The sequence below is a fragment of the Mycobacterium neglectum genome (assembly GCF_002591975.1).
In the GTDB taxonomy this organism is placed as follows: Bacteria; Actinomycetota; Actinomycetes; order Mycobacteriales; family Mycobacteriaceae; genus Mycobacterium; species Mycobacterium neglectum.
The window spans coordinates 1-112605 of sequence record NZ_NVQE01000006.1 but is presented as its reverse complement, the minus strand read 5'-3'; the positions used below and the strand labels follow the sequence as shown (position 1 = coordinate 112605).

Below are 112605 nucleotides of genomic sequence, written 5' to 3'. Positions count from 1 at the left end.
GGCGCGCGCTGACTCAGATGGGCCTGCCAGCACACCGCACCGAGGCACGGTAAAGTGTTGGCAGGACGATAAATGACACTCAGATCGGAGCCGCTCGAAGTTTGGGCCGCTCCGTTATTGCGCGAGGGGGTACCCCCATGGGCCGCGGCCGGGCGAAGGCAAAGCAGACCAAGGTTGCTCGTGAGCTCAAGTACAGCTCACCACAGACCGATTTCACGCAGTTGCAGCGTGAATTAGCGGGCGCTGACGATCTCAACGGCACCGATAGGTTGGCCGACGACGACGCGGCCGACGACGACGACTGGCGTCGCTGACCCTTAGAAGCGCGGGTGCTGGCCCACGAGCTTGGCTCGTGGGCTGTCCTTACCGCCCTTGGTGACGGTCCCCAGGATCCAGCAGTTGAGATGGCGGGCCGTCAGTACCGCCAGCGCGCGATCGGTGTCCTCAGGCGCGACGACGGCGACCATGCCGACTCCAAGGTTGAACGTCTTCTCCATTTCGGCACGCTCGACGCGGCCACGCTGCGCGATCATCGCGAACACCGGCGCGGGAGTCCATGTGCCACGGTCGATTTCGGCCGTGAGGCCGGGCGGTACGACCCGCTCGATATTGCCTGCCAGCCCGCCACCGGTGACGTGGCAGAAGGTACGGACCTGCGTCTCCGCGATCAATGCGAGGCAGTCTTTGGCGTAGATGCGAGTCGGCTCCAGCAGCTCTTCACCGAGTGTGCGACCGAACTCTTCGACATGCCCGGCGAGGTTCATCCGGTCGATCTCCAACAGGACCTTGCGGGCCAGTGAGTATCCGTTGGAGTGCAGACCGGTCGACGACATCCCGATGAGGACGTCACCGGGCTTGACCCGGTCTGGGCCCAGCACGTCGTCGGCCTCGACGACGCCGACGCCGGTGCCCGAGATGTCGTAATGATCGGGCGCCATCAGTCCGGGGTGCTCGGCGGTCTCCCCGCCAAGCAACGCGCAACCGGCCAACACGCACCCGTTGGCGATACCTGCCACCAGCTCGGAGATCCGCTCGGGAACCGTACGTCCCACCGCGATGTAATCCTGCAGGAACAGTGGTTCGGCGCCGCACACCACGAGATCGTCGACGACCATCGCAACGAGGTCGATGCCGACGGTGTCGTGCTTGTCCATCGCCTGGGCGACCGCGAGCTTGGTGCCTACACCGTCGGTCGACGACGCCAGCACCGGTTCCCGATAGCTGCGCAGCGCGAACAGGCCGGCGAATCCGCCGAGCCCGCCCCGCACTTCAGGTCTGGTGGCCTTTTTGGCCAGCGGTTTCAGAAGTTCGACGGCGCGGTCACCGGCTTCGATGTCGACCCCGGCCGACGCGTAGGAGATGCCGGCAGGTTCGGCGCGTTCGGTCATCGGGCACAAGGCTACCGGGGATGACGGCGCCAGGTTCATTGTCCTCGCGGATCGCATTCTCGGCCGGCGGGTCGCCAAGGGCTCGCCGGTTGTGAGAATGTGTCCGACCATGAAACTTGTTCGCTGGTTCGCACCGGCCCTGCCTGTGGTTCTGACCGCAGCCGCAGCTCTCATCGCCCCCACCGGCGCGGTCGCTACCCCCGCCGTCAACGTCGATTCGGATGTCCTCAGTCAGTCCACCGTCGACGGCATCGACTACGTCACCCGCAGGATCACCATCGCGCCCGGCGGCAGCACCGGCTGGCACTACCACGACGGTCGGGTATTCGCCCTCGTCAGGGAAGGCACCCTGACCCGCACCATGGCGGACTGCAAGGACGTCGTCGATCCGGCAGGCACCCCGATCACCGAAGACATCGGGCCCGGGCACCCACACAACGGCCGCAACCTGGGCCCCGTCCCGGTGGTGCTGTGGGTTGTCTACATCCAGCCGACGGGCATCCCGCTGTCCGTGTCCGTGCCTGATGCAGCCGGCTGCCCGATTTAGGTTTGCCGAAGGCCCAGAACGGTGATTCCGCGTGAATGTCCGCTGATGAGCTGCGCTGTCTGGTGACCGGTGCGACCGGCTACATCGGTGGCCGGCTGACGCCCGTTCTGCTGGAGCGCGGCCACGACGTGCGCGTGCTGGCACGCAACCCGGACAAGCTCGCCGACATCGAATGGCGAGATCGGGTCAAGGTGGAGCGCGGGGACCTCGGTGACCCCGAGTCGCTGATCGCAGCGTTCGACGGCGTCGACGTCGTCTATTACCTGGTGCACTCGATGGGTACCTCGTCGGATTTCGTCGAAGACGAGGCCCGGTCGGCGCGCAATGTCGTCGCCGCGGCGCAGAAGACAGGCGTGAAACGTCTGGTGTATCTGGGTGGGCTACATCCGTCCGGAAAGAATCTGTCGCCGCATCTGCGGTCGCGGGTCGCGGTCGGAGAGATCCTGCTGGCCTCCGGGATCGAGACGGTCGTGCTGCAAGCCGGGATCGTGGTCGGCTCGGGCTCGGCGTCGTTCGAGATGATGCGACATCTCATCCACCGGCTGCCTGCGATGACGACCCCGAAGTGGGTGCACAACAAAATCCAGCCCATCGCCATCGACGACGTGCTGCACTACCTGGCCGAAGCCGCCACCGCTGACATACCCGCGTCACGCACATGGGATATCGGCGGCCCGGATGTTCTCGAGTACGGCGACATGATGCAGGGCTATGCCGCGGTCGCGGGCCTGCGACGGCGGATCATCATCGCGATTCCATTCCTGACACCGACCATCGCCAGCTTGTGGATCGGTCTCGTCACACCCATGCCGCCGGGTCTGGCGCGGCCGCTGATCGAATCACTGGAGGTCGACGCGGTGATGGGCGAACATGACATCGACGCAGTCATCGGACCAAAGCCCGGCGGTCTCACCGGGTACCGGGACGCGGTCGCCAACGCCCTGAAGCACGGCCCACTGCCCAACGATCCCCGGTGGGCACACGTCGGCCGCGAGGCCAGTTAGGGACGCCACGACGGCCGAGCCGTCAAGGACGTCGAAGCGCCGAGACGTTGTCGTTGTCGGCCTGCAGCGGAATCCCGGTGCGAGCCGCGGTCGACAGCATGTGCTCAATCACGTTCTTGCCCAACGCTGTTTCGCCCGGCAGCTCGATCGGATAGTTGCCGTCGAAGCACGCCGAGCACAGCCGCGTCGCAGGCTGTTCTGTGGCGGCGATCATGCCTCGCTGCGAGATGTAGCCCAGGGTGTCGGCGCCGATGGCGTGCCGCACTCCTTCGAGCATTTCAGTCACGTCGTCTCCGGTGCTGGCGGCGTTGGCGATCAACTCCGCCGGAGTCGCGAAGTCGATGCCGTAGAAGCACGGCCACTTCACCGGCGGCGATGCGATGCGCACGTGCACCTCGAGGGCACCGGCCTCTCGCAACATTCGGATCAGTGCCCGCTGCGTGTTGCCGCGGACGATGGAGTCGTCGACGACGATCAACCGCTTGCCGCGGATCACTTCCTTGAGCGGATTGAGCTTGAGCCGGATGCCGAGCTGGCGGATGGTCTGCGACGGCTGGATGAACGTGCGCCCGACGTAGGCGTTCTTCATCAAACCCTGCCCGTATGGGATGCCGGACTCTTGTGCGTAGCCGACGGCGGCCGGGGTGCCCGATTCCGGCACGCCGATCACCAGGTCGGCTTCAACGGGCTTCTCCCTGGCCAACCGGCGGCCGATGTCCACCCGGGTGGCATGCACCGAACGGCCGGCGATCGTGCTGTCGGGCCGCGCGAGGTAGACATACTCGAACACGCAAGCCTTCGGCTCAGGGTTGGCGAAGCGCGTCGAACGCACCCCGTCCGCGTCGATCGCCAGCAGCTCGCCGGGCTCGATATCGCGGACGAACGAGGCGCCGACGATGTCGAGGGCCGCCGTCTCCGACGCCACGACCCAGCCGCGGTCCAGCCGCCCCAACGACAGCGGCCGCACGCCATGAGGGTCGCGGGCCGCATAGAGGGTGTTCTCGTCCATGAAGGTCAGACAGAAGGCGCCGCGCACGGTCGGCAGCAGTTCGAGGGCAGCCTGCTCCAGCGTCGCGTCGGCGGCGCCATGGGCCAGCAGCGCTCCCAGGATGTCGGAGTCGGTGGTGGCCGCAGGCGCGCCACGGGTGCCGAGCAGGCCGGCCTCGCGCGCCCGCGTGGCCAGGTCGGCGGCGTTGACGAGGTTGCCGTTGTGGCCCAGCGCGACGCCGGTGTTCGCTGCGGTGTTGCGGAACACCGGCTGGGCGTTTTCCCAGGTGGTGGATCCGCTGGTCGAGTAGCGACAATGGCCGATGGCGACATGGCCTTCCATTGCCGCCAGCGTCGGTTCGTCGAAGACCTGGCTGACCAGGCCCAAGTCCTTGAAAACCAGCACTTGGGACCCGTCGGCGACGGCCATCCCCGCCGCTTCCTGGCCGCGGTGTTGCAACGCGTACAGGCCGTAATAGGTGAGCTTGGCGACCTCTTCACCCGGTGCCCAGACGCCGAACACGCCACATTCTTCGCGCGGTTCGTCAGGGCTGGGGGTTTCGCGAGGGGATTCGATCGAGTCGGTCTGCTGGCCGGTCACGATATGGCTGCTCCCAGGGCGGGGTGGGTAGACGTGCTCATCCTACGGTCATCACTGGTCAATCACGGAAGACACTGAGGGTGTCTTCTCGAAAAAACAACACTCGAGAGGGGCCGGCAATTCCTCGCGTGCGCGCGCGTAGTCGGTGACTTTCCAGGTCAGCGCCTCACCGCACCGCCGCAAGACCTCGCCACCTGGGCCGTCGTAGATGTGGCGAAGTTAACCCAAACGGACCAGGGGCAGCCAGTCAGCGACCTCGCCGGCGCGTCCGCCGGATAACCGCAGCGCGCCGCTCTCGGTGGCGCCCGCCACGTCCAGCAACCCGGTCGCGAGCAGCAACCAGGTCCGCGGGTCGGTCTCCACGACATTGGGCGGGTTTCCGCGCCGGTGTGCGGGCCCTGAAATGCATTGCACCGCAACAAACGGTGGGACACGGACCTCGACGCTGGATCCCGGCGCGATGGCGGCGAGGGTACGAGCCGTCAACCGCACCGCCTCCGCGAGTTCGGCGCGCGCAGGATCGGGACCGCTTTCGTCGCGCAACCACCCGGCAATCGCCGAAACCGCAGCACGCGTCATTGCCGGATCGGCCCTACGAGGGGTGGGCATACTTTAGATTCTCAAAGTGTCTGTCGACCGCCACAATCCGCCCTACCGGACGGCGGGCGCGGTGCTGGTGGTCATCGCCGCGGTCGTGGGCGGGCTGATCTACATGCAGTTCCGCGGCGATTTCATCCGTTCGACGGAACTGACCCTGGTTTCGGCGCGCGCCGGTCTGGTCGTCGAGCCGGGCGCGAAGGTCACCTACAACGGTGTGGAGATCGGCCGCGTCGCGCGCATCGGCACCATTGACGTGGACGGCACCGCAAAGGCCAAGCTGTCGCTCGACGTCGACCCCGACTACGTCGAGTTCATTCCCGCCAACGTGATCGCCGATGTCTCGGCCACTACCGTGTTCGGGAACAAGTACGTGTCGTTCAGTTCACCGGATAGTCCATCTGTGCAACGTATTTCGAGCAGCGATGTAATCGACGTGTCATCGGTGAGCACCGAGTTCAACACGCTTTTCGAGACGGTGCTGTCGCTGGCCGAGCAGGTCGACCCGATCAAGCTGAATCAGACGCTGACCGCGACGGCCGAGGCGTTGACGGGTCTGGGCGATCGGTTCGGTGAATCGCTGTCCAACGGCAACAGCATCCTCGACGACCTCAACGCTCAGATGCCGCAGATTCGCGAGGACACCAGGCTGGTGGCGGGCCTGGTGGACGTGTACGCCGACGCATCACCGGATTTGTGGGACGGCCTCGAGAATGCGGTGACGACCGCGCGCACGTTCAATGCGCAGTGGGGCGATATTGACTCGGCGTTGATGGCCGCGCTGGGCTTCGCCGACACCGCGACAGACAGTTTGAACAGGGGCGGACCGTATTTCGTGCGCGGCGCGGCCGATCTCCTGCCGACGTCGGCGCTATTCGACTACTACAGCCCCCAGCTTTTCTGCACGCTGCGGAACTACGCCGAGATCGAGGAGAAGGTCGCCAAGACTCTGGGCGGCAACGGCTATTCACTTTCGACATCGTCGGGCACATTCGCCGGTGCGGGTAATCCGTACGTCTACCCCGACAACCTGCCGCGCGTGAATGCCAGGGGCGGGCCCGAAGGCCGTCCCGGTTGCTGGCAGAAGATCTCCCGGGAGTTGTGGCCGGCGCCGTATCTGGTGATGGACACCGGCGCGAGCATCGCGCCCTACAACCACGTTGAAATTCCTTCGCCGATGCTGATCGACTACGTCTGGGGCCGGCAGGTCGGCGAGAACACAATCAATCCGTGAGCGTTGACATCAACATTTGTTGAGGTTCTACGTTGGCGATATGACGTTCAAACCACACGAAATCGTGTATCTCCGCAGCACAGAACTCGGCCGATTGGCCACCATCGGCCGCGGCGGGACGCCGCAGAACAGTCCCGTCGGATTCACCTACAACGAACAACTCGGCACCATCGACATTGCTGGCTACCAGATGTCGAAGAGCCAGAAGTTCCGCAACATCGCACACGACGACAAGGTTGCATTCGTGGTGGACGACATCGCCTCTCGCGACCCGTGGCGGGTGCGCTGCCTCGAAATCCGCGGCACGGCTGAACAGGCGCAGGTCGCGCCGTCACGGGGTGCGGCCGGTGATCATCTCGATATGGCGATCATTCGCGTCACCCCCAGGCGCATCATCAGTTTCGGCATCGATGATCAGGACACCGAACCGCATCAACTGACGGCCGACATTCGGGACGTGTAATAGCTTCGCCCTGCGGGCACACTTCTTGAATGCCTAGAGGAACGCTGGGCGGTCTGGCCGGAGCAGGCGAGGCGTTCGAGGGAACCACATTGCCGACGTGGCAGGTGACAGGGCTGTCGCTGGCGGTGATGGTCAGCCACGTGCTGAACGGGTCCGGAGCGTTGGTGTTCGGCCTGCTGGCAGTCGGGGTGATCTGGACGTTGCACCGGTTACGCGGGTACGCACCACACTCGCGCACCACGGCAGACCTCATCTCGTCGGCACCGGGGGCAGCGCCCGCGCGCGCCATTCGCGTCGTTCAGTTCACCGCCTACGTGCTGATCGGCGCATCCACCGCCACGAGTGTCGCAGGCTTGACGCTGGTCTGGTTCACCGATTCAAACGCGACTCCCCCGGGATGGTCAGGGCCTGCGATATCCGTGACCACTGTTGCGTTGGCCGCCGCACTCGTGGCTGCACTGCCGACCAGACGTCTCGCACCGGTGGCGACGGCGCTGGCAGCAATTGGCCTGCTGGCGTACTTCTGTGTCTCGCTGGCCGTGATCGCCAAGGCGGTCTCGGGTGCCCCGCAGGCCGCGCCGTCCACGGATATCGAGGTTGCCTCGGGGTCGATCGAGTGGGGCCCCGCGGCGATTCTGATTGCGCTCGCCATCGTGTTCGCGGGCTTCGAGATTCCGACAACGGTCAATGACCGACTGGCGTCGGTGCGTCGTCCACTCGGAATTGCGGTCGGCCTCGTGGCAGTATGCGCAACGACGGCATGGGCGGCCTCCAACATGGCAACCGCGGGCGATTTCCGTTACGACGCAACCAACCTCGTCATAATCGTCTCCGACATGTTCGGCGAGTCGGCAAGCCTATGGTTGCTCGCCGCGACGATCGCGCTGACGGTTGCCGCGCTCCTCGTGCTGGTGTGGGGCGCGACGCGGGTCATCCGCCCCGCCACCGCCGCCACCCCGTTGCCCCTGGTGCTGACGGCGGTGGCGACCGGCGTGCTCGCGTTCGCGCTGTCGACCGGATCGAGCGATGTTGCGGCGACATCGTGGCAAGTCGCGGGCCTACTTCTCTTATCCGTCTATGTGGCTGTGGCTCAGGCGAATTCACGCCTGGACGACTCCAGCACTTCGGCGTGGGCATGGTTCGCGCTGACGGGGGTCGGGTTGGCGGTGGTTGCCTTCGTGACAGGTGCGAGCCAGAGTTGGTGGCCCGTTTTGGTAACCCTGATCATCGTTGCGGCCGCCGGCGTGTGGGCCATTCAGTCGCGGAAGACACTCGATAACAACACACCGCCCACCCCCGTCACTAAGCCGAGGCCCGTGTCGAAGTCGGAGCGCCTCAGACGGGAAAACCGAACATCTTGACGACGCCGTGATCGCGACCCGCGGTGTAGCCGCCGTCGACCGCGATCGCCTGGCCGGTGACGAAAGATGCGTCGGTTGAGACCAAAAATGCTGCCATCGCTGCGATCTCGTCGGGCCGCCCTCGTCGGGCGAGCGCATGTTCTTCGGTGATGGACTGCAGTGGGCCTTCCATGCCCTCGAGCCCCATGACACTGGTGAGCATCGGTGTGTCGATGAAGCCGGGGCAGATGGCGTTGGCGCGGATGCCGCTTGGGCCGTAGTCCAGCGCGATGTTCTTGGTCAGCAGCACGACGCCGCCCTTGGAGGCGTTGTAGGCGCTGCCGCCCGCCGTGCCTTCCAGACCCTCAACGCTCGCGAGGGTTACGATCGAGCCGCGTTCGCCGTCGACCCTCGGCTGCTCGATCATCTTGGCCAGTGCCGCCTTCGCCACCAGGAAAGTGCCGGTGAGGTTGATCGAGATCACCCGCTCCCACTCGTCTTTGGGGAGCAGGTGGACCGGCCCGCCACCAGCGACACCTCCTGAGTGGACTACGCCGTCGACCCGCCCGGGAACCGCCGCGAACACCTCGGCGACCGCCGCTTCGTCGGCGATATCGGCCGCGACGAACTCGAACCGCGCGCCGAGGTCCTCGGAGGGGGCGACCAGGTCGGTGCCGACGACGGTCCCGCCCTCGGTCAGCAGTCGCCGCGCGGTGGCCAGGCCGATTCCTGAAGCCGCGCCGGTGACGACGAACGTGCGGGCGGAGGATCTGTCAGTCATGCGCAGACCATACGCAATTCGCTTTGCGTCAGACGGAATTGGGGTCGGCTACGGCCACCCCTGAGGGCAGATCGTCCTCTCGTACTGCGGTGAACGACCGCGAGATCGGCTGACACGGCGACGCCGACTCGACGAGCTCGCCGGACAGCGAAGTACCCGACGCGGTGAAGGACATCGTGGAGATGCCAGCGGTCTTCTTGCCCCCGCACGCGAAACCCTGCGGCTGGCTGGAGATGTAGCGGCCGCCGTTCTCACGGAAGACGTACGTCGTCGACACGCCGCCGACGTTCGTCGCCGTCGCAACGCAGCCGGCCGCCGGGCAGGCCGAGCGGATCGCCAAGAGCCACGTATACGGACCGCGCGGTTCGGGGTAGTCGAAGTCGCTCGGTTCAGTGCCTGCAAAGTTCAAGCGGTACAGGCCGTCGGGCACCGGCGTCGCCGATGCGATCGGCGACGAGCACACCGCGAATGCCGATCCGGCGACGATGCCGACCGCGGCCACGACGGCGACGCGGGTGATGGTCATAGGCCACTATCACAGAGAAATCGCACGTGTACGGGTGCTTTGCACCGCCAATGCCGCGACGGCGCCTGCCTCGTTGATCGCCAGATGCGCCAGCATCGGAGCGATCAGACTGCCGGATCGCTCATAGAGCCAGCCGAATATCCAGCCGGCCAGCCCGGTGACCAGCACCGTAGGCACGATGGGTTCATTGGTGCTGCGGGCGTCCGCGATGTGCGACAGCCCGAACGCCGCCGCCTGGACGAGTCGGCCACCCGCAGGTCCGAACGCTTCGGCGGCGACGGTGCCCAGCGCACCGCGGTAGGCCGCCTCCTCGGAGGCGACGGTTCCCAACGGAATGCCGAGCAAAAGCCACTGGACCACCCTGTCGGGCAGGTCGCGATCGGCCATCTCCGCCCGTACCCACGGCAACGCCGTGGCCGCCGCGACGCCAAGCACGACCGGGGCCGCAGCGGCAAGGCCGAACCGCACACCTGAGCCCGGATGTCGAAGCCCGATCGGAGCGCGCGTGGCGCCGGCCAGCGCGGCACCGACGACGGCGTGCGGAACCGGATGCCACCGCGACGGCAGCCGTGGCGCCACCAGGCTCCATACGACGAGGATGGCCGCCAGACCTAGGGCCTTAATCTGCTTGTTGCGCACTAGTATTCGGGACCATCTTCAGATTCGGTCTTCTGCAGGGCAACGCGGATGCGCTGCGTGTCCTCGTCCGTCCAGCGGTCGGGCGGCGCGACGGCGGCCCAGCCGTCGAGCACGAAGTCGCCGTAGTTGTGTCCGTGCCCGCTCGGCACGGACCCGGCATTCGTCATGTCGACGGCGACCTGCCAGAACGTGACGATCGGATACCACCGCATCGACGCCGTGCGGTCGCTGCCCGGCGGCTCGCGCAGCCAGTCCGGTCTGCTGAAGATCAGATCCTCCGACCACCAGACGACAGGATCGGACGGGTGCTGCATGAACAGCACGCGCGTGCCCTCCCACGGTTTCTCCGCCACGGAGGCGATCTGATCTGCGTTGGTGGCCTCTGAGAACCGGACGGTCCGGCCGTTGTCGTAGCGCGGCTTGACCTCCGGAGTGCCGGGATCACGGCGCTCGGTGATGGCGCGCCACAACGGGCTGGCGTTCGGCGGACCCACCCACAACACAGAGGAGAAGCCCATCTCGGAGATGTCGGGCAACCAGGCGAACGCGCCCTGGCCGGCCATCGAACCGAGACTTTCGCCATAGAGCACCAGCTTCGGCCGCCGATCCGGCGGTAGCTTCGCCCACCGCTCGTGGATGGCGTCGATCATCATCCGGCCCGATTCCATGGACTTCTGCTGATCGCCGAGGAACGAGATCCAGCTCGGCAGATACGAATACTGCGAGCCGACGAGGGCGGTGTCGCCGTTGTACATCATTTCCAGCGACCGGGCGGCCACCGGGTTGATCCACCCGGTGCCGGTGGTCGGGATGACCACCAGCAACTTGCGCTCGAACGCACCGGTCCGCTCGAGCTCACTGAGCAGCACCGCCATCCGCTGTTCATCGGTGTCGGCGGTCTGCAGGCCGACGTAGGCGCGGATCGGCTCCTTGGCGGGCCTGCCGTTGAGGCGCGTCAGCTCCTGCGCGTCGGGACCGGTCGCGACGAAGTTACGGCCCTGATATCCCAACGAGTCCCAGGATGCGAAAGAGTCTGGGCTGCCGGATCTTTCGGACTCCAGCGGCTGGACGATCCCGGGCCGGGTGGTGAAGTTCTGGGGCTGGAACACCCGGTTCGCGCCGGCCAGGAAACCACGCACTGCGACGCCGTTGATGAGCGTGATCACGAGCACCACGACGATCGCGGTGCCGATGAACAAGGCGACCTCGTCGTTCAATCGCCAGCGCCGGATGAAGAACCGCGCCATCGTCTTGATGAGGTCGATCAGAATCCGTGCAGCGCTGACGCACGCGCCGCCGGCAAGCACCGCGATGATCAGCGTGCGCAGGTAGCCGAGCGTAGTGGGTCCTTCGATCCCCACCACCGCGGACACCTGGCGCTGCCAGGCGGCGGCCGGGATCAGCATCAACACGCTCGCCGCGATGGCGAGCACCACCGTCACTGTCTTCAGTACGTCCTGCACCCGCTTCGGTGGGGGCCATCCCTTGACCCTGCGGATCACGAAGCGCCGGAACAACCTCCAGCTGAATACGCCGATGCCATAGCCGATGGCCGCATTCAGCCCGCCGATGAGCCCCTGAAAGAGCCAGTCCCTCGGCAGCAGCGACGGCGTCAGCGAGAGACAGAAGAACAGCGCGCCGAATGCGATCCCGACGAAGTCGAGCCGGACCAGGCTCCATGCCCAGACATAAAGGGGGTGTCGTTCGCGGGTCTGCGCAATCACCCGAACAACCCGGGAAGCACGCCCTCCGACGTGCTTCGCAGGTCCTCCAGACTTGCCGTGAACAGGCCCTGCACCTCGACTGCGGCTTCTCCGCCTTGCGGTCCCGGGTCGACGACGCCGATGCGGGTCGCAGGAAGGCCACGCGCTTCGCACATGCCCACGAACCGGCTCTCCTCGGTCCGTGGCACCGCCACCAGCACCCGGCCCGTCGACTCGGAGAAGAGGAAGGTGAAGGCATCAGAGCCTTCGGGAATGACGATGCGGCAACCGGTTTCGCCGGTCAGCGCAGCTTCGACGACAGCCTGGATCAGGCCGCCCTCGGACAGGTCGTGCGCGGCCGACACCAGTCCGTCACGCGATGCGGACGACAACACGTCGGCGAGCAGCCGCTCCCGGTCCAGGTCCACGGTTGGCGGCAGTCCACCCAAATGGTCGGCGGTGACCTGAGCCCAGATCGAGCCGTCGAACTCGTCGCGGGTGTCTCCGAGAAGAATCAGGGTTTCACCCGGTTCGGCGCCGAGCCCGGTCGGGATGCGCCGCTTCACGTCGTCGATGACGCCGAGCACACCGACGACAGGCGTCGGCAGAATCGCTGTGGTCCCGGTCTGGTTGTAAAAACTGACGTTGCCGCCGGTGACCGGAATACCAAGGGCGGCACAACCATCGGCGAGACCGCGGACAGCCTGACTGAACTGCCACATGACTCCAGGATCTTCGGGCGAGCCGAAGTTGAGGCAGTTGGTCACCGCGACGGGTGTAGCCCCGGTGACGGCGACGTTGCGGTACGCCTCGGCGAGCGCGAGTTGCGCACCCCGGTACGGATCGAGCGCCGTGTAGCGGCCCGACGCGTCGGTCGAGATCGCAATGCCGCGGCCGGTCGTCTCGTCGATGCGTAGCACTCCGCCGTCGGCATTTTCCGCCAGAACCGTGTTGCCGCGGACGTAGCGGTCGTACTGCTCGGTGATGAACGCCCGGCTGCACAGGTGCGGACTGCCAACCATCGCAAAGAGTGTCGCGCGCAGCTCCTCACCGGTTGAGGGCCGTGGCAGTTTCGCGGACGTGTCGGCGTTCAGTGCGTCCTGGCCGTCGGGGCGCTCAACCGGGCGCTCATAGATAGGGCCCTCGTGTGCGACGGTGCGCGGCGGCACGTCGACGACGGTCTCACCGTGCCAGGTGATTTCGAGGCGGTCCCCGTCGGTGACCTCACCGATGACGGTGGCCAGCACGTCCCACTTGCGGCAGACGGCCATGAACGCGTCGACGTTGTCCGGTGTGACCACCGCGCACATGCGCTCCTGGGACTCGCTGGACAGGATTTCCGCAGGCGTCATGTTGGCGGCGCGCAGCGGGACGGTCTCCAACTCGATCCGCATACCACCGTCGCCTGCTGACGCGAGTTCCGATGTGGCGCAGGACAATCCGGCACCACCGAGGTCCTGAATGCCGACCACGAGGTCCTGGGCGTACAGCTCGAGGCAGCACTCGATGAGGACCTTCTCCATGAAGGGGTCACCGACCTGCACCGAGGGCAGCTTCTTGCGGCCTGGGGCGCCGCTCTCGTCGCCGCCGAACGTGTCCGACGCCAGCACGGACACGCCGCCGATGCCGTCGAGGCCGGTGCGCGCGCCGAACAGGATGATCTTGTTCCCGGTCCCCGACGCGAACGCCAGGTGCAGATCCTCTTTGCGCAGGACTCCGACGCAGAGCGCATTGACCAGCGGGTTGCCCGCATAGGAGGCGTCGAACACGGTCTCACCGCCGATGTTCGGCAGGCCAAGCGAGTTGCCGTACCCGCCGATACCGCGGACAACGCCGTCGACGACACGGCGGGTGTCGGATGCGTCGGCTGCGCCGAACCGAAGCTGATCCATCACCGCCACCGGGCGTGCGCCCATGGCCATGATGTCGCGCACGATGCCGCCGACACCGGTCGCCGCGCCCTGATAGGGCTCGATGTAGGACGGGTGGTTGTGGGACTCCACCTTGAAGGTGGCCGCCCACCCGTCGCCGACATCCACCACGCCGGCATTCTCACCGATGCCCGCGAGCAACCCGTCGCGCATCGCCTCGGTGGTGGTCTCGCCGAAGTAGCGCAGATGCACCTTCGACGACTTGTACGAGCAGTGCTCGCTCCACATCACCGAATACATCGCCAGTTCGGCGTCGGTGGGGCGACGGCCGAGGATCTCGCGGATCCTCTGGTACTCGTCGTCCTTGAGACCGAGTTCGCGGTGCGGCTGAGGTTGGTCGGGTGTGATGCTGGCGTGGTCGACGGTGTCTACAACATTCAAGCCGTGGGTTAGCTCCGACGTCACCCGGCCAGTCTAGTTTGCGACTTGCCGTAGGCGTGCGCGGCCGCGGGCGCGCCGATTCCGTGAACGACCACACTGCCGAGTACCACCACGACGGTCGCCAGGATCGCTTGATCGGCGGCATCGCCCGACAGCACATTGAAGGCCAGCAGACCGAACACGATCGAGGTCGTCCCGCGTGGGCCGAGCGAGCCGATCAGCAGCCGTTCGCGCCAGGAAAACCCCGAACCGATCAGCGCTGCCAGGATCGGCAGAATGCGAACCAATGTCAGGGCCAGCAGGCAGAAGACCATCATGCCGATGGGGACGCCGGACGTCAGCGCAAGGACGGTGACAGCGCCGAAGACGAACCACATCACCGCGGTGAGCAGCGCCCCGACGTCGTCGACCAGCTCGAGGTCGCGGCGGAAACTCGGCGACCGCCGCAGGTAGTTGAGCGCGATGCCGCAGACGAACGCAGACACGAACCCGCTGCCGCCGACCGCGACGCTCAGCCCATACGACAAGAGCGGTGCAGTCACCAGGATGAGCCGCTTCGACTGCTCGGTCATCAGGTCGCGTCGTTCGGCGAGGTTGGCCGCGACAGCCAGTAGAGCGCCAACGGCAAGACCGACGACGATGGCCATGATCGCCTGCGGCAGTGCCGAACTCAGCGCTTCCAGTGGAGTCGCGTCGCGTGACTGATCGCCCGCGAGCACGAGCGCGAAGATGAACACCGGCGACACGATCCCGTCGTTGTAGCCCCCCTCGACTTTCAGCACGTTGCGTACGCGCTCGGGTACTCGTTGGCCACGCAGGATGGACGCCGCCGGTGCAAAATCTATTGGCACCACGACACAGGCAACAACAAGCAGAACCGCCCAGTCCAGACCCGGTAGCAGCCATGCGCCGAGCAGCACCGCGGCCACCAGGCTGAGCGGCATGGCCACGAAAAGTAGTCGCACCGCGGAGCGCCGTTCGGTGCCGAAGAGGCCGCCACGTACCTCGGTGGCGTCGATGAACAGCAGCACCGCGAGAATGACTTCGGCGATGTGTTCGACGACTTCGGTGTTGAGTGAGGAGTCAAACGCATCTCTGAGGGGGAAGCCGATGGCCACACCCGCAAGCACCAGGATCATCGGCGCGGTCACACGCCATCGCTCCAGCCGCTTGGCGCCCAGTGCCCAGGCGGCCACCACGACCGAGATGGCGATCAGCGACACCAGCACGCGTGCAATCTTCCCTGCGATATAGGCCAGCGGCCCTGAAAGGCAGCCTAGGCGTCAGCCGCCCGCGACGCAGAAGGCGTTGCCCTCGGGGTCGGCCATTACGACCCAATCGAAGTCCGGCCCGAAGCTGTTGCGTGCGGTCTCCCGCGCGCCCAGGCCGACCAACCGTGCCACCTCGGCTTCCTTGTCTGCCGCATGGAAGTCCAGATGGACCTTGTTCTTGCCGGGTGTCGGATCGGGAACGCGCTGGAAGCCCAGAGCAGGCCTGCCCTCACTGTTGACCATGACGAATTCACCTGGTGCGACGGCATTTACGTCGCCTCCGGCGGCGCTCGCCCACCAGTCGGCAAGGGCGTCAGGATCGGCGCAGTCGAACGTGATCATCTCCACCTTGAGTGCCATGGCGCTGACCATAGTCCTGCCCGGTGACACGTGCGCTTACGTCCCGCGTAATTGAGTGGCCATGCGAACGCCCGCACGCTTGGGGCATGACTGAAACCCAAATCCAACCGAAGTTCAGCTCCGAGATCTGGGCCGCGTTCTGGGCCGCACCCGAGGAGTCGCGCATCGGCGACATTCTGGCCGACGACATCGTCGGCTACTGGCAGGGCGAGCCGACGCCGGTACACGGCCGTGACGCCTACACCGCGAAGATCGTCGAGCTCATCACTGCCGTTCCTGACCTGCGACTGGAGCTCTTGGACAGTGCGACGGTCGATGCCGGCGTCCCCGGCGAGCAGCTGGTGTTCCTGCACTACGTCGGGCGAGGCACCGGGCCCGATGGTCCGATCGCGATCCGCGGCCTGGACCGGGTGCGCACCCGCGACGGCATGGTCGTGGAGAACGTCATCCGCTACGACCAGGTCGACCCGTCCTGAGCCGTGCTCAGGCCGGCGACAGGAAGGCGCCCAGCGCCGCGGAGTAGGCGGCGACGTCGTCGGCACCCATGACCTCGCGCGCCGAATGCATGGCCAACTGGGCCGCACCCACGTCGACGGTCGGGATGCCGGTGCGCGCCGAGGTCATCGGCCCGATCGTGGATCCGCACGGCAGATCCGCCCGATGCTCGTAGCGCTGCAACGGCACATCGGCATGGGCGCACGCCAGCGCGAACGCCGCCGCGGTGCGACCGTCGGTGGCGTAGCGCAGATTCGGCTGAACCTTAAGCACCGGTCCAGCGTTGACCTCGATCAGGTGGCCGGGTTCGTGGCGGTCGGGATAGTTCGGGTGCGTGGCGTGGGCCATGTCGCCGGACGCCACCATCGATCCCGGCAGCCGTCGCAGAAAATCCTCGCGGCCACCTCCTGCGGCCAGCGTGATGCGCTCCAGCACCGTGAGCAGCAGTTCGGACTGCGCGCCGTGGTCGGACTGTGAACCGACCTCCTCGTGGTCGAAAAGCGCCAGCACGGGCACGTGCCCGCTTGGCTCAGCCGCCAGGAAGCCCTCGAGGCCGGCGTAGCAGGTGGCCTGATTGTCCAGCCGCGGTGCGCTGAGCAGCTCACTTCTGGCGCCCGCGAGGGTTGACGGGGTGAGGTCGTGGGTCATCAGGTCGGCGCCAAGCACGTCGGCGACGTCGACGCCCGCTCGCTCGGCCACATAGCCGAGGAAGGACCGGGCTCCGCTGCCGACGCCCCACACGGCGTTGACGTGGCGCTGCGGGTTCAGCTCGACCGCCTTTCGGTCCTCGGCCAGGTGGATCGCCAGCTGGGGTACCCGCAGGATGGGGTCGTCGATGCGGATCAGCCGGTGGTCGATGGTGGTCGCGGTCCGGACCGACAGCCGTCCGCTGATGCCGAGGTCGCGATCGAGCCACGAGTTCAGCCATGCCCCGCCGTACGGCTGCAGCGCGACCACCTGCCAGCCCGACACGAACCGGTCGGGGTGCTGTTTGACCCGCAGGTTCGGGCTGTCGGTGTGGCCGCCGACGATTCGAAATGGCGCCCACGCGGCAGTTTCGGACTTCCACGCGACCAGCGAGCCCGCCCGCACGGTGAAGAACCGGCCCTGGGCGGGCCAGGCGTCGCCCTCGGCAAGCTCGGTGAAACCGGCGGTGCGCAGACGGTCGGCAACCGTCACGCAGACGTGAAACGGCGACGGCGACGCGTCGATGAACTCACATAGGCCCTGCGGAGTTGCCGACATGGTTGTTCATCTTCTCCGATCATCGCCGACGATCTTGAATTAGGGTCGAACGGTGCCCGCACCACTGCCGCAGCCGGTTACGGCGCCGCTGACTCCGGCGGCCATTTTTTTGGTGGTGATCATCGACGAGGGCGGCGAATCGGCCGTCCACGATGGGCTTGGTGATATCTCCGGGCTGGTGCGCGCGGTCGGTTTCCGCGACCCCGACAAGCACCTGTCGGTGGTGACATCGATCGGATCCGATGCCTGGGACCGGCTCTTCTCGGGTCCCCGGCCCGCGGAGCTGACGCCGTTCATCGAGCTGTCCGGTCCGCGCCATCACGCACCGGCGACTGCTGGCGATCTGTTGTTCCACATCAAGGCGATGTCGCTGGACATGTGCTTCGAGTTGGCGGGGCGGATCGTCAGGGCCCTCGGCGCCGTCACCGTCGTCGACGAGGTGCACGGTTTCCGGTTCTTCGACAACCGCGATCTGCTCGGCTTCGTCGACGGCACCGAGAACCCCGAGGGTCCACTTGCGGTGTCCGCCACCGAGATCGGTGACGAGGACCCCGATTTCGCGGGTGGCTGCTACGTGCATGTGCAGAAGTACGTGCACGACATGACGTCGTGGGATTCGCTGTCGGTCACCGAACAGGAAATGGTGATCGGCCGCAGCAAGCTCGAGGACATCGAGATGGCCGACGATGTCAAACCTGCCAACTCCCACATCGCGCTGAACGTCATCGAGGACGAGGACGGTACCGAACTCAAGATCGTGCGCCACAACATGCCGTTTGGAGAGGTCGGAAAAGGCGAGTACGGAACGTATTTCATCGGCTACTCACGCACGGCGGCGGTCACCGAGCAGATGCTGTCCAACATGTTCCTCGGCGATCCGCCCGGCAACACCGATCACATCCTCGAATTCTCCACCGCGATCACCGGCGGGAAATTCTTCACGCCGATCGTCGACTTCCTCAATGACCCACCCCCGCTTCCGGACTCGGCGGCGGCACAAGACCAGCCCGCGGTTACCGACGTGCCCGTCAGAGACGGCACGTTGAGCATCGGCAGCCTGAAAGGAACGCGTTGATGAACAACCTCTACCGAGACCTCGCTCCGATCACCGAAGTCGCTTGGGATGAGATCGAATTGGAGGCGACACGGACGTTCAAGCGGCACATCGCCGGCCGGCGCGTCGTCGACGTCAGCGATCCGGGCGGCGCGGTGACCGCAGCGGTCAGCAGCGGTCACCTCCGCGATGTCCCCCCGCCCGCGGAGGGGGTGGTCGCGCACCTGCGGGAGAGCAAGCCGCTGGTGCGGCTGCGGGTGCCGTTCACGGTCAGCCGCACCGCCATCGACGACGTCGAGCGCGGTTCGCAGGATTCGGACTGGGACCCCGTCAAGGAGGCCGCCAAGAAACTGGCGTTCGTCGAGGACCGGGCGATCTTCGAGGGCTACGAGTCGGCCTCGATCGAGGGCATCCGGGCCTGCAGCAACAATCCTGCGCTGAAGATGCCCTCCGATGTTCGTGAGATGCCTGACGTCATCTCCCAGGCGCTGTCCGAGCTGCGGCTGGCCGGAGTGGACGGACCATATTCGGTGCTGCTGTCGGCCGACGTCTACACCGAGGTGAGCGAGACCACCGCCCACGGCTATCCGATCCGCGAGCACCTCAACCGGCTCGTGGACGGTGAGATCATCTGGGCACCCGCCATCGACGGTGCGTTCGTGTTGTCCACCCGCGGCGGCGATTTCGATCTACAGCTGGGCACCGACGTGTGCATCGGCTACCTGTCGCACGACGCCGACTCCGTTGATCTGTACCTGCAGGAGACGTTGACGTTCCTCTGCTACACCGCGGAGGCGTCGGTCGCGCTCACGCCCTAAGCGGCCAGCACCTGGTCCAGGGCGGAGTAGAACAGGCCCAGCCCGTCGTCGGACGGGCCGGTCAGCGCCTCGGTGGCGTGCTCAGGGTGCGGCATCAGGCCGACGACCCGACCGTTGGCCGACGAGATGCCTGCGATGTTGCGCATCGAACCGTTCGGGTTGTCGCGGTAGCGGAAGACGACCCTGCCTTCACCCTCGAGCTTGTCGAGCGTGTCCTCGCTGGCGACGTACCGCCCTTCGCCCGACTTCAGCGGCACCAGCAGGTCGGCACCCAGTTCGTAGCGCGAGGTCCACGCCGTCGAGTTCGAAGCGACCTCGAGCCACAGATCGCGGCAGACGAAATGCAACCCGGCGTTGCGAGTCAGTGCACCCGGCAGCATCCCCGCTTCACACAGGATCTGAAACCCGTTGCAAATACCCAACACCGGCAGGCCTTGGGCAGTGGCACGGATGACCTCGCCCATCACGGGAGCGAACTTCGCGATCGCGCCGGTACGCAGATAGTCGCCGTAGGAGAAGCCGCCGGGCACCACGACGGCGTCCACCCGCTTGAGGTCGGCGTCGGCGTGCCAGAGGCTGACGGCTTCGGCCCCGGCGAGTCGCACCGCGCGCGCGGCGTCGACGTCGTCGAGCGTGCCGGGAAATGTGATCACGCCGACCCGCGCCGTCACGATGGCTCCCTGGTCACCGACCAGTCCTCGATCACGGTGTTCGCCAGCAGCGATTCGGCGATCTCGGCGAGCGTGTCGTCGTCGATGCCGTCGTCGACCTCGAGCTCAAACCGCTTGCCTTGCCGCACATCTGAGACTGCACCGAACCCGAGACGACCCAACGCGCCGACAATCGCCTGCCCTTGCGGGTCGAGGATCTCGGCCTTGGGCATCACATGCACCACCACCCTTGCCACGGCGCACACTCTACCTGCGGGTTCGGTCCGACCGCCTCACCGGCACGATCCGAGATACACCTCGCACAACGGAGCGCCCATTGCGTCGAGGACCTGCGGGTCAGCCACCGCAGGCCAGCGCACCAGCGGCGGCAGGGTCGACCACATGGCCAGTTCGACGATGGTGCTGCTGGCGGGGTGGGCGAGCAGATACTGGTGCACCACCTGCTGACCGGGAACGCTGATCACCGCGGCCAGGCGGAACGGATCGCTTGTGGTGATCGACGGGGATACCAGCGGCGCGGTGACCTGGCAGTTCCGCAGCCGGGTCCTGGCCGTCTCGAGGGTCTGCGTTGCCGTCGGTCCGAACTGCGCTGTAGGCCCTCGCCAGTGAATGATCTGCACCCGCAGCTGCCACTGACCGGGCGGATTGGAGACCGTGGCCTGTGACGCCACGGCATAGTCCCTGGCGTCGCCGAGGATCGGCGGCGACGCGCACACCTGCTCGAAGGTGAACCGTGGTGCGGGCGCCCTGACGGCGAGACCGGCGAGGCCGGGCCAGTGATAGACCGAGTCGAGCGGCACATCAGAGGTCGCGATCCACGCCGCATCGGGGATCGAGTCACAGATCGGCGGGCACACACCGGGCACGGCGGTAGCCGGCGTGCCAGGGGCGATGACCAACCCGCACGTGGCGATGGCCAGCGCCAACAACAATCGCACGTTTGAAGTACCCCCTGGGGAAGCCCTGCGCGCCACAATATAGGCATGCAATTGACGCATTTCGGCCATTCGTGCCTACTCGCGAACTTTCGTGGCGATTCGGCGAATGAGACGACGATTCTGTTCGATCCGGGTACGTTCTCCCACGGTTTCGAGGGCATCACCGGCCTGTCCGCCATCCTGATCACCCATCAGCACCCCGACCACGCCGACACCGCGCGGCTGCCGGCGCTGCTCGACGCCAACCCGACGGCCGCGTTGTACGCCGACCCGCAGACCGCCGCTCAACTCGGCGGCTCGTGGCAGGCGGTGAACGTCGGCGACGAACTGCGCATCGGCCACCTCACAGTGCGCGGTACTGGCGGAAGGCATGCCGTCATTCACCCGGAAATCCCTGTGATAGATAACATTTCGTATCTCGTCGGCGACGGCGAACACGCGGCGCGGCTGATGCATCCCGGCGATGCGTTGTTCGTTCCCGGCGAACCTGTCGACGTGCTCGCGACACCCGCCGCGGCACCGTGGATGAGGATCTCCGAGGCGGTGGATTACCTGCGCGCCGTGGCGCCCGCCCACGCAGTGCCGATCCACCAGGCGATCATCGATCCCAGTGCCAGGGGCATCTTCTACGGCAGGCTGGACGAGATGACCGACACCGACTTTTTGGTGCTCGAACCGGAGAACGGCACGGAATTCTGACTCGGCTGCGATTCACCGGACACATCGCGGGATTCGGCACCGAATCGGGAGTCCGGATGGTCGTCGGATCATGGCTGCAGTCGCCGTTCGGTCGGTTCGCCGACGTCATGATCGAGACCTCTGACGGTGAGCGTGTCCTCGTCGCACCGAGCACCGCGATCGCCGAATTCGTCTCCACCACTTACACATTTGACCGGGTAGTACTGGGCGATGTGAGTTCGGAAGTATCGCGGGACGGGTTCACCCTCGCCGGCCCTGACCTCGAGATCTCGGGCCGGGTTGGCGGCCCCGCGCCATTCGACACGCTGCTGCGGCTGGTGCCCTCGCGCCTGGCATCCGCCCCGGCGTGGCTACGGGTCATCGATCCGGTTGCGGCTCGGCTGGTGCCCGGCGTGCGCACCGCAGGCAGCGCGGGCCATGGCCGCCGCGAGTACTACGGCGTCACGAGAACGCGCAAGATCGACGCCGTCGACGCGGTCTACCGCGGGACGCATCTCGGCGCAGTGACGGCATTGCACCCGCCGGTGCGGTTCGGCTTCTCGTCGGCGCCGTCGACACCGCAACTCGTGTCCGTCACGACGACCATCGACCTGCCCTAGGCGGTGTCCCTCGCGGCCGCCCGTCCCGCGGCACGACCGGAGAACACACATCCGCCGAGGAAGGTGCCCTCCAGCGAGCGGTAACCGTGGACGCCCCCGCCTCCGAATCCGGCCGCCTCACCCGCGGCGTACAGCCCACTGAACGGTTCGCCGCCGGCCTTCAACACCCGTGAGTCGAGATCGGTTTCCAGGCCGCCCAACGACTTTCGGGTGAGAATATGCAACTTCACCGCGATCAGCGGTCCAGCCTTGGGATCGGTGATCTGGTGCGGGGCCACCACCCGGCTGATCTTGTCGGACAGGAACGCGCGCGCGCCGTGGATCGCGGTGATCTGGCTGTCTTTGCTGAACTTGTTGACGGTCTCACGGTCGCGGGCGGTGACCTCCGCCTCCACGATGCCGTAGTCGAGTGGCTCGACGTCGGGTACCGCGTTCATCTTGGAGACCAACTCCCGCAACGAGTTTGCCGTCACGAAGTCGACTCCCTTGTCGACGAACGCCTGCACCGGAGGGGGTGCGCCTGGCCTGACCCGGCCCAGCACCTGACGCACGCTGCGGCCGGTCAGATCGGGGTTCTGCTCCTGACCCGACAGACCGAATTCTTTCTCGATGATGCGGGAATTGAGGACGTACCACGTGTAGTCGTGGCCGGTTTGGGCGATGTACTCCAGCGTGCCGAGGGTGTCGAAACCGGGGAACAACGGCGGCGGCAGTCGCTTCCCGGTGGCATCGAGCCACAGCGACGACGGACCGGGAATGATGCGGATACCGTGCAGCGGCCAGATCGGGTCATAGTTGGTGATGCCCTCGGTGTAGTGCCACATCCTGTCGCGGTTGATCACTCGCGCCCCGGCGGACTCGCTGATGCCGATCATCCGGCCGTCGACATGGGCAGGCACACCGCTCAACAATTGCTCAGGCACGCGGCCCATCCGCTTGGGCCAGTTCTGGCGGACGAGGGCGTGGTTGCCTCCGATACCACCACTGGCAACGATCACCGCCTGCGCCCGCAATTCGAATTCACCGACCGTGTTTCGCGACGACTTCTCACCACGGACCGCGTTCGACGGTTCCAGTACCGCACCGCGCACCCCGACGACGGCACCGCCTTCGACGATGAGCTCGTCGACGCGACGGCGATGCGCGAACGTCACTTTCGCGTTGTCGCGCAGGCGGCGGGCGAAGACGTCGACGATCGCGGGCCCCGTCCCCCACGTGATGTGAAAGCGCGGCACCGAGTTCCCGTGGCCGCGGGCGTCGTAGCCGCCGCGCTCGGCCCACCCGACCGCCGGAAAGGTCTTCAGCCCGCGCTCGCGCAGCCAGCCACGCTTCTCGCCTGCGGCGAAGTCGACGTAGGCGTGCGCCCACTGCCGCGGCCAGTGATCCTCGGGCCGGTCGAATCCCGCCGCACCGAGCCAGTCCTGCAGCGCCAGCTCGTGGCTGTCACGGATGCCCAATCGGCGCTGTTCGGGGCTGTCGACGAAGAACAGGCCGCCGAACGACCAGTACGCCTGGCCCCCGACGTTGTCGGCGTTCTCCTGGTCGACGATCAGGACCCGGCGGCCGCGTTCGACGAGTTCGCACGCGGCGACCAGACCCGCAAGACCTGCCCCAACGACGATGACATCAGCGTCAGTCATGCCGTCACGTTAGCGGGCACCGGCTATGCGGCGTATGTCAATGCTCCCGATGGCGTCCACTCGTAGACGCCGGGGGTGCACCCGTGCATGAGCGCGAGGTCGACGGCGTCGAGCATTGCCTGGCGCGGCCCGGGCCTGCGCAGGTGACGGGCGGCGACGGCGACCCGCACGATGCCGTCGCGCCGAGCCGTGCGTTCGGCGGACAGCACCAACGTGCGGCACCACCAGGGTTCACTGAGAAAGCCCTCGCCGATGCCGAGCACCCGAGCGCGCACTGCCGTGTGACGCACCAGATCGGTGATCTCGGCCAGTGCCGCCAAAGTACGAAAACCATTACGAGGCAGCGTCATCGCCGTTCCCGGCGATACCAGCCAGCCGGGCGCTGCGAACAAACGTGTGCGAAGGCCGACGTGTTCCATCACCCGGTCGGCGGCCATCAGTCGCAGGTTCGCTTCGTGTGCAGGCAGAGTCGCGAACTCACCGCGTCGCTTCTTGGTGGCCGCCTCGTCGAAACCGTGCAGCACGATGGAATCGCCGGCCTCGCGCCTGGCGGCCAGCCACTCGACAGTGGGGGCGTCTTCGTCGAGCCGGTAACCGCCCTTGATCCGCGGAGCCACCAGAAACGACACCGGCACGCTCCGCGACCCGAGCTGGCGGCAGAAGTCGTCGACCTCGGCCAGTGTGCGGTCGCTGATCCCGGAAATCGAGACGATCAGTTGTCCTGCCACTCGCTCATTGTGGCAATTTCAGGTGTCTCGACGGTTTCTGACACCCTGCCTGCAGTTGTCCATCCGGTGCCGCTACCGCGGCAGCACCTCTTCGATGGCGGCGATGACCTCGGGCGCGTCCGGCTCGGTCCGCGGCCGGATTCTCTTGACTACCGTGCCGCCCGGTGCGAGCAGGAACTTCTCGAAGTTCCACTGGATGTCGCCCGCCTCACCTGCGTCGTCGGCCGTCTTCGTCAGCTCGGCGTACAACGGGTGCCGTTCGTCGCCGTTGACGTCGGCCTTGGCCAGCAGCGGGAACGTCACCCCGTAGGTGGTCGAGCAGAATTCCGCGATCTCGTCGGGCGAACCGGGCTCCTGACCCATGAACTGATTGCACGGCACGCCGATGACGGTGAGCCCGCGGTCGCGGTAGTCCTTGGCCAGCCGCTCCAGGGCCGTGTACTGCGGCGTGAGGCCACACTTGGAGGCGACGTTGACCACGAGCGCCGCGCCGTCCGCGAGTTGGCCCAGCGTGGTCGGTTGGCCGTCGAGCGTGGTCAGTGCGATGTCGGTGAGGTCGGTCATGCCCCGCACGCTACCTGCTCTTGAAAAGCATCCCCGCGACGCGGTGTACCGCCTCCATCGGATCGGCCTTGTCGTCGATGTTGCCGTTCAGCCACAGCAGTGAAAACCCGTGCACCAGAGACCATGCGGCCAGCCCCGCGCTGTCGGGATCCTTCTTGGCGCGTGCGTCGTCGAGGGTGCCCACACCCCGGGCGAGTTCGGCGCCCGCCGCGTCCTGTGCGGCGATCAACTCCGCGTTCTCGGGATCCACGAGCGAACGATCGAACATGACCGCGTAGTGCCCGGGATGGTCGAGTGCGAACCGCACGTACGCCATTGCGGCGTCGATGAACTCGGGCCGTGCACCATCGAGGGCGGCGGCCAACTTGCGCCATCCCTCGGCGGCCAGGGACGTGAACAGCCCGCGACGGTCGGTGAAGTGGTGTGCGGGCGCGGCATGTGACACCCCCGCGGCACGGGCCAGCTCCCGGAGCGAGATCGCGTCCGCGCCGCGCTCGGCCACCAGGTCGGCGGCCCGGGCCAGGATCACCGCCTTCAGGTCGCCGTGGTGGTAGGCATCCCTGCTCATGGCGACATCTTATCTTGACAATGCCTAGATCAGTGCTGCGAACGGTCCAGCAGATCGTCTTCGTAGGCGCCACCCTCGTGGTTGGCCGTTGCGACGTCCAGTAGCCAGGCGTACTGGAACGCCGCTTCCTTCCAACGCTCGTAACGTCCGCTGATGCCGCCGTGGCCGGCGTTCATTTCGGTCTTGAGCAGCACCGTGGGCGCCCCGGACTGCGTATGCCTCAGCGCGGCCACCCATTTCGCCGGCTCGACGTACAACACCCTGGTGTCGTTCAGCGATGTCATGGCCAGGATGGGCGGATAGTTCCTGGGCTCGACGTTCTCGTACGGCGAGTAGGACTTCATGTAGTTGTACACATCGCTGTCCTGCAACGGGTTTCCCCATTCGTCCCATTCGGTGACAGTCAGCGGCAGTGACGGGTCGAGGATCGTGGTCAGCGGGTCGACGAACGGCACCAGGGCCAGGACGCCCGCGAACAGTTCGGGAGCCATGTTGGCGACCGCGCCGACCAGCAGCCCGCCCGCGCTGCCGCCGTACGCGACCATGGTGTCGGCCCGCGTGACATCGGTGTCGACGAGATGCTGTGCAACGGTGATGAAGTCGGTGAAGGTGTTCTTCTTCTCGAGGAGCTTTCCGTGTTCGTACCACGGTCGACCGAGCTCACCGCCACCGCGTACATGCGCGACCGCGAACACCATGCCGCGGTCGAGCAACGAAAGCCTGGCGATGGAGAACCGCGGGTCCTCGCACGACTCGTAGGCCCCGTAGCCGTACAACAGCGTCGGTGCCGGGTACTGCAGGCCGATGCGGTGGACGATCGAGATCGGAACCCGTGCGCCGTCGGCGGCGACGGCCCAGTCGCGGCGCTCCACGTAGTCCTCGGGTCGGTAGTCGCCGAGCACCGGTTGCTCGCGCAGTAGCGTGCGCTCGCCCGACGCGAGGTCTACGTCATAGATCCGCACCGGGACGACGAACGAGGTGGCACCTATCCGCAGCTTCGGCGAACTCCAGTTCGGGTTTCCCCCAAGGCCGGCCGACATGAGTTCGGATTCGAAGGTGAGTTCCTCGGGGCGGCCGTAGGTGCCGTCGGCTCCCCCATCGAGGATCGGCCAGAGTTGGATCTTGGGCAACGCCTCGGCGCGGTAGCTGACTACCAGGTGCCCCTCGAAGGCGTCGACGGCGTCAAGTCGCACGTCGTCGCGGTGCTCGATCAGCGTCCGGAGGGAGGTGGGGTCGGCCACGGGCGCCTCGACGAGCGTGAAGTTCTCCGCGCCGTCGTTGTGCAGGATCAGGAATCGGTCTTCACCGCCGACGATGGCGTGCTCCACCGAGTACTCGACGAGTTCGCGGCGCGGCCACACCGGGGTGAACTCAGTCTGTGGGTCGGCGGCGTCGCCGTAGCTGACCTCGGTGGTGACCGCGCTGCCCGACGCGATGAGGATGTACTTGTCGCTGCGTGTGCGCCCGACCGCGAGCCAGAACTTCTCGTCGGGCTCGTGGTAGACGCGTTCGGCGGGCAGACCGGATCCGATGCGGTGGCGCCACACGGTGTCCGGACGCCACGCGTCATCGACCGTCGTGTAGTAAACAGTGCGGTTGTCGGCGGCCCATGTGACACCGGCGGCGATGCCGACGATCTCGTCGTCGTACATCGATCCGGTTCGCAAGTCCTTGAACCGCAACGTGTATCGCTCGTCGCCCTTGGTATCGACCGAGTAGGCCAGGACGTTGCCGTCCAGGCTGACCCCCGCTGCGCCGAGGCTGAAGAATTCGTGGCCGTCGGCCTCGGCGTTCTCGTCGATCAGGATCTGCTCGCCGGGAATCTCGGTCTGCTCGTCGAGCTGCGGCGGCACCCAGTCATCGAAATCGCCGATCGGGCAACGGCAGTGCACGTTGTACTGCTTGCCCTCGAAGCTCCGGCCGTAGTACCACCAGTTACCGCGTCTGGTCGGAACCGACAGGTCGGTCTCTTTGGTGCGGGCCTTGATCTCGTCGAAGATCTTCTGCCGCAATTCCGCGAGAGGTTCAGTGGCCTTGTCGGTGTAGTCGTTCTCGGCCCTGAGGTAATCGATCACCTCGGGGTCGGACTTCTCGCGCATCCACTCATACGGGTCGACGAAGACATCGCCATGATGTTCCCGACGAGCGTCGATCCTCTTGGCAATTGGTGGCCTCATGCGCCGATCCAATCGTCGAACTTCAGACTCGAGATACGTTCGTAGGCTTCGATATAACGCGCACGCGTCGCATCGATAATGTCGGCGGGCAGGGGCGGCGGCGGTTTGTCCCCGTGGCGGTTCCAGCCAGATTCGGGGCCGATCAACCAGTTGCGGACGAACTGCTTGTCGAAGCTGTTCTGCACGACTCCCGCCTGGTACTCGTCGGCGCGCCAGTAACGCGACGAGTCCGGCGTGAAGATCTCGTCGGCCAGTCGCAGCTCGCCGCTCTTGTCGACGCCGAACTCGAACTTGGTGTCGGCGACGATGATGCCCTTGGTCAGCGCATGGTCGGCGCCCTGGATGTAGGTCTGCAGGGTGCGCTCACGCAGTTGGGTGGCCCGCACGGCGCCGACCATCTCGATCACGTCGTCGAACGAGATGTTCTCGTCGTGGGCTCCGAGTTCGGCTTTGGTCGCCGGGGTGAACAACGGCTCGGCGAACTTGCTTGCTTCGACCAGACCCTGGGGCAGCGCGATGCCGCACACCGAGCCCGTCTTCTCGTAGTCGATCAGCCCGGAGCCGGTCAGGTAGCCGCGGGCCACCGCCTCCACGGGCATCATCTCGAGTTCGGTGACCACCAACGCGCGACCGAGCACTTCTTCGGGGATGCGCTCGTCGTCGGGCGGGCCCGCCAGATGGTTGGGCGCGTTGAGGTAGTCGAAGAAGAACACGCTCATGGCGGTCAGGATCCGGCCCTTGTCGGGAATCTGACTGTCGAGGATGTAGTCGAAGGCCGAGATGCGATCGGTCGCGACAAACAGCAGGTGCCCGTCGTCGATCCGATACAACTCGCGAACCTTGCCGCTGGCCAGATGCTGGTAGTCGGACAGAGCGGGGCGCATCGGGCCAGCCTATCGGGCAGCATCTGGTTCATGAGTTCGCGGTTTCTTCCCTATGCCACCACGCCGTCGCGCCTGCTGGCCCAGCTGATCAGCGACATCATCGTGATCATCTGGAGTGTGATCTGGGTGTTGGTCGGCATGGCTGTCCACGCCGCCGTGTCCACAATCGCCGAAGTCGGCCGTCAAGTGCAGCACGGCGCCAACGGCGTCGCCGACAACCTCAACTCGGCCGGCGACAGCACCGACGACTTCCCGCTCGTCGGGGACTCGCTGGCCAAACCGCTGCGGGCGGCGGCCGAGGCGGCCCTCGACATCGCCGGTGCCGGGCAGAGCCTCGACTCGACGGCGTCGTGGCTGGCGTGGGTATTGGCATTGGCGGTGGCCGCGCCGCCGATTCTGTTCGTCGCGATGCCGTGGCTGTTCCTGCGCATCCGGTTCTTCCGCCGCAAGTGGGTTGCGATCACGCTGGCGCGGACGCCAGCGGGCGAGCAGTTGCTGGCGATGCGGGCGCTGGCCAACCGACCGTTGACGAAGCTGCTGGCGGTGCACGCGGACCCCGTAGGCGCGTGGCGCCGCTACGATTCGGACGCGATACAGGGTCTGGCGGCGCTCGAGTTGCGCGCAGCCGGGGTCCGACGCGTCCGCCGCTAAAGCGTGCGATTTGTGCACGATTTCCGGCGGCACGCGCCGATTTTCGTGCACATATCGCGACGGTTGGAACCGCGAAGCGGCGGCCCACCGTCTATTCAGCGTGCTCGAGGATTATCTCCGCGACCAAGACGGCATCATCACGCTCGCCCAGGCGCGGGCGGCCGGCCTCAGTCACGACGCTGTCAACAGACGGGTCCGATCTGGCGCATGGCTGCGATGCACGCCTGGCGTCTTCTTCGCCGACGATCGACCCTTCACCGACGCGGCGAGAGTCCGGGCGGCGGTGTGGTCATGTGGCCCATTGGCGACAGCGAGCGGACTGGCCGCCGCGTGGTGGCACGGGATCAGTAGATTTGCGCCGGAAGTCGTCGAGGTAACGGTGCCGAGAATCAGCAATCATCGCCGCCGGTACGGCGTCCGCACACGACGGCGTGACCTCTCGCCGAAGGAAATCGTCGAACGCAATGGCCTCCGGGTGACGACACTGCCGTTGACCGTCATCGAAGCCGCCGTTCGGCAGCGCGGCGGCGCCGAGTTGATGGACGGCGCCCTGCAGCGTCAGGTCGAGCTCACCCAGCTCTGGCGGGCACACCTCCGCAACAAAGGCAGGCATGGCGCGCCCGCAGCCCGATTGCTGCTCCAGGCCGCCGAGGATGGCGCGCGCTCGGAGGCCGAGCGGATACTGGTCAAACTCCTGCGGGATGCGGGGTTCACTGGATGGCAGACGAATTACCCCGTGAGCGGCTACAAGGTCGACGTTGGGTTCGTCAAGGAGAAAGTCGCGATCGAAGCTGACGGGTGGGCCTTCCACAGTGACCAAGAGGTATTCCAGACCGACCGCAAGCGCCAGAACGCCATCGCGCTCAACGGTTGGCAAGTACTGAGATTCACGTGGCTGGATCTGACGCAGCATCCGCAGCGCGTGATCGCCGAAATCGCACGAGCTCTCCGCCAGCCACGATGAGCCACGCCACGAACGCGATCCAGAAGAACGTCAGCGAGATCTCGACGAACCACCGCAAGCCGGTCTCGACGGCCATCGCGTACGTCGCCGACGAGTACATGCCGAGCGGGAAGACCGCGGGCCAGCCAAGGCCCACCGATCGTCGGAAAGCCACGTAGACGAGCACCGGGATCCACGCCGTCGCCACGATCCATGTCTCGACCGTCACCGCGCGCACGCCGTCGGCAATTGGTCCGGGAATCATGACGTGGTGCACATGATCGCCGGCCAGCGTCGCAATCGCTATGCCGCCCATCAGAATCCAGACGTCTGGCTGTACCAGTTCCGGCGACGCCCCATCGTGCCGCACCCGCCAGAGCACCAAAGCGGTCATCGCCAGATATACGCAAATGCCCAGCACCCAGAACACCACCGCCCAAAAGAGGATGTCGAGTTCGGCTGAGACGATCGCCAGTCCCGACGTGGCCACCGCGGCGAGTTCCCACCCCCCGCGGGCGCGGTCGCGCAGACCGGTCCACCGGTGTCGCCACATCGATCGGACGGCAAGCGGCATCAACGACAGCCAGCCCTGCAACGCCATGCCCGCCAACACCCACAACACGATGCGATGCTCGGCCAACCGGGCCCCGACGACGGCGCACGCGGCGATATAGGTGAACAGCGGCAGCGTCACGTTGGGATCGCGCATGTCGAATTCGCGCCAAGCCCTGGCCACCATGACCATCAACACCGGCAACGTCACAGCCGCAACGACAATGAGAATCTCGCTGATGACGTTGAAGCCGTGGTCCGCGGCGGCGATCGACACAACGCCGGTCGCCATGACCGCCGCGAATACGTCAGATCTCACGGCCGGAGTTCGACCACCAGATGGCGGATACCCGTGTGCCGGTTGCTACGCGTCCACTCCACGGGCCTGACCAGCCGCACCGATCCGAACCGCGTCAGCAACTCCTCGTAGAGGACCCTTAACTCCAGGCGAGCCAGGTTGGCGCCGAGGCAGTAGTGCACGCCTTGGCCGAACCCCAAGTGCGGATTGGGCTTACGCGAGATGTCGAACGTGTCGGGATTCGCGAACGCCAGAGGATCACGATTCGCCGAACCCTCCCAGATCTGCACCTTCTGACCGGCCTCGATCTGGCAGCCGGCAAGCTCCACGACGCGTGTCGCGGTCCGCCGCTTGGACGGCGACGGCGACGTCCACCGCACCATCTCCTCGACAGCGGTGGGCAGATGCTCCAGATCCGAACGCAGCGCGACGAATTGGTCGGGGTTGTCGATCAACGCAAGCAGCCCTCCTGCGACGGAGTTGCGCGTGGTTTCCGCACCGGCGCTGAACAGCAGGCTGAAGAACAGATAAAGCTCCATGTCCGAGAGGCTTTCGTCCTCCACGGTCGCATTCGCCACCACCGACAGCATGTCGTCGGTCTGTGCGGCCCGCTTCGATGCGATCAGTTCCTGACCGTAGGTGTACATCCGCGACCCGGCTTCCTCGGCAGTCAACTGCCCGACGGACGCTTTGCGAGAGCCACCGAAGTCGAACTGCGGCTCGATCGCCTCGAACAGCCAATGCCGTTCGGTTTCAGGAACTCCCAATAGAATGCAGATCAGCTGCATCGGCAGCTCGGCGGCCACGTCGACCAGAAAATCGAACGGCTCCCCCGGCGTCACGGCATCGAGTAGCCGACGGGTGCGGACACGCAGATCATCTTCGACACGGGCGATCATCCGTGGCGTCAGACCCGAACTCACGAGTCTGCGGATGTGCGAATGTCGCGGGTCATCCATCATGTTGAGGACCTGACCGGCGACTGCCAGATCCTGCAGCAGCGTGCCTCCGAACGGTCGCGTGCCACCGGTCACCGACGAGTACGTCGCCGGATCCCGGAAAACCGCAAGGGTTTCCGCGTGCGTCGCGATGGACCAGAATCCTTCGCCGTCGGGGGTGTTGGCCGTAGGTTCGTGCCAGTAGACGGGTGCCTCGCGACGGTGGACCGCAAAGAGCTCGTGCGGAAACCCGTTGGCGAAGTTGTCGAGATCGGTGAAGTCGATCTCGGCGAGCGCACCCGCCAATGAGGTCACAGGATCGCGCCGGAGGTGTACTTGGCCGCCTCCGGATAACGGCTGACCAACTCGCCCACCGCCTCGACGACCCGGTCGACCTGGTCACCCGCCGCACCCGTGAACGCCTGCTTGTCCGCCAGGGCCGCGTCCAGCGACACCCGGTCCAGCGGCAGTCGCGGGTCGGCGGCCAACCGGTCCAGCAGGTCGGGCTCGGAACCCTTCTCCCGCATCGCCAACGCCACCGCGACAGCGTGTTCGGAGATCACCTCGTGTGCGGTCTCTCGACCGACCCCCGCGCGCACCGCCGCGATCAGGATTCGTGTGGTGGCCAGGAACGGCAGATAGCGGTCCAGCTCCCGCTGGATCACCGCGGGGTAGGCGCCGAATTCGTCGAGTACGGTCAGGAATGTCTCGGTCTGGCCGTCGAGCGCGAAGAACGCATCGGGCAACGCCACCCGCCGGACCACCGAGCAGAACACGTCGCCCTCGTTCCACTGCGCGCCCGCGAGTTCGGCGGCCATCGATGCGTAGCCGCGCAGCACCACCTGCAAGCCGTTGACCCGCTCGCACGATCGGGTGTTCATCTTGTGCGGCATCGCCGACGAGCCGACCTGGCCGGGCGCAAAGCCCTCGGTCACCAGTTCGTGGCCCGCCATCAGCCGGATCGTGTGCGCCATGGACGACGGTCCCGCGCCGACCTGCACCAGAGCGGAGACGACGTCGTGGTCCAGCGACCGCGGATACACCTGTCCGACGCTGGTGAAAATCTCTGTGAAACCGAGGAATTCGGCGATCCGCGCCTCCAGCTGAGCAAGCCGGGCGGTATCGCCGTCAAACAGATCGAGCATGTCTTGCGCGGTGCCCATCGGGCCCTTGATACCGCGCAGCGGGTAGCGGTCGATCAGCTCGCGCAGTCGCGTCAGCGCGACCAACATCTCCTCGGCGGCCGATGCGAATCGCTTTCCCAACGTGGTGGCCTGTGCCGCGACGTTATGGCTGCGACCCGCCATCACCAGGTCGCGGTAGACGACGGCCCGCTCGGCCAGCCGCGCGACCACCGCGACTCCGTGCGAATGCGCCAACTCCAACGACCGGCGTATCTGCAGCTGCTCGACGTTCTCGGTGAGGTCGCGGCTCGTCATTCCCTTGTGCACGTGCTCGTGACCGGCCAGCGCGTTGAACTCCTCGATGCGCGCCTTGACGTCATGACGGGTCACGCGCTCGCGCGCCGCGATCGAGGACAGGTCGACGTCGGTGAGCACGGCCTCGTAGTCCTCAACCACGCCCGACGGGACGTTGACGCCCAATTCGGCCTGCGCACGCAGAACCGCCAGCCACAACCGACGCTCGGCGACAACCTTGGCCTCCGGTGACCAGATGGCCACCATCTCGTCGCTGGCGTAGCGGTTGGCCAGCACATTCGGGATGGTCACAAACACACAGCTTACGACGCCGCATACGAGGACAAATAAGGCAAGGTAGCCACTATGCACTTCGTCGGGCTCGATCTTGCGTGGGGTGAAGTCAAGCCCACGGGCGTCGCGGTGATCAACGCCGACGGTGCCCTCCTGCACATTTCCACCCAGACCGACGACGCGAGCATCCTGGCCGCGACCGAAGCCTTCGTCGCCGACGACTGCGTGGTCGGCATCGACGCGCCGCTGATCGTGACGAACCCGACCGGCAATCGACCGTGCGAGGCCGCCCTGAACCGCGATTTCCGTGGCTTCGAGGCCGGCGCCCACCCGTCCAACACCGGCAAACCGGAGTTCGCCAACGGAACGCGCGGCGCGCGCCTGGCCGCCGCGATGGACCTGGACCTCGACCCGCACTCGCCGCGGCCCCGCCGTGCGTTGGAGGTCTACCCACACGCCGCATCGGTGGCGCTCTTCCGGCTCGGTCGCACGCTGAAGTACAAGCACAAGCAGGGACGCAAACGCGACACCTTGCAGTCCGAACTTCTGCGGCTGATGAACCTCATCGAGGGCCTTGCGGATGCGGAGGTCCCGCTGCACGTCGCCAAGTTCGAGGACTGGCAGCGGCTGCGCCATTCGGTCGAAACCGCAACGCGTAAAAGCGAATTACGTCGAGCCGAGGATCCGGTCGATGCCGTGCTCTGCGCCTACGTGGCGCTCTATGCCGTACGCCGCCCCGATGACGTGACCCTCTACGGTGACGCCGACACCGGGTACATCCTCACCCCGACTCTGCCTGCCGGGCTGACTCCGCAACCGCCGGAACCGATTCCGGCAAGCGCTCCCACGGCCGTCTCCGACTACGAGGCCCGCCGCCCCACCTTGGAAGCCGTCACCGAGAAGTACCTCCAATTGGTGACGGCGTTTCTCGATGACGCCGGCATCAACTACCTCAGCATCACGGCGCGCACCAAGAGCGTGGAGTCGTTCGCCGCCAAGGCTGAGCGAACCGTGGACGGCCGAAGACTCTTCAGCGACCCGCTGGTCGAGATCACCGACCAGATCGGGCTGCGGATCATCACGTATCTGCGCGAGGACGTCGACGCGGTGGTGACGCTGCTCGCCGACGAAATGCAACTCCTGGACGACCGCGACATGGGTCTGGAAACTGCACGCGAGGGCCGCTGGGGCTATGCCAGCAGGCACCTGCTCGTCGGCGTCGGAGGCGAACAGCAGCCCGCGTCGATCCAGGTGCGCACCGTGCTGCAACACGCCTGGGCGGAGTTCGAACACGAGATCCGCTACAAGGGTTCGATTCCCGCCGAGCACGCACCGGACCTGGATCGACGGTTCACGTTGGCGGCGGGGCTACTCGAACTGGCCGATCGCGAGTTCACCGCCATCCGCGAGCGGCTGCGCGCCACTGCGTCCGAGGACGAGACGGCCGTCGACGAGACCGATCCCAGGATCGCGACGCCGGTGCTGGCGACGTATCTGGGCAACCGATATGCCGACGCGGGCTGGTCACGTACCGACCACTACGCCTGGATCTCGGGGCTACTACTGGAACTCGGAATCACGTCGCTCGACGAGTTGAGTACCGTGCTGGATTCCGTCGACGCGGGCGCGATCAACAAGAGGATGGGCTATCGCTACCCGCCAGGAGCGGTGCGCCGTCTCGACGACGCGCTGCTGGACGTCTTCGACGAGCGCTACCTACACCTGCACGGCAACGCCCACCGCGTGGAGCTGTTGGGCGAGCGGCTCAAACGGCTCCGAAACGGCGAGGCCTAGTCCGGCGTCTCGGCCAGCTGGGTCGGATCGGTGATGCCCTTCTGCTTGATCCCGAGCTGTTTGTTGATCAGCAGCGTGACGCCGAACAGCACGATCCCGATGAGCAGCAGAATCCCGGCGAGCAGGTACTGGGTTCCCGGACGACCGGACAACGGTGTGACGAGATACAGCGAGGCGATGCAGCCGATCACCGGAAGTGCCGTCGGCGTCTTGAAGTGTCCGCCGCTTTCCTTGACGTCTCGACGCAACACCAGCACCGCAACGTTGACCATCGCGAACACCGCGAGCAGCAGCAGCGATGTCGTGCCACCCAACACCGAGATCGCCGAATCACTGGCGAACGCGGACACGTAGAAGATCAGCCCGAACGCGATCGTGGTGGTGAACAGAATCGCGATCCAGGGCGTGCGCCGGGTCTTGTGCACCGACCCCAACACCGGGGGCAGGACGTGTTGACGCGCCATGCCGTAGATCAATCGGCTGGCCATCAGCATGTTGATCAAAGCGGTGTTCGACACCGCGAACATGGTGATGAACGGGAACAGTGTGCCGATCGGCAGGCCTGGCGCCGCGGCCTCGACGACATCGACCAGCGGTGTCTTGCTCGCCGTGAGTTCACCGATCGGCACCAGGGCCACTGCGATGATCGACACCAGCACGTAGACGATGCCTGCGATCGTCAAGCCGCTCAGCAGAACCTTCGGGAAGATCCGCACCGGATCCTTGGTCTCCTCGGCCATGTTAACCGAGTCCTCGAAGCCGACCATCGCAAAGAAGGCCAGCGAGGTCGCTGCGGTGACGGCAACGAAAGTGCTTCGCTCACCTTCACTTTCGAAGAGGATGATGCGGGAGAAGTCGAGGTTGTCGCCGCCCTGTGTGAACGCCCACAGCCCCACCACGATGACCAACAGCAGGCCGGTGATCTCAACGATCGTCAAACCGACGTTGAGCTTGACACTTTCACTGACACCACGAAGGTTGATCGCAGCCAGCCCGGCCATGAAGAACAAGGCGATGGCCGCGATACCGACCTTGCCCCAATCCAATCCGAATCCCTTGATCAGATTGGACGCGAAGGCCTGTGAGGCGGTCGACGCAGAGGTGATGCCGGAGCACATCACGACGAACGCGACGATGAAGGTGAAGAAGTGGATGCCGAATGCTTTGTGCGCGTATAGCGCTGCACCAGCGGCCTGCGGATACTTGGTCACCAGTTCCAGATACGAGAACGCGGTGATGGTCGCTATTACGAACGCGATCAGGAACGGCAGCCACGCCGCGCCGCCGACCTCGCCGGCGACCTGGCCGGTCAGCGCATAGACGCCCGTGCCGAGAATGTCGCCGACGACGAACAGCAAGAGCAGTCCCGGGCCCATCACCCGCTTCAACTCCGGCTGCTGATCCACGGTTTCCGGCTTAGTCATGGCGCGTCTCCTGCCAGTTCTGGGTGAACTGCATTGTTCCGGTCATCGCGCACACCGCGTCGAGGAATTGCGCAACCAGTTCGGGATCCTCGGCGCGCTGCCACCCGAACGTCGTTGGGCGCTGGGCCCTGTCGTGCCAGAAGTGGCCCGCGACAGATTCTGGCCGGGTCGCGACGAGCCAGACCGCAGTGTCTGCGCCGTCTGCAGTATCGCGCAACAGTGGGCGTGTCACCACTCGGAACAGCGGCAAGGCGTCAGCGACGCCGGGCGTCTCAACCCAACCCGGGTGCATACTCTCGACGCGGATGTCGTAGCCCGACACACCGGAAAGCCTGCGCGCCCATGCCTCGGCGAGCACCACCTGCATCCGCTTCGTCCGTGCGTAGACCCGAACGCCGTTGTAGTCACCGGATTTCGATTCCAAGTCATCGACCGACAGGGGCGTTGTGTACATGCCACCGGAGGACATGAAGACGACCGATGCGCCGTGTGCGTCGCGAAGTAACGGAAACAGTCGATCGGTCATCAGGTGCGGACCCAGAACATGGCAGGCCAATTGGGTCTCGTGCCCCTGGGGTGTCTCGATGCGCTCCTTCGGCATCGCGCCGGCGTTGTGCACCACGCCGTGGAGTTCTTCTATGCGGCCGGAGAGGTCTTCGCACCACGCACGCACAGCGTCGAGGTCGGACACATCGCAGACCTCTTCGACCACCATCGCACCGGGAACCAGCCGCCGGATCTCGCCCGCCGAGTGACTGACCTTGTCCGGATTTCGGCCCAGCAGGTGGACGGTCGCATCGAGTTCGGCGAAGGAACGGGCGATGGCCTCCCCGATACCTGCCGTCGCGCCCGTGACCAGAACGCGCTTGCCTGCCATCGCCTTTGGTTGCGGATCGGCCGGCCACCAGGTCCGTCGCAGTCGTGAGCCGAGCTTGGTGTACCCGAGTACGACAGATCGGTCCAATGCGTCGTCGAGTATCTTGGTGAACTTCATCGGATGCTAGTTATCCAGGATGCGAAGCGCGCAAACTTCGGTCAGACCTGGGCTACGTGTTCGTCGATCGGCGCGAGCACGTCGATGACGTCGATCAATGTCGCACGCGCGGTCGCGCGGGGTCCGTCACCATCGCCCACCAGCGCCGCAACCACCGCACCGTCGACGGCGCACACCAACGCCGTGAGCAGTTCCACCCGGACGGCCCGCCCCGACCGCTCGACGGCCTCGACGACCGCATCGGTGCGCTGCTGCAGGATGCGTCGCTCGATATCGCGGAGTCCGGGTTGGCGCGCGCACGCAATGTAGCGCTCATACCGGGAGATCAACTGCTCGGTGACCCGCAGCCCGTTCGCTTCGCCGACCAGAAGATCGACCAGGATGTCGGCCGTCGACTCCGCACCGCGGCGCCGCCGCGACAGGGTGGACACCCGCACTTGCAGTTGCTCGGCTTCGCGGGTGCCCGCGTACTCGACAGCCTTCGCGATCAAGTCCTCGAGCGAGGAGAAGTAGTACGTCGTGGACGCCAAGGGCAGCCCGGCGCGACGCGCCACCGCGCGGTGCCGCACTGCGTCGAACCCGCCTTCGCACAGCAGGTCGGCAGCAGCGCTGACCAGCGCATAGCGCCTTCGCTCCCCCTTTGGAGTGACTGCTGCTGTCACGTAAGGCATGCTGCCAGTCTCCACGGCACGGCATCGGGCTTTCGGCCAATCATCAGGCTTTACACAGAGAAGTCCGCACTTCTGCTCACCGCCGCCCCCTCCCGTCGGCTACCCCTGAGGCCCCTGAGGCGCCGATGGCATGATGGCCGCCATGCCAGAACTGAGTCGACGCGCCCTTCTGCGCCTCGGTGCCGGCGCGGTGGCGGGGGCGGCGGCCCTGCGGCTGTCGCCGGCCGCGGTCGCCGCCCCGACATATGTCGACGGTTCATTCGTTTCGGCGGCCCGTGGCGGAGTGGCGACCAACTGGGCGATCGCGCGCCCTCCCGGCCAGACCTCCCCGCTGCGTCCGATCATCGCTCTGCACGGCAAGGGCCAGGATGCCGCGGGCGTCATGGCGGGCGGTGTCGAGGGCGGTTTGGCGCAGGCGGTCGCCGCCGGTATCCCGCCGGTCGCGGTGGTCGCGGTCGATGGGGGCGGCAGCTACTGGCACAAGCGTGCCTCCGGTGAGGACTCCGGCGCGATGGTGCTCAATGAACTGATCCCGATGCTCGGCGATCAAGGCCTCGACACATCACGCGTCGCGTTTCTCGGTTGGTCGATGGGCGGCTACGGCGCACTGCTGCTCGGCGCGCGACTCGGCGCCGCGCGCACCGCGGCGATCACCGCAGTCAGCCCGGCACTGTGGACGTCATCCGGCGCGGCGGCACCGGGTGCGTTCGACGGCGCCGACGACTACGAGGCCAACAGTGTCTGGGGACTGCCCGCGCTCAATTCGATTCCTATCCGGATCGACTGCGGCGACAGCGATCCGTTCCACGCGGCGACGCAGCAGTTCATCGCCCAGTTGGCCAATCCGCCGGCAGGCGGGTTCTCCCCCGGCGGACATGACGGCGCCTACTGGAGCTCGCAGCTGCCCGCCGAGGTCGCCTGGATGGCACCCCTTCTGGTGGCCTAAGAGACCGAAACCCGGCCCTCGGCCGCAGCCAGCCCGATATCGCTGCGAAAGTGGCTGCCCGGCAGGCGAATCGACTTGATCAAGTGGTAGGCGGCCTCGCGTGCTGCATTCAGGTCGGCGCCCGTTCCCACCACCGACAGGACCCGACCTCCTGACGAGACGATCGCGCCGTCGTCGCGACGCGAAGTCCCCGCATGCAGCACGCCGTCGGCTTCCGAACCGGTGATGACATCGCCCACTCGCGGCCGACCCGGATAGTTCTCGGCGGCGACCACGACCGTTACCGATGCGCCGTCTCGCCAAACCAGCGTCGGCTGGTCGGCAAGATGTCCGGTGGCGGCGGCGTGCAGCAGCTGGCCCAGCGGGGTTTCCAGCAACGCCAGCACGGCCTGGGTCTCAGGATCGCCGAAGCGGCAGTTGAATTCGACCACCGCGGGCCCCCGCGAAGTGATCGCCAACCCGGCGTAGAGCAGGCCAGAGAATGCGCTGCCGCGCTTGACCAGTTCGGCCGCAACGGGTTTCACGACGTCGTCGACAATCGAGGCGACCACGTCGTCGGGCAGCCACGGCAGCGGGGCGTAGGCGCCCATGCCGCCGGTGTTGGGTCCGGTGTCCCCGTCGCCGACACGCTTGAAGTCCTGGGCTGCCAGCAGCGGTACTACGGTCTCGCCGTCGACGACACAGAACAACGACACCTCGGGACCGTCGAGGAACGACTCGAGCAGTACCGGGTGCCCGGAGTCGAGCAGGCTGGCCGCGTGCGCCCGGGCCGTGTCGCGATCGGCGGTGACCACGACGCCCTTGCCCGCGGCCAGACCGTCGTCCTTGACCACCCACGACGGGTCACCGCTCGGTGGACCGAAGCGGTCGAGCGCCGCGTCGAGGTTGGCGGGGTTGTCGACGATCTCACTGATCGCGGTGCGCACCCCCGCGGCGGCCATCACATCCTTGGCGAACGCTTTCGAACCTTCGATGCGCGCGGCGTCCTTCGTGGGCCCGAAGCAGGCGATGCCCGCGCTTCGCACCGCATCGGCCACCCCGAGTACCAACGGAACCTCGGGCCCGACCACCACCAGGTCGGAGCCGATGCGCTGAGCCAGCTTGACGACGGCGTCGCCCGAGGTGATGTCGACGTCGTACTGGTCGGCGATGATCGCGGTCCCGGCGTTGCCCGGCGCGACGGCCAGCGCGTCGACCTCGGGGTCTCGGCGCAGTGCAAGCAGCAACGCATGTTCACGGGCACCGGATCCGATCACCAGGACTCGCACAAGCGAACACCTTAATCGCATACGTCGATGACGCTTCGGGTATCCGTCCGCGATGACCGAACCCGAACTGATCGTCATCGGCAGCGGGCCAGCGGGCGTCGGCGCCGCCGAAGCGTTCCGCGCGCACAACAGCACGCTGCCCGTTCGCCTCATCAGCGCGGATCCCGCACTTCCCTACGAACGCCCGCCGCTGAGCAAGGACTTTCTGCGCGGCGAAACCGACGATGTGGCGTTGCATCCGCGGTCCTGGTTCGCTGACCGCGGCATCGAACTCATGCAGGGGGTCGAGCTGGACCGCTTTGACGCCGAAGCCGGTTTCGTCGTCGTCGATGGCGAACCGCACACCTACCATGCGCTGATATTGGCCGCAGGCGCGACACCGTCGCCGCTTCCGGTGACCGGCGGCGAACGGGCCCTGCAGCTGCGCTCGCTGTCAGATGCCGAGCGACTGCGGACGGCGGGTTCAAAAGCGCGGTCCGCGGTCGTCGTCGGCGCCGGTTTCATCGGCTGCGAGGCCGCAGCATCACTGGCTCGACGCGGTGTATCGGTCACTCTCGTTGCTCCGCAGGATGTTCCACAGGAGAAGCGACTCGGACGGGAGGCCGGCGAACAACTCCTGCGGCTGGTCGAAGAGGCCGGCGTGCGATACGTCGGCGGTGTCTCTGTCGACGCGATCCACGACGGCGCAGTCCAGCTCGACAGCGACGTGAGCATCGAATGCGACCTCGTGCTGGCGGCTACCGGCGTCGCCCCGAATAGCGGTGCCGCTGAGGCCGCCGGACTGAACATCGAACAATCACGAGTCGTCGTCGGGGCCGGCATGGTGACATCGGCACCCAACATCTTCGCGGCCGGCGATGTCGCGCTGGCTTACAACAGAACGGCGGGCCGTCGGATAGCGACCGAACACTGGCAGGACGCTGCCGACCAGGGCGCGATCGCGGGTGCATCTGCCGCCGGTGTCGACGCGCAGTGGGACGGCGTGCCGGGCTTCTGGACGAGCATCGGCGACAGCGACGTCAAGTACCACTCATGGGGCGACGGCTACGAGTCGAGTCGGTTGCTGCGCCACGACGACGGCTTCACGGTGTGGTACGAGCGCGGCGGCGTCACAGTCGGGGTGCTCACGCTCAACGCCGACGATGACTACGACCTCGGCGAGCGCCTGATCAAGGAAGGTTCGCCGGCGCCGGTAGGAACGCGCTGACCGACATCGTTGGCCATACACTGGACTTAGCAGTGTATGGTCGCACTATGACGCAGAGCACATGCCCCTTCGGCGCGGGTTTCGACTTCACCGACCCCGACGTCCTGCTGCAGGGAATTCCCGTCACCGAGTTCGCCGAACTGCGCAAGACAGCGCCAGTGTGGTGGAACGACCAGCAGGAATCGATCTTCGACGACGGCGGCTACTGGGTGATCACCCGCCACGAGGACATCAAGTCGATCTCCCGCAACAGCGACCTGTGGTCCACCAACCGCAAGGGCGCTGTGATGCGGCTGCCCGACGGCGTCACCAGCGAGCAGCTCGACCTGACCAAGGCTCTGTTGATCAACCATGACGCCCCCGAGCACACCCGGCTGCGCAAGATCGTGTCGCGGCTGTTCACCCCGCGCTCGGTCGCCGCGCTCGAGGAGAAGTTGGCCGTCGCCGCACGTGAGATCGTCGGTGCGGCGAAGGCAAAGGGGAGCGGGGACTTCGTCGACGACATCGCGATGAGCCTGCCCCTGCTGGCGATCGCCGACCTGATCGGCGTGCCCGAGGCCGACCGCGAGAAGCTCTTTCACTGGACCAACTCGATCATGAACACCGACGATCCGGATTTCGACTCCGATCCCACGACGGCCAACGCCGAGCTCATGGGCTACGCATACACCATGGCCGAAGATCGCCGGCGCTGTCCGGCCGATGACATCGTCACGCGCCTGATTCAGGCCGACATCGACGGCGAATCGCTCGGCGATGTCGAGTTCGCGTTCTTCGTCATCCTGCTGGCCGTGGCAGGCAACGAGACCACCCGCAACGCCATGACCCACGGCATCAACGCGTTCTTCGAGAACCCCGACCAGTGGGAGCTGTTCAAGCGGGACCGGCCGGACACCGCGGTCGACGAAATTATCCGCTGGGCCACCCCTGTGCACTGCTTCCAGCGAACTGCGTTGGCAGACAACGAGATCGGCGGTGTCATGATCCGCGAAGGGCAGCGTGTGGGCCTCTTCTACAGTTCGGCGAACTTCGACGAGGACGTGTTCGATTCTCCCTTCGAATTCAACATCCTGCGCAATCCCAACCCGCATCTGGCGTTCGGTGGCAATGGCGCGCACTTCTGCATCGGTGCGAACCTCGCTCGCATGGAAATCAAGCTGATCTTCAACGAGCTGGCTGATCAGATTCCCAACATCGCCAAACTGGATGAACCGCAACGGCTTAGGTCAGGCTGGATCAACGGGGTCAAGGCGCTGCCCGTCTCTTTCGGCGGCTGAGACTACTATCCGGGGATGCGCACCCACGGCTGGTCTGGATCGGCACCCGCCACCGACGAAGAGGCCATCAGCCGTATCCTCGTCGCGGCGAGCAAGGCGATCGATGCACGTGGCGCCGATTTTTCGATCAGCGACGTCGCCCGCACTCTCGGTGTCACCCGCCAGACGGTGTACCGCTATTTCCCCAGCACCGATGCACTGCTGATCGCCGCCGCCGTGCACGCCGCGAGCGGCTTCCTCGACCGATTGGCCGCACATATGCGCGGCATCACCGATCCGGCCGACGCGATTGCGGAGGCAGTCGCCACGGCGCTGGAATGGTTGCCCGAGGACAAGCACCTCGGCCTGCTCATCATGCCCGGCCAGCCGAACCCACACACAGAGTCGGTGACGTCGGATGTCGCGCTGGACTTCGGCCACTCGATGGTTCGCAGGTTCGACGTCGACTGGACCGGACTGGGCTACACCGACGCAGATCTCGGCGAACTCGTCGAGCATCTGCTGCGGATCATCCAGTCATTCGTCATCGACCCCGGCCGACCACCGCGCCAAGGTGTCGAACTCCGCAATTACCTGCGCCGCTGGGTGGGGGCGGCTATACGACCGTCAGTGGAAGCGACTTCCGCTCCTCGAACACCCACGACGCACCTCGGCTGAATTCGGTCACCTCGACCTCAGACAGTTTCTTTGCCGCGGTGTCGGTTTCGATCACGCGGACGGTCCAATCCGACTCGGTGCCCGAGACCTCAGCGCGCAGATGAGGATCGACCGCCTGCACGATCGCCTGCAGCGGGGTATCGGCAACCGGCGACACCAGCGAGATCCACGCACCGTCCTCATATGCCGGCGAGCGCCGGACGTGGACGAAGTTCGGATCGATGTCTGCCGACACATAGGCGGCCGGGTTGAGCAGCGGGTGCAGTTCCAGTACTCGCAGCGCGCCCTTGACTCCGCCGGGAAGCTTGAGCGCCTTGTGGATTCGCTCGGCAGCCACCCCGGCGATACCGATCAGCTGCTTGGTGCGGATCGACCGCGCGAGCGCTGCGTCGTCCTTGGCGCGCTTCTCGACCGCGATCGTGAACGACTTCACCAGCAGATGCATCTGCAGACACACCTCGTCGGCGATCCGGACCAGCGCCGAATGCGAGAACGCACCGAAGTCGACATCGGCGAGCAACTCTCCCGAATAGTCAGCCATGCCTTCGTCGTTCGGATCGATCGGCTCGAGCTCGGTGTGGTATGCGCGAGTGGCGCCGACTATGTCCATCGCGGGGATGAACGGAACCTCCGGATAGGACTCGTCGATGATCACCGTCCACCTGCAGTGCGGATGCTGGTCGGACGGTGTCCTCGGCGGCCGGTGGATCGGCCGAACCTGAGCCTTGCGGTTGGTGGCCAACGCCGTCGCGTCGAACGTCGGGTCCTCGATGTCGTGGCACATGCCCTTGACGTAGTCCTCGCCCATCGGCTCGACATCAAGCAGGGCGCCACAGTGATCGAGGTAGAACTCGCCGTGCCAGCGGTCGTGAACGATGTAGCGAAAATCCATGAACTGCGGCGGGGCGCCGATGTCGAGCTGCAAGCCCTTGAAAAGGGTGAAGATGTCGACGCCCTCGTAGTTGAGCGCCTTCTGCATCCGTTTGGTGTAGAGCGGACTGGACGCCGCCCACTCCTCGATGGCGACCTGCAGCATCTCCTCGCGTCCCCACGCGCTGATGCAATGCGCCATTCCGGAGCGGTCGATGAGCTGACCGATCAACAGCAACTCGGGCACCAGGGTGGCGAGTTCTTCGCGTGTCAGCGCGGCATATCTACTCATCATCGAGCTTGCTTCCCGAGTGCATGTTCAGCGCGGCGTTGACATTGCCCTTCTTGTCTTCTCCGCGCCCTTTCTCCGCATCCTTCTTACGCTTGGCGGCCACCTTGGTGACGACACCGTCGAGCTTGGAGCCGAGCGGGAAGCCGAGGTAGTGGGTCAGGAAGATCGCCATCTCCTTGAGCTCCTCGACGGTGAATTCCTCGTTGCTCAGCGCCGCATTGACCTGGATCTCCGCCAGATCCGAGATGCCGAGCGCGGTGACGCAGGTGAGCGTCATCATCCGCTTGTCGCGCATCGACAAACCGGGACGGCTCCAGATGGTGCCGAAGAGGTGGTCGGCCGTGAGCGCGAAGTAATCGCCGGGCATGTCCGGCATTTCCCAGCCGTACACCTCGTTCATCTTCTCGAGGCCCTTGCGGCGCAGTTCGTCCATTGATTACTCCTTCGTGGTCGAACTCGTATGCGGTACACCAAGTCCGGCGGCCAGATCCCGCAAAGCTATCTCGGCCAGTGGCAGTTCCACACCGTTGGCTTCGCCAAGCCCGAGGGCCAACTTCAGGTCCTTCTCAGCCAGCCCCCGGGTGTGGACGAACATGTCGTGCACGAAGTGATCGGGCTGCAGCGGTTTGGTGTCGTCGCGGACCATGATCGCGCCCGGCCCGCCGCTCTGGGCATCGCTGTGGCGCACCACGCGGCCGAGCTTCTGCAGATCGATGCCGGCCGCTTCGGCGAGCCTGGACGCCTCACACGCCGCGGTGAACCCGATGAATGTCAGCATGTTGCGGGCGATCTTCATTCGTGTGCCTGCGCCGGGAGCACCCGCACGCACCACCAGCGACGCCCACTGTTTGAACACTGGCTTGACCTTGTCGTAAGCCTCGTCGTCCGCACCGACCATGACAGCCAGCTCACCCTTGTCCGCCGCGCCTGCACCTCCGCTGACCGGTGCGTCGACGATGTGGATCCCCTTGGAGTGCAACTCATCAGCCAACTCGGAAGCGGTGTCGGGCTCGATGGTGGAATGGATCGCGATGACGGTGCCCGGCTTCGCATGCTCGGCGAGCTGACCCACGACGTCGCGCACCTGATCGTCATTGAGCACGGTGACGCTGATGACGTCGGCCTGCGCGACATCCGCCACGGAGTCCGCCAGTGAAGCGCCGAGTTCCGCCAACGCTGTCATCGCCTCGGTGCGCACATCGAAGACCACCAGTCCGCCGGGCCACTCCACGAGGCGCTTCGCCATCGGAGCACCCTGGTTGCCAAGGCCGATGTAACCGAGCTTGAGGTCGTCGCTCATCTAATGATCTGTCCGCCGTCGACGTTGAAGATCTGACCGGTGACCCACTTGGCCTGGTCGGACAGCAGGAACAGGCACATGCCGGTCAGGTCGTCCACCTCGCCCATACGCGACAACGGAATTCCCTTCACGATGTCGGCGACCATCTCCTGTGGCGTTGTCGTGCGATTGGCCTCGGTGTCGATGGGTCCGGGCGCGATGGCGTTGACGCGGATGTTCTGACCACCGAGTTCGGTGGCGAGCTGCTGGGTGAGGCCGTTGATGCCGACCTTGGCCAGGCCGTAGAAGTTCGAATACAGCCATGCCGCGGTGGAGGACTGGTTGACGATCGCCCCGCCGCCGCGCTTGGCCATCTTGCGGTATACCGCGCGGGTGCACACCAGCGCGCCGTCCATGTTCACGCTCATGAACTTCTTGTAGTACTCCCAGTCGACGGTGATGAGGAAGTCCAGCTTCATGCCGCCGAAGATCGCGGCGTTGTTGACCAGGTAGTCGATGCCCTCGAACTCGGCCAGCGTCTGCGCGGCCATCTCCTTGGCGGAGTCGGGGTCGGAAACGTCGACGCGCACCGCGAGCGCGTTGCCGCCCTCGCCCTTGATGCCGTCGGCGACCTTCTGCGCGCCTTCGACATTGATGTCGGCGACCACCACGGCCGCACCCTCACGGGCCAGTGCCTCGGCATACGCCTGACCGATACCGCCGCCGGCGCCGGTGACGATCGCGACCTTTTCCTTGAACTGATCTCCGTACATGTCTCCCTCTTCCCGCCGAGTGGCCAGTTATTGGTCGCCGTTAGTCCAATAGCGTTGGATAAGTGGCCGTTCGGCGATCAACTCGCTGCTGTCGCAATGGCTTTGATTTCCAGGTACTCCTCGAAGCCGGCGAGCCCCATCTCACGGCCGATACCGGACTGCTTGTATCCGCCGAACGGCATGTCGGCCGAGTACCAGACACCGCCGTTGATGTTCACGGTGCCGACGCGCAGCCTCGCGGCCACCGCGTTCGCCCGCTCGATGTCCGGCGAGAAGACCGTGCCCGACAGACCGTAGGGCGAGTCGTTGGCGATGCGCACGGCATCGTCGTCGCCGTCGTGGGCGATGACGGTGAGCACCGGCCCGAAGATCTCTTCCCGGGCGACCTTGGCGTTGTTGTCCAGTCCGGCGATGACGGTCGGCTCGATGAAGTAGCCGACGTCACGATCGGCGGGACGCCCTCCGCCGCAGGCGAACTTGCCACCCTCGTCGGCGGCCGAATCCAGGTAGGCCTGCACGCGGTCGCGCTGCCGTTCCGATATCACCGGCCCGCAGATAGTGCCGGCATCCTGGGGGTCGCCGGGCCTCAAACCGGCCATCGTGGCCGCCGCCGCCTCGACTGCTTCGTCGTAGCGGGCCCGCGGCACCACCAGCCGGGTGGTGATCGCACACCCCTGGCCCGCATGCATCGACGCCGTGAACGCGGACATCGAGCAGGCGCCTGCCAGGTCGGCGTCATCGAGTACCAGGAAAGCCGACTTGCCGCCGAGTTCCAGAAACACCTTCTTCAGGGTGGCGGCACCGTCAGCCATCACCGCTCGCCCTGTGTTCGTCGACCCGGTGAACGAAACCATGTCCACCCGTGGGTCTTTCGACAACAGGGCGCCGACGCCGTGATCGCTGGACGTGATGATGTTGACCACGCCGGCTGGGATGTCGGTGTGTTCGACGATCAGCTCGCCCAGCACCGCCGCGCACCAAGGTGTATCGGGTGCCGGCTTGAGCACGATCGTGTTGCCGGCCGCCAGAGCGGGACCTAGCTTGGCGAGATTGATCTGGTGGGGGAAATTCCACGGGGTGATCGCGCCAACCACGCCGACGGCTTCGCGTGCGATGGTGCGTTGGGTCTTGATCCCCATGGGCGACGCGACACCGAAATCGGTGGTCCACGCGTACGACTCCGCGGTGTCGGCGCAGAAGCTCAGGTCTTCGACGGGGCCCTCGAGTTGCGCCATCGAGGTCAGCATCCGGGGCGCGCCGACCTCGCTGATCGTCACCTCCCGCAGATCCTCCGCCGCGTCGCGCATCGCCTGCTGGAGTTGGCGAATGCCGCGCACCCGCAGCTCGGTGTCCGTCGACCAGCCCGTCTCGTCGAAGGCGCGCCGCGCCGCCTCGATCGCCCGGCCCATGTCGTCGGTGCTTGCGTCGGCTGCGACGCCGAGCACCTCTTCGGTGGCCGGGTTGACGGTTCCGAACGTGCCCGCGCTCCCGGCGACAAGCTCTCCGTCGATGAGCAAACGACTCTCGCGATCGGCGAGGATTCCCATCCGAACTCCTGTGTTCGCACTACTGGACAACTGTCCGACTGTCTCATCTCGAACCATAGCCGCTCCTTGCGGCGAGAAGCAAGGGCGCCCCGGTTCACCTGTGTACTTGCTTCATGCTGTCCCTGTCGGATAAGTTGGACATGTGTCCAGTGAACCAGCGGTGGTGGTCACGCAACCGCCTCTCCCTCAACCAGGGGAGACGCCGCGCAACCGGCGCCAGGAGGAGACCTTCAACAAGGTGCTTGCCGCCGGCGTGGAGATGCTGCGCGAGTCGTCGTACGCGGATCTCACGGTGCGTGCGGTCGCGGCGCGGGCCAAGGTCGCGCCGGCAACCGCCTACACCTACTTCTCGTCGAAGAACCATCTGATCGCCGAGGTCTACCTGAACCTGATCCGCCGGGTGCCCTACTTCACCGACGTCAACGACAGCCGGACCGCCCGCGTCGAGAAGACGCTGCGCAGCATGGCGCTGACGGTCGCCGATGAGCCGGAGGTGGCCGCCGCCTGCACCACCGCTCTGCTGAGCGGAAACGACGACGCGGTGCGCTCGGTCCGTGATCGCATCGGCGCAGAGATCCACCGCCGCATCCGTTCAGCCGTCGGCCCGGATGCGGACCCGCGCACACTCGCCGCGTTGGAGATGACCTTCTTCGGCGCGTTGGTGAACGCCGGAAGCGGCGCCTTCACCTATCACCAGATCGCCGACCGCCTCAGCTATGTGGTCGGTCTCATCTTGGGAGACGACCAGTGACATCCGAGATCGTCGATACCAGCGACCTGCTGCTCGACCCGTACGACTACGACTTCCACGAGGATCCCTACCCGTACTACAAACGCCTGCGCGACGAGGCCCCGCTGTACCGCAACTCCGAACTCGGCTTCTGGGCATTGTCCCGGCACCAGGACGTGCTGGCGGGCTTCCGCAACAGCGCCACGTTGTCCAACAAGTTCGGGGTGTCACTGGATCCGGCCTCGCGGGGCCCGCACGCGTCCAAGACCATGTCCTTCCTGGCGATGGACGATCCGGCGCACCTCCGGTTGCGCACCCTCGTCTCCAAGGGTTTCACTCCGCGTCGCATCCGCGAGCTGGAGCCCCGGGTCACCGAGATCGCGACTCAGCATCTCGACATCATGATGGAGAAGGCGCGCTCGTCTCCTTCTGAAACCGTCGACTACGTCAACGAATTCGCTGGCAAGCTCCCGATGGACGTCATCTCCGAGTTGATGGGCGTACCCGTCGAGGACCGCGACCAGGTGCGGGCGTGGGCAGACGGGGTGATGCACCGCGACGAGGGCGTCACCGACGTGCCACCCGCAGCCATCGAGGCCTCTCTGAACCTGATCGTCTACTACCAGGAGATGGTCGCCCAGCGCCGCAAGCAGCTCACCGACGATCTGACGTCGGCACTGCTCGAGGCTGAGATCGACGGGGACCGGCTCACCGACGACGAGATCCTCGGGTTCATGTTCCTGATGGTGATCGCCGGTAATGAGACCACCACCAAACTCCTTGCCAATGCGGCTTTCTGGGGCCACAAGAACCCCGATCAGCTGGCTCCGGTCTACACCGACCTGGAGCGGGTGCCACTGTGGGTCGAGGAGACGCTGCGGTACGACACCTCGAGCCAGATCCTGGCGCGGACGGTCCAGGGCGAGCTCACGCTCTACGACACGACCATTCCCGACGGTGATGTGCTCCTGCTGCTGCCCGGCTCAGCGCACCGCGACGAGCGAGTCTTCGAGGACCCCGACGACTTCATCATTGGCCGCGAAATCGGCTCCAAACTACAGAGTTTCGGAAGTGGAGCACACTTCTGCCTCGGTGCGCACCTGGCCCGGATGGAGGCCAGGGTGGCGCTGACCGAGATGTTCAAGCGAATCCGCGGATACGAGGTCGACGAGGCCAACGCCGTCCGAGTCCACTCGAGTAATGTCCGCGGGTTCGCCCACCTACCCATGACTCTCCAGATCCGCTGAAGGTCAACACCATGCCTCGTTTTGCACCACTTCCCGACCGCAGGCCTGCCATCGTCGCAGGCGCCTCGGCAGGTATCGGAGAAGCCACCGCCATCGACCTCGCGTCGCGCGGCTTCCCGGTCGCACTGGGCGCCCGTCGCGTCGAGAAGCTCGACGATCTCGTCGGCAAGATCCGCGCCGAGGGCGGCGAGGCCGTCGGGTTCCATCTCGATGTGACCGACCCCAACTCGGTGAAGTCGTTCGTGGCCAACGCCGTTGACGCACTCGGTGAGATCGAGGTACTGGTCGCCGGCGCCGGCGACACCTACTTCGGCAAGCTGGCCGAGATCACCACCGACGAGTTCGACTCGCAGTTGCAGATCCATCTGGTCGGGGCCAACCGGCTGACGACGGCGGTACTGCCGGGCATGCTGGAACGTCAACGCGGCGACCTGATCTTCGTGGGCTCCGAGGTGGCGTTGCGCCAGCGCCCGCATATGGGCGCCTACGGCGCCGCGAAGGCCGCACTCGTCGCCATGGTCAACAACCTCCAGATGGAGCTCGAGGGCACCGGTGTCCGCGCCTCGATTGTGCATCCGGGGCCGACCAAAACCAGCATGGGGTGGAGCCTGCCCGCCGACAAGATCGCTCCGGCACTTGATGATTGGGCTAAGTGGGGCCAGGCGCGGCACGATTACTTCCTGCGGGCCGCCGATCTCGCGCGCGCGATCACGTTCGTCGCCGAGACGCCGCGCGGCGGGTACATCGCCAACATGGAACTACAGCCCGAAGCCCCACTGACCAGCGCCCCGGCGGAACGCCAGAAGCTGGTCTTGAACGAGGAGAACCTGAACCCATGACGACGGCGACTGCCCCCCGGGTTTCCGGCGGCGAGGAGGAACACGGACACCTCGAGGAGTTCCGCACCGACCCGATAGGCCTGATGAACCGCATCCGCGAGGAATGCGGTGACGTCGGCTGGTTCCAGCTGGTCGACAAGCAGGTCGTCATGCTGTCCGGGTCCGAGGCCAACGAGTTCTTCTTCCGCTCCAGTGACAGCGAGTTGAACCAGGCAGAGGCCTATCCCTTCATGACGCCGATCTTCGGCGAAGGCGTGGTGTTCGACGCCGACCCCGAACGTCGAGCGGAGATGCTGCACAACACCGCATTACGCGGCGAGCAGATGAAGGGCCACGCGGCCACCATCGAGAACGAGGTCAAGAAGATCATCGCCGACTGGGGACCCGAAGGTGAGATCGAGCTTCTCGACTTCTTCTCGGAGTTGACCATCTACACCTCGACGGCGTGCCTCATCGGACTGAAGTTCCGCGAGCAGCTCGACAGTCGATTCGCCCAGTACTACCACCAGCTGGAGCGTGGGACCGATCCCCTCTGCTACGTCGATCCCTACCTCGACATCGAGAGCTTCCGGATCCGCGACGAGTCGCGCGTGAAACTCGTTGCGCTGGTTCAGGAGATCATGGAAGGCCGCATCGCCAATCCGCCTGCGAGCAAGGAAGATCGGGACCTGCTCGACGTGCTGGTCTCGATCAAGGATGACGAAGGCAACCCGCGCTTCACTGCCAACGAGGTCACCGGCATGTTCATCTCACTGATGTTCGCGGGCCACCACACCAGCTCGGGTACCTCGTCGTGGACGTTGATCGAGCTGATTCGGCACCCCGAGGTGTACGCCGAGGTGCTGGCCGAGCTCGAGGAGCTCTATGCGGACGGGCAGGAGGTCAGTTTCCATGCACTGCGACAGATTCCGAAGCTGGACAACGTCGTAAAGGAGACGTTGCGGCTGCATCCGCCGCTGATCATCCTCATGAGAGTCGCGCAGGACGAGTTCGAGGTTCAGGGCTTCGGAATCCACAAGGGCGACTTCGTCGCAGCGTCGCCGGCGATCTCGAACCGAATTGCGGAGGACTTCCCCGACCCCGATGTGTTCAACCCCGACCGCTACCTGAAACCGCGGCAGGAGGATCTGGCCAACCGTTGGACGTGGATTCCGTTCGGCGCAGGCAAGCACCGCTGCGTTGGGGCTGCCTTCGCCCAGATGCAGATCAAGGCGATCTTCTCGGTGTTGTTGCGCGAGTATGAGTTCGAAATGGCCCAGCCCGCCGACAGTTACCGCAACGATCACTCCAAGATGGTCGTACAGCTGGCCCAGCCGGCGAAGGTGCGCTACCGCAAGCGGGCCAAGAAGGACTGAGCCGATGGGCTGCTACCGCGTAGAGCTGGACGAGGACCTGTGTCAGGGCCACGCCATGTGCGAACTGGAGGCCCCTGACGTGTTCGCCGTGCCCAAGCGTGGGGTCGTCAAGATCGTCGACCCGGAGCCACCCGACGACATCCGCGAGGAAGTCGAGCGGGCGATCGATATGTGTCCTACCCAAGCAATTTCAATCACAGAGAAGGACTGACAATGGCGTCGTTTACACGGGATCAACTGGACAGCTGGGTCGAGCGGTGGCTGCAGGCAAACAAGGACTCCGAGGCGGCCGGTGATTGGTCGAATCTGGCTGACTTCTACACCGACGACGCGACCTACGGCTGGAACATCGGGCCGAAGGAAGATGTGATGTGCATCGGCCGCGACGAAATCCGCGACGTCGCCCTCGGCCTGGAGATGCAAGGCCTGGAGAACTGGGTGTACGAGTACCAGAAGGTGCTCGTGGACGAGAAGCAGGGCGAGATCGTCGGTTTCTGGAAGCAGATCGTGAACAAGTCCGACGGCACGCAGGACGAGATCTACGGCATCGGTGGCAGCTGGTTCCGGCTGGACAGCAACCTCTTGATCGAGTGGCAGCGCGACTTCTTCGACTTCGGGCACGTCGCCTATATGTTCGGCAAGCTCATCGGGTCCGGCGACCTCAGCGAGGGTATGCAGAAGCGGATCGAACGCTCCATGGCCGGCGAGAAGCTGCCCGGCTACTACCCGCTCGGCGAGGCTCCAGCAAAGATCTGGTGACACCCGGCCAAGCGGTTGCTTGGGGGTGCGTGTGACGCACCTAACTAATGGCTCTAGTCTGGCCTCAAGGGTCTAGTGGAAGGCGAGTACGGATGAAGACAAAGGGCGCTCTCATCTACGAGTTCAACCAACCGTGGTCGATCGAAGAGATCGAGATCGGCGACCCCGTCAAGGACGAGGTCAAGATCCAGATGGAAGCGTCGGGCATGTGCCACTCCGACCACCACCTGGTCACGGGCGACATCCCGATGGCCGGCTTCCCCGTGCTCGGCGGCCACGAGGGCGCAGGCATCGTCACCGAAGTCGGGCCCGGCGTGGAGAACGTCGCCCCTGGTGATCACGTGGTGCTCTCCTTCATCCCGTCCTGCGGTGAGTGTCCGACCTGTCAAAGCGGTCAGCGCAACCTGTGCGACCTCGGGGCTCTGCTCCTGACCGGCACGGCCGTCTCCGACGGCACCCACCGCGTGACGACCCCCGACGGCACACCCGTCATCCCGATGACGCTGCTCGGCACCTTCAGCCCTTACATGGTCGTGCACAAGAGCTCGGTGGTGAAGATCGATCCGACCATCCCGTTCGAGGTGGCCTGCCTCGTCGGCTGCGGTGTGACCACCGGCTACGGCTCGGCCACTCGCAGCGCGGACATCCGTCCGGGTGAGGACGTCGCGATCTTCGGCATCGGCGGCGTCGGCATGGGCGCGCTTCAGGGCGCAGTGAATGCAGGCGCACGCAACATCTTCGCGATCGACCCGGTCGAGTGGAAGCGCGATCAGGCGTTGAAGTTCGGTGCGACGCACGTCTATCCGGACGTCTTCTCCGCGATGGGCGGCATCGCCGAGGTCACCGCGGGCGGAATGGCGCGTAAGACGATCATCACGACCGGTGAGCTCAAGGGCGAGGATATCGACAACTACCTCAACTGCACCTCGAAGGGCGGCACCTGCGTGGTCACCGCGGTCGCCAACATGGCCGAGATGGACGTGAAGCTGAACCTGGCCATGCTGACGTTGATGCAGAAGAGGCTGCAGGGCACCATCTTCGGCGGCGGCAACCCGCACTACGACATCCCGCAGCTGCTGTCGATGTACAAGGCAGGCAAGCTCAACCTCGACGACATGGTCACCCGGCAGTACAAGCTGGAGCAGATCAACGACGGCTATCAGGACATGCTGCAGGGCCGCAACATACGCGGTGTAATCCGCTACACCGACGAAGATCGGTAGACCCATGTCTGACAGCACGATTGACACAGTCGAGAAGACACCGGTCGTCACCGCGTCCGAGTCGTCGTGGCGCTGCGTGCAGGCGGGCGACAAGGACGGCTGGCTCGCGCTGATGACCGATGACATCGTCATCGAAGACCCGATCGGTCCGTCCGTGACGAACCCTGACGGCAACGGTGTGCGCGGCAAGGCGGCGGTCGGCGACTTCTTCGACACCAACATCGGCCCGAACAAGCTGACCATCACCCGCGAGTCGACGTTCCCGTCCAGCTCTCCGAACGAGATCGCGTACATCCTTGTGCTGCGCACGCTGTTCCCGAACGGCTTCACCGCCACGGTGCGCGGCGTCTTCACCTACAAGGTGAACGACGAGGGGCTGATCACCAACCTGCGTGGCTACTGGAACATGGACGCAATGGAATTCGGGCAGGAGGAAGGCGGCGGCGATTAGCCGTCCGCTTACGGGCCGCGGCGCCGTCGTCGTCGGCGGCACCCGCGGCATCGGACTCGCGGTGGCGCAACTGCTCGCCGAACAGGGCGCCGGGGTCGTGCTCAACGGGCGCGACCCCGATACCGCCAAGCTGGCCGCCGCCGCGATACCCCGAGCACTTGCCCACGCCGGTTCACCGTCGGATCCCGAAGTCGCCGACGCTCTGATCGACAGGTGCATCAACGAGTTCGGCCGCATCGACATCCTGGTGAACTGCGCGGGGACACCGGGACTGGCTGGCGAGTCGATCCTCACAGTCACCAGCAAGCTGTTCCACGATCTGATCGACGCACACCTGGTGACCACATTCGAGACATGCCGGGCGGCGGCGCCGAAGATGGTCGAGCAGGGCAGTGGTTCGATCATCAACACCAGTTCGTTCGCGTACCGCGGCGACTACGGGGGCACTGGCTACCCGGCGGGCAAGGGTGGGGTCAACGGGCTGACGCTGGCCATCGCCGCGGAGCTCAAGGAGCACGGCGTTCGGGCGAACGTGGTGTGCCCGGGCGCGAAGACACGGCTGTCGACGGGCTCGGAGTACGAAACCCACATCGCCGAGTTGAATCGGCGCGGGCTGCTGGACGACGGCAGCACGCAGGCCGCGCTGGACGCGCCCCCCGCGGAGTACGCCGCACCGACCTACGCCTATCTCGCCGGGGATCTCGCCAAGGATGTGACGGGCCAGATCTTCATCGCCGCAGGCGGTTTCGTCGGCCGCTTCGACCGTCAGACACCGGCCATCATCGGCTACCGCGACCACAGCGACGCACCACCATGGACCGTCGAGGAACTGGGCGATCTCATCCGCTGAGCGCCCCGTAAGCTCGGGCGCATGGCGAGCGTGTTCACGAAGATCATCAACGGAGAGCTACCAGGTCGGTTCGTCTACGAAGACGACGAGATCGTCGCGTTTCTGACCATCGCGCCCATCACCGTAGGTCACACACTGGTGGTCCCGCGGGCCGAGATCGACAACTGGCAGGACGTCGACCCCGCGGTGTTCGGCCGGGTGATGGAGGTGTCGCAGTTGATCGGCAAGGCCGTGGTCAAGGCCTTCCCCGCCGAGCGTGCGGGCGTGATCATCGCGGGGCTGGAAGTCCCGCACCTTCACGTCCACGTCTTCCCGACGAACAACCTCGCGGACTTCGGTTTCGCGAACGCCGATCAGAATCCGTCGCCCCAATCACTCGATGACGCGCAGGCCAAGATCAAGGCCGCGTTGGGCGAATTGCGCTGACTGTCAACCGACGTGGGCGGGAACGTCCGCGATCCGGGGCAGCTCCACTCTGAATCGGCAGCCTTGTCCGGGTGCGGTGGTGACGCTGACCGTGCCGCCGTGCGCGTACACGAGCGAGTCGACAATCGACAGTCCGAGTCCGGTGCCGCCGCTGGCCCGCGCGCGCGACGAGTCGGCGCGGTAGAACCGCTCGAAGACGCGATGTGCGTCCTCGGTGTTCATCCCCGGCCCCTTGTCGCACACCTCGATCACCGCGGTCTCGTCGTCCGTCCCTACCCGCACCGTGACGTCCGCGGTATCGGGCGTGTGCTGCAACGCATTGGTCATCAGATTGGAGAGCACCTGCCGCAGCCGCGGTTCGTCGCCGAGCACCTCGGGCGTTCCCGGCCCGTCGAACACCTCCATCGTGATGGTGCGTTTCGGCGCGATCGAGCGCGCGTCGTGCACGGCGTCACTGGCCAGCACCAGCAGGTCGACCCTGCGCCGATCCAGCGGACGTTGGGCATCGAGCCGGGCCAGCAGCAGCAGATCCTCGACGAGCAGACCCATCCGGCTCGATTCACTTTCGATCCGGCTCATCAACATCTCGACGTCACTGGCGGCGCCCTGGCGGTACAACTCGGCGAATCCACGAATGGTCGTCAATGGTGTACGCAGCTCGTGGCTGGCGTCGGTGATGAACCGGCGCATCCGCTCTTCGGACCCGCGCGCCTTTTCTGCGGAGGCCTCCGATGCCGCCATCGCACTTTGGATCTGGGCGAGCATTCCGTTGAGCGCCAACGAGAGTCGGCCGACCTCGGTGCGAGGATCACGCGTCGGAACACGACGGTCGAGCTGCCCCGCCGCGATCGCCGCAGCGGTCCGTTCGACCTCGGACAGTGGGCGCAGGCTTCGGTGGACCACGGCGTAGCTGGCGACACCGAGCACCAACAACACCGCCAACCCGATGCCGAGTTGGGCATACGTCAGTGCGCGCACCGTCGTCTGTACGTCGGACAGGTCGATGGCAACCGTGGTGAGTTCGCCCTGCGGACCGCGGACCGTCATCGCGCGCCATTCGACGCCCGAGTCGCCGACCGAGCCGATGGTGACCGGGACGGGTCCCACGTCGTTGTCTTCGGGTAGCGCCGGTTCGGCGTCACGGTCATTGACCGCCATCCAGACGTTGCCGTCGGGACCGATGCCCCGTACGTAGAAATTCGACGGCGGCCGCGCGGGATTGGGCCCCTGCATCGGCTGCGCTGGCACGTCACGCGGAGCTTGAGCCCAGCTACGGGACGCGTCGAGCAACTCCTGGTCCACGCGGCTGCTCAGGGTGTGCCGCAGAATCGACGTGACTGCGACATCGGCCGCGAGCAGGCCACATGCCACCAGAACGAGCGTGGCGGCCACGAGCCCGACCCGTAGGGGGATGCCGCGTCCGCTCAGTGCGCCCACGCCCCCATTGTTGCGGTCTGTGGTCTCCTCGACTAACAACTCGCTATCGCGGCTCGCGCAGCACATAGCCGACGCCGCGCAGCGTATGCAGCAGGCGGTGCTCGCCAGTGTCGATCTTGCGGCGGAGGTACGACACGTAGGACTCGACGACATTGACGTCGCCGCCGAAGTCGTACCGCCACACGTGATCGAGGATCTTCGGCTTCGACAGCACGGTGCCCGCGTTGATGATGAAGTACCGCAGCAGGGTGAACTCCGTCGGCGAGAGGGCCACCGGCTCGCCGGCCTTCCACACCTCGTGGGTGTCCTCGTCGAGCTCGATGTCGGCAAAGGTCAACCGGGAACTGCGGGTTTCCTCGACCGTGCCGCGCCCCGAGCGTCGCAGAATCACCCGCAGACGGGCCACCACCTCTTCGAGGCTGAACGGCTTGGTGACGTAGTCATCGCCACCGAGCGTGAGCCCGGCGATCTTGTCCTGCAGCGAGTCGCGGGCCGTGAGAAACAGGGCCGGCGCGTCGATGCCGTCGGCCCGCAGCCGGCGTAGCACCCCGAAGCCGTCCATTCCCGGCATCATGACGTCGAGGATCACCGCGTCCGGCTTTACCTCACGTGCCTTGTCCAGGGCGGCAGAGCCGTTGGACGCCGTATAGACCTCGAATCCCTGGAACTTCAAACTCACCGAAAGAAGCTCGACGATGTTCGTCTCGTCGTCGACGACAAGGACCGTGGCTTCTGGTGTGTTCTCTGGTGCAGCAACCATCGCCATCTCGCAACTGTCCACCTGTTGGCTGGTAATGATCCTGCCTGATAGCTGTGTACTTCCTGTGAGTTTTCGCTTGCGCGGTCCATAGACTGAGGTGATGAACCTGGGGAAAGCCGTGACTGACCTGGCCACAGCACCGGTACGGGTCGGATTGGCAATGGCAGACGCAGGCCTTTCGATGGCCAGCGGCGCACTCGGCATGGCGCAGCGGACCCTGGGCGAGACGGGGACAGACACCGGCGGTTCGGCGTCATTCGCTCACCTGCTCGGTCTGGACGACGCCGTCGAGCGGGCCAACCGCCTGGCCAGGCTCATGGACGACGACGCACCCCTTGGCCGGGCGTTGGCGCCCAATGGGCCGCTCGACCGGCTGCTTCGCCCCGGCGGGGTGATAGATCAGGTGACCACCGAGGGCGGTCTGCTGGATCGGCTGACCGCGGAGAACGGCGCCGTCTCGCGGGCGCTCGCACCGGGCGGGATCGTCGACCAGGTGACCGCCGAAGGCGGGCTGCTGGACCGGATGACCACCGACGACGGCGCGATATCGCGGGTCATCGCGCCGGGCGGGCTGGCCGATCAGCTGCTGGCCAACGACGGCCTGATCGAGCGGGTGCTGCGCGAGGACGGCGTCGCCGACAAGCTATTGGCCGAGGGCGGGCTGCTCGACACCCTGACCGATGAGAACGGACCGCTACTGAAACTGGCCGACGTCGCGGACACCTTGAACCGGTTGACGCCGGGGCTGGAGGCGTTGGCGCCGACGATCGACGCGCTGCACGACGCCGTCATCACCCTCAGCCAGGTGGTCAACCCGCTGAGCAACATCGCCGACCGGATTCCGTTCCCGGGCCGACGCCCACGGGCACGTTCGGCGGTGCAGCCGGTGAGGTCTCAGCGGGTCATCGACCCCGACGAGTGACGTCAGCTTTCGGCTTCCAGAGCCCCGACCCGGGCAGCGACCTCGTCGGCCGCCGGAGGTTCGCCGTCGGGTTCCCACTGCTGAAGTAGCAGGACGACCGCGCCCCTAAGCATGCGCACATACTCGTCGACGTCGCCGGCACTGTATGACTCGATGCGGCCGGCGACCTCGGGCACGATCGGCTTGATCGCGGTGGCGATGGAAAGGCCCATGCTGGCCTCGGTGCTGGCGCTCTGGTCGAGGAGGGTCGACAACCGCTCGACCTCCTCCCGGGACGGCCCCGGGTAGACGGACTTGAAGTCGCTGAGCAGATCGTCTTTGACACTCACACCGCAGCGAGTTCCCCGGAAACACGACCCGATAAACTCTGGCCCGCAGGCCTCCTTAGCTCAGTGGTAGAGCATTCGTCTTGTAAACGAAAGGTCATCGGTTCAATCCCGATAGGAGGCTCCAATATCCGACAGCCGCAGCTTGTCGGTGGCCGGTCGTAGCTTCGTGGCATGCGGCAGTGTCGCGGTTGCGGCTCACCACTTTCGAAGCGCAGTCAAAAGGTCTACTGCGGTAACGCCTGTCAGGCGTCGGCCCGGCGCGATGCCAGGACGAAACTCTGGCTCGAATCCGGCGAGGCGCGGATTGACGGCCACCAGGGTCACTACATCCGGGAGTATCTCGCCGGTGTGCAGTCGCGCTGCTGCGCGATCTGTGGCGGCGCGAGCGTGTGGCTGGATCTGCCCCTCGCATTGGTGATGGACCACATCGATGGCGACCCGACCAACAATCATCGGGAGAACCTACGGCTGATCTGTCCGAACTGCGACTCGCAGCTGGCGACATACAAGAGCCGCAATCGCGGCAAGGGGCGCCATTACCGCCGACAGCGATACGCCGACGGGCGGTCGTACTAAGTACCACCGCCCCGGCATAGCAGTGGTGCGCTACTGCTACTTCAATCTCGCGTCGCGGCGGTGCGGTACTTAGTCGCCTACGGCGATCGCAGGATGACGATCGAGTTGTCGATCTTCTTGAAAGAAGTGAATGTCTCTTCGGGAACGCCGAAGACGGCGGACAGCACCCGCGGTGGAAGCCTGCTCATGGACTCACCGATGCCGATGTTGTCTTTGTCTTCGGGCGCGCTGGTGTTCTGGATGATGATGATCGTCAGGTCGTCCGCACCGCGGTTCTCGAAGTAGTGAAACGACCCCTGGGGCGCGAAAACCAGGTCATTGACCTGTTGTTCGAAGCTCTCGTGGTTCCCGTTCCCATCGATGACGACCCATGTCGCCACGCCGCGGGTGACGATGTTGAGTTCCCACGCGCTGGGATGCCAGTGCGGCTCGCGGATACCGCCGGGCTCCAAGGTGAGCATCAAGAGGCTGGCCTCCTGCCCCTTGAGGATCGGGAAATTGTCCTCGTTCGCCTGCTGGAACCACCCCCCGTCATGCGTGCTGCGGGGCTGGTCGCCGAGACGGAAGAGGTGGGATTGCGAGGTGATCGTCTCGGCGGGTATACGGGGATCCCCAAAGCGCGCAGCGTCATCGGACATGGTTACGGGAGCTTCCTTGTCGGGGCTGTTTCCGGTGCCACTGGAAATGAGGCGGTCCACACCCACGCCGGTCGCGGCACCAGCGCCCGCCAGGCCTGCCGCACCTAAGACTTGGCGACGATTCACCGTCACGCCCGGGAGCCTAGCGCCGGGATGACCAATGTCTCTCGGGTTCGCGTGGAATACACCCGGCCAGCCGCTTGCAGGAGCATCATCTTTGGGATCGGTAGCCAACGTCGGGATCTTTACTTGGCGCCAACAGCGATGCCACGGTGGCACGCCCCGACGAAAGAGAACGATCATCATCAAAATGTCGAAGCTGGCGACCACTGCGGTGGCGACCGGCGGCATGGTGCTAGCCGGATTGGGCTTGGCAACGACCGCGTCCGCTCAGGGCCCCAGCTATCAGGGCGGCAACTGTCCGCCCGGCGTCACGTGTACCCACTGGCTCCCGGGCCAGCCGCCGCCTCCTGGCGGTCAGGTGCTGACCTGGGACTGGACCGTCGGCCACGACTGGTACTGGAACTCCGAGGGCATCGTCGATGTCACGACGAACACCATGTACCCGTGGTCTGGATCGCCGCATCCCGCTGCGCCCCCGCCGGTCCCGGTCGGTGCGCCTCCCGCCCCGCTGACACCGCCGCCGGGGATGCCGTTCTGCAGCCCGCGCGGAGCGCTCATCATCATTCCGCCGATCTGCGACGAGATCGGCTGGGACTGGCCGCCGGGATCGCTGCGTTAGCGCTTCGCGCGGATCAAGGCGTACTTGGGATCGGTAGCGGCGAGCGCGGTCTGTACTGAATCGCATCGGCCTGCCACCCCAGGCAGCACGTCGCGAAAGGAAAAGATATGAACCGACTTTCACGGTTAGCCACCACGGCTGTCGCGTCCACCGCTCTCGCCGTGGTCGGGCTGGGACTGAGCGCCGGTGCCGCAACCGCCCAGGGCGGCTACACCTGGTGCCCCGGCCAGCCGTACCGATGCACGGTCTGGGCTGGGACATGAACGTGTGCCATACCTTCGTCACCGTCCCTTTCGGCAAGGGAAACGTGCCGATGTTCGACGTCAACGGGAATGCGATGCAGAGCTATCTGTGGATGGACTCCCCGGCGCCGCCGATGGGTCCGCCTCCACCGCCAGCTCCCCGGCCGGCGCATTGCCCGCCGTGGAACGTAATCATCGGTCCGTCGGAGTGCGGAGGCCTCTAGAAGATCAGGCCATGGACCGAGACTACGACCGGTTCGCATTATCTGTCCAACTGTTCAGATGATGTGATAAGTTGCACGTGCGGACCGGCCGCGTGTGACGTCGATGCAGCACATCACGTTCCGGCCTGCCGTCCGGCAGGGTATGGCCGGTCCGCACATAAGCCTTGCAGCCCAACTGGATTGGCCTCAGGCCAGCGGCGCCAGGCCGGACCTCACGAGATTTACACACGTCTGGGTGATGTCATTCAAATCCCCGGCGCAGCCGTTGCGGCCCCAGCTCTCCACCGCTGTCACCAGCGCAGCGGCCAATGTCGCACCGGCCACTTCGGCCAGCAGATCGATCTGCGGCGTACCCGCGTATCGCTCGGCGACGAAGCGCGTGATCACCGCGGCGAACGACGCCTGGACCACTCGCAGGTGCGCCGCGATCCGCTCGGCGCTGATGAGTTCCATTCGGGCGCTCGCCGCCTGGCGGACCACCTCGAAGTCATGCGGGAAGCTGGTGACCGCAGCCAGTACCGCATCGAATATCGCCTCCGACTCGGGCCGCCGGGATAGCGCTTCGGCCAGCCATTCGACCTGCGTCTCGTAGTCCTGGAACAGCACGGCTTCCTTGGAGCCGAAGTGCCGGAAGAAGGTGCGCTCGGTGACGCCGGCCTCGCGGGCGAGCTCGGTCACCGTGACATTCGAAAAGCCCTTCCTGGCGAAACTTGCCAGGGCGGCCTGTCGCAGTGCCTCGCGCGTGGACCGTCGCCGCAGCTCATGCAGGTTCGGCGACGCGGTCATAGCGCGGCGATCGTAACCCAGTGTTCGGCCTTCTTGTCAGTACTGACGCAATTGTGTCAGTACTGACGTAATATGCCGGCCATGAGCGACTACGATGCGATCGTCGTCGGTGCCGGCCACAACGGACTCACCGCCGCCTCGATCCTGCAACAGGCGGGACTGCGCACTGTGTGCCTGGAGGCCAATACCTATACCGGCGGAATGGCGGCGACCGTTGAGCTCATCGACGGGTTCCGCTACGAGATCGCCGGCTCGGTGCAGTTCCCGATGCCGCCGCAGATCGCCAAGGAGCTCGGGCTCGACACGCTGCCCACCGTCGACTCCGAGGTGATGTCGGTCAATCTCGGGGACGGCGGCGACGAGGCGATGATCTTCTATCGCGATCCGATGCAATTCATGACCCACCTCACCGAGAAGCACGGTGTCGACGCCGTCACCGGCATGGCGGGTCTGATCGGGTGGAGCCAGGGACCGTCAAAGGCACTCGGCCGCTTCGACGTTCGCACACCGCCGAAGACGATCGACGAGATGTATGCGTGCGCGGCCAATGAGGCCGAACGCACAGCCATCCACGAAGTCCTGTTCGGTACCGCGATGGACGCCATCGACCGCTTCCTTCCCGACCGGCGGAAGCACGCCGTGATGCGCGGCATGCTTGCATTCCTGGCCATCAACTCCACCTACCGCGGCCCGTACACCCCCGGCAGCGCAACCTGTCTGGCGTTCGCCCTTGCCGTTCCCGACGACGCCACCGCGATGATGACGAAGCTGGAAGGTGGGATCGGGGCACTCTGCGACCATCTGCTCGAACTTTTCGTGTCCACCGGCGGCGAGGTCTTGTACCGCGCGAAGGTGGAGAAGATCCTCGTCGACGGTGACCGGGTTACCGGCGTGCGTCTGCGCGACGGATCCGAGATCACTGCGCCCGTGGTGATTTCGAACCTGGCACCGGACCACACGCTTGTCGAGCTGGTCGGCGCCGAGCACCTGCCCGCCGACCTCGTCACGCGGCTGTCCGGCCGCGACCACCGTGCCTCGTTCGTGCAGATCCATTTCGCTCTCGACGGCCTGCCCGAGTTCGATCCGCCCTATGAGTTTCTCAACGAGCCCGGCATGCAGGGTTCCATCGGAATCTTCAACTCACCCGAGGAACAACAACGCCAGTGGGACGAATGCAGACGCGGCGTCGTGCCCGACAACCCGTCGATGGGCATGCAGATCCCCTCCGTGCATGACGCAGGAATGGCGCCGCCCGGCAAGCATGCGGCCAGCGCGTACGCGTACGCATTCCCCGTTGAGGCGAGCCGCGACCAGCACGGCCATCTCAAGAACGTGATGGCGGAGAAGGTGATCGACAAGATCACCCGCTACGCCCCCAACTTCCGCGACATCCTGATCCGCCACATCACGTTCGCGCCGTACCACATGCAGACGATGTTCGCCGCCCCGTCAGGCGACTTCTGTCACGGCCTCCTGCATCCGGATCTGATGGGTCCGAATCGACCGGGGCCCAAGGGATTCCTGGACATGCCGGTCCCGATCGACGGGCTCTACCTGGGTGGAGCAGGGTGCCACGGCGGTCCCGGCATCACGTTCATCCCGGGATACAACGCCGGGCACCAAGTCCTCGACGATCGCCGCTAGGCGCAAGCGGCGGTCACCATCTGTCACATATCACCGCGCTGCGGTGTCATAGGTATATGAGGACCAATGAACAGCAGATCGCCACCTCCGTGCTCGTCATCGGGACGGGCGGATCGGGTCTGCGTGCGGCGATCGAACTGGCCGAACGCGGCATTGACGTGCTGGCGGTCGGTAAGCGACCCAAGTCCGACCCCCACACCACGTTGGCCGCGGGTGGTATCAACGCCGCTCTGGCGACCATGGATCCCGAAGACAGTCCCGCCCAGCACGCGGCCGACACTCTGAAGGAGAGCTACCTGCTGGCCAACCCGCATACGGTCCAGGTCGTCACGGAAGGCGCCGCCGAGGGCATCCGCGACCTCGAACGGTATGGCATGCACTTCGCCCGCGAGCAGGACGGCAGGATCTCCCAACGATTCTTCGGTGCGCACACGTTCCGCCGCACCGCCTTCGCCGGCGACTACACCGGGCTGGAGATCCAGCGCACACTGGTCAAACGCGCTGCGCAGCTGAATATCCCGATTCTCGACTCCGCATACATCACCAGGCTTCTGGTCCGCGACAACGTCGTCTTCGGTGCATACGGATTCGACCTGAGCGACGGCACCCGCTACGTCATCCGCGCCGACGCGGTGATCCTCGCCACCGGCGGCCACACCCGCATCTGGCGGCGTACATCGTCGCGCCGCGACGAAAACACCGGCGACTCTTTCCGTCTCGCTGTCGAGGCCGGCGGCCGAATCCGCGATCCCGAACTCGTGCAGTTCCACCCCTCCGGACTCATCGAGCCGGAGGACTCCGCGGGCACCCTGGTCTCCGAGGCGGCCCGCGGCGAGGGCGGCATCCTGCGCAACGACCACGGCGAGCGCTTCATGAAACGGTACGACGCCGAGCGGATGGAGTTGTCCACGCGTGATCGCGTTGCGCTCGCCGCGTTCACCGAGATCAAGGAGGGCCGCGGCACCCCCCGTGGCGGTGTCTGGCTCGACGTCTCGCACCTACCGCGCGAACAGATCATGGAGCGGTTACCCCGGGTCTACCAGACGCTGATGGAACTGCAGCTGCTCGACATCACCACCAGTCCGATCGAGATCGCACCGACGGCGCATTATTCGATGGGCGGCGTCTGGGTCCGGCCCGAGGACCACACCACCGATGTGCAGGGCCTGTACGCCATCGGCGAAGCCTCGAGTGGACTTCACGGAGCCAACCGGCTCGGCGGCAACTCGCTTATCGAGCTGCTCGTCTACGGCCGGATCGTCGGGGCCGACGCCGCTGCCTACTCGAGCGCCCTTGGTGCCCAACAGCGCTCCGCGGCTGCGGTTTCTCGTGCCCGAGACGAGATTGACGCGCTTTTGGCGGCCAAGGGCGGCGAGACCGTCCGGTTCCTGCAGCGCGGCGTCCGGAACGCCATGACCGAGCACTGCGGCGTGGTGCGCGACGAGAGCGGGCTGCGCGCGGGCCTGCACGAGCTCGACGCCATCGACGAGCACGCCGCCAAGCTCGGTGTTCATCCCGACATCGCCGGATATCAGGACCTGGCCCACGCCTTCGATCTCAAGTCGAGTCTGATGGCCGCACGCGCGACCCTCGAGGCCGCCATCGAACGGCGGGAGTCCCGCGGCTGCCACAACCGGGCCGACTACCCCGAGCTCGACGAGTCGCTGAAGGTCAACTTCGTGTGGTCGGGCCCGGGACAACTGGCGCGCGAACCCATCCCCGAGATCCCTGCCGAGATCGCCGGCCTCATGCGCGAGGTATCCGCCGAAGGCAAGCTCGTCGAATAGCGGGACTGTCACAAATCCCGGACCTGCCCGGTCCTAACGACATACCCAGACATACCCGCGAATCGCAAACCGAAGGAGCCCCACATGACGAGCAACGCCTGGCAGATGGCGGTCACCGTACTACAGGAAGCCATGCCGCCCGACGTGGCCGCGGGCTCGCACGCGATGACCATCGCCGTAGAGTTCGGGCCCGGCGACCCCGGCACCCCGCCGCACCGCCATAGCGGACCGGCGTTCGGCTATGTTCTCGAGGGCGAGATGCTCTTCGAACTCGAGGGAGAGGCGCCGCGCGTCGTCAAGGCCGGTGAAACGTTCTGGGAACCGGGTGGCGACGTCATTCACTACTCGGACGGCAATGCCCGCGACGACATCAAGGTCCGCTTCCTCGTCACGATGCTCTGCGCTCCGGATAAGCCGATGCTCACCCTTGTCGAAGAGGACGAACTGCTAGCGCGCCGGGACAGGCGCGTCCGCGCCGCCAAAGCCTGAGTGAGAAGAGGGATTCCGATGTCCAAGATCCTGTTGCAGACAACGATTGCCGAACACCCCGACGATTGGGACATCACCCGATTCTCGCTGCTGGCCAACGAACTGCGCGCCGCGGGCCACGAGGTGACCGCACGCAACCGGTTGACCAGAGGCGGAGACGATCCGGTCCTGAGCCGACTCGACGACTTCGGCTACGACCAATTGTGGCTCCTGGCAGTCGATATCGGCGACGGACTCACCGACGCCGAGTCCCAGGCGATCGTGCGGTTCCGTGAGAGCGGTGGCGGGGTGCTCACCGCGCGCGACCACCAGGATCTCGGCAGTTGCCTGATCGGCCTCGGATCTTTGGGCGAGGTCAACCACTTTCACGAGCGCAATCCCGACCCGGCCGGGCTGTGCGACGACCAGGACACCCCGACCATCTCCTGGCCCAACTATCACTCCGGCGCCAACGGCGACTATCAGCGCGTGTTCGCCGAGGAACCGGTGCACGAATTGCTGCGCACCGCCCGCACCGACAGCGGCCGCATCGAGTGGTTCCCCGCCCACCCGCACGAGGGCGCGGTGTCGGCCTGTGTGCCAAGCGCGACGGTGGTCGCCCTGGGGCGCAGCACCGCATCCGGCCGACGCTTCGGCCTCGCCGTTGCGCTGGACGGCGAGCGGTCAGCCGACGGTAAGCCGATGGGCCGTGCGTTGGCCGCCTCGACGTTTCACCACTTCGCCGACTACAACTGGGATCTCGACTGCGGGGCGCCGACATTCGTTACCGAGTCCGAAGGCTCAGAGATCAAGTCGGACCCGTCGCGTCTGGTGGCTTTCAAGGACTATGTCCGCAACATCGCGACCTGGCTGCACCCCGGCCATGGTTCTGGCGACTCGATGACCACCGGGCCTGAAATAAATTACATAAATTGCGGGTTTTACGCAGTCGTACGGCGGGAACTCCGCGAACGCGGAGCGCAGCGTTGAGCCCGCACATTTCAGGTAACTCTCAAAGGCGGTGGGTCGGGATGCAGGTTGTCAATCGGTTGGTCATTGTCTCAGGTATGGCGGCGGCAGCGTTGCTCAGTCCATCGGTCGCTCCCCCTTTGGCGTCCGCTGCGCCGTGTGCAGATGTGCAGGTTGTCTTCGCACGCGGCACATTTGAAGCACCCGGTGTCGGCGGAGTCGGCCAGGCGTTCGTCGATTCGCTGCGATCGAAGATCGGCGACAAGTCGATGGATGTCTACCCGGTGAACTACCCCGCATCACTGGATTTCGCGACCGCCGCAGATGGGGTCATCGATGCGAGGAACAAGGTCCAGGACGTGGCCACCACATGTCCCGACACCGAGATCGTGCTCGGAGGCTTCTCACAGGGTGCCGCCGTCGCCGGATACATCACCGCCGACGCCGTCCCCTCTGGCTTCACGCTGCCTCAGGGGATCACCGGTCCGATGCCATCCGATGTCGCCGACCACGTCGCTGCCGTAGCGCTCTTCGGCAAGCCGTCGAACGGTTTCCTGCAGACCATCAACACCGCCGCCCCGCCCATCACCGTCGGCAGTCTGTACTCGGGTAAGACGCTCGACCTGTGCGCGCCAGCAGATCCGATCTGTTCACCTGGCGGCGGGGACGGTGCCGCACACAACAGCTATCCGCTCAACGGGATGACCGACGAGGCCGCTACCTTTGCGGCGCAGCATGTCCCGGCAGGCGGCGGCGAGACAACGCACTAGGGCCAACTGGACGAAGACGGCTCGAAGCGCAACGGCACCGCGCGCGGGAGCCGCTGCCGCGCACCGGTGGAGATCGAATCGATGAGCAGGGCGACGTAACGCCGCCAGCCGTCGCTGTCGGAATCCATCGTCGACAGCACGCCGTAGAGCATCGCGATAAACCTGGGCAGGTCGTCGGCGACCACCTCGGTCCGGATGACCCCCGCTTCCCGGCCTCGTGCGGTGAGTTCGGCGAGCGCGGCGTTCAGCTCTTCGGAGACATCGGGCCTCAGCGCGCCGGCCCGCCTCGCCGCGGTCAGCAGGTGGTGCTCACGGGCGCCCAATGAGATCGCCGCCTCGATCAACGCGACGAGTCCGCGCATCGGATCCCTGTCGGCACGGGCCTTCTCGATCACCGGCGTGAGGTCCTCGGCAATGCTCTGATCCAGTGCGGCGTTGATCAAGTCACCCTTGGTCGGAAACCGGCGATACAGCGTCCGTTCGCCGACACCCGCCCGGCGCGCGATGGCCTCCATCGGCGCCTCGGACCCCAGTTCGCCGTATACGTCGCGCGCCGCGCGAAGGATCCGCTCCGCGTTGCGCGCAGCATCAGCACGCAACGGCCGATCGGCAATGTCGGTCATCGCACCAGTCTATCTGACAGTTGACTGCCACTCTTGGGGGTTCTACGCTCGGGGGCAATTGACAGTCCTCTGACACTTAATGGGAAACGCCGGTGACATCAACAACTTCCGAGACCACCTCGGACCTCCCCGCCATCCCTGCTGCGCGCTCGACGACCTGCCCATTGCATCCGCCCACAGAATTCACCCGGTGGCGCGACGAGCCGGGCCTGCAACGGGCGATCTACCAGGGCAGGCCGACGTGGGTGGTCAGCCGGTACGAGGACATCCGGGCCGCATTGGTCGATCCGCGGCTGTCCGCCGAAACCATCCCGCCGTCGATGCTGCCCAAGGACAGCGAAAACAACACTCCGGTGATGTTCGCGCGTGTCGATGACCCCGAACACCATCGCATCCGGCGAATGCTGACCAGAGACTTCACCTTCCGCCGGGTCGACGGTATGCGGCAGCAGATCCAGGAGATCGTCGATTCCTATCTCGACGTGATGCTCGAGGCCGGACCGCCTGCCGATCTCGTGCGCGCCTTCGCGTTACCGGTGCCGTCGCTCGTCATCGCACACCTGCTCGGAGTGCCCGACGGCGACCTCGAGTTGTTCCACCACCACACGACGGTTGGGTTGGACGCACGCACCACCGACGAAGAGAAGGCACAGGCCTTCGGGGAGATGTTCACCTACATCGCCGAGTTGGTCGAGCGCAAGAAGCACGAGCCCGGCGACGATCTGCTCAGCCGCCTCGTCGCCGATCATGTGGTGAACGGCGACATCAGCCCGGAGACCGCCACTGTCACCGGCGCCATCATGATGCAGGCGGGCCACGAGACCACCGCAAACATGATCGCCCTGGGAACCGTTGCGCTGATGGAACGTCGGGACGTATATGAGCGACTCGGTCACACCGACGACCCGTCCGTCATCGCCAACATCGTCGAAGAGCTGATGCGCTACCTGGCCATCGTCCACAGCCAGGTCGACCGGGTGGCCACCGAAGATCTCACCCTCGGCGGACAGCAGATCCAGGCCGGCGACTGGCTTGTGATGAACCTGCCAGCCGGAAACTGGGACCCCGATTTCGTCGAAAACCCCGACGTACTGGACGGCGATCGAAATGTGCGCGGCCACTTGGGTTTCGGCTATGGCGTGCACCAATGCATCGGCGCCAACCTCGCCCGGGTCGAGATGCAGATCGCATTTGCCACGCTGGCTCGCCGGGTGCCCGGACTGCAATTGGCCGTCGACGTGAAAGACCTTCGATTCAAGGGCGAATCCGGTATCTACGGCATGAAGGAATTACCCGTCACATGGTGAGCACGCCCGACGAGCTGCGCTTCGACGGACAGGTTGCGGTGATCAGCGGCGCGGGTGGCGGTCTGGGCAGGCAGTACGCCCTCCTGCTGGCGTCCCGCGGAGCGCGCGTCGTCGTCAATGACATCGGCGGTTCGGTGACCGGTGACGGCTCAGACCGCGCGGCCGCCAACAGCGTCGCCGACGCGATCATGGCGCTAGGCGGCGAGGCCGTCGCCGACGGCCACAGCGTGACATCACCCCAGGGCGGACAGGCGATCATCGACGCCGCCGTCGGTGCGTGGGGACGGGTCGACATCCTCATCAACAACGCGGGAATCGTGCGTGACGCCCCGTTCGAGGACATCACCCCAGAGCGGCTCGATCCACTCGTGGACGTGCACCTCAAGGGAGCGTTCAACCTGACCCGCCCGGCGTGGAAGGTGATGCGCGAACAGTCTTATGGCCGGATCCTCAACACCTGCTCGGCGGCAGGACTTCTCGGGGCCGAGCGCATGAGCAACTACGGCGCGGCCAAGACCGGACTCGTCGGCTTAACCCGAGTGCTCGCGGCCGAGGGAGCCGAGCGCAACATCAAGGTGAACGCCGTCGCCCCGATCGCATACACCCGGATGCTGCAACACTCAGTCGACACGGCACCGCTGCAGAACGACGCCGCCGCACAGGCGATCCTGGATGAGCTCGCCAACCAATACCTTCAGCGACTCGACCCCGCGCTCGTCGCGCCGGTGGCGGCCTTCCTGACGCACCGCGAATGTCCCGTGTCCGGCGAGGTCTACACCGTCGGCGCGGGCCACGTGGCACGCTTCTTCATCGGCAGGACGAAAGGCTTTTACAGTCCCGGGCTCTCGGTCGAGGACGTGCGCGACCACCTCGCCGAGATCCGCGACGAAACCGGCTACACCGTTCCCGGCTGCCCCGCCGACGAGATGGCCGAGCTGTTCGCCACCATCATGACATCGGCGCCGGGCCAGGTGCTGGCGCCGGGCCAGGTGCTGGAGCCGCTGGAGCCGGACCGAGTCGCGCCACCGCGTATGCCGCCGCCTCATTGATGCTGCCGTTCACGCCGTACATCGCGTGGGCGAAGCTGGGCGGTCCAGGGGGTGCACCGTTGCAGATCGTGTCGTCGGGTGCGCACAACTTGAGGGTCTTGTCGACGTACGACGGGCCGATGGTGATGGGAGGCGCGCCGGTGTTGCCTAGAAACTCGGGCGACGGCAGACCGATCAGCACCACGGCGGCGACGTGGTCGGCCACCTCCGACGGCATCGGATTCGGAATGAAATCGCGGTATTCGGCGGGCACCTCCTCCGGTATCTCGGCCGAGGTGACATAGCCCGCAAGCGCAGCGCCCTGGGAGAAGCCGCCAAGCACGATCTTGGTGTCCGGACAGTTCGCGGCCGTCGTCTCGATGTGCGTACCCGCATCGCGGATACCCTCGACGACCGTCTTTGCGAAGGCGATGCGATCAAAAAAGTCGCCGCTGGCGGGATAGTTGACCGGATAGACGTTGACCGACCGAGGTGCGGACTGCGCGCGCACCGCGTCGACGAAAGCCTGGCCGACCCCGCCGACACCCGGCGGTTCACCAGTGCCACGGGCGAACACCACCTCGACATCGGGGCATCCCTGGGCGGCGGCAAATGGGACCGGGGAGAGCAACACAGCAGCGACAGCGGTGACGGCTACGCCGAGCAAACGAAGGACGTGGGAAACCATGCCCGTCTGTACCCTCTTTTCTCTGCGGATATTCAGGCCCGAGTCGGTTCGCTGATTTTTACCAGCATCTTCCCGATGTTCGCGCCGGTGAACAGCCCGTTCATGGCATCGACGCACGATTCGATGCCGTCATAGATCGTCTCACGGTGCACGAGTTTGCCGTCGGCCGCCCACTGGCGCAACGGACCGAACGCCTCGTCGAACCGACCCCATTCGTCGAGCGCGTTGAACCCCTGCATCGTCGCGGTCTTGGCGAGCAAATTCACGTAGTTGGCAGGCCCGGGATGCTCCCCCGTCAGATAGCTCGAGATCACACCGCACAACACCACGCGCGCCTTGGGGGCGAGGCGGCCGAGCACGGCGTCCAGAATCGGCCCGCCGACATTGTCGAAATAGACGTCGACCCCGCGCGGACAATGCGCCTTCAGCGCGGCCTTCATATTGTCTTCCCGGTAATCGATGCACGCGTCGAAGCCGAAATCTTCGACCACCGCCCTGCACTTCTCGGGGCCGCCCGCGATGCCCACCACGCGGGCGCCCGCGATCTTGGCGATCTGGCCCGCGACCGATCCGGTGGCGCCCGCCGCGGCGGAGACCACCACCGTCTCCCCCTCCTTCGGCTTGCCGATGCCGACCATCCCGAAGTAAGCCGTGGCACCCGTCGGTCCGTACACCGACATCACCGCGAGCTGGTCGACCTTGTCCTGGGGCCCCGGCACCGGCGTCGTGAAGATGTCGTCGCGGCAGATCACGTATTCCTGGAAACAGGTGAGCGTCGTGACGACGTCGCCGACGGCATAGGCGTCGCAACGCGATGCCACGACCTCGCCGATGCCCGCCGCCCGAATGACCTCCCCGATCTGCACCGGTGGGAGGTAGCCCGGTTGATCGTTGAGCCAGGTTCGCGCGGCGGCATCGATACCGACAAACGTCGTGCGGATGAGCGCCTCACCCTCGGCCGGCTCGGGCGCCGGCGTGCTCACCAACTCGGTGTCGCCGTGCGCAACCAGCCCGGTCGGACGACGACGCAACAGGATCTGGCGGTTCATCAGCTCAGCCACGATCGTGAAACTACCCGCGGACGGCCGCGTAGCCTGAGGACATTCCCACCAACGGCGAGTCTGACGGTCCGATCCGAGTTGCGGTGCTGGCCCCGATCGCGTGGAGGACACCACCTCGTCACTACGGGCCCTGGGAACAATTCGCCTCGCTACTCACCGAGGGACTGGTGGCGGCCGGTCATCACGTCACGCTGTTCGCTACCGCTGACTCGATCACCACAGCCACCCTGCACGCAACTGCGCCTGTCGGCTGGTCGGAGGACGCAACGATCGATGCCAAGGTCGCGGAGTGCCTACACGTCGCCTCCGTGTTCGAGCACGCCCGCGCCTTCGACATCATCCACAACGGGTTCGACTTCCTGCCACTGACATACAGCGACCTCGTCACCACACCGGTGGTCACCACCATTCACGGGTTCTCGTCCGATCGGATCATTCCTGTCTACGAGCGCTACGACGCCACGACCGCGTACGTGTCGATCAGTGACGCCGATCGGCATCCGAATCTGCACTACGCCGCCACCGTCCACCACGGCATCGCCTTCGAGGAATTCGCGATTCATCCGAAGCCCGGCGAGCATCTGCTGTTCTTCGGAAGGATCCACCCCGACAAAGGCACCGCACGCGCGATCGAGGTCGCTCGCCGATGCGGCCGCCGGCTCCATATCGGCGGGATCATCCAAGACGAGCAGTACTTCCGCGACGAGGTCGCGCCGCACATCGACGGCGAGCAGGTGCGCTACCTCGGGGCCGTCGAAAAGTCCGCGCGCGCCGAAGTATTGGGGAGCGCGCACGCGCTGCTCCACCTCATCGACTTCGATGAGCCGTTTGGATACAGCGTCGTCGAGGCGATGGCCTGCGGCACACCGGTCGTCGCAAACTCCAGAGGCTCGATGGGCGAGCTGATTGTGCACGGGGTAACCGGATTCCTCGTCAACGACATCGATTCGGCCGTGGCCGCGGTATCCGCAGCGGGGGACCTCCAGCGACGGACGGTCGCCGAACTCGCCGCGGAGCGCTTCACGGTCGCCACGATGATCGATAAGTACGTGGATGTCTACCGCGACGTGATCGGTAAGCGAAAGTGACTATCGGCCGCCGACGCGACGCTGCGTGGTGGAAGACGGCAGTTGTCTACCAGATCTACCCGCGCAGCTTCGCCGACTCGAACGGCGACGGATTCGGGGATCTCGGCGGTATCGCCGGGCGGCTCGAACATCTGCGGTTGCTCGGGGTCGACGTGATCTGGCTGTCACCGATTTACCCTTCGCCGCAAGCCGACAACGGTTACGACATCAGTGATTACCGCGACATCGATCCGGTGTTCGGAACCTTGGCAGAATTCGACGCACTGCTCGCCGAGGTGCACGAACTCGGGATGAAACTGGTGATGGACCTCGTCGTCAATCACACCTCCGACGAGCACCCGTGGTTCGTTGAATCGCGCTCATCCCGCCACAACCCGAAGCGGGACTGGTACATCTGGCGGGACGCGCTTGGGGGTGCCGAACCGAACAACTGGGGATCATTTTTCTCCGGGTCGGCTTGGGAGTGGGACGAGGCCACCGACCAGTACTACCTACACCTGTTCGACCGCAAGCAACCGGATCTGAACTGGGATAACCCCGAGGTACGAAAGGCTGTGCAGGACATCATGGTTTGGTGGCTCGACCGCGGTGTCGACGGGTTCCGCATGGATGTCATCAACTTCATCTCCAAGGCTGACGGACTTCCTGACTCACCGGCGATCCCTGGGCAGCGATTCGTCGTCGCCTTCGAGGGCTTTGTGGATGGACCGCACACGCATGACTACCTCGCCGAGATGACACGTCAGGTCTTCGCCGACCGCGACGGCGATTTCTTGACAGTCGGTGAGATGCCTGCCGTGACACCCGAACAAGCCCGGCTCTACACGGATCCGGTGCGAGGTGAGCTGAACATGGTCTTTCAGTTCGAGCACGTTTCCGTCGACCATGGCCCAGCGGGCAAGTTCGACCACGTCGGTCTCGACTTGGTCGTTCTGAAGAAATCGCTTCATCGGTGGCAGGCCGCGCTCGCCGAAATCGGTTGGAACAGCCTCTACTGGAACAACCATGACCAGCCCCGCGTCGTATCCCGGTTCGGTGACGACGACCTCCAGTACTGGGCGGCCTCGGCGAAGGCACTTGCGACTGTCCTGCACGGTATGCGTGGCACGCCGTTCGTCTATCAAGGCGAGGAACTCGCGATGACGAATTACCCCTTTCGGATTCCACAGGACCACAAAGACATTGAGGCTGTGAATTACTACAACGACGTGCTTGCAACCGGTGGCAACGAGGCTGCGGCGCTGGCCGGTCTCGCCAAGATGAGTCGGGACAACGCCCGGACGCCCATGCAATGGGACCCCGGGCCGAACGCCGGATTCACCACTGGCAATCCATGGCTCCCGGTCAACCCCAACTGCACTTGGCTGAACGCCGCAGCCCAGATCGACGGGACAGATACCGTTTTCGCGCACTACCAGGCACTCATTCGCCTTCGCCACGAACTGTCCATCTTGGTGGATGGCGATTTCACACCGGTGATGGATGACGACCCACAGATCTGGGCCTACTCCAGGAACACATCGACCGCGAAACTCCTCGTGATCGCGAACTGCGGTCGCGAATCCCGAACCGTCGAAATCGGCCGAGAGTGGATCACGGCCGACCTGCTGCTCGGCAGCCTGCCTGGTGCACCTGCCGCGTTGATGTCGACCTCGCTTGACCTGGCCGGGTGGGACGCACGTATTTACTACGCAACCGCCCGCTGACAGAGCTGGTAGACCGTCAGGAGGCGCCGACCCCGCGATCATCGCCAGCAAATTAATTTGATTAGATCAACTGAACGAAATTAGGTTTGCCTAACAGGTATTTTCATCGCAACAAGCTGCCGTTTAACAAACGCGTAATATTGCTGGCGGTCCGATAGATCCACCCGCATCGCCTCGTTTTGCAAATTTCACACTTTGGGTGCAGTATGAGGCTTATCGCAGATTTGTGATCCGCGACACACTGGCCAGCGCTGGTCATCCGCACAGCGGTGGCGGGCGGTGTCGGTGGAACTGGTACGCAGGCGGCGACGGTGCGAGGGGTGCGTCGTCAAGCTGTGGGGGGCAGTGCTCGATGAGAGTCACTGATGGGGGGCCACTGGGGGAGTCGGCTTAGCCGGCGCCCCCAGTGACCATCTCCCTGACGAAGCGTCTGCTCGCAACGAGATAGCAGATGATCGCGATCACCTGCGCCACAGGCACGATCAGCAGCGCCCGGCCCAGCGACATGTTGCCGAGGTCTGCCGCCAGCGCGTCGCTGATGACGCCGGTCAGGAACGGCCCCGCCGATCCGACCATCGCGCCGAAGAACAGGAAGATCGCCGACGCCGTTGCGCGCTGCTCAACGCGCGCCAGTCGCTGAATCGCCGCGATCGACGGCGCCATGTACGCCGTCCCGACGACATAGCTCAGCGAGATGAACCAGATGCACATCGTCCGGCTCTCCACGACGAAAGCCAGGGCCGAAAACGGAAGCATGACAGCGGTCATCGCAGCTACCAGCCACAGCGACCATCGAGGATCCCTGACGGACAGGCGATCCGCGATCCAACCGACGATCAGCAGGCTCAGGATTCCGGTCAGACCACTGGCGAGGCCGTACTGCACCCCCACCTCGCCCAGCGACATCTCGCGCGTTCGCATGAGGTAGGCGGGCGCGAAGGTGGTAAGTGAATAGCCCGCGAACGAGATGAACGCGGCACCGAGGACGACGGCAACGAAGCTCGGTTTCTTGAGCAGATCGGCCACTTTCGCCGCCTGCACCTTGTCGCCGACGGGCGCGACCGCGACGGGCATCGGCTGGCGACGTCCGAGGACGAAAAGCACAAGCGGCGCGAACGCGACACTGATCGCTCCCATCACCACGAACGCGGTCCGCCACCCGAGCGTCTGCGCAAGCAGACCGCCGCCGAGCAGGCTGGCGGCGCTGGCCAACGGAATCGACATGGTGATGACCGCCAACGGTGCGGCACGGCGTTCCGGTGGAAAGTTTCGCGCCACGTATGCGTGCGCGGCCGGCGTGCTGCCCGCCTCACCCACCGCAACCCCGACGCGGGTCAGCGCGAGCTGGAACGCCGACTGGACGGCGCCGCCGAGCATCGTCATGGCGCCCCACAGGGTCAGACATGTCGAGATCACCAGACCGAAGGCGCCGCGATCGGCGATCCGAGCGATCACAAGCCCGAGCACCGCGTAGACGGCCAGGAACCAGAAGCCGTTGATTACACCGATTGCCGTGTCGGACAACGCCAGATCGTTCTTGATCGGCTCGGCCAACACTGCGGGCAGAAACCGGTCTGCGTAGTTGAGCGTGCCCACCACCGCGAGCACCGCGACAGCGGCCCAGGCTCGCCGCGGGCGATGCGTTGTCAATGGCTCACCGGCAAGAGTCATCCGCGGAAGCTTCACAGATCACGTTCTGCATGTCACGCGACTGGGCGACACATCTGGTGTAAAAGGAGAGCCATGGCAGAAGCGGGTGTCTGGGTGATGTGGGGAATTCCCACTCGGGGACGTGAAACGCAGGCCCTGGCCTTCCTCAAGGACAAGCTGACCGGCTACCTCGAAGAACTCAAGCGTGACGGGCGGATCGAGCGATTCGATGCCGCGATACTCAAACCGCAGAGCAACGACTTAGGAGGATTCGTCCTCATCCAGGGCACCCGGCAGCAAATAGACAGCCTGCGTCAGGACAGACAATTCGAGACGTACGCCCACCAGGTCCAAGCCATCGCCGATCACGTCAACATCATCGAGGCCTGGGTCGGAGATGGTCTGCCCTACGCGTTCGGCCTGTACGAGGACGCGCTGCGGGATGCCGGCCTGATGTCTTAGCCGAGAGACTGCGCGCCGGCGGAGCATTTCAGCAAAACACCACCAAGATCTGGGCCACAGCGACCATTGGGAACTGTGTGACTTTTCGCGGATTTTGCTGTGCGGTTGACGTCTGTGCTATTTAATAGCGGTTGTTGTCGGGGTCGGGGCTCCATTTAGAGGGGAATCTGCATGGGAGCTGCCAGCTACGTTGGCCGCGTCGGGGGGCTAGCCGTCGCATTGGGAGTCGGCACAGCGATCGCGATGGGCAATGGCGTCGCCACAGCGGAGACGACGGATTCATCGCCGGACACCACCAAGACGACCACCGATACGACCAATGCCGAGCGTTCGACGACGCCCAAGGCTGGCGAGTCGCTGACGGACAACGCCCCCACAGGTGAAGAAACCGAAGAAGCCGAAGAAGTCGACGAATCCGACGAGACCGAGGAACTCGAGGAACTCGAGGAGACCGAAGACCTCGAAGAGACCGAAGACCTCGAAGAGACCGAAGACCTCGAAGAGACCGAAGACCTCGAGGAACTCGAGGAGACCGAGGAGACCGAGGAGCTCGAGGAGACCGAGGAGCTCGAGGAACCCCAGCCACCCCGGATCCTGGAGCCAGAACCTCCCGAGACCATTGCGGAGGACGACAACAACGAGTCGCCCCGCGATCCTGCGCCGCCCACCACCGCGACACAGCCGGGTGTCAGCGCCACTTCGCTCGCCACCGGATCACCGGCGGATAGCGCCTCCATCAACCAGGAGGTCGACGACGTCGCGGCGTTCGTCGACGCGCGCACTCTCGCCGCCTCGGGACCGCTCAACCTGTCGCCGATGATGGCCGCGCAGACGGAAGAAGACCTTCCCGAAACCACCACTGTGAATCCCGACGTGTTGACAGCGGCGGTGGAGCTCGTGTCCGGCGTGCTCGACTCACTGCTCAACCCGACGGGGGGCGAGTCGCCGATCGACCCAGCGGCGCCGACGCTGGCCTGGAGCCTGCTCGCGTTCGCCCGAAAAGAGGTGGACGACTTCTTCAACGCGCTCTCGGGTGGCACGACGGAGGACATGACGCTCGCTGCGGCGCAAACCATGAGCCTCGCGCTCGTGGCACCGACACCTCCGCCGACGACGCGGCCGGGATTCCCCGCACCCGGTCAATACCTGAGTGTCTCAACGCAATTCGTCGATTGGATCACCGGAAATAATCCAGCGAACAACACTCAGCACTATTACGGCGTCACGGGTACCGATCTCGGCATCATGTGGGACAACGGCATGGTCGACGACCCGCTCACTCCCGATGTCAACGAACATCAGGTCCTGATCGCTTTCGGCGACACCTTCGGCCTCGGAGGCATGGCGACGGGCACCCACTGGCGACCGAACGTCCTGTTCCGCAGTGTCGACGCCGATCTGTTCAACGGCTTGGACTTCACAGATCCAGAATGGTTCACCGGCAGTGACTTTGGCGGATCACCGTTGACTTACGTTCCCCCGGGTGCGCCGTACGAGTACATGGCACGGCAGATCATCTTCCCCGAGGGCCTGCCCGCAGGGATCACCCTCATTCCGACGGCCGGCATCTCGGTACCGACGCCGGGAACCGAATACGATGTGACGCAGTACATCAGCTTCATGTCAGTGACGCATTGGGGCGCTCCTGGGGTGTGGACCACGAACTATTCGGCACTTGCGTATTCCGAGGACAACGGCGAGACATGGAAAGTGGCTCCGCAGACCGTCCGGTACAACAACCCGGCGACGGGCAACCAGAACTTCCAGCAGATGGCGTTCGTCAGGCCGGGCGATGGTTTCGTGTACGCGTACGGAACACCTAACGGGCGAAATGGTGCGGCCCATGTCGCCCGCGTCCTCGAGCGCGACATACTCGACCTGAGCAAATACGAGTACTACAGCGCGGGCAGCGCCGGCGGCTGGTACGGCGTGGGCGCAACCCCGGCCGGATGGGTCAAGGGCAATCCGGCGGCCGCGACGCCGATCTTCGGCCAGTCGACGACGACGGCAGGGGCCTGCGGAGCCGTCAACGTCAACCCAGGCAGCGCGGTCAGCGAGATGTCCGTCCAGTACAACCAGCAGCTCAAAAAGTACGTCGCCCTGCACGGCGACCGGAGCAACAACATCGTCATGCGAACGTCCGACCGCCCAGAGGGCGGCTGGTCGGGGCCCAAGGTGTTGTTGACACAGCAGAACGGCGGGATCTACGCGCCGATGATGCATCCGTGGTCGCCGTCGACGCAGGGCACCGGCTCGGAGTTGTACTGGAACCTCTCACTGTGGTCCGACTACAACGTCATGTTGATGAAGACAGACCTCAACAAGGTGGGCTGACGATGTACCGCACTGTGGCCGGTGCGCTCGCCGCCGTCGCCTTGGTGTTCGCATCGGGTGTCGCTGCTGCTGATCCCGTTGCTCTGCAGGCGAATACGCCGTGTCCACCGGATGCCGTCGGGGCGGCGACGCGGCCCGCGGAAGCGAAGATGCCGCTGGTATGCAGCGGTGGCAGTTGGCAGGCTGTGACGACGCCGCAGCCGCCGAGCGACCGCTGGCTCAGCGTCGGCCCGCCGATCCTGCTGCACGGGGACGGCAGGCAGAATCCGGACGTCCAGTCCGGCGACTGGGCCGCAACACCGCGCGACGCGAACACCCGATGCCGCGCCGAACAAGTCACCGTTCTCGGCCCAGGTGTCCTCTCTGCACCCGAGGTCACCGAGGGCGCTGCTGACCAGCGACTCGAGGTCACATTCGCGCCGAGGTTGTTCAATGTGACGCTCAGCGGTGACTGTCTATGGATTCGAAGCGGTTAGGACCGCATCGCACGGATCAAATCACCTAATTCACAGGAACATCGAGAATCGGGTGGTTGGAATATGCACCGGGGGCGTCGAAGTGCCACCACTCACCCTGGTAGACCGTGAACCCCCCGGCGGCCATGGCATCGCGCAAACGGCTGCGGTTCGCCTGCGCCGCCGGGCTGACCCCTTCGGTGGCGTACGCGTTGGCGCGGGGCGTGAACTCGTCGAAACCCGTTCCCATGTCGACGAGCGCGCCGTCGCGTTCCAGCGTCACATCGACGGACAGCCCCGCCTCATGGCTGCGCGCGTACGGCCCGGGCTTGCTGACCCAGCCCGGTTCGGGCACCACCTCATACATCTGAACCTGGACGTCATGCGGTCGGTAGCAATCCCAGAGGACAAGCACGTCGCCCTGTGAGCGCAGCGTGTCGGCGGCAGTGGTCAGGCCGGCGGCCATCGACTGGTCGACGAGGCAGCGGGCATCGGCGGGATACATCGCGATCCCGACGAAGTTGTTAGGGGTCGCGTACCGAAGGTCGACGACAGCATCGGGCACGACGGTCGCGACGTCCACCAATCCGGCCGCGCGTGTCGCGTCCGAAACCGGCGGAATGGGCTGGTCCGGGGATGCCGCCGCCTGCCCGATCCCGCCGTGCGCCAGACCGCCGACGACGAGCAGACCCGCGATGACCTGTCGCACTCGTGACCTCATTTCTGCGGTTGGGGTAGTCACCTACGCTAGTCCGCCGCCGTGCCCGGAATCGACCATCGAGGTGTCCTTCAAACGCGAGGAGTAACCCGATGACTACCGCTTTTGGTGCAGAAGTCCTTGAACCCGCCACCGTCGACCTGCCGACAGTCGATTACGAGAACGCAACCCATCCTGCAGAAGCGCACCGGCGACTGGCCGTGGCGCTGAGCCAGGGATCGGTGGTGATGGGTGCGCACGGCCCCGAGATCCTGAGCTACGAACTGGCCCGTGCGGCACTTCGGGATCAGCGCATGTGCGTGCCGGAAGGTCTCGGCCTCGAGACGCAGGGCATCACGTCGGGCCCCATCTGGGATCGCGCGAGCTCCACCATCTTGAGCATCAACGGGGAGGACCACAATCGGCTTCGCCGCATCGTGGCGAAGGCGTTCACACCGCGGGCGGTCGGCCGGCTGGACACGGTGATCACCGACATCATCACCCGGTTGGTCGAGCCGCTGCTGGCCGCTGGCCGGTGCGAGATCGTCGAGGACATCGCCCGCCCCTATCCGGTTCCCGTGATCGCGGAGCTGCTCGGCGCTCCGAGTGAGGACTCGAAGCTGTTCTCCGAGTGGGCCGATGACTTCTTCAAGATCTTCAGCTGGAACGTGGCCGAACACGAGCAGGCGATCCTGTCGGCGTGGGCGGAGCTCGACGACTACATCGACGCCATGGTCGCCGAACGCCGCAATTCTCTGACGCACGACCTGATCTCGGAGCTCATTCGCGCCGAGGACGACGGCGACCGCTTGACGACACCGGAGCTGCGCATGCTGGCGGCGGGCATTCTGATGGCGGGCACCGACACCACCCGCAACCAGCTCGCTGCGGCGGTCGACACCCTGTGCGATCACCCCGACCAGTGGGAGCTGCTCGCCGAGCACCCGGAGCTGGCGATGAACGCGGTCGAGGAGCTGATGCGCTTCAACCCCGTCGTCTTCGGTGCGATGCGGATGACGATCGAGGACGTCGAGTTCGGCGGCGTTCCGATCCCGGCGGGCACGTTCGTCATGGTGAACACGGCCGCGGGTAATCGCGACCCGGAAGTGTTCGACGACCCGCATCGCCTGGACATCACCAGGAAGGGCGCCGCACCCATGCAAACGTTCGGCGCGGGCGCGCACTACTGCCTCGGTGCGAACCTCGCCCGCCGCGAGCTCGCCGAAGCCCTGGTGGTCATGACCCAGCGAATGAGCAACGTACGTCGCACGGCGCCCGCGGAGTGGAAGCCCCTGGTGGGCATCACCGGCCCGGCGATCCTGCCGATCGAATTCGACGCTCGCTGAGCACTCGCACAGCCGCGGCGCGGATCGGGCTTACACTTCGACGGTGCGCGACGTCCTCGACGAGTTGCTGTCGGTATGGCGGACCGGCGGCACCGCCGGCGTCGCCACCGTCGTGCGCACGATCCGATCCGCGCCGCGGCAACCCGGGGCAACGATGTTCGTCGCCCCCGACGGCACGGTGGCGGGCTCGGTGTCCGGCGGCTGCGTCGAGGCGGCCGTCTACGAACTGGCCAACGAGGTCGTAGCATCCGGGCGAGCGGAGTTGCAGCGGTACGGCGTGAGCGACGACGACGCCTTCGCCGTCGGTCTCACCTGCGGGGGCATCATCGACATCTTCGCCGAGCCGATGTCCCGCGACACCTTCCCTCAGCTGGAGGCGATCGCCGACGACATCGCGGCGCACCGCCCGACCGCCGTCGCCACCGTGATCGCGCACCCGGACGCGCGACGGGTGGGGCGCAGGCTCGTCATCGGGCAGCGCGACGTCGACGGGTCCATCGGATCGCGTCGGGCCGACGCCGCGATCACCGACGACGCGCGGGGCCTGCTGGCCGCCGGACAGTCAACGGTGCTTTCCTACGGCCCCGACGGGCAGCGCCAGGAGACGGGCATGGAGGTGTTCGTCGCCAGCCACGCACCGCCTCCCCGGATGGTCATCTTCGGTGCGATCGACTTCGCGTCGGCGCTCGCCAGGCAAGGTGCGTTTCTGGGTTATCGCGTGACGGTGTGCGACGCGCGCCCGGTCTTCGCCACCCCGGCGCGCTTCCCGGGTGCCGACGAGGTCGTCGTCGCCTGGCCGGACCGCTATCTCGCGGAACAGGCCGAGGCTGGCGCCATCGATTCGCGCACCGCGATCTGCGTGCTCACCCACGACGCCAAGTTCGATGTCCCCGTTCTGCAGGTCGCCCTGTGCCTGCCGGAGGTCGGCTACGTCGGCGTGATGGGTTCGCGGCGCACTCACGAGGACCGCATCGACCGCCTGCGCGAGGCAGGCCTGACCGAGGCGGAACTGAACCGGTTATCCAGCCCCATCGGCCTCGACCTGGGGGCGCGCACCCCGGAGGAAACCGCCGTCTCGATCGCCGCGGAGGTCATCGCGCGCCGCTGGGGAGGCGGGGGTCTTCCGCTTACCGATACCGGTGGGCGGATCCACCACGACGGATGAGACAAATCATGCGGTAATGTCGCTCTCCACTTCCGACACTATGCTTATCGCAGTACGATAACTCGACTTCCAGCCCCTCGGATTGGAGCGAAAAACGTGGCTTACGCAGGCACCCGAGTCGCCCGCGTCGAAGACACCCGGTTGCTCACCGGCCACGGCACGTTCGTCGACGACATCACCCGCCCCGGCATGTTGCACGCCTGCTTCGTGCGCAGCCCCTTTGCCCGGGCACGCATCAACGGCATCGACACGTCCGCGGCACTGCAATTGCCGGGCGTGCGCGCAGTGTTCACAGCCGTCGACCTCAATCCCGACGTCAGGGAGGCCTGGCACGCGGTCGCCGGCAAGGACATCGCCGACACGCCCCGACCGCCACTGGCCGAGGGCGAGGCGAAGTTCGTCGGCGATCCGGTCGCGCTCGTCGTCGCCGAGAGCCGCTACATCGCCGAGGACGCCGTCGAGTTGGTGAACGTCGACTACGAGCCGCTGCGGGCGGTCGCCGACTTCACGAAGGCTGTCGGCTCGGATGTAGTGGTGCACGAGGCCTACCCCGACAACGTGGCCGGCGGCATGGGCGGCGCACCTCCGGACGAGGAGCTGTTCTCGTCCGCGGCGCATGTCGCGACCGCGAATGTCTATCAACAGATCTACGCACCGGTGCCGATCGAGACGCGCGGGCTCGTAGTCGAGTGGACGGCGGCCACCGCCGAATTGACGCTGTGGGCGTCGACCCAGACCCCGCATGAACTGCGGGCGTTCTGTGCTCGCCTGCTCGGCATTCCCGCACAGGGTGTGCGCGTCATCATGCGTGACTCCGGCGGCGGATTCGGCCAGAAGGTCGTGCCGATGCGCGAGGACATGTGCATCATGCTGGCCGCGCGCAAGGTGCCGGCCGCGCTGAAGTGGATCGAGGACCGTCGCGAGAACCTGATGTCGGCGGGGCAGGCGCGCCATGTCGACGGCAAGTCGCGGGTGGCGCTCGATGGGGACGGCAACATCCTCGCCGTCGACATCGACTTCACCTACGACATCGGGGCGTATCCGACGCCGTATCCGGTTCTGACGACCGCCGCCGTCGGCATGTTCTTCCCCGGCCCCTACCGGGTGCCCAAGGCCAGCTTCAATTACAAGACCGTCTTCTCGAATACCGCGGGCCTCGCCGCGTATCGAGGGCCATGGCAATACGAGACGCTGGCGCGCGAAGTGCTCCTGGACATCGCGGCCCGCAAGATGGACATGGATCCCGTCGACCTGCGCCGCAAGAACCTGCTGCGCCGAGACGAGATGCCGTACTTCAATCCCAACGGCATGCCCTATGACCATGTCGCACCGGTGGAGACCTTCGAACAGGCCGTGAAAATCCTTGACCACGAAGGCTTTCGCAAGGAACAGGCCGAAGCGCTGGACCAAGGTCGCTACATCGGCCTCGGCTTCTCGGCCTACATCGAGCCGACCGGCGCCGCGACCGGTCACCTCGCCACCGAGGGCTGCACCATACGCATGGAACCGACCGGCAAGATCAACGTCTACGTGAACGGCGGTTCGACGGGCAACAGCATCGAGACCACCGTCGTGCAATTGACCGCAGATGCGCTTGGCGCTGCGATCGAGGACGTGTCAACGATTCAGGGTGACACCGCGGTGACACCGTACGGCGCGGGCACTCAGGGCAGCCGCAGCGGCCCGATGACGGCAGGCGCCGTCCACGAGGCGGGCGGGATGCTACGCAAGCAGCTCGTGGCGATGGCGGCCCAGCGACTCGAAGTCAGTGCGGACGAAATCGAGTTGGGCGGCTCGAAAGCCTTTGTCCGCGAGGACTCTTCCAGGAGCGTCAGCTTCGCCGACATCGCGTATCGCTCATACTACGAGCCCGCACAGCTGCCGCCGGGGATGGCGGCCACGCTCGAGGCGACCGCCCGCTTCAAGGCGGACACGATGATCCATTGGGCCAACGCCACGCATGCGTGTACGTGCGAGGTCGACGTCGAGACCGGCCACGTGAAGCTGACGCGCTACATCGTCAGCGAGGACGTCGGCCCGATGATCAACCCCAACGTGGTCGAGGGACAGATCGCGGGCGGAACCGTGCAGGGCATCGGCGGTGCGCTGTTGGAGGACATGGTCTACGACGACGACGGAAACCCCCTGTCGTCAACATTTGTCGACTATCTGCTGCCGACCGCGACCGAGGTGCCGCCGATCGAGTTCGGCCACGTCGAGATTCCAGGCCCAGGCGTGGGCGGATACAAGGGCTGCGGCGAAGGCGGCGCCATCGGTGCGACACCCGCGGTCATCAACGCCATCAACGACGCGCTGGCACCGCTCGGTGTCACGCTCACCCGCCTGCCTGCCAGTCCATCCGCCATCGTTGCCCTCATCGAGGAGGCCCAATAGTGGAGTTGAACAACGAATTCCGTGTCGCGGTTCCCGCAGCCAAGGCGTGGGAGGTGCTCACCGACGTCGAGCGCGTCGCCCCCTGCATTCCCGGCGCACAACTGCTGTCTGTCGACGGTGACGAGTTCACCGGTGTGGTAAAGGTCAAGGTCGGCCCGATCACCGTGTCCTACCAGGGCGAAGCGGCCTTTCGAGAGAAGGACCAGGCGGCGCAGCGGGTCGTCATCAAGGCCAACGGCAAGGAGACCCGCGGTAGCGGTAATGTCGCCGCCGTCGTCACCGCTGCACTGAAGGACGAGGGCGACTCCACCACCGTTGTCATCACGACGGACCTGACCATCTCCGGTAAGGCGGCCCAGTTCGGTCGGGGTGTGCTGGCCGACGTGTCCAGCAGCTTGATCGGGCAGTTCGCCAAGAACCTGGAGGCCGATCTGCTCGGTGGATCCAGCCAGACTCAAGCGCCCACAGCTGAAACCGCAGCCGCCGCAGCGCAACCGGATAATGCGATTGACTCCCTGACTCTGGTCAAGGCCGTGGCCCCGTCGCTCGCCAAGCGGTTCGGGCCGGTGGTCGCTGCGCTCGGCGCGGGTGCGGCCGTCGGATTCTTGCTGGGACGGCGGAAACGCAGGTCGACCGCGGCGGTGGTCTCCGACGATCTGCAGGCGGCGTTGTTGCGGCTGCTCGACACGATGTCGCCGGGCGAGCGGCTCCGGCCATGAAGGCCGCCCCCTTCGCGTATCACCGGCCGGACTCCGTGAAGGAGGCGGCCGATCTCCTCTATGAGTTCGGCGACGACGCGAAGATCCTTGCCGGCGGTCAGAGCCTGGTGCCGATGCTCGCGATGCGGCTGACGCATTTCGAGAACCTGGTCGACATCTCGCGGATTGACGAACTGCAGAGCATCGACCTGCGCGGTGGCGAGGTTCGCATCGGGGCGGGCACTCCGCACGCATTCGTCGGAATGGACGACGAGGTCGCCGATTCGGTGCCGCTGCTGAAGTTGGCGACGCCGCACATCGGGCACTTCCAGATCCGCACCAGGGGCACCCTCGGCGGCGCGATCGCACACGCGGACCCCGCCGCGGAGTACGCCGCCGTCGCGCTGGCGCTGGACGCGCAGATGGAGGCGGTCTCGTCGAAGGGCACTCGGCAGATCCCGGCCGCGGAGTTCTTCACCGGGCTGTGGGAGACGTCGTTGCAGGCCGGCGAGATCCTCACCGCGGTCAGGTTCCCGGTGTGGGGTGACCGGTCGGGTTTCGCGGTTGAGGAGTTCGCTCGTCGGCACGGTGACTTCGCGATCGCGGGCGCGGCGGTCGCGGTCGAGGTGGACACCGACGATCGGATCGCGCGGTGCGGGATAGGTCTGCTGGGGCTCGGGTCGACGCCGCTGCGCGGGCGCGCCGCGGAGGAAGCGGTCATCGGCCGTGCGGTCGGCGAGGTCTCGGCCGAGGAGGTCGGTCGGCTCGCGATCGGCGGCCTCGACGACATTCCGGCCGACCTGCAGGGGTCCGCCGCGTACCGAGCCAGGGTCGGCGCCACGATGGTGGCCCGCGCCTTCGCATCTGCGATCAGGGAAATCTCAGGGGCAAGCAATGCATGAGTGGCCAGTCCGGGTGTCCGTCAACGGAGTTCATACCGAAGCGAGCGTGGAGCCGCGGCTGACGCTCGCGGACTACCTGCGGGAGAACTGTGGGCTGACGGGCACACATCTGGGATGCGAGCACGGTGCGTGCGGGGCGTGCACAGTGCTGGTCGACGGGCAGGCGGTTCGCGCGTGTCTGATGTTCGCGGTCCAGGCGGACGGCAGCGAGGTCACCACGGTCGAGGGCATTGCCGGCGAGGACGGTGAGCTGTCGCCGATCCAGTCGACGATGCGCGAGTGTCACGGTCTGCAGTGTGGGTTCTGCACGCCGGGGTTCGTCGTGTCCATCACCGCGATGTTGCGTGACAACCCCAAACCGACCGATGAAGAGGTCCGCGAGGGCCTGTCGGGGAACTTCTGCCGGTGCACGGGCTACCAGGGCATCGTCAATGCGGTTCATCGGGCGGCGGAGATGGGCTAGGCGCTTCCCAGGTAGACCCGGCATGGTGGATGCCATGAGGATCGGGTTCGTAGGGCTGGGAAACATGGGCGCGGGTATGGCAGCCAACCTGCTCGCCGCTGGGCACGAGGTGACGGCGTACAACCGCTCGCAGGACAAGGTTGCAGCGCTGGTTGATCGGGGCGCCCGGGCGGCCCGAACAGTCGCCGAGGCGTGCGGTGGCGACATCGTCATCACGATGCTGGCCAACGACGATGCGGTGGAGGCGGTGACGTTCGGCGACGAGGGCATTTTCGCCTCGCTTCCGTCCGGCGCCACCCATGTGTCGTCGAGCACGATCAGTGTGGCGCTCGCGGAGCGATTGACTGAAGCGCATGCCACGGCGGGCCACGGGTTTGTCGCGGCTCCGGTGTTCGGTCGTCCGGAGGCAGCCCAAGCGGCCAAATTGTTCGTGGTGGCTGCCGGTGAACCCACTGCGGTGCAAGCGCTTTCGCCGGTGTTCGACGCGATCGGCCAGCGGACGTTCGTTGTGGCGGAGCAGCCGAAGGCCGCGAGTCTGGTCAAGCTGAGTGGAAACTTCCTCATCGCGGCTGTCATCGAATCGCTCGGAGAGGCGATGGCGCTGGTGGAGAAGGCAGGTGTCGACAAGCAGGAGTACGTAGAGCTGCTCACGTCGACCCTGTTCGACGCGCCTGTGTACAAGACGTATGGCGGACTGCTGGCGCGCGAGGAGTTCGAGCCGGCCGGGTTCGCCGCGTCGCTCGGCCTGAAGGATGTCCGCCTGGTTCTCGCCGCGGCCGAGTCGCTGGAAGTGCCTCTGCCGGTGGCCAGTCTGATCCGCGACCGCTTCCTCACACTGCTCGCCAATGGCGGTGCCCATCTCGACTGGTCCGCGCTCGGCAGGGTCGCTTCCTGGGAAGCCGGCGCGATGCGGTTCAGCCCACTCCCACCCAAATGACATGGCCTGCAATCACGAGCGCGACGATGGCAAGCAGAGCAACGTCGATCGGGCGAAGTCGGGGGGCGTCGGATGCTCCCATGCGTAACTCGCGGGCGATCAGAAACAGCGGAAACGTGAAGCCAATCGCCGTGGCGAACCCGCCCACCACATAGAGCCACACGAACCTGATGCCATGCTTTCTCGCCTCGATCACCATGAAGACCACAGCGGCGAGAGCCAGCATCAGGAGGTCGCCCGTGTACGAACGAGACGCCGGTGTGACCTTCAAGTCGTTCATGAGTCGCTCAGGAACGCGTCGGGACTGTAAGCCAGATTGGGGCCCCACGTGGCTAGGAGCGCGGCGACGGCTATGACGCCGTAGATGACACACAGAATTTTGCGGGAGGCGGGAATGGATGATGCTTGATCAGCCTGTTCGGCGATGGCCATTGCTCACGGTAGTCGAAATGCCGCGCAGCTAAGGGGCGTTCAGAACGGTGGGGGTCTGTTTCGTTCGGCGGCTTCTGCGTCGACCAGGGGTTGGTTGCGGGCTCGTTCGTTGTTGATGGCTTGGGTGCGGTTTTGGGTTCGGGTGACTGTGCGGCGGGGCATGGCCAGCGTACGTCCAGTCCCCGCGGTGTCGGTGTCGACAACGTCGCGTGGGGTCACGGGGGCGGTGGGTTTACATAGGGTGGGGAACAGCGTTCGGCTGCCCGGATAATTGGTGTAGGTCTGGCCCTGCGGCGACGTCCACACCACGGTGCCGTCGGGCCACTGACGGTCGTGCCAGCCGCCAAACGTTTTGAGTAAGTGATGTTTTCGGCACAGGCATTTCAGGTTGGCGGCCTGGGTAGGCCCGGCGGGGTAGGCGATGGTGTGGTCGATATCGCAGACCTGCGCGGGTTCGTCGCAGCCGGGGAATCGGCACGTCATATCGCGGCACCGGATGAACATCGCCAGTACCGCGGTCGGGATGTAGCGCGGTTGCGGAGGCGCATCGCCGGGGTGGCGGATCGGCACCACCTTCGCCGTGCCTGCGATCTTGGCCGCCAGCAGCGCGGCGGGCAGCATGCCGCCACCCAGGATCACCGCCGGAGCGGTGGCCGCGGGCCCGGTCGGTGGTGGCCGCCGATCGGTCAGTGCTTCCCGCAGGGTCATCTCCGTCCACGGCGTGGCGTTGGGGTCGGGCTCTTCCTTGCCGTCGAACTGGGCCGCGGTGTCATCGGTCAGGGAGTCTTCGTGCGCGATGACGTGCACGACGACAGCGCTGGTTTGCTTCCCGGCGGCCTCACAATCGGGATTGCCGCAGGCGCACACCAGTGTGTCGGCGCCGTGGCCCAGGGCGCCCAACGCATCAGCGCGGCGCTGATCCACGGTGCGCGGGTCGTCCTTGCACACCGCGGCCGCCATCGCCTCCAACCGCTGATCCAATGCCTCGGCGTCGGTGGCCAACAACTGCGCCTCGATATCGGCGGTCCCCGAGCCGTCCTCAGGCCGGCGGACATCGACATGGCGGCCGCGCACGCGGTCTTCGCTGCGCCGCACCGCGGCCGGGTCATAGCGGTCGACCCAGTAGTCGATCTCGGTCTGGGTCTTGTCCACCGACAACGACCCCCACCCCGCAATGTGGGCGGCGATCTCGGTGTCCACCTTGCCCAGCGCCTCCGCGTCGCGGATCAGCCGGGTGCGGGAGACGACCGCGGCCACCATGCGGTAGGAGATCGCCCCGGCACTGAACACCTCGGCCACCCGCGGCAGCCGCTGCCGCAGCGCGTCGGCGACCAGGAGTTGATGCGAGGCCACCCCGAGCGAGATGTTCTGGGCGGCGGCCACCGACGCGGCCACCGCGTCCCAGTTGTCCAAGCACCACTGATCGCGCTCGTCGGACCCGTCAGCAGCCAACATCTGCTCGAGCTCATCGGCCATTGCCGCAAGCCGACGCGCGCAGGCGGCGTTTTCCACCCGCGCCCACGCCCCCACCGCAGAACAAGCCCGACTGCGCAGGGCGGTGTCGACGAGGTGATCGAACATGCTTTCGACACTACTAACGGCAACGCCAAGAAGCACCAGCTCAAACCCCAACCTGTGGACAAAACCGTGATTGGGGATAACTCCGGTGTCAGAGGCGTCCGGTGAGGGGCGGAACGAGGCATCCCCGCGTTGGGGATAACTCAGGCGAGCTACTTCGCGACGACTCCGCGCAGCCCGTCCGCCCCGAAGAGCGGTTCGAGCATCGCCGAGTAATCCGGGCCGCGACGCACCAGCACCCCGCCGTCGACGTTGATCACCTGACCGGTGATGTAGCTCGCGGCATCGCTGAGTAGGAACACCGCACAGTTCGCGATGTCTTCTACCTCGCCGGGCCGCGGCAGCGGTGTGATGTTCGCGTAGTCGGCACTGAGCTCCGGCGAATCCAGCACCGGCGCAACGAGTTCGGTGCGGATGAGACCCGGCCGGATACAGTTCACCCGAACCCACGACGCGCCGAGTTCGTCTGCCGCCAGCTGCATCAGATGGTCGATACCAGCCTTCGAGACCCCATAGGCGCCGAACCACCGGTGCGTGTTGCTCGCCGCGATCGATGAAATACCGATGAAAGATCCGCCGCCGCCGCGAACCATCTCCCGCGCAGCGTGCTTGAGCACGTACATCGTGCCGTTGATGTTCAGGTCGACAGTGCGCCGCCACGCCTCGGAATCGATCTGGGTGACAGGCCCGATGGTCTCGCTTCCGCCGGCGCAGTGCACCACGCCCTGCAACCGGCCGTTCCATGCCGTGGCCGCCTCGACCGCATGGGCGACTTCATCCTCGTTGGTGACGTCCGCGGGCTCGTACAGCACCGAACCCGGGCCACCCTGCGCCGTGATCTCGTCGGCCGCCGCCGACAGCCTGTCGGCATTTCGGCCGACGAGCATCGCGTTGCCTCCGGCAGCCACGATCGCGGCGGCGGTCCCCTTGCCGATGCCGCTGCCACCACCAGTGACCAGTACCGTTTGCCCCGTCAATGACAGCTGCACCGCAGACTCCTTCGTCCGGTAGTAACTAGAACAGGTTCTAGTTATACGTCACGGTTCGTTGTAGCGGGCGGGCTTAGGGGCTCCCAGCGTGCGCCAGTCCGGCACGTCGGGCGGCAGGCCAACCGGATACCGATTCTCATTCGCGGCCGCCCAATGCGCGTGCCCGAGCTCATGGATGTGAAACGCGTGCCGAAGCGCCTCGGTGAAGCCCATCGCATCGGCCGCGGCATTGACCGAGTCCTTGACCAACAGCGCGGCCATCGTCGGCCGCTCGGCGATGCGCCGGGCGAAGTCGAGGGTCTTGTCCTCGAGTTCGGCACGCGGGAAGACCTTCGACACCATGCCCAGCCGGTAAGCCTCTTCAGCGTCGATCGAATCACCGGTCAGCAGAAGCTCTTTGGCCTTGCGCGCGCCGAATTCCCATGGGTGGGCGTAATACTCCACGCCGGGCATCCCCATTCTGACGGCGACGACGTCGCTGAATTTGGCGTCGTCTGCGGCGACAATCAAATCGCACGCCCAGATCAACATCAGCGCAGCCGAGATCGCGCTGCCCTGCACCTGCGCGATGGTGATTTTGCGCAGATCCCGCCAGCGACGGGTGTTCTCGAAGAAGTAGTGCCACTCCTGCAGGTAGGTCTTCTCCGCAACGGCGTGCCTCGTCGCACCGTTGAACGAGAAGGTCGGATGCTGGTCGGGGCCGGGCTTGCGCTCCAACAGCGCTTCCTCGGATCCGAGGTCATGGCCGGCCGAGAAGTTCTTGCCGCGGGCGGCCAGAATCACCACCCGAACCTCGTCATCGGCCTCGGCGCGACCGAAGGCTTCGTCCAGCTGGACCAACAGGGTCCGCGATTGCGCGTTCTGGGCCCCAGGCCGGTTAAGCCAGATGCGTGCGATCCGCCCCTCGTCCAGCGTCTCGTAAATGACCTGCTGGGGCGCTTCGCCTCCGGCCTGTTCGGCACTTGTCAGATCAGGGCTAGCCACAGCCGACCACCTCGTTCGCGTAGTAAGACAGGTTGCACATTACGGTGCCCTACCAAGCGATCGCTCAGCGGTGCTGATCCCGCCATGGGAAGCCTCCGAACAGGCGCGATTGCGCCGTCGCCTAGAGTTGTCCCATGCCTGCGAAATCTGATCCCGCCGAACTCGGCGACGTCGAACCGCTTGCCGACAGCACTGCGCGCCAAGCCAGGCGCGTCGTCGCCGCCTACGCAGTCGACGCCGACGAATGCCGCGTTTTCCTGTCAATGCTCGGCATTGGACCCTCGAAGCTCGAGGCGTAAGTGAGTCGGGGGAGCGGCCGCAAGGTCAGCTCCGGGAATTCCGACTTCGTCGTGGTGGCCAACCGGCTGCCGATTGACATGGAGCGGCTGCCCGACGGCACCACGACGTGGAAGCGCAGCCCGGGTGGTCTGGTGACCGCCTTGGAGCCGCTGCTTCGCCGCCGCCGCGGCGCCTGGATCGGCTGGCCAGGCATACCCGACGCAGACCACGAGCCGATCGAGCAGGACGACATGCTGCTGTGCCCGGTCAGCCTGTCCTCCGAAGACGTCGCCGACTACTACGAGGGCTTTTCGAATGCGGCGCTGTGGCCGCTGTACCACGATGTCATCGTCAAGCCGACCTACCACCGTGAGTGGTGGGACTCCTACGTCGATGTCAACCGGCGGTTCGCCGAGGCAACGGCGAAGACCGCAGCCGATGGCGCCACCGTCTGGGTTCAGGATTATCAGCTCCAACTCGTCCCGAAGATGCTCCGAGAGTTGCGGCCCGACCTCACGATCGGTTTCTTTCTGCACATCCCGTTCCCGCCGATCGAGCTCTTCATGCAGATGCCTTGGCGCAGCGAGATCATCGAAGGTCTGCTCGGCGCCGACCTGGTCGGCTTTCACCTACCCGGCGGGGCACAGAACTTCCTGATCCTGGCCCGCCGGCTCGTCGGCGCCAACACGTCGCGTGCGACCATCGGGGTCCGGTCCCGCTTCGGTGAGATCGAGGTCGGATCCCGCACCGTGAAAGTAGGCGCTTTCCCGATCTCCATTGATTCAACGGCGCTCGACCAGCAGTCGCGGTCACGCGCGATCCGGCAGCGGGCCAACGAGATTCGCAAGGAGCTCGGCAATCCGCGCAAGATCCTGCTCGGTGTCGACCGGCTGGACTACACAAAGGGTATCGACGTCCGGCTGAAGGCATTCTCGGAGCTACTCGACGAGCACCGGGCCAACCGCGAGGATACCGTCCTGGTGCAGCTCGCGACGCCGAGCCGGGAACGCGTCGAGAGCTACATCGCGATGCGCGAGAGCATCGAACGGCAGGTCGGCCATATCAACGGCGAACACGGCGACATCGGCCATCCGATCGTGCACTACCTGCACCGGCCAATACCTCGCGACGAGCTGATCGCGTTCTTCGTCGCTGCCGACGTCATGCTGGTGACACCGCTGCGCGACGGCATGAATCTGGTCGCCAAGGAGTACGTCGCCTGTCGCAGCGACCTCGGTGGTGCACTGGTGCTCAGCGAATTCACCGGTGCCGCAGCCGAACTCCGTCAGGCGTATCTCGCGAACCCGCATCACCTCGAAGGCGTCAAGGATGCCATCGAGGCGGCATTGAATCAGACGCCCGAGGAAGGCAGGCGGCGAATGAGAGCACTGCGCCGCCAGGTGCTGGTGCACGATGTCGACTTGTGGGCAAAGTCGTTCCTCGAATCGTTGGCCGCGACCCGGGGAGACGCGGCTAAATCGGAGTGATGTAGCTGATCAACCACTTGCCGTCGATCCGCTGATAATCGACACGCAGGCGCGCTCCGTCATAGATCGGCTGTTCGCGGTTGTCTTTCTCCGAAACCGTCCGGTTGATGTAGACCATGACCGCTGCCGAATCACGCTGCGCATCAAGCACTCCGACGCCAACCACGTTGGCTTGGCTTACCAGTTCCCGCGCTCGGGCCTGCGGAATGATCTCGGCGTTCGCCCGGTCTTCAAACTCCCTGCGGTACTCGGGTGTAAGAAGGCTGTACGCGTCAATGAGGTTGCGCTCGACGGTCTTGTAGTCGTAGGTGAAAACGGTCGGAATTTGTTGCTGCGCAAGCGGTCCAAGCTCTGCGCGGGCGGCTTGCTCACCACGGATCTCGACCCGATGCCAATACAGCCCACCGCCGACCGCGGCCAAACTCACGAACGCAACAGCCACCACGCCGACGATGACCCGCACGACCCAGCGCATCAGTTTCCGCCGTTGGGGTAGTTGAGGTCGTAGGCGGTCATCCGCCCGTCCTCGTCTTCGTGCACGATGATGCGCAACCGATAGGGCTGTGACGGCCGATTATTGCCGTTCATGTCGCTGGCCGTGACCCGTGCCGACACCAATACCGCTGCGTTGTCACTGATCTCGTCGAAGCTCTCGAGCGCGGCACCGTTGATCACAGTCTCCGAACTGCCTCCGGTCTCCCGGAAGATCGCCTTGAGATTCTCGACGTTGTTGCCCTGACTGAACATGTCGCGCAAGGGCCCGCTGGTGCTGTCGTAGAACTGGTCGACGCTGTCGTCGATGGTGTCCGGCTTGAAACTGAACATGTTCACCACGGTCTGCGTCGCCGTGTCGACGAAGCGCTGGTTGCGCGCTTGAACTGCCTCGGCGTCGTTCTGCTGGACGATCAGCACGGCGACCGCGGCGCCCACCACGCTCGTCGCGACAAGCCCACAGGCCAGCGCCACGCGCGTGACGAGCCGACTGGGCGCCAACCGGCGTGGCGGCGGGGCGACAGCCTTGACGACCTTGGGCACGGGCGTTGCAGCGTGGGAATCCGCCGTCGAAACGCGCACGGCGGTGGCCTCGGGTACCTTGCCGTCGGTCGGACCAGCCGGCCGGGAAGCGCGCCGACGCACGGGCTTCCCCGGAGGTGTCGGGGTGGACGTCATTACACCTGCTTCGGATACAGCATCAGATCAAGCCAATTCTCTTGTGGCCGCATGTCAGCGACGCCGGGCGCGTACACCCCCGTACCACCGGCCGGGTCGATGAAGACGCCTGTGCGCTGATCGTACGTGCCGTAGGTGGTTCCACTGGCCGCAGGTGGCGCCGGCGCAGGTGCCGGTGCCGCAGATGGAAGTCCCGCGAGCGGCGCTGCCGCAGGTGGCAGTCCCGCAGGTGGTGGTGGCGCGGGCGGCGGCGGCGGACCGTAGGGCCCGGCGAAGATGTCCGGCGGATTGGTCGGATTGGTCGCCCAGCCCGGCGGGATCGCCGGCGGAGGCCACGCATTCGGATATGGCGCAGGCGGGATCCACGCCGTATACGGCGGCGGCGGCGGTCCCGAGTTCGGCGGGGGGATGTACGGCCACGGCTGATGTGGTGCCGGCCCCGGGCCCCTCGGCACGTCAGGCGGCAACAACCCCGGTGCGACGGGATATCCGGGGTCCGGATCGGCCTCCGGTGGGATATACGGGAACTTGTTGGGCGGCAGAATGTTTCGCCCATCCTCTGGCGTGTCGTCCTCCATGATGTCCGACGGCGTGCCGACCGGCACCGGCGGACCGCGCCACGGGTTGTTGCCGAGCGGAACGTAGCCGGCCGGGTCGCGGCACAGCTGAATCGTCGGGGCCCGCTTACCCGGGAATTCCTGGCACGGGTAGTTCCTCGCTCCACGCACCACGCTCGGATCATTCTGCGGGACCTTGCAGTACAGGTCCGTCGGCAGATCGCGAATGGTCGTGTCGCCCGGGGTGCGGATATCCGCGCCCGGCAAGAATCCGGTGATGCAAGGCGGCGGGTCGTTGATCGAGATCTTGAAGTCCTGCTTGCCGCCCTCGCTCACGGGAAGCTGGCCGCCGATCGTCATCAGCGACGCTTGTAGGGCGGGAAAGACCACCAGCGCCTGCTCGATCGACTTGTGATAGATGACGCCGACGCGGCCGAAATTGGCCAGGTTGGCCGCGAGCACCGGGAACGACGGGCGGATACCCGAGAACGTCTCGCTGGCCTCGGCGGCAGCTCCCGGCGCGGTGGCGAGCACGTTCCGAACTTGCGGGTCGGCGTTGGCCACTTCGGTGGTCAAGCGCGCAAGACCGTCGAACGACGACCGGATGTCCTCGCCGCTGCGGAGCTGCGCATCCAAGAACGGCCCGGCCTGGTCTATCAGCGTCGAGGTCTGCGGCCAGCTTGCGTTGGCCTCGTCGATAAGCGCCCGCGCCGACGAAAGCAGTCGCGCCAGTTCGGGACCGGAGCCGTTGAACGCCGCGAACGTCTCACGCAGCACATCCTGCAGCCGGGTGTTGTCGAGACTGCTCACCAAGTTGTCGGCCTCACGCAACAACTCGGCGACGTCCTGCGGGATCGCCGTGCGCTCCTTGGGGATGGTTGCACCATTCCGCAGCAGCCCCTGCGAGGCATCCGCGGGCGGAACGAAATCCACGTACTGCTCGCCGACCGCAGACACGCTCTTCACGGTGGCGGTGGAGTTCTCGGGAATCTTGACATCGCTGTTGATCCGCATGCGCGCGGCGACACCGTTGTCGGTCAGATTTACGGACTCGACCCGACCGGCCTGGACACCGCGGAACGTGACGTTGGCGTTCTCGTACAGTCCGCCGCCGGCCACGAAGTTCGCCGTGACCTCATACGTGCCGATGCCAAGCCGGGCGGGAACACGTACGTAAAGCAGAGCGATTGCGCCGACCGCGATCACGGTCACGATGGCGAAGATCCACAATTGGATCCGCGTTGTTCGACTGAACATTATTCCGCCGGCACCTCCTGGCCCGACGCAGTGCCAGCCGGAATCTTGAACGGGTCAGCGGCCTGCCCTGAGAGGTTTGCCATCTCTCCGGTGAGAAACTCCGGCGGGCTGACGACCTCTGCGAGGCGCTTCATGTTCGGGTCGAAGAACGACGTCGTGAAAATGGTCTCTCCGAGCCGGCGGATCGTCAGATCGAATGTCGAGAAGACGTTGAAGTAGTCGCCCCTGGCCACCTTGGGCAGGTTCTTACCGGGGAACGGGAACGTCGCCAGGCTGTCCAATCCCGACACCAGATCCGAGCGGTTGTCATTGAGCGGCTTGATCACCGAGTACACGTCGATGAAGTCCTGCGCGAAGTCATCTTTGGTTTCGGAAAGGACGCGCGACGCCACCGTGCCGAGGCGCTGCAGTGCGGCGAAAGTGTCGACGATGTCCGACCGGTTCTCGTTGAGGACCTTGAGCGCTCCCGGCAGAGTATCCAGCGCCCGACCGAGACTGTCCCTGCTGCGCGCGAGGACACTCGCGAATCGGTTCAGGCCTTCGGCCGTTGAAATGATGTCGTCGGTCTGGCGATTCAATGACGAGGCCAGTTCAGCGAGCCGCGGGATCAGGCCGGCGAACTGCCCCTCACGGCCGGCCACTGCGTTGTAGAGCTCCTGCGTGATGTCCTGCAACGCACCGAGGTTGCCCTTGTTGACGACCGTGCCCAAAGCGGAAAGCACTTCTTCCGTCGTGGGAGCGCGGCTGCCCTCGCTCAACGGAATCCGAAGCCCCTCACGCAGTTCGCCAACCGGCGGCTGGCCGACCGGAGGTGCCAGCGCAATGTGCTGCGACCCCAACAGCGATGTCTGCCCGACCCTGACCGTCGAGTTCTCCGGCAATCTGACGTCTTCGTCCAGAGACAGTTTCACCGCCGCGTAGAAGCTGCCGTCCTGGCGCTGGACTGCCTCGATCCCCGAGACACTGCCGACCGTGACGTCGTCGACCAACACCGGCGAGTTCTGTGGCAGCGTCGCAACGTCGGGCACTTCCACGGTGATCGTGAAGGAGCCCTTGCCGTGGCCTTTGGTGCCCGGCATGTCCAGCGAGTTCAGGCCGCCGAACTGGCAACCGGCCAGCAATACCGCGCCGGAGCCGATGGCCAGGGTCCGGGTGGTCGCGCGCCTGACTTTGACGCCCAATAGCTCGCGTGTCATTGTCCGCCTCCATGCGGGACGCCGGCCTCGGCCGGAAGCGGACCGGGTAGCGCCGGCGGCGCACCAGGAACAGCACCGGGCGGTGGACCTGGTGGCGGTACCACCGGGCCGAGCGAGTACGGCTGCGCGGGCGGTGGCGGACCGGGAACCGCAGGTTGGGGCAGCAGCAAGGCGCTGGGGTCTCCCGGATCGCCCTGCCGTGGCGGGAAGCGCCCGTCGGCCGGTATCCACTCCAGATACGGGATGTAGGTTTTCGCCTTGGCCTCGGTCGCCGGGGTGTCATAGATGACCTGGCCCTTGTACGCCGTGATCGTGTTGATCCCGTGCTCCATGAAGGGCGGGAAGTTCATCGCAAGGCGCTTCAGCACCGGAGCCATCCGCTGGCGGCAGATCTCAGATCGCTTGTCGTATTCGGGAATTCCCGCGCCGTCGAAGTTGCCGCAGATGAACTGCACCGGATTCTGGAACTCCGGCAGGCCGAGCAGACCGTTGGCGGTGCCCTGGGCCGGGTTGTAGATGTTGTAGAAGTTCACCATCGCGTTCGGAAGGACGTGAAAGATCTGCTCGACGTCTTCGGTCTGATTCGTCAGGATGCTGGTGAAGTCCGTCAGTCTGTCGATGTTGCCGATCAGCGCCTCGTTGTTCTCGTCGAGGAAGCCGCGGACGTCCGACAGGGCCTGGTTGAGGCTGCCGAGGGTGGCGTCCAACCCGACTGTGCTGTCGGCCAACACCTGTGAGACCGAGGCCAAATGCCCACTGAATTGCACGATTTGCTCGTTGCTGTTCGAAAGCGCTTCGACCAAGATCTGCAGGTTCTTCACCGTGTCGAACAGGTCGGTGCTCGAGTCACCCAGCCGCCCCGCGGTCTGCGACAACTCGCGCAAGGCATTCCGGAACGACTCTCCGTTGCCGTCGAAGGTATCGGCGGCCTGGTTGACGAACTCGCCCAACGGCCCCTGAACTTGGCCGGCCGCCGGCCCGAGCTGCTGGCTGAGCCTCGTCAGCTCGGTCTTGACATCGTCCCACTCCACCGGCACCGCGGTGCGTTCCAACTTGATGGTGGCGCCATTCCCCAACTCCGGGCCGTCCTTGTAGACAGGCGTGAGTTGAACGAACCGGGCCGCAACGAGATTCGGCGCCATGATCACCGCTCGGGCGTCGGCGGGCACCTTGACGCTGTCCTTCACCCTCATCGTGATCTTGACGGCATCGGCCTGAGGCGTGATCGATTCGACCGAGCCAACCGGAACGCCGATTACGCGGACTTCGTCACCCGGGTAGATGCCCGCGGCCGAATCGAAGTAACCGACAACCTGGTAGGTGGTCACTCGTGGCCAAATCACGTACAGGCCACCGATCAGCGCCACGACCAGCGCGCCGACGATTCCGAACCGCACCAGGCGGCTCATGGCGACTTCGGCTTGATGATCAGGCGCTCTTGGATGAACCCGCGCAGGAGGTCTGAGAGGCTGTCCGGAATCTTGCCCGGCTGGAAGTAGAGGTCCAAGAGCATGGCTTCCTGCGTATTGTTCGGTATCGCGTTGGGCAGGTTCACCATGAAGCCCGAACCCGAACCGACCGACTCGCCGAGCGCGGTGGCATACGGCGGCAAACGCTTGAGCGCCTCACTGAGGTGCTCACGGCGTTCGAGCAGGTTGTCCAACACCAGATTCAGTTTCCTCAGGGCCGGGCCGAATTCGCGGCGGTTATCGTCGACGAATCCCGAAATCTGCTGCGACACATCGTCGATTCCGGCGATCAAATTGCTCAGCGCGGTCCGCCGCTCATCGAGTGCGCCAAAGAGTTGATTGCCATCGGTGACGAGTTGATTCACCTGACCGGCGCGCTCGGACAGCACACCGGTCACCGACTTCGCGCGTGCCAACAGCTGGCCGAGCGCTTCGTCGTTGGCGTTGATGCTGCGCGACAGCGTCGCTACCCCGTCGAGCGTGCGGCGAAGCTCGGGCGTCGCGTCACGGAATGAATCAGTGAGTACACCCAACGCCTGGGTCAACTGCTCCTGATCGACCGCACCGGCGTTCTGACCGAGATCTGAAAGGGCCATGTTCAAGGTGTATGGAACTGTCGTGCGGGCCAGCGGAATTGAGGTCACCGACCCGCTTCCTTCCGGAGCGACCCCGAGTGACCTCTCCCCCAGCACGGTGTCGGTCCGGATCGATACGAGAGTCTGGTCGCCCAGCCGGATATCGCGATCGACGGTGAAAGTCACCTTTGCGACCTCACCGGCGAGGGCGACGTCACTCACTTTGCCGACCGTGATGCCAGAGATGTTGACGTCGTTACCCGGCGAGATTCCGCCGGCGTCGGCGAAGAAGGCCTCGTATGGCTTGCCTTGCGGAAAGAACGGCAGGCTGCTGTAGCCGAACGCGACGAGTACGACACACGCCAAGACCGCGATGCCGAAGATGCCCGCCCGGAGCGTCTTATCCATTTTCCGAGCACCTGCCCTTCGAAAGGTCCGGGACCCCGCCAATCGGCAGGAGAATGTCGCTGCCAGCCGGCCCGTTGAATTTGAGCGTCACTGCGCAGATGTAGTAGTTGAAGTACGACCCGTACGCACCAAGGGAATTGAGCCGGAGGTAATTCTCGGCCAACGGTTCGATGACTTGATTGACCTCGGCCTTACGGTTGTCGAGTTCAGTCGCCAACGGGCGAAGGTTCTCGAGCACACCCTGCAGCGGCCGTCGCGAATTGGCCAGCATGTCGGTCAGGTCGTTCTCCGCCGATGCCAGCGGCGGAATCGCTCCGGCGATCGGGTCGCGGCCCTCCGCCAGTCCGGTGACCAGCTTCTGCAACTCGTCCACGCTGGCGTCGAATTCGACGCTCTTCTCGTCAATGGTCCCGAGCACATCGTTGAGATTCTGGATCACGTCCGAGATCACCTGGTAACGATCGCCCAGAGTCTGGCTGAAACTTCCTGTCTCCGAAAGCAATCGCTGTAGCGCGCCGCCCTCGCCCTGCAACAACTCAAGGATGGCGTTGCTGATCTGGTTGACCTGCTCACCATCGAGACCCTTGACCACCGGCCGTAGACCGCCGAGCAGCGCGTCGAGGTCGAGCGCGGGCTGCGTGTTGTCCTTCGGAATGGTGCTGCCCTTGGGCAGCTTTCGGAGTTCCCCTGGGCCCGAGGTGATCTCTATGAAGCGGTCGCCGACCAAGTTCTCGTAGCGAATCAATGCCCGCGTCGACGAATACAACTGGTACTTCTTATCGAGAGTGAACGCCACATCGACGGTGTTGTCGGGATTCAGTTTCACATCCTCGACGGTGCCCACCGGAACGCCGGCGATCCGCACGTCGTTGCCGCCCTCGAGTCGCGACGCGTCGCTGAACGTGGCGTGGTAGCGGTTCGTCGAAGCGAACCGGAACTCGCCGAAGATCACTATCAAGCCGGCGGCGACCAACAGCATGGCCACCACGAAGATGCCCACCTTCGTCACGATTCCCCGGTGGCTCATCAGAAGTCGTCCCGTTCTGCGAATGCGCCATTGAAGAGGAACTGGAACGTCGACGGGGCGTCGACCTGTACCTCGGTGAACGGCTCGTACGGGATGAGCGCATTATCGGTGACCAGGAATGGTGACCTGAAGTAGGAGCCGCCGAACTGCATGCTCGGGATGTTCGGAAGGCCGCGGCAGTTGGGACCACCGGTCGCATTCACGATCGGCAGGCTCTCCGGATACGTGTACGACGGCACGCCCAACACGAAGCTTGAGCTGACCATTGCGCCGGGTTTGTATCCACCGAGGATGTCGGCACCCCGCTCACGGCCCTTCGCGACTCCCTGCACGATGCAACCGAGTACCGGCGAATAGTCGCCAAGCACCTTCAACGGCGCCCGTAGCCGCTGAATCGCAGCGATGTAGTCGTCTGCGCCCGGCTCCAGAGTGTCGGCTCCCTCGTTGGCAAGGCCGATGGTCGCGAGCAACGTGGCGTTCAAATTCTCCTGCTGATCGACGATCGTCTCGCTGAGCTTGGGCGCATTGTTGACGACAGTCACCAGGTCGGGAGCGGCATCGCCGTAGATGTTGGCCACCGTCGCCGTCTGGGAGAGAAGCGACTCGAATTGAGGCAGCTTTGGATTCAGCTGCGCGAGATACTGATTCAAGTCCCCGGTGGTCACGCCCAAGTCGTCACCGTGACCACGAAGTCCCTCGGCGATCGCCGACATCGTCGCGTTCAGGTGAATCGGGTTGATCTTGTTCAGCACCTCGATCAAGGTCTGGAACAAGGTGTTGGCTTCCAACTGCACCGACTCGGCCGCGACGACGGCGCCGGCGCGCAACGAGGTACCGGACGGCTGCTCCGGCGCAAGGAATTCCACCGACTTCGCGCCGAACACTGTGGTGCTCGCGATACGCACCGGCGCGTTAGACGGGACGAAGCGCAGTTCGCCCTTGTTGATGGCCAAGGTCAACTTCGCTTGATCACCCGTGTACGCGATGTTCTCGACTTTGCCGATCTGGATACCGCGGTACTTGACCTTGGCGTCTTGGTCCATGACCAAACCGGCCCGCGGAGAGGTGACCACCACGGACTCGGTCGGCGTGAACGCGGCGGAATACGCGAGATAGGTGAACACCGAGAACGCCACGATGATCGCGGCCAGCACTGCGGCGGCGATCCTGCTCGCGACGGTCCTCGACATGATTCTTTCTCCTCTAACCCGACAGGTTGAAGTTTCCGGTGGCCCCGTACACGGCCAAGGAGATGAACAAAGTGATGATGACAACGACGATCAGCGACGTCCGAACCGCCTTGCCCACAGCAATACCCACCCCGACGGGTCCGCCGGATGCATTGAAGCCGTAGTAGGTGTGTACCAGCATCACGGCGATCGCCATCACGATGGCCTGAGCGAAGGACCACAACAGATCTGTCGGTATCAGGAACGTGTTGAAGTAGTGGTCGTACAGTCCGCCGGACTGTCCGTTGACGTAGACGGTGATCGTGCGGGCCGAGAAGAACGCGGCCAGCACCGATAGCGAGTAGAGCGGGATGATCGCGATCATGCCGGCGACCAGTCGAGTGGAGACCAGGTAGGACACCGAGTGCACGGCCATCGCTTCGACGGCGTCGATCTCCTCGGCGATGCGCATCGCGCCCAGTTGGGCGGTGGTGCCTGCGCCGATGGTGGCGGCGAGCGCGATGCCCGCGATGATCGGCGCGACGATGCGCACGTTGAGGTAGGCGGACAGGAAGCCGGTCAGCGCCTCGATGCCGATGTTGCCGAGTGACTCGTAGCCCTGCACCGCGATGACACCGCCGGAGGCCAGCGTCAGGAAGGCCGCGACACCCACCGTGCCGCCGATCATCACCAGCGCGCCGGTGCCCATCGTCATCTCGGCGATGTTGCGGATCGTCTCTTTGCCGTAGCGCCGCACGGCGTTTGGCATGTACCGGATCGATTCGGCGTAAAACAACGCCTGCTCGCCAAAGGTGTCGACGGCGCGTGGCAGCCAACCGAACGCCCGCCGCATCCGGAGCGTCATGTCGTAGTTTCCGATCTGGCTCATCAGTGGAGGACCCGAACGCCGATTGCAGTCATCAGCACGTTGATGACGAACAGGCAGATGAAGGCATAGATGACGGTCTCGTTGACGGCCTCTCCGACGCCCTTGGGTCCGCCTTTGACAGTGAGGCCGCGATAGCAGCCGACAAGGCCAGCCATCACACCGAACAACAGCGCCTTGACTTCTGAGATCACCAACTCGCCCAGCCCGGTCAAAATGGTCAGACCGTTGATGAACGCGCCTGGGTTCACCCCCTGCAGGAGCACGGAGAAGACGTACCCGCCGGTCAGGCCGATTGCGATCACCAGACCATTGAGAAGCAGCGCGACGGTGGTCGACGCCAGCACGCGAGGCACCACAAGCCGCTGAATGGGATCGATGCCGAGCACCCGCATGGCGTCGATCTCTTCACGGACGGTGCGGGCACCCAGGTCGGCGCAGATCGCCGTCGCGCCTGCGCCGGCGATGACGAGCACCGTGGAGATCGGACCCAGCTGCGTCACCGTGCCGAACGCGGTACCGGAGCCGGACAAGTCCGCGGCGCCGATCTCTCGCAGCAGAACATTGAGGGTGAACGCGACAAGCACAGTGAACGGAATCGAGATCAGCAGCGTCGGGATGAGCGCAACCCGCGCGATCATCCAGGTCTGGTCGAGGTACTCGCGGAGCTGAAAGGGGCGCCGGAAGATCTTGACGAAAGTATCCAAGGACATTTCGAAAAAGCCACCCACGGCCCGAGTCGGTGCCGCGAGTTGTTCGATCAACCTCGGGCTCCATTTCTCGAAGCGGGGCGGTCGGCACACGCTCGCGTTGGCGAATACTTCGCATCTCGTCGCGGCCGCGGGCCGTACACCCCTGGTTTAAGCACTGCTCTTAGTGAGCCGGATCATACTAACTAGAACACGTTCACAGTGTCAAAGAACTCGAAAAATGGTCCAAATTGTTACATCAGCCCTGTTCAGAGGCGGTGTGATGCAGACCATGCTAGAACGTGTTCTAGCCGCCCGGGTTGCCATCGACGAAGATTGGTCAACCTTATGAATTCATAATGTCAGTCGCTGCGAAATTCGCATCGGAGTCGCGTTCAGCAAAGTAGTTCTGCAACGTTATTGACAGGTCCGCAGGTTTCCAGGCGTCGTCCAGCGCGCTGAACTGAGCCTCTACCGTCGGCGCCGCCACAAGCGTCACGGTAGGACCGTAGACGATGAAGAGCTGTCCGTTGACGTCTTTCGCGGCAGGCGACGCCAGGAAGTTCACCAATGTGACGACATGCTCGGGCGACAGCGAGTCGATCTGCCCCTCGGCCAGTTCCGGCGCCTCGCCGAACACGTCGGCCGTCATCGCCGTGCGGGCGCGCGGTGCGATCGCGTTGGCCCGGACGCCGTACCGCTCCAGGGCACGCGCCATCGTCAGGGTCAGCGCAGTGATGCCGGCCTTGGCGGCGCCGTAATTCGCCTGACCGACGGGTCCAACCAGCCCCGCCTCCGACGACGTATTGATGACGCGGCCGTACACCTGGCCCGCCCCGTCTCCTCCGGCCGCCTTGGCTTTACTCCTCCAATACGTCGCCGCGTTGCGGGTCAATAGAAAGTGACCGCGCAGGTGGACGGCGATGACCGCATCCCAGTCCTCGTCGGTCATGTTGAACAGCATGCGGTCGCGCGTGATGCCCGCATTGTTGACCACGATGCTCAAGCCACCCAGGCCGTCGGCGGTGGACACCAGCTCGTCGGCAGTCGACCGCGCGCTGATGTCACCGGCGACCGAAACCGCCTTGGAGCCTGCCGCGACGATCTCGTCGATCACGTCGGAGCGGTCCAACGCGCCGGCGATGTCGTTGACCACCACCGTGGCTCCCGCGCGCGCCAAGCCGATGGCCTCGGCGCGGCCCAAACCCGCGGCGGCACCGGTCACCACCGCGACCAGGCCGGAAAGATCAGTCGCATCTGCAGTCATTTATGAATACCTCTAGTCTCTGCGGATCAGGGCTGCTCGCGGGCACTCGGCGATCGACTGCTCCGCCAGGTCCTCCTGGTCGTCCGGTACGGGGTCAGCCTTGACTACGGCGTAATCCTCGTCGTCAAGATCGAACAGGTCGGGGGCAATTCCGACACATACGGCGTTGCCTTCACAACGGTCACGGTCCACTTCCACTCGCATCACGCACTCCTCGCGCTCAGGGCTACTTTGCGCAGCCAGTGTGGCACCGGCCTGGACCCCAAGACTAGAACGTGTTACAACCGGGAGTGAAGTCGGGCTGGACTTCGGTTCGAGCCTGGGTGCACGTACGGGTGCCACTTAGAGAAGTTAGGACAAGACGATGCGGATCGGCTACACCCCAGAGCAGGAGGAGTTGCGCCGCGAGTTGCGGTCGTACTTCGCCAAGCTGATGACCCCCGAGCGCGCTGAGGCGCTGGCCTCCAGCGACGGAGAGATGGGCCGGGGCAACGTCTACCGCGACACCGTCGCCCAGATGGGCAAGGACGGCTGGCTGACACTGTCGTGGCCCAAGGAGTACGGCGGTCAGGCGCGCCCGCCGATGGACGGGCTGATCTTCAACGACGAGGCCTCGATCGCGAACGTCCCCGTACCGTTCCTGACGATCAACAGCGTCGCACCGACGATCATGCATTTCGGTACCGAGGAGCAGAAGAAGTTCTTCCTGCCCAAGATCGCCGCCGGCGAATTGCACTTCGCTATCGGATACTCCGAGCCAGGTGCCGGCACCGATCTGGCCGCGCTGCGGACCACGGCGGTGCGCGACGGCGACGACTACGTGATCAACGGTCAGAAGATGTGGACCAGCCTGATCGCTTACGCCGACTATGTCTGGCTCGCGGTGCGCACCAACCCCGACGCCAAGAAACACCGCGGCATCTCCATGCTCATCGTGCCGACGACGGCGGAGGGCTTCTCGTGGACTCCGGTGCACACGATGGCAGGCGTCGACACCAGCGCCACCTATTACCAGGATGTGCGGGTGCCGACTTCCAGCCTTGTCGGTGAGGAGAACGCGGGCTGGAAGCTGGTCACCAACCAGCTCAACCACGAGCGCGTCGCACTGGTGTCCGCGCAGCCGATCTTCTCGGCGCTCGACGGTGTCCGCGAGTGGGCGCAGAACACGAAGGATGCTCACGGCAGGCGCCTGATCGATTCCGAGTGGGTGCAGCTGAACCTGGCGCGGGTACATGCCAAGGCCGAGGTGCTCAAGCTCATCAACTGGGAGCTCGCCTCCGCCACGGATACCGCGCCCTCACCCGCCGACGCGTCGGCCGCGAAGGTCTACGGCACCGAACTGGCCACGGAGGCCTACCGGCTGCTGATGGAGGTGCTCGGCACCGCTGCCACCCTGCGCACGAACACCCCCGGCGCGCTGCTGCGGGGCCGTATCGAACGCATGCATCGCTCATGCCTGATCCTCACCTTCGGTGGCGGCACCAACGAGATTCAGCGCGACATCATCGGCATGGTCGCGCTCGGCCTGCCCAGGGTCAATCGGTAAGGACTGAGAAGACAATGGATTTCAAGACGACTGAAGCGTCCGAGGATCTCGGCGGACTGGCGCGCACCATCACCGAGTCGGTCAGCACACCGGAACGCCAGCGCGAACTCGACGGCCTCGATGAACGCTTCGACAAGACCCTGTGGAACAAGCTGATCGAAGCCGACATCCTGTCCACGGCTGCGCCGGAGTCCCTTGGCGGTGGTGGGTTCGGAACGCTGGAGCAGGTCGCGGTGCTCGTCGCACTCGGCAGGCAGATGGCTGCGGTGCCCTACCTGGAATCGGCGGTGCTCGCCGCGGGCGCCCTGGCGAAGTTCGGATCTGATGCGCTGCGACTCCAGTGGGCGGTGCCCGCGGTCAACGGCGAGAAGATCCTGGCCGTCGCGCTAGACGGCGAGATGGGTGAGGGCCCAGTGCAGGCCAGTGCGAGCAGTGAAGGGTTCCGGTTGACCGGCAGCCGCACTCAGGTCAGCTACGGCCCCGTCGCCGACGCGTTCCTCGTCCCCGCCGAAACCGATTCGGGCACCAGGGTCTTCGTGGTCGCCGCCTCCGATCCCGGGGTAACCGTCGAATCGCTGAGCACCACCGGGCACGGCAGCGTCGGGCACCTCGAACTGCACGGTGTCGAGCTGGGTGCGGACCGAGTCGTGGGTGACTCCGAGGGAAACTCTGTCGTCGGCTGGCTGACCACGCACGGCACACTGGGCCGCAGCGCTTTTCAGCTCGGCGTGGTGGAACGGGCACTCGAGCTCACGTCCGAATACGCACGCGAGCGTGAGCAGTTCGAGCGACCGATCGGCAGCTTCCAGGCCGTCTCTTCGCGGCTGGCCGACGGCTACATCGATGTCAAGGCATTGCGGCTGACGGTGACGCAGGCAGCGTGGCGGCTGTCCGAGGACCTCCCCGCCGACGTCGAGGTCAACACGGCGGCGTTCTGGGCAGCCGAGGCGGGGCATCGCGTCGCCCACACCACCGTGCACGTTCACGGCGGAGTCGGGATCGACACCGACCACCCGGTGCACAGGTACTTCCTGGCGGCCAAGCAGACCGAGTTCGCGGTCGGCGGGGCAACCGGGCAGCTACTCCGCATCGGTCGCGAGCTGGCCGATACCCCCGCTTGAAGCCGGCGACGGGAAGCGCGCTTCCCACCGTAACCTCGCTGATCACACCGCTGGTCGACGTCGAAGACCGCGGGGTGTACTTCGAGGACACGTTCACGTCCTGGCGTGAGCACATCGCCAACGGTGCTGCGGTGGCGGCGGCGTTGCGCGCCCGCATGGATCCTGACCGGCCGCCGCATGTCGGCGTCCTGCTGCAGAACACCCCGTTCTTCTCGTCGGTTCTGGTGGCGGCGGGTCTGACCGGGATCGTGCCGGTGGGCCTGAACCCGGTGCGCCGTGGCGCGGCATTGCAGCGCGACGTCACCCATGCGGATTGCCAGGTGGTGCTGGCGGATTCGGCTTCGGCGGCTGTTGTCGGCGATATCGAGCACATCGACGTCGACTCGCCGGAGTGGGCCGCCGAGGTTGCGCCGCACGCCGACGAACCGGTCGTCGGGTATGCCGCTGACCCGACCGACCTGTTCATGTTGATCTACACCTCGGGCACCAGCGGCGACCCGAAGGCGGTCAAGTGCAGCCACGGCAAGGTCGCCGTGGCGGGCGCGATGATGACGCAGCGGTTCGAGCTGGGCCCCAGTGACATCTGCTACGTGTCGATGCCGCTCTTCCACTCCAACGCGGTGCTGGTCGGCTGGTCGGTGGCCTTTGCCTCGCAGAGCTCACTTGCATTGCGGCGCAAGTTCTCCGCGTCGCAGTTCCTCCCGGATGTCCGCCGCTTCGGCGCCACGTACGCCAACTACGTGGGCAAGCCGCTGTCCTATGTGCTCGCCACTCCCGAGCAACCCGACGATGCCGACAATCCGCTGCGCGCCGTTTACGGCAACGAGGGCGCACCAGCCGACGTCGAGCGGTTCGCCCGCCGATTCGACACGCTGGTGATGGATGGCTTCGGTTCGACCGAGGGCGGTATCGCGATCGGCCGCACACCCGACACTCCGCCTGGTGCGCTGGGCCCGTTGCCCGAAGGCACCGAGATCCTCGATGTCGAGACCGGCGGACCCTGCCCACCAGGTGTCACCGGCGAGCTGGTCAACACCTCTGACGCAGGGCGTTTCGAGGGTTACTACAACGATCCGGAAGCCGATGCCGAGCGCATGCGCGGCGGGGCGTACCACAGCGGTGATCTGGCCTATCGCGACGAAAACGGTTACGCGTATTTCGCGGGGCGGCTCGGCGACTGGATGCGGGTCGACGGTGAGAATCTCGGTTCGGCGCCGATCGAGCGGGTGGTGTTGCGCCATCCCGACGTCGTCGAAGTCGCGGTGTACGGGATACCGGCGCCCGACGTCGGCGATCAGGTGATGGCGGCGGTGGTGCTGACCGACGGCGCGTCGTTCGACCCGGAGCAGTTCCGCGCATTCCTCGCCGAACAGACCGACCTCGGCCCCAAGCAGTGGCCGTCGTTCGTGCGAGTGGGCACCGACCTGCCGCGCACCGAGACGTTCAAGGTGATCAAGCGCCAGCTGCAGGCCGAGGGGACCACCTGCAACGATCCCGTGTTCCCGATCAGTCACTGACGGCCCGATCAGAAAGTGCGATGCGGGACGCCGCTGAGCAAACCGCCCGCGGTATACCTCTGTCATGTTGACTGAATCGCCGTTGTGGTTGGTTCTCGATCTCGTCGGTACCTTCGCATTCGCGCTCAACGGCGCGCTGACCGCGGTACGCGCCGAACGCCTGGACATTGTCGGTGTCGTCACGCTGGGCATGTTCACCGGCCTTGGCGGTGGCACCATCCGTGATGTACTGCTCGATGCGCTGCCACCGGCCACCTTCGTGGACTGGCGCTACTTGGCACTCGCGTCGGCAGGCGGCCTGATTGCCTTTGCGCTCAGCCGTGTTCTCGACCGACTGGCCACCGTTATCAATGTTCTCGATGCCATCGGGTTGAGCGTCTTTGCGGTGCTAGGTGCCTATAAGGCCCTCGATATGGGATTCGGTGTGGTGCAGGCGATCCTCGTCGGTGCGATCACGGCCGTGGGGGGCGGCACCATTCGCGACGTGCTGATCGGCCGGATCCCCACAGTGCTTCGTAGCGAGCTCTACGCGATCCCGGCACTCGCAGGGGCGGGCTGCGCGGCAGCGGCCAACAGCTTCGGCTACCACGGGACAATAGCCGCGCTCGGTGCAGCTCTGGTTTGCTTCGCCATCCGCGTGGTCGGCATTCGTTTCGACCTGCACGCACCACAGGCGCCGGGCTACCGCCACTACGAGTGAGAGGGCGCATCCGAAATTCGGGCTAACCTCGGATGCTCTTCTGATGACTTATCTGCTTCGTGTCAACCACGGAGCATGTCCCGAGTCGCGTGGAATTTGGGTGACGATCCACGATGAACTCTAGGCGGCGGCACCGACAGATTTGGTGTCGGCGCCGGTGTCGGGGTGAGCGTGTCGGCGCAGGGCGTCGACGAGCTG

At 65.5% G+C, this 112605-nt stretch carries 116 protein-coding genes and 1 tRNA gene (1 of these 117 only partly in view); 59 read left to right on the top strand and 58 right to left on the bottom strand.

The annotated features are described in order from the left end of the window. Nucleotides 1–12 carry the 3' end of a CAF17-like 4Fe-4S cluster assembly/insertion protein YgfZ gene (gene ygfZ, locus CSQ99_RS07410; RefSeq protein ID WP_099038411.1) on the top strand. Its footprint begins 1062 nt before the window's first position, so only the last 12 of its 1074 coding nucleotides appear in the window; its start codon lies beyond the left edge, outside the window; it ends in the stop codon at nt 10–12. A 125-nt stretch (nt 13–137) separates the two neighbouring features. Continuing rightward, nucleotides 138–314, top strand: coding sequence for a DUF3073 domain-containing protein (locus tag CSQ99_RS07405; protein ID WP_099038410.1), 177 nt, complete (start codon nt 138–140; stop codon nt 312–314). Between the two features lie 3 nt (nt 315–317). On the opposite strand, the gene purM is transcribed toward CSQ99_RS07405, so the two are convergent. After that, nucleotides 318–1388: a phosphoribosylformylglycinamidine cyclo-ligase gene (purM, locus tag CSQ99_RS07400; protein WP_099038409.1), complete on the bottom strand. Its 1071-nt coding sequence runs from the start codon at nt 1386–1388 to the stop codon at nt 318–320. 109 nt (nt 1389–1497) lie between these two features. Between purM and CSQ99_RS07395 the strand changes: the two genes are divergently transcribed. Together CSQ99_RS07395 and CSQ99_RS07390 are read left to right on the top strand one after the other, a co-directional pair. Then, complete coding sequence (locus CSQ99_RS07395) at nt 1498–1935, top strand: cupin domain-containing protein (RefSeq protein WP_099038408.1); 438 nt, start codon at nt 1498–1500, stop codon at nt 1933–1935. 35 nt (nt 1936–1970) lie between these two features. Continuing rightward, nucleotides 1971–2939 carry an NAD(P)H-binding protein gene (locus CSQ99_RS07390; RefSeq protein ID WP_099038407.1) on the top strand — a complete coding sequence of 323 codons (969 nt, stop codon included), beginning with the start codon at nt 1971–1973 and terminating at the stop codon, nt 2937–2939. Nucleotides 2940–2961: 22 nt separating this feature from the next. On the opposite strand, the gene purF is transcribed toward CSQ99_RS07390, so the two are convergent. Next, on the bottom strand, nt 2962–4527 hold the full coding sequence (gene purF / locus CSQ99_RS07385; RefSeq protein WP_176560915.1) for an amidophosphoribosyltransferase: 1566 nt from the start codon (nt 4525–4527) through the stop codon (nt 2962–2964). Between the two features lie 219 nt (nt 4528–4746). Beyond that, nucleotides 4747–5136: a sterol carrier family protein gene (locus tag CSQ99_RS07380; protein WP_099038406.1), complete on the bottom strand. Its 390-nt coding sequence runs from the start codon at nt 5134–5136 to the stop codon at nt 4747–4749. A gap of 16 nt (nt 5137–5152) precedes the next feature. Here CSQ99_RS07380 and CSQ99_RS07375 point away from each other — a divergent pair, with 16 nt between their 5' ends. The 3 genes from CSQ99_RS07375 to CSQ99_RS07365 are packed head-to-tail and all read left to right on the top strand — an operon-like array spanning nt 5153 to nt 8182. Then, nucleotides 5153–6358: an MCE family protein gene (locus tag CSQ99_RS07375; protein WP_099038405.1), complete on the top strand. Its 1206-nt coding sequence runs from the start codon at nt 5153–5155 to the stop codon at nt 6356–6358. A 40-nt stretch (nt 6359–6398) separates the two neighbouring features. Continuing rightward, the gene (locus CSQ99_RS07370; RefSeq protein WP_099038404.1) at nt 6399–6821 is read left to right on the top strand and encodes a PPOX class F420-dependent oxidoreductase; all 423 of its coding nucleotides are present in this window, start codon (nt 6399–6401) and stop codon (nt 6819–6821) included. Nucleotides 6822–6850: 29 nt separating this feature from the next. Next, nucleotides 6851–8182, top strand: coding sequence for an APC family permease (locus CSQ99_RS07365; protein ID WP_099038403.1), 1332 nt, complete (start codon nt 6851–6853; stop codon nt 8180–8182). On the opposite strand, the gene CSQ99_RS07360 is transcribed toward CSQ99_RS07365, so the two are convergent. From CSQ99_RS07360 to CSQ99_RS07330, 7 genes are read right to left on the bottom strand one after another with little or no spacing between them, the layout of a single operon-like run. Next, nucleotides 8157–8942, bottom strand: coding sequence for an SDR family NAD(P)-dependent oxidoreductase (locus tag CSQ99_RS07360; RefSeq protein WP_099038402.1), 786 nt, complete (start codon nt 8940–8942; stop codon nt 8157–8159). The genes CSQ99_RS07365 and CSQ99_RS07360 overlap by 26 nt on opposite strands. A 28-nt stretch (nt 8943–8970) precedes the next feature. Then, a complete protein-coding gene (locus CSQ99_RS07355; protein ID WP_099038401.1) occupies nt 8971–9468 on the bottom strand; it encodes a hypothetical protein in 498 nt (165 codons plus the stop codon). Nucleotides 9469–9477: 9 nt separating this feature from the next. After that, nucleotides 9478–10107 carry an Rv0804 family intramembrane glutamic endopeptidase gene (locus CSQ99_RS07350; RefSeq protein ID WP_099038400.1) on the bottom strand — a complete coding sequence of 210 codons (630 nt, stop codon included), beginning with the start codon at nt 10105–10107 and terminating at the stop codon, nt 9478–9480. Further along, the gene (locus CSQ99_RS07345) at nt 10107–11831 is read right to left on the bottom strand and encodes an alpha/beta hydrolase (protein ID WP_176560914.1); all 1725 of its coding nucleotides are present in this window, start codon (nt 11829–11831) and stop codon (nt 10107–10109) included. Before CSQ99_RS07345 ends, CSQ99_RS07350 begins: the two co-directional genes overlap by 1 nt. After that, entirely contained in the window at nt 11828–14122 is a 2295-nt protein-coding gene (gene purL, locus CSQ99_RS07340) for a phosphoribosylformylglycinamidine synthase subunit PurL (RefSeq protein ID WP_176560922.1), read from the bottom strand. The genes CSQ99_RS07345 and purL overlap by 4 nt, the downstream gene beginning before the upstream one ends. A gap of 20 nt (nt 14123–14142) precedes the next feature. Beyond that, nucleotides 14143–15351, bottom strand: coding sequence for a cation:proton antiporter domain-containing protein (locus tag CSQ99_RS07335; RefSeq protein ID WP_099038398.1), 1209 nt, complete (start codon nt 15349–15351; stop codon nt 14143–14145). Between the two features lie 54 nt (nt 15352–15405). Beyond that, on the bottom strand, nt 15406–15753 hold the full coding sequence (locus CSQ99_RS07330; protein ID WP_099038488.1) for a VOC family protein: 348 nt from the start codon (nt 15751–15753) through the stop codon (nt 15406–15408). A gap of 86 nt (nt 15754–15839) precedes the next feature. On the opposite strand from CSQ99_RS07330, the gene CSQ99_RS07325 reads away from it, so the two are divergent. Beyond that, on the top strand, nt 15840–16229 hold the full coding sequence (locus tag CSQ99_RS07325) for a nuclear transport factor 2 family protein (RefSeq protein WP_099038397.1): 390 nt from the start codon (nt 15840–15842) through the stop codon (nt 16227–16229). Nucleotides 16230–16236: 7 nt separating this feature from the next. On the opposite strand, the gene CSQ99_RS07320 is transcribed toward CSQ99_RS07325, so the two are convergent. Beyond that, the gene (locus CSQ99_RS07320; RefSeq protein WP_099038396.1) at nt 16237–17493 is read right to left on the bottom strand and encodes a M18 family aminopeptidase; all 1257 of its coding nucleotides are present in this window, start codon (nt 17491–17493) and stop codon (nt 16237–16239) included. 52 nt (nt 17494–17545) lie between these two features. Here CSQ99_RS07320 and CSQ99_RS07315 point away from each other — a divergent pair, with 52 nt between their 5' ends. Both CSQ99_RS07315 and CSQ99_RS07310 read left to right on the top strand, forming a co-directional pair. Next, a complete protein-coding gene (locus CSQ99_RS07315) occupies nt 17546–18568 on the top strand; it encodes a Dyp-type peroxidase (RefSeq protein ID WP_099038395.1) in 1023 nt (340 codons plus the stop codon). Then, nucleotides 18568–19365: a family 1 encapsulin nanocompartment shell protein gene (locus CSQ99_RS07310; protein WP_099038394.1), complete on the top strand. Its 798-nt coding sequence runs from the start codon at nt 18568–18570 to the stop codon at nt 19363–19365. The genes CSQ99_RS07315 and CSQ99_RS07310 overlap by 1 nt, the downstream gene beginning before the upstream one ends. Here CSQ99_RS07310 and purQ read toward each other — a convergent pair. The 3 genes from purQ to CSQ99_RS07295 are packed head-to-tail and all read right to left on the bottom strand — an operon-like array spanning nt 19362 to nt 20974. Beyond that, nucleotides 19362–20036, bottom strand: coding sequence for a phosphoribosylformylglycinamidine synthase subunit PurQ (purQ, locus tag CSQ99_RS07305; RefSeq protein ID WP_099038393.1), 675 nt, complete (start codon nt 20034–20036; stop codon nt 19362–19364). The genes CSQ99_RS07310 and purQ overlap by 4 nt on opposite strands. Further along, nucleotides 20033–20272, bottom strand: coding sequence for a phosphoribosylformylglycinamidine synthase subunit PurS (purS, locus tag CSQ99_RS07300; RefSeq protein WP_099038392.1), 240 nt, complete (start codon nt 20270–20272; stop codon nt 20033–20035). The genes purQ and purS overlap by 4 nt, the downstream gene beginning before the upstream one ends. A 36-nt stretch (nt 20273–20308) precedes the next feature. Further along, nucleotides 20309–20974, bottom strand: a complete 666-nt coding sequence (locus CSQ99_RS07295) for an ATPase (protein ID WP_099038391.1) — start codon at nt 20972–20974, stop codon at nt 20309–20311. A gap of 45 nt (nt 20975–21019) precedes the next feature. Between CSQ99_RS07295 and CSQ99_RS07290 the strand changes: the two genes are divergently transcribed. Together CSQ99_RS07290 and CSQ99_RS07285 are read left to right on the top strand one after the other, a co-directional pair. Next, on the top strand, nt 21020–21673 hold the full coding sequence (locus tag CSQ99_RS07290; RefSeq protein WP_099038390.1) for an MBL fold metallo-hydrolase: 654 nt from the start codon (nt 21020–21022) through the stop codon (nt 21671–21673). 56 nt (nt 21674–21729) lie between these two features. After that, on the top strand, nt 21730–22272 hold the full coding sequence (locus CSQ99_RS07285) for a hypothetical protein (RefSeq protein ID WP_099038389.1): 543 nt from the start codon (nt 21730–21732) through the stop codon (nt 22270–22272). On the opposite strand, the gene CSQ99_RS07280 is transcribed toward CSQ99_RS07285, so the two are convergent. From CSQ99_RS07280 to CSQ99_RS07255, 6 genes are all read right to left on the bottom strand, one after another. Continuing rightward, entirely contained in the window at nt 22269–23912 is a 1644-nt protein-coding gene (locus CSQ99_RS07280; protein ID WP_099038388.1) for an FAD-binding dehydrogenase, read from the bottom strand. The genes CSQ99_RS07285 and CSQ99_RS07280 overlap by 4 nt on opposite strands. 23 nt (nt 23913–23935) lie before the next feature. After that, on the bottom strand, nt 23936–24640 hold the full coding sequence (locus tag CSQ99_RS07275) for a DUF2334 domain-containing protein (RefSeq protein ID WP_099038387.1): 705 nt from the start codon (nt 24638–24640) through the stop codon (nt 23936–23938). A 72-nt stretch (nt 24641–24712) separates the two neighbouring features. Continuing rightward, nucleotides 24713–25204: a glutathione peroxidase gene (locus CSQ99_RS07270; RefSeq protein WP_099038386.1), complete on the bottom strand. Its 492-nt coding sequence runs from the start codon at nt 25202–25204 to the stop codon at nt 24713–24715. A 10-nt stretch (nt 25205–25214) separates the two neighbouring features. Further along, nucleotides 25215–25772 (bottom strand): TetR/AcrR family transcriptional regulator, encoded by a 558-nt coding sequence (locus CSQ99_RS07265; RefSeq protein ID WP_099038385.1) that lies wholly within the window; start codon nt 25770–25772, stop codon nt 25215–25217. A gap of 29 nt (nt 25773–25801) precedes the next feature. Then, the gene (locus CSQ99_RS07260; protein ID WP_099038384.1) at nt 25802–27949 is read right to left on the bottom strand and encodes a S9 family peptidase; all 2148 of its coding nucleotides are present in this window, start codon (nt 27947–27949) and stop codon (nt 25802–25804) included. After that, entirely contained in the window at nt 27946–28833 is an 888-nt protein-coding gene (locus tag CSQ99_RS07255; RefSeq protein WP_099038383.1) for a phosphoribosylaminoimidazolesuccinocarboxamide synthase, read from the bottom strand. The genes CSQ99_RS07260 and CSQ99_RS07255 overlap by 4 nt, the downstream gene beginning before the upstream one ends. 30 nt (nt 28834–28863) lie before the next feature. Between CSQ99_RS07255 and CSQ99_RS07250 the strand changes: the two genes are divergently transcribed. Both CSQ99_RS07250 and CSQ99_RS07245 read left to right on the top strand, forming a co-directional pair. Then, on the top strand, nt 28864–29484 hold the full coding sequence (locus CSQ99_RS07250) for a hypothetical protein (RefSeq protein WP_099038382.1): 621 nt from the start codon (nt 28864–28866) through the stop codon (nt 29482–29484). A 100-nt stretch (nt 29485–29584) separates the two neighbouring features. Continuing rightward, on the top strand, nt 29585–30448 hold the full coding sequence (locus tag CSQ99_RS07245) for a type IV toxin-antitoxin system AbiEi family antitoxin domain-containing protein (RefSeq protein WP_099038486.1): 864 nt from the start codon (nt 29585–29587) through the stop codon (nt 30446–30448). Here the strand turns inward: CSQ99_RS07245 and CSQ99_RS07240 are convergent. The 3 genes from CSQ99_RS07240 to purB are packed head-to-tail and all read right to left on the bottom strand — an operon-like array spanning nt 30372 to nt 33945. Continuing rightward, nucleotides 30372–31298: a tellurite resistance/C4-dicarboxylate transporter family protein gene (locus tag CSQ99_RS07240; RefSeq protein WP_281258459.1), complete on the bottom strand. Its 927-nt coding sequence runs from the start codon at nt 31296–31298 to the stop codon at nt 30372–30374. The genes CSQ99_RS07245 and CSQ99_RS07240 overlap by 77 nt on opposite strands. Beyond that, the gene (locus CSQ99_RS07235) at nt 31295–32521 is read right to left on the bottom strand and encodes a cytochrome P450 (protein ID WP_425437793.1); all 1227 of its coding nucleotides are present in this window, start codon (nt 32519–32521) and stop codon (nt 31295–31297) included. Before CSQ99_RS07235 ends, CSQ99_RS07240 begins: the two co-directional genes overlap by 4 nt. Nucleotides 32522–32526: 5 nt before the next feature. Then, nucleotides 32527–33945: an adenylosuccinate lyase gene (gene purB / locus CSQ99_RS07230; protein ID WP_099038485.1), complete on the bottom strand. Its 1419-nt coding sequence runs from the start codon at nt 33943–33945 to the stop codon at nt 32527–32529. Between the two features lie 54 nt (nt 33946–33999). On the opposite strand from purB, the gene relZ reads away from it, so the two are divergent. Further along, nucleotides 34000–35721 carry a bifunctional ribonuclease/(p)ppGpp synthase gene (gene relZ / locus CSQ99_RS07225; protein WP_099038380.1) on the top strand — a complete coding sequence of 574 codons (1722 nt, stop codon included), beginning with the start codon at nt 34000–34002 and terminating at the stop codon, nt 35719–35721. Here relZ and CSQ99_RS07220 read toward each other — a convergent pair. Genes CSQ99_RS07220 through CSQ99_RS07210 form a run of 3 tightly spaced genes read right to left on the bottom strand, consistent with a single transcriptional unit; the run spans nt 35718 to nt 38810 of the window. Next, a complete protein-coding gene (locus CSQ99_RS07220; RefSeq protein ID WP_099038379.1) occupies nt 35718–37145 on the bottom strand; it encodes an APC family permease in 1428 nt (475 codons plus the stop codon). The genes relZ and CSQ99_RS07220 overlap by 4 nt on opposite strands. Then, the gene (locus CSQ99_RS07215) at nt 37138–38139 is read right to left on the bottom strand and encodes an SDR family NAD(P)-dependent oxidoreductase (protein WP_099038378.1); all 1002 of its coding nucleotides are present in this window, start codon (nt 38137–38139) and stop codon (nt 37138–37140) included. The genes CSQ99_RS07220 and CSQ99_RS07215 overlap by 8 nt, the downstream gene beginning before the upstream one ends. A gap of 41 nt (nt 38140–38180) precedes the next feature. Further along, nucleotides 38181–38810, bottom strand: coding sequence for a TetR/AcrR family transcriptional regulator (locus CSQ99_RS07210; RefSeq protein ID WP_099038484.1), 630 nt, complete (start codon nt 38808–38810; stop codon nt 38181–38183). Between the two features lie 130 nt (nt 38811–38940). Here CSQ99_RS07210 and CSQ99_RS07205 point away from each other — a divergent pair, with 130 nt between their 5' ends. After that, entirely contained in the window at nt 38941–39756 is an 816-nt protein-coding gene (locus CSQ99_RS07205; protein WP_176560913.1) for an alpha/beta hydrolase, read from the top strand. Here CSQ99_RS07205 and purD read toward each other — a convergent pair. Beyond that, nucleotides 39753–41024 carry a phosphoribosylamine--glycine ligase gene (purD, locus tag CSQ99_RS07200; RefSeq protein ID WP_099038377.1) on the bottom strand — a complete coding sequence of 424 codons (1272 nt, stop codon included), beginning with the start codon at nt 41022–41024 and terminating at the stop codon, nt 39753–39755. The genes CSQ99_RS07205 and purD overlap by 4 nt on opposite strands. 52 nt (nt 41025–41076) lie before the next feature. Here purD and CSQ99_RS07195 point away from each other — a divergent pair, with 52 nt between their 5' ends. The 3 genes from CSQ99_RS07195 to CSQ99_RS07185 are packed head-to-tail and all read left to right on the top strand — an operon-like array spanning nt 41077 to nt 44165. Next, nucleotides 41077–42231 carry an NAD(P)/FAD-dependent oxidoreductase gene (locus CSQ99_RS07195; protein ID WP_099038376.1) on the top strand — a complete coding sequence of 385 codons (1155 nt, stop codon included), beginning with the start codon at nt 41077–41079 and terminating at the stop codon, nt 42229–42231. Between the two features lie 47 nt (nt 42232–42278). Next, on the top strand, nt 42279–43508 hold the full coding sequence (locus CSQ99_RS07190) for a cytochrome P450 (RefSeq protein WP_099038375.1): 1230 nt from the start codon (nt 42279–42281) through the stop codon (nt 43506–43508). 15 nt (nt 43509–43523) lie between these two features. Continuing rightward, complete coding sequence (locus CSQ99_RS07185) at nt 43524–44165, top strand: TetR/AcrR family transcriptional regulator (protein ID WP_099038374.1); 642 nt, start codon at nt 43524–43526, stop codon at nt 44163–44165. Here CSQ99_RS07185 and CSQ99_RS07180 read toward each other — a convergent pair. The 5 genes from CSQ99_RS07180 to CSQ99_RS07160 all read right to left on the bottom strand — a co-directional run bounded on the left by CSQ99_RS07180 (nt 44104) and on the right by CSQ99_RS07160 (nt 48926). Then, nucleotides 44104–45330 carry a hypothetical protein gene (locus CSQ99_RS07180; protein WP_099038373.1) on the bottom strand — a complete coding sequence of 409 codons (1227 nt, stop codon included), beginning with the start codon at nt 45328–45330 and terminating at the stop codon, nt 44104–44106. The genes CSQ99_RS07185 and CSQ99_RS07180 overlap by 62 nt on opposite strands. Next, entirely contained in the window at nt 45320–45760 is a 441-nt protein-coding gene (locus CSQ99_RS07175) for a carboxymuconolactone decarboxylase family protein (RefSeq protein WP_099038372.1), read from the bottom strand. Before CSQ99_RS07175 ends, CSQ99_RS07180 begins: the two co-directional genes overlap by 11 nt. 3 nt (nt 45761–45763) lie before the next feature. Further along, a complete protein-coding gene (locus CSQ99_RS07170) occupies nt 45764–46627 on the bottom strand; it encodes an NAD(P)-dependent oxidoreductase (RefSeq protein ID WP_099038371.1) in 864 nt (287 codons plus the stop codon). Then, entirely contained in the window at nt 46624–47379 is a 756-nt protein-coding gene (locus CSQ99_RS07165; protein WP_099038370.1) for an SDR family oxidoreductase, read from the bottom strand. Before CSQ99_RS07165 ends, CSQ99_RS07170 begins: the two co-directional genes overlap by 4 nt. A 77-nt stretch (nt 47380–47456) precedes the next feature. Then, complete coding sequence (locus CSQ99_RS07160) at nt 47457–48926, bottom strand: aldehyde dehydrogenase (protein WP_099038369.1); 1470 nt, start codon at nt 48924–48926, stop codon at nt 47457–47459. A 142-nt stretch (nt 48927–49068) separates the two neighbouring features. On the opposite strand from CSQ99_RS07160, the gene CSQ99_RS07155 reads away from it, so the two are divergent. The 10 genes from CSQ99_RS07155 to CSQ99_RS07110 all read left to right on the top strand — a co-directional run bounded on the left by CSQ99_RS07155 (nt 49069) and on the right by CSQ99_RS07110 (nt 56806). Further along, nucleotides 49069–49677: a TetR/AcrR family transcriptional regulator gene (locus CSQ99_RS07155; RefSeq protein WP_176560912.1), complete on the top strand. Its 609-nt coding sequence runs from the start codon at nt 49069–49071 to the stop codon at nt 49675–49677. Beyond that, nucleotides 49674–50903, top strand: coding sequence for a cytochrome P450 (locus CSQ99_RS07150; protein WP_176560911.1), 1230 nt, complete (start codon nt 49674–49676; stop codon nt 50901–50903). The genes CSQ99_RS07155 and CSQ99_RS07150 overlap by 4 nt, the downstream gene beginning before the upstream one ends. Before the next feature lie 11 nt (nt 50904–50914). Further along, the gene (locus tag CSQ99_RS07145) at nt 50915–51742 is read left to right on the top strand and encodes an SDR family oxidoreductase (RefSeq protein ID WP_099038367.1); all 828 of its coding nucleotides are present in this window, start codon (nt 50915–50917) and stop codon (nt 51740–51742) included. Next, nucleotides 51739–53097, top strand: a complete 1359-nt coding sequence (locus CSQ99_RS07140; RefSeq protein ID WP_099038366.1) for a cytochrome P450 — start codon at nt 51739–51741, stop codon at nt 53095–53097. Before CSQ99_RS07145 ends, CSQ99_RS07140 begins: the two co-directional genes overlap by 4 nt. 4 nt (nt 53098–53101) lie before the next feature. Then, nucleotides 53102–53308: a ferredoxin gene (locus CSQ99_RS07135; protein WP_099038365.1), complete on the top strand. Its 207-nt coding sequence runs from the start codon at nt 53102–53104 to the stop codon at nt 53306–53308. Between the two features lie 2 nt (nt 53309–53310). Then, nucleotides 53311–53856, top strand: a complete 546-nt coding sequence (locus CSQ99_RS07130; RefSeq protein ID WP_099038364.1) for a nuclear transport factor 2-like protein — start codon at nt 53311–53313, stop codon at nt 53854–53856. 92 nt (nt 53857–53948) lie between these two features. Beyond that, nucleotides 53949–55079, top strand: coding sequence for an NDMA-dependent alcohol dehydrogenase (locus CSQ99_RS07125; RefSeq protein WP_099038363.1), 1131 nt, complete (start codon nt 53949–53951; stop codon nt 55077–55079). A 4-nt stretch (nt 55080–55083) separates the two neighbouring features. Then, the gene (locus CSQ99_RS07120) at nt 55084–55530 is read left to right on the top strand and encodes a nuclear transport factor 2 family protein (protein ID WP_099038362.1); all 447 of its coding nucleotides are present in this window, start codon (nt 55084–55086) and stop codon (nt 55528–55530) included. After that, nucleotides 55526–56380 (top strand): SDR family NAD(P)-dependent oxidoreductase, encoded by an 855-nt coding sequence (locus tag CSQ99_RS07115; protein WP_099038481.1) that lies wholly within the window; start codon nt 55526–55528, stop codon nt 56378–56380. Before CSQ99_RS07120 ends, CSQ99_RS07115 begins: the two co-directional genes overlap by 5 nt. Before the next feature lie 21 nt (nt 56381–56401). Next, complete coding sequence (locus CSQ99_RS07110) at nt 56402–56806, top strand: HIT family protein (RefSeq protein WP_099038361.1); 405 nt, start codon at nt 56402–56404, stop codon at nt 56804–56806. Nucleotides 56807–56809: 3 nt separating this feature from the next. Here the strand turns inward: CSQ99_RS07110 and CSQ99_RS07105 are convergent, their stop codons facing one another. Further along, nucleotides 56810–58309, bottom strand: a complete 1500-nt coding sequence (locus CSQ99_RS07105) for a sensor histidine kinase (protein WP_245908776.1) — start codon at nt 58307–58309, stop codon at nt 56810–56812. Next, on the bottom strand, nt 58287–59009 hold the full coding sequence (locus CSQ99_RS07100) for a response regulator transcription factor (RefSeq protein WP_099038360.1): 723 nt from the start codon (nt 59007–59009) through the stop codon (nt 58287–58289). The genes CSQ99_RS07105 and CSQ99_RS07100 overlap by 23 nt, the downstream gene beginning before the upstream one ends. 94 nt (nt 59010–59103) lie before the next feature. Between CSQ99_RS07100 and CSQ99_RS07095 the strand changes: the two genes are divergently transcribed. Beyond that, nucleotides 59104–59925, top strand: a complete 822-nt coding sequence (locus CSQ99_RS07095) for a hypothetical protein (protein WP_099038359.1) — start codon at nt 59104–59106, stop codon at nt 59923–59925. 2 nt (nt 59926–59927) lie between these two features. On the opposite strand, the gene CSQ99_RS07090 is transcribed toward CSQ99_RS07095, so the two are convergent. Next, the gene (locus tag CSQ99_RS07090; RefSeq protein ID WP_099038358.1) at nt 59928–60254 is read right to left on the bottom strand and encodes a hypothetical protein; all 327 of its coding nucleotides are present in this window, start codon (nt 60252–60254) and stop codon (nt 59928–59930) included. Between the two features lie 49 nt (nt 60255–60303). On the opposite strand from CSQ99_RS07090, the gene CSQ99_RS07085 reads away from it, so the two are divergent. Both CSQ99_RS07085 and CSQ99_RS07080 read left to right on the top strand, forming a co-directional pair. After that, nucleotides 60304–60378: transfer RNA gene (locus CSQ99_RS07085), tRNA-Thr, on the top strand. A gap of 47 nt (nt 60379–60425) precedes the next feature. Next, nucleotides 60426–60830 carry an HNH endonuclease family protein gene (locus CSQ99_RS07080; RefSeq protein ID WP_099038357.1) on the top strand — a complete coding sequence of 135 codons (405 nt, stop codon included), beginning with the start codon at nt 60426–60428 and terminating at the stop codon, nt 60828–60830. 77 nt (nt 60831–60907) lie between these two features. Here the strand turns inward: CSQ99_RS07080 and CSQ99_RS07075 are convergent, their stop codons facing one another. Further along, a complete protein-coding gene (locus CSQ99_RS07075) occupies nt 60908–61600 on the bottom strand; it encodes a cupin domain-containing protein (protein ID WP_099038356.1) in 693 nt (230 codons plus the stop codon). A 178-nt stretch (nt 61601–61778) separates the two neighbouring features. Between CSQ99_RS07075 and CSQ99_RS07070 the strand changes: the two genes are divergently transcribed. Beyond that, a complete protein-coding gene (locus tag CSQ99_RS07070; protein WP_099038355.1) occupies nt 61779–62210 on the top strand; it encodes a hypothetical protein in 432 nt (143 codons plus the stop codon). Between the two features lie 217 nt (nt 62211–62427). Beyond that, on the top strand, nt 62428–62676 hold the full coding sequence (locus tag CSQ99_RS07065; RefSeq protein WP_245908774.1) for a hypothetical protein: 249 nt from the start codon (nt 62428–62430) through the stop codon (nt 62674–62676). A gap of 186 nt (nt 62677–62862) precedes the next feature. Here CSQ99_RS07065 and CSQ99_RS07060 read toward each other — a convergent pair whose 3' ends face one another. Continuing rightward, a complete protein-coding gene (locus tag CSQ99_RS07060; protein ID WP_099038354.1) occupies nt 62863–63462 on the bottom strand; it encodes a TetR/AcrR family transcriptional regulator in 600 nt (199 codons plus the stop codon). 81 nt (nt 63463–63543) lie between these two features. Here CSQ99_RS07060 and CSQ99_RS07055 point away from each other — a divergent pair, with 81 nt between their 5' ends. The 5 genes from CSQ99_RS07055 (at nt 63544) to CSQ99_RS07035 (ending at nt 69100) form a co-directional block, all read left to right on the top strand. Beyond that, on the top strand, nt 63544–65106 hold the full coding sequence (locus CSQ99_RS07055; RefSeq protein ID WP_099038479.1) for a phytoene desaturase family protein: 1563 nt from the start codon (nt 63544–63546) through the stop codon (nt 65104–65106). Between the two features lie 56 nt (nt 65107–65162). Continuing rightward, the gene (locus CSQ99_RS07050) at nt 65163–66893 is read left to right on the top strand and encodes an L-aspartate oxidase (RefSeq protein WP_099038353.1); all 1731 of its coding nucleotides are present in this window, start codon (nt 65163–65165) and stop codon (nt 66891–66893) included. 84 nt (nt 66894–66977) lie between these two features. Next, nucleotides 66978–67382: a cupin domain-containing protein gene (locus CSQ99_RS07045; RefSeq protein ID WP_099038352.1), complete on the top strand. Its 405-nt coding sequence runs from the start codon at nt 66978–66980 to the stop codon at nt 67380–67382. Between the two features lie 18 nt (nt 67383–67400). Next, on the top strand, nt 67401–68351 hold the full coding sequence (locus CSQ99_RS07040; protein WP_245908772.1) for a hypothetical protein: 951 nt from the start codon (nt 67401–67403) through the stop codon (nt 68349–68351). Between the two features lie 41 nt (nt 68352–68392). Further along, nucleotides 68393–69100: a cutinase family protein gene (locus CSQ99_RS07035; RefSeq protein ID WP_099038351.1), complete on the top strand. Its 708-nt coding sequence runs from the start codon at nt 68393–68395 to the stop codon at nt 69098–69100. Here the strand turns inward: CSQ99_RS07035 and CSQ99_RS07030 are convergent. Continuing rightward, nucleotides 69097–69723 (bottom strand): TetR/AcrR family transcriptional regulator, encoded by a 627-nt coding sequence (locus CSQ99_RS07030; protein ID WP_099038350.1) that lies wholly within the window; start codon nt 69721–69723, stop codon nt 69097–69099. The two genes, CSQ99_RS07035 and CSQ99_RS07030, sit on opposite strands and share 4 nt — an antisense overlap. A gap of 92 nt (nt 69724–69815) precedes the next feature. Between CSQ99_RS07030 and CSQ99_RS07025 the strand changes: the two genes are divergently transcribed. Together CSQ99_RS07025 and CSQ99_RS07020 are read left to right on the top strand one after the other, a co-directional pair. Beyond that, nucleotides 69816–71030, top strand: a complete 1215-nt coding sequence (locus CSQ99_RS07025) for a cytochrome P450 (RefSeq protein WP_099038349.1) — start codon at nt 69816–69818, stop codon at nt 71028–71030. Continuing rightward, nucleotides 71024–72079, top strand: a complete 1056-nt coding sequence (locus tag CSQ99_RS07020; RefSeq protein WP_099038348.1) for an SDR family NAD(P)-dependent oxidoreductase — start codon at nt 71024–71026, stop codon at nt 72077–72079. The genes CSQ99_RS07025 and CSQ99_RS07020 overlap by 7 nt, the downstream gene beginning before the upstream one ends. Here CSQ99_RS07020 and CSQ99_RS07015 read toward each other — a convergent pair. Together CSQ99_RS07015 and CSQ99_RS07010 are read right to left on the bottom strand one after the other, a co-directional pair. After that, complete coding sequence (locus tag CSQ99_RS07015; RefSeq protein WP_099038347.1) at nt 71979–72746, bottom strand: cutinase family protein; 768 nt, start codon at nt 72744–72746, stop codon at nt 71979–71981. The two genes, CSQ99_RS07020 and CSQ99_RS07015, sit on opposite strands and share 101 nt — an antisense overlap. A gap of 32 nt (nt 72747–72778) precedes the next feature. After that, on the bottom strand, nt 72779–73807 hold the full coding sequence (locus tag CSQ99_RS07010) for an NADP-dependent oxidoreductase (RefSeq protein WP_099038346.1): 1029 nt from the start codon (nt 73805–73807) through the stop codon (nt 72779–72781). A gap of 83 nt (nt 73808–73890) precedes the next feature. On the opposite strand from CSQ99_RS07010, the gene CSQ99_RS07005 reads away from it, so the two are divergent. Both CSQ99_RS07005 and CSQ99_RS07000 read left to right on the top strand, forming a co-directional pair. After that, entirely contained in the window at nt 73891–74895 is a 1005-nt protein-coding gene (locus CSQ99_RS07005) for a glycosyltransferase family 4 protein (protein WP_218014581.1), read from the top strand. Continuing rightward, the gene (locus CSQ99_RS07000) at nt 74892–76601 is read left to right on the top strand and encodes a glycoside hydrolase family 13 protein (RefSeq protein ID WP_176560909.1); all 1710 of its coding nucleotides are present in this window, start codon (nt 74892–74894) and stop codon (nt 76599–76601) included. The genes CSQ99_RS07005 and CSQ99_RS07000 overlap by 4 nt, the downstream gene beginning before the upstream one ends. A 390-nt stretch (nt 76602–76991) precedes the next feature. Here CSQ99_RS07000 and CSQ99_RS06995 read toward each other — a convergent pair whose 3' ends face one another. Then, nucleotides 76992–78272, bottom strand: a complete 1281-nt coding sequence (locus CSQ99_RS06995) for a spinster family MFS transporter (RefSeq protein WP_099038477.1) — start codon at nt 78270–78272, stop codon at nt 76992–76994. 72 nt (nt 78273–78344) lie between these two features. Here CSQ99_RS06995 and CSQ99_RS06990 point away from each other — a divergent pair, with 72 nt between their 5' ends. The 3 genes from CSQ99_RS06990 to CSQ99_RS06980 all read left to right on the top strand — a co-directional run bounded on the left by CSQ99_RS06990 (nt 78345) and on the right by CSQ99_RS06980 (nt 81523). After that, entirely contained in the window at nt 78345–78713 is a 369-nt protein-coding gene (locus CSQ99_RS06990) for a hypothetical protein (protein WP_099038344.1), read from the top strand. A gap of 171 nt (nt 78714–78884) precedes the next feature. Continuing rightward, the gene (locus CSQ99_RS06985) at nt 78885–81047 is read left to right on the top strand and encodes a glycoside hydrolase family 183 protein (protein WP_099038343.1); all 2163 of its coding nucleotides are present in this window, start codon (nt 78885–78887) and stop codon (nt 81045–81047) included. Nucleotides 81048–81049: 2 nt separating this feature from the next. Continuing rightward, a complete protein-coding gene (locus tag CSQ99_RS06980) occupies nt 81050–81523 on the top strand; it encodes a hypothetical protein (RefSeq protein ID WP_099038342.1) in 474 nt (157 codons plus the stop codon). 25 nt (nt 81524–81548) lie between these two features. On the opposite strand, the gene CSQ99_RS06975 is transcribed toward CSQ99_RS06980, so the two are convergent. Then, a complete protein-coding gene (locus CSQ99_RS06975) occupies nt 81549–82223 on the bottom strand; it encodes a M15 family metallopeptidase (protein WP_099038341.1) in 675 nt (224 codons plus the stop codon). A gap of 89 nt (nt 82224–82312) precedes the next feature. On the opposite strand from CSQ99_RS06975, the gene CSQ99_RS06970 reads away from it, so the two are divergent. The 7 genes from CSQ99_RS06970 (at nt 82313) to CSQ99_RS06940 (ending at nt 90104) form a co-directional block, all read left to right on the top strand. Continuing rightward, nucleotides 82313–83545, top strand: a complete 1233-nt coding sequence (locus tag CSQ99_RS06970) for a cytochrome P450 (protein ID WP_099038340.1) — start codon at nt 82313–82315, stop codon at nt 83543–83545. A 43-nt stretch (nt 83546–83588) separates the two neighbouring features. Then, nucleotides 83589–84710, top strand: a complete 1122-nt coding sequence (locus CSQ99_RS06965) for an XdhC family protein (protein WP_099038339.1) — start codon at nt 83589–83591, stop codon at nt 84708–84710. Between the two features lie 96 nt (nt 84711–84806). Continuing rightward, entirely contained in the window at nt 84807–87104 is a 2298-nt protein-coding gene (locus CSQ99_RS06960; protein ID WP_099038338.1) for a xanthine dehydrogenase family protein molybdopterin-binding subunit, read from the top strand. Then, complete coding sequence (locus CSQ99_RS06955; protein WP_099038337.1) at nt 87104–87823, top strand: SRPBCC family protein; 720 nt, start codon at nt 87104–87106, stop codon at nt 87821–87823. Before CSQ99_RS06960 ends, CSQ99_RS06955 begins: the two co-directional genes overlap by 1 nt. Next, nucleotides 87820–88704, top strand: coding sequence for an FAD binding domain-containing protein (locus CSQ99_RS06950; RefSeq protein WP_099038336.1), 885 nt, complete (start codon nt 87820–87822; stop codon nt 88702–88704). Before CSQ99_RS06955 ends, CSQ99_RS06950 begins: the two co-directional genes overlap by 4 nt. After that, nucleotides 88697–89167 carry a (2Fe-2S)-binding protein gene (locus CSQ99_RS06945; RefSeq protein ID WP_099038335.1) on the top strand — a complete coding sequence of 157 codons (471 nt, stop codon included), beginning with the start codon at nt 88697–88699 and terminating at the stop codon, nt 89165–89167. Before CSQ99_RS06950 ends, CSQ99_RS06945 begins: the two co-directional genes overlap by 8 nt. A gap of 34 nt (nt 89168–89201) precedes the next feature. Beyond that, nucleotides 89202–90104 carry an NAD(P)-dependent oxidoreductase gene (locus CSQ99_RS06940; RefSeq protein WP_099038476.1) on the top strand — a complete coding sequence of 301 codons (903 nt, stop codon included), beginning with the start codon at nt 89202–89204 and terminating at the stop codon, nt 90102–90104. On the opposite strand, the gene CSQ99_RS06935 is transcribed toward CSQ99_RS06940, so the two are convergent. From CSQ99_RS06935 to CSQ99_RS06920, 4 genes are all read right to left on the bottom strand, one after another. After that, nucleotides 90082–90384, bottom strand: a complete 303-nt coding sequence (locus tag CSQ99_RS06935) for a DUF2834 domain-containing protein (RefSeq protein WP_245908770.1) — start codon at nt 90382–90384, stop codon at nt 90082–90084. The two genes, CSQ99_RS06940 and CSQ99_RS06935, sit on opposite strands and share 23 nt — an antisense overlap. Nucleotides 90385–90575: 191 nt before the next feature. Continuing rightward, the gene (locus tag CSQ99_RS06930; RefSeq protein WP_099038334.1) at nt 90576–92117 is read right to left on the bottom strand and encodes an HNH endonuclease signature motif containing protein; all 1542 of its coding nucleotides are present in this window, start codon (nt 92115–92117) and stop codon (nt 90576–90578) included. Nucleotides 92118–92266: 149 nt separating this feature from the next. Continuing rightward, a complete protein-coding gene (locus CSQ99_RS06925) occupies nt 92267–93103 on the bottom strand; it encodes an SDR family oxidoreductase (protein WP_099038333.1) in 837 nt (278 codons plus the stop codon). Nucleotides 93104–93151: 48 nt separating this feature from the next. Next, entirely contained in the window at nt 93152–94087 is a 936-nt protein-coding gene (locus tag CSQ99_RS06920) for an enoyl-CoA hydratase (RefSeq protein ID WP_099038332.1), read from the bottom strand. A gap of 134 nt (nt 94088–94221) precedes the next feature. On the opposite strand from CSQ99_RS06920, the gene CSQ99_RS06915 reads away from it, so the two are divergent. Both CSQ99_RS06915 and CSQ99_RS06910 read left to right on the top strand, forming a co-directional pair. Then, nucleotides 94222–94386 carry a hypothetical protein gene (locus tag CSQ99_RS06915; RefSeq protein ID WP_006246462.1) on the top strand — a complete coding sequence of 55 codons (165 nt, stop codon included), beginning with the start codon at nt 94222–94224 and terminating at the stop codon, nt 94384–94386. Continuing rightward, complete coding sequence (locus CSQ99_RS06910) at nt 94387–95853, top strand: alpha,alpha-trehalose-phosphate synthase (UDP-forming) (RefSeq protein ID WP_099038331.1); 1467 nt, start codon at nt 94387–94389, stop codon at nt 95851–95853. Here the strand turns inward: CSQ99_RS06910 and CSQ99_RS06905 are convergent. From CSQ99_RS06905 to CSQ99_RS06850, 12 genes are all read right to left on the bottom strand, one after another. Then, the gene (locus CSQ99_RS06905) at nt 95840–96328 is read right to left on the bottom strand and encodes a mammalian cell entry protein (RefSeq protein WP_099038330.1); all 489 of its coding nucleotides are present in this window, start codon (nt 96326–96328) and stop codon (nt 95840–95842) included. The two genes, CSQ99_RS06910 and CSQ99_RS06905, sit on opposite strands and share 14 nt — an antisense overlap. Next, a complete protein-coding gene (locus CSQ99_RS06900; protein WP_099038329.1) occupies nt 96328–97023 on the bottom strand; it encodes a mammalian cell entry protein in 696 nt (231 codons plus the stop codon). Before CSQ99_RS06900 ends, CSQ99_RS06905 begins: the two co-directional genes overlap by 1 nt. After that, nucleotides 97023–98837: an MCE family protein gene (locus tag CSQ99_RS06895; protein WP_099038328.1), complete on the bottom strand. Its 1815-nt coding sequence runs from the start codon at nt 98835–98837 to the stop codon at nt 97023–97025. Before CSQ99_RS06895 ends, CSQ99_RS06900 begins: the two co-directional genes overlap by 1 nt. Continuing rightward, nucleotides 98837–100033 (bottom strand): MCE family protein, encoded by a 1197-nt coding sequence (locus CSQ99_RS06890; protein ID WP_099038327.1) that lies wholly within the window; start codon nt 100031–100033, stop codon nt 98837–98839. The genes CSQ99_RS06895 and CSQ99_RS06890 overlap by 1 nt, the downstream gene beginning before the upstream one ends. Continuing rightward, nucleotides 100030–101442, bottom strand: a complete 1413-nt coding sequence (locus CSQ99_RS06885) for an MCE family protein (RefSeq protein ID WP_099038326.1) — start codon at nt 101440–101442, stop codon at nt 100030–100032. Before CSQ99_RS06885 ends, CSQ99_RS06890 begins: the two co-directional genes overlap by 4 nt. Then, nucleotides 101439–102485: an MCE family protein gene (locus CSQ99_RS06880; protein ID WP_099038325.1), complete on the bottom strand. Its 1047-nt coding sequence runs from the start codon at nt 102483–102485 to the stop codon at nt 101439–101441. The genes CSQ99_RS06885 and CSQ99_RS06880 overlap by 4 nt, the downstream gene beginning before the upstream one ends. Then, a complete protein-coding gene (locus CSQ99_RS06875; protein ID WP_099038324.1) occupies nt 102478–103512 on the bottom strand; it encodes an MCE family protein in 1035 nt (344 codons plus the stop codon). The genes CSQ99_RS06880 and CSQ99_RS06875 overlap by 8 nt, the downstream gene beginning before the upstream one ends. Continuing rightward, the gene (locus tag CSQ99_RS06870) at nt 103512–104702 is read right to left on the bottom strand and encodes an MCE family protein (protein ID WP_099038323.1); all 1191 of its coding nucleotides are present in this window, start codon (nt 104700–104702) and stop codon (nt 103512–103514) included. Before CSQ99_RS06870 ends, CSQ99_RS06875 begins: the two co-directional genes overlap by 1 nt. A gap of 13 nt (nt 104703–104715) precedes the next feature. Then, nucleotides 104716–105570, bottom strand: a complete 855-nt coding sequence (locus CSQ99_RS06865; RefSeq protein WP_099038322.1) for an MlaE family ABC transporter permease — start codon at nt 105568–105570, stop codon at nt 104716–104718. After that, nucleotides 105570–106331, bottom strand: a complete 762-nt coding sequence (locus CSQ99_RS06860; protein ID WP_099038321.1) for an MlaE family ABC transporter permease — start codon at nt 106329–106331, stop codon at nt 105570–105572. The genes CSQ99_RS06865 and CSQ99_RS06860 overlap by 1 nt, the downstream gene beginning before the upstream one ends. 271 nt (nt 106332–106602) lie before the next feature. Further along, nucleotides 106603–107523, bottom strand: a complete 921-nt coding sequence (locus CSQ99_RS06855; protein WP_099038320.1) for a 3-oxoacyl-ACP reductase — start codon at nt 107521–107523, stop codon at nt 106603–106605. Between the two features lie 12 nt (nt 107524–107535). Next, complete coding sequence (locus CSQ99_RS06850; protein WP_006246475.1) at nt 107536–107727, bottom strand: ferredoxin; 192 nt, start codon at nt 107725–107727, stop codon at nt 107536–107538. Nucleotides 107728–107887: 160 nt separating this feature from the next. Between CSQ99_RS06850 and CSQ99_RS06845 the strand changes: the two genes are divergently transcribed. The 4 genes from CSQ99_RS06845 to CSQ99_RS06830 all read left to right on the top strand — a co-directional run bounded on the left by CSQ99_RS06845 (nt 107888) and on the right by CSQ99_RS06830 (nt 112407). Then, nucleotides 107888–109069, top strand: coding sequence for an acyl-CoA dehydrogenase family protein (locus tag CSQ99_RS06845; protein ID WP_099038319.1), 1182 nt, complete (start codon nt 107888–107890; stop codon nt 109067–109069). A 14-nt stretch (nt 109070–109083) separates the two neighbouring features. Continuing rightward, nucleotides 109084–110190 (top strand): acyl-CoA dehydrogenase family protein, encoded by a 1107-nt coding sequence (locus CSQ99_RS06840; protein ID WP_099038318.1) that lies wholly within the window; start codon nt 109084–109086, stop codon nt 110188–110190. After that, entirely contained in the window at nt 110187–111707 is a 1521-nt protein-coding gene (gene fadD17, locus CSQ99_RS06835) for a long-chain-fatty-acid--CoA ligase FadD17 (RefSeq protein WP_099038317.1), read from the top strand. Before CSQ99_RS06840 ends, fadD17 begins: the two co-directional genes overlap by 4 nt. A 64-nt stretch (nt 111708–111771) precedes the next feature. Beyond that, entirely contained in the window at nt 111772–112407 is a 636-nt protein-coding gene (locus CSQ99_RS06830; protein ID WP_099038316.1) for a trimeric intracellular cation channel family protein, read from the top strand. Nucleotides 112408–112605: the final 198 nt, after the last annotated feature.

Excerpts from the sequence above, each read along its gene's own strand:
- CSQ99_RS07405 (WP_099038410.1), top strand. The coding sequence starts at position 138 with ATGGGCCGCGGCCGGGCGAAGGCAAAGCAGACCAAGGTTGCTCGTGAG.
- purM (WP_099038409.1), bottom strand. The coding sequence starts at position 1,388 with ATGACCGAACGCGCCGAACCTGCCGGCATCTCCTACGCGTCGGCCGGG.
- CSQ99_RS07395 (WP_099038408.1), top strand. The coding sequence starts at position 1,498 with ATGAAACTTGTTCGCTGGTTCGCACCGGCCCTGCCTGTGGTTCTGACC.
- CSQ99_RS07390 (WP_099038407.1), top strand. The coding sequence starts at position 1,971 with ATGTCCGCTGATGAGCTGCGCTGTCTGGTGACCGGTGCGACCGGCTAC.
- CSQ99_RS07380 (WP_099038406.1), bottom strand. The coding sequence starts at position 5,136 with ATGCCCACCCCTCGTAGGGCCGATCCGGCAATGACGCGTGCTGCGGTT.
- CSQ99_RS07370 (WP_099038404.1), top strand. The coding sequence starts at position 6,399 with ATGACGTTCAAACCACACGAAATCGTGTATCTCCGCAGCACAGAACTC.
- CSQ99_RS07365 (WP_099038403.1), top strand. The coding sequence starts at position 6,851 with ATGCCTAGAGGAACGCTGGGCGGTCTGGCCGGAGCAGGCGAGGCGTTC.
- CSQ99_RS07360 (WP_099038402.1), bottom strand. The coding sequence starts at position 8,942 with ATGACTGACAGATCCTCCGCCCGCACGTTCGTCGTCACCGGCGCGGCT.
- CSQ99_RS07355 (WP_099038401.1), bottom strand. The coding sequence starts at position 9,468 with ATGACCATCACCCGCGTCGCCGTCGTGGCCGCGGTCGGCATCGTCGCC.
- CSQ99_RS07330 (WP_099038488.1), bottom strand. The coding sequence starts at position 15,753 with ATGGCACTCAAGGTGGAGATGATCACGTTCGACTGCGCCGATCCTGAC.
- CSQ99_RS07325 (WP_099038397.1), top strand. The coding sequence starts at position 15,840 with ATGACTGAAACCCAAATCCAACCGAAGTTCAGCTCCGAGATCTGGGCC.
- CSQ99_RS07320 (WP_099038396.1), bottom strand. The coding sequence starts at position 17,493 with ATGTCGGCAACTCCGCAGGGCCTATGTGAGTTCATCGACGCGTCGCCG.
- CSQ99_RS07310 (WP_099038394.1), top strand. The coding sequence starts at position 18,568 with ATGAACAACCTCTACCGAGACCTCGCTCCGATCACCGAAGTCGCTTGG.
- CSQ99_RS07290 (WP_099038390.1), top strand. The coding sequence starts at position 21,020 with ATGCAATTGACGCATTTCGGCCATTCGTGCCTACTCGCGAACTTTCGT.
- CSQ99_RS07285 (WP_099038389.1), top strand. The coding sequence starts at position 21,730 with ATGGTCGTCGGATCATGGCTGCAGTCGCCGTTCGGTCGGTTCGCCGAC.
- CSQ99_RS07280 (WP_099038388.1), bottom strand. The coding sequence starts at position 23,912 with ATGACTGACGCTGATGTCATCGTCGTTGGGGCAGGTCTTGCGGGTCTG.
- CSQ99_RS07270 (WP_099038386.1), bottom strand. The coding sequence starts at position 25,204 with ATGACCGACCTCACCGACATCGCACTGACCACGCTCGACGGCCAACCG.
- CSQ99_RS07265 (WP_099038385.1), bottom strand. The coding sequence starts at position 25,772 with ATGAGCAGGGATGCCTACCACCACGGCGACCTGAAGGCGGTGATCCTG.
- CSQ99_RS07260 (WP_099038384.1), bottom strand. The coding sequence starts at position 27,949 with ATGAGGCCACCAATTGCCAAGAGGATCGACGCTCGTCGGGAACATCAT.
- CSQ99_RS07255 (WP_099038383.1), bottom strand. The coding sequence starts at position 28,833 with ATGCGCCCCGCTCTGTCCGACTACCAGCATCTGGCCAGCGGCAAGGTT.
- CSQ99_RS07250 (WP_099038382.1), top strand. The coding sequence starts at position 28,864 with ATGAGTTCGCGGTTTCTTCCCTATGCCACCACGCCGTCGCGCCTGCTG.
- relZ (WP_099038380.1), top strand. The coding sequence starts at position 34,000 with ATGCACTTCGTCGGGCTCGATCTTGCGTGGGGTGAAGTCAAGCCCACG.
- CSQ99_RS07220 (WP_099038379.1), bottom strand. The coding sequence starts at position 37,145 with ATGACTAAGCCGGAAACCGTGGATCAGCAGCCGGAGTTGAAGCGGGTG.
- CSQ99_RS07215 (WP_099038378.1), bottom strand. The coding sequence starts at position 38,139 with ATGAAGTTCACCAAGATACTCGACGACGCATTGGACCGATCTGTCGTA.
- CSQ99_RS07210 (WP_099038484.1), bottom strand. The coding sequence starts at position 38,810 with ATGCCTTACGTGACAGCAGCAGTCACTCCAAAGGGGGAGCGAAGGCGC.
- CSQ99_RS07205 (WP_176560913.1), top strand. The coding sequence starts at position 38,941 with ATGATGGCCGCCATGCCAGAACTGAGTCGACGCGCCCTTCTGCGCCTC.
- CSQ99_RS07195 (WP_099038376.1), top strand. The coding sequence starts at position 41,077 with ATGACCGAACCCGAACTGATCGTCATCGGCAGCGGGCCAGCGGGCGTC.
- CSQ99_RS07190 (WP_099038375.1), top strand. The coding sequence starts at position 42,279 with ATGACGCAGAGCACATGCCCCTTCGGCGCGGGTTTCGACTTCACCGAC.
- CSQ99_RS07185 (WP_099038374.1), top strand. The coding sequence starts at position 43,524 with ATGCGCACCCACGGCTGGTCTGGATCGGCACCCGCCACCGACGAAGAG.
- CSQ99_RS07180 (WP_099038373.1), bottom strand. The coding sequence starts at position 45,330 with ATGATGAGTAGATATGCCGCGCTGACACGCGAAGAACTCGCCACCCTG.
- CSQ99_RS07175 (WP_099038372.1), bottom strand. The coding sequence starts at position 45,760 with ATGGACGAACTGCGCCGCAAGGGCCTCGAGAAGATGAACGAGGTGTAC.
- CSQ99_RS07170 (WP_099038371.1), bottom strand. The coding sequence starts at position 46,627 with ATGAGCGACGACCTCAAGCTCGGTTACATCGGCCTTGGCAACCAGGGT.
- CSQ99_RS07165 (WP_099038370.1), bottom strand. The coding sequence starts at position 47,379 with ATGTACGGAGATCAGTTCAAGGAAAAGGTCGCGATCGTCACCGGCGCC.
- CSQ99_RS07160 (WP_099038369.1), bottom strand. The coding sequence starts at position 48,926 with ATGGGAATCCTCGCCGATCGCGAGAGTCGTTTGCTCATCGACGGAGAG.
- CSQ99_RS07145 (WP_099038367.1), top strand. The coding sequence starts at position 50,915 with ATGCCTCGTTTTGCACCACTTCCCGACCGCAGGCCTGCCATCGTCGCA.
- CSQ99_RS07140 (WP_099038366.1), top strand. The coding sequence starts at position 51,739 with ATGACGACGGCGACTGCCCCCCGGGTTTCCGGCGGCGAGGAGGAACAC.
- CSQ99_RS07135 (WP_099038365.1), top strand. The coding sequence starts at position 53,102 with ATGGGCTGCTACCGCGTAGAGCTGGACGAGGACCTGTGTCAGGGCCAC.
- CSQ99_RS07130 (WP_099038364.1), top strand. The coding sequence starts at position 53,311 with ATGGCGTCGTTTACACGGGATCAACTGGACAGCTGGGTCGAGCGGTGG.
- CSQ99_RS07125 (WP_099038363.1), top strand. The coding sequence starts at position 53,949 with ATGAAGACAAAGGGCGCTCTCATCTACGAGTTCAACCAACCGTGGTCG.
- CSQ99_RS07120 (WP_099038362.1), top strand. The coding sequence starts at position 55,084 with ATGTCTGACAGCACGATTGACACAGTCGAGAAGACACCGGTCGTCACC.
- CSQ99_RS07110 (WP_099038361.1), top strand. The coding sequence starts at position 56,402 with ATGGCGAGCGTGTTCACGAAGATCATCAACGGAGAGCTACCAGGTCGG.
- CSQ99_RS07105 (WP_245908776.1), bottom strand. The coding sequence starts at position 58,309 with ATGTGCTGCGCGAGCCGCGATAGCGAGTTGTTAGTCGAGGAGACCACA.
- CSQ99_RS07100 (WP_099038360.1), bottom strand. The coding sequence starts at position 59,009 with ATGGCGATGGTTGCTGCACCAGAGAACACACCAGAAGCCACGGTCCTT.
- CSQ99_RS07095 (WP_099038359.1), top strand. The coding sequence starts at position 59,104 with ATGAACCTGGGGAAAGCCGTGACTGACCTGGCCACAGCACCGGTACGG.
- CSQ99_RS07080 (WP_099038357.1), top strand. The coding sequence starts at position 60,426 with ATGCGGCAGTGTCGCGGTTGCGGCTCACCACTTTCGAAGCGCAGTCAA.
- CSQ99_RS07070 (WP_099038355.1), top strand. The coding sequence starts at position 61,779 with ATGTCGAAGCTGGCGACCACTGCGGTGGCGACCGGCGGCATGGTGCTA.
- CSQ99_RS07060 (WP_099038354.1), bottom strand. The coding sequence starts at position 63,462 with ATGACCGCGTCGCCGAACCTGCATGAGCTGCGGCGACGGTCCACGCGC.
- CSQ99_RS07055 (WP_099038479.1), top strand. The coding sequence starts at position 63,544 with ATGAGCGACTACGATGCGATCGTCGTCGGTGCCGGCCACAACGGACTC.
- CSQ99_RS07050 (WP_099038353.1), top strand. The coding sequence starts at position 65,163 with ATGAGGACCAATGAACAGCAGATCGCCACCTCCGTGCTCGTCATCGGG.
- CSQ99_RS07045 (WP_099038352.1), top strand. The coding sequence starts at position 66,978 with ATGACGAGCAACGCCTGGCAGATGGCGGTCACCGTACTACAGGAAGCC.
- CSQ99_RS07040 (WP_245908772.1), top strand. The coding sequence starts at position 67,401 with ATGTCCAAGATCCTGTTGCAGACAACGATTGCCGAACACCCCGACGAT.
- CSQ99_RS07035 (WP_099038351.1), top strand. The coding sequence starts at position 68,393 with ATGCAGGTTGTCAATCGGTTGGTCATTGTCTCAGGTATGGCGGCGGCA.
- CSQ99_RS07030 (WP_099038350.1), bottom strand. The coding sequence starts at position 69,723 with ATGACCGACATTGCCGATCGGCCGTTGCGTGCTGATGCTGCGCGCAAC.
- CSQ99_RS07020 (WP_099038348.1), top strand. The coding sequence starts at position 71,024 with ATGGTGAGCACGCCCGACGAGCTGCGCTTCGACGGACAGGTTGCGGTG.
- CSQ99_RS07015 (WP_099038347.1), bottom strand. The coding sequence starts at position 72,746 with ATGGTTTCCCACGTCCTTCGTTTGCTCGGCGTAGCCGTCACCGCTGTC.
- CSQ99_RS06995 (WP_099038477.1), bottom strand. The coding sequence starts at position 78,272 with ATGACTCTTGCCGGTGAGCCATTGACAACGCATCGCCCGCGGCGAGCC.
- CSQ99_RS06990 (WP_099038344.1), top strand. The coding sequence starts at position 78,345 with ATGGCAGAAGCGGGTGTCTGGGTGATGTGGGGAATTCCCACTCGGGGA.
- CSQ99_RS06985 (WP_099038343.1), top strand. The coding sequence starts at position 78,885 with ATGGGAGCTGCCAGCTACGTTGGCCGCGTCGGGGGGCTAGCCGTCGCA.
- CSQ99_RS06980 (WP_099038342.1), top strand. The coding sequence starts at position 81,050 with ATGTACCGCACTGTGGCCGGTGCGCTCGCCGCCGTCGCCTTGGTGTTC.
- CSQ99_RS06975 (WP_099038341.1), bottom strand. The coding sequence starts at position 82,223 with ATGAGGTCACGAGTGCGACAGGTCATCGCGGGTCTGCTCGTCGTCGGC.
- CSQ99_RS06970 (WP_099038340.1), top strand. The coding sequence starts at position 82,313 with ATGACTACCGCTTTTGGTGCAGAAGTCCTTGAACCCGCCACCGTCGAC.
- CSQ99_RS06950 (WP_099038336.1), top strand. The coding sequence starts at position 87,820 with ATGAAGGCCGCCCCCTTCGCGTATCACCGGCCGGACTCCGTGAAGGAG.
- CSQ99_RS06945 (WP_099038335.1), top strand. The coding sequence starts at position 88,697 with ATGCATGAGTGGCCAGTCCGGGTGTCCGTCAACGGAGTTCATACCGAA.
- CSQ99_RS06940 (WP_099038476.1), top strand. The coding sequence starts at position 89,202 with ATGAGGATCGGGTTCGTAGGGCTGGGAAACATGGGCGCGGGTATGGCA.
- CSQ99_RS06935 (WP_245908770.1), bottom strand. The coding sequence starts at position 90,384 with ATGAACGACTTGAAGGTCACACCGGCGTCTCGTTCGTACACGGGCGAC.
- CSQ99_RS06930 (WP_099038334.1), bottom strand. The coding sequence starts at position 92,117 with ATGTTCGATCACCTCGTCGACACCGCCCTGCGCAGTCGGGCTTGTTCT.
- CSQ99_RS06915 (WP_006246462.1), top strand. The coding sequence starts at position 94,222 with ATGCCTGCGAAATCTGATCCCGCCGAACTCGGCGACGTCGAACCGCTT.
- CSQ99_RS06905 (WP_099038330.1), bottom strand. The coding sequence starts at position 96,328 with ATGCGCTGGGTCGTGCGGGTCATCGTCGGCGTGGTGGCTGTTGCGTTC.
- CSQ99_RS06900 (WP_099038329.1), bottom strand. The coding sequence starts at position 97,023 with ATGACGTCCACCCCGACACCTCCGGGGAAGCCCGTGCGTCGGCGCGCT.
- CSQ99_RS06895 (WP_099038328.1), bottom strand. The coding sequence starts at position 98,837 with ATGTTCAGTCGAACAACGCGGATCCAATTGTGGATCTTCGCCATCGTG.
- CSQ99_RS06890 (WP_099038327.1), bottom strand. The coding sequence starts at position 100,033 with ATGACACGCGAGCTATTGGGCGTCAAAGTCAGGCGCGCGACCACCCGG.
- CSQ99_RS06885 (WP_099038326.1), bottom strand. The coding sequence starts at position 101,442 with ATGAGCCGCCTGGTGCGGTTCGGAATCGTCGGCGCGCTGGTCGTGGCG.
- CSQ99_RS06880 (WP_099038325.1), bottom strand. The coding sequence starts at position 102,485 with ATGGATAAGACGCTCCGGGCGGGCATCTTCGGCATCGCGGTCTTGGCG.
- CSQ99_RS06875 (WP_099038324.1), bottom strand. The coding sequence starts at position 103,512 with ATGAGCCACCGGGGAATCGTGACGAAGGTGGGCATCTTCGTGGTGGCC.
- CSQ99_RS06870 (WP_099038323.1), bottom strand. The coding sequence starts at position 104,702 with ATGTCGAGGACCGTCGCGAGCAGGATCGCCGCCGCAGTGCTGGCCGCG.
- CSQ99_RS06865 (WP_099038322.1), bottom strand. The coding sequence starts at position 105,570 with ATGAGCCAGATCGGAAACTACGACATGACGCTCCGGATGCGGCGGGCG.
- CSQ99_RS06855 (WP_099038320.1), bottom strand. The coding sequence starts at position 107,523 with ATGACTGCAGATGCGACTGATCTTTCCGGCCTGGTCGCGGTGGTGACC.
- CSQ99_RS06850 (WP_006246475.1), bottom strand. The coding sequence starts at position 107,727 with ATGCGAGTGGAAGTGGACCGTGACCGTTGTGAAGGCAACGCCGTATGT.
- CSQ99_RS06845 (WP_099038319.1), top strand. The coding sequence starts at position 107,888 with ATGCGGATCGGCTACACCCCAGAGCAGGAGGAGTTGCGCCGCGAGTTG.
- CSQ99_RS06840 (WP_099038318.1), top strand. The coding sequence starts at position 109,084 with ATGGATTTCAAGACGACTGAAGCGTCCGAGGATCTCGGCGGACTGGCG.
- CSQ99_RS06830 (WP_099038316.1), top strand. The coding sequence starts at position 111,772 with ATGTTGACTGAATCGCCGTTGTGGTTGGTTCTCGATCTCGTCGGTACC.